The sequence below is a fragment of the Enterobacter cloacae complex sp. P40C2 genome (assembly GCF_014930695.1).
In the GTDB taxonomy this organism is placed as follows: Bacteria; Pseudomonadota; Gammaproteobacteria; order Enterobacterales; family Enterobacteriaceae; genus Enterobacter; species Enterobacter pasteurii.
In genome coordinates this window covers 1-115,343 of the sequence record NZ_JADBRP010000004.1, presented here as the reverse complement: position 1 = coordinate 115,343, position 115,343 = coordinate 1, and the positions used below count along the sequence as shown (strand labels likewise).

At 57.5% G+C, this 115,343-nt stretch carries 96 protein-coding genes and 1 riboswitch; of the genes, 58 read left to right on the top strand and 38 right to left on the bottom strand.

The features are described 5' to 3' along the window. Nucleotides 1-200: 200 nt before the first annotated feature. The 3 genes from fruB to fruA are packed head-to-tail and all read left to right on the top strand — an operon-like array spanning nucleotide 201 to nucleotide 3,971. Nucleotides 201-1,331 (top strand): fused PTS fructose transporter subunit IIA/HPr protein, encoded by a 1,131-nt coding sequence (fruB, locus tag IM304_RS09900; RefSeq protein WP_193355613.1) that lies wholly within the window; start codon nucleotides 201-203, stop codon nucleotides 1,329-1,331. After that, nucleotides 1,331-2,269, top strand: a complete 939-nt coding sequence (gene fruK / locus IM304_RS09895) for a 1-phosphofructokinase (protein WP_148419860.1) — start codon at nucleotides 1,331-1,333, stop codon at nucleotides 2,267-2,269. The genes fruB and fruK overlap by 1 nt, the downstream gene beginning before the upstream one ends. A 16-nt stretch (nucleotides 2,270-2,285) precedes the next feature. Beyond that, on the top strand, nucleotides 2,286-3,971 hold the full coding sequence (fruA, locus tag IM304_RS09890) for a PTS fructose transporter subunit IIBC (RefSeq protein WP_193355612.1): 1,686 nt from the start codon (nucleotides 2,286-2,288) through the stop codon (nucleotides 3,969-3,971). A gap of 48 nt (nucleotides 3,972-4,019) precedes the next feature. Here fruA and nfo read toward each other — a convergent pair whose 3' ends face one another. Together nfo and IM304_RS09880 are read right to left on the bottom strand one after the other, a co-directional pair. Beyond that, a complete protein-coding gene (nfo, locus tag IM304_RS09885; protein WP_148419858.1) occupies nucleotides 4,020-4,877 on the bottom strand; it encodes a deoxyribonuclease IV in 858 nt (285 codons plus the stop codon). Between the two features lie 64 nt (nucleotides 4,878-4,941). Further along, complete coding sequence (locus IM304_RS09880; RefSeq protein WP_193355611.1) at nucleotides 4,942-5,988, bottom strand: YeiH family protein; 1,047 nt, start codon at nucleotides 5,986-5,988, stop codon at nucleotides 4,942-4,944. Between the two features lie 97 nt (nucleotides 5,989-6,085). Here IM304_RS09880 and yieE point away from each other — a divergent pair, with 97 nt between their 5' ends. Both yieE and IM304_RS09870 read left to right on the top strand, forming a co-directional pair. Continuing rightward, nucleotides 6,086-6,952 (top strand): DNA-binding transcriptional regulator YeiE, encoded by an 867-nt coding sequence (gene yieE / locus IM304_RS09875; RefSeq protein ID WP_193355610.1) that lies wholly within the window; start codon nucleotides 6,086-6,088, stop codon nucleotides 6,950-6,952. A 170-nt stretch (nucleotides 6,953-7,122) separates the two neighbouring features. Next, nucleotides 7,123-8,592, top strand: a complete 1,470-nt coding sequence (locus tag IM304_RS09870; protein ID WP_148419855.1) for an amino acid permease — start codon at nucleotides 7,123-7,125, stop codon at nucleotides 8,590-8,592. Between the two features lie 54 nt (nucleotides 8,593-8,646). On the opposite strand, the gene IM304_RS09865 is transcribed toward IM304_RS09870, so the two are convergent. Both IM304_RS09865 and fghA read right to left on the bottom strand, forming a co-directional pair. Beyond that, nucleotides 8,647-10,632: a ligand-gated channel protein gene (locus IM304_RS09865; protein ID WP_193355609.1), complete on the bottom strand. Its 1,986-nt coding sequence runs from the start codon at nucleotides 10,630-10,632 to the stop codon at nucleotides 8,647-8,649. 266 nt (nucleotides 10,633-10,898) lie between these two features. Then, the gene (gene fghA / locus IM304_RS09860) at nucleotides 10,899-11,726 is read right to left on the bottom strand and encodes an S-formylglutathione hydrolase (protein ID WP_193355608.1); all 828 of its coding nucleotides are present in this window, start codon (nucleotides 11,724-11,726) and stop codon (nucleotides 10,899-10,901) included. A gap of 137 nt (nucleotides 11,727-11,863) precedes the next feature. Between fghA and IM304_RS09855 the strand changes: the two genes are divergently transcribed. The 7 genes from IM304_RS09855 to mglC all read left to right on the top strand — a co-directional run bounded on the left by IM304_RS09855 (nucleotide 11,864) and on the right by mglC (nucleotide 20,057). After that, a complete protein-coding gene (locus IM304_RS09855; protein ID WP_193355607.1) occupies nucleotides 11,864-13,012 on the top strand; it encodes a YbfB/YjiJ family MFS transporter in 1,149 nt (382 codons plus the stop codon). 102 nt (nucleotides 13,013-13,114) lie between these two features. Then, nucleotides 13,115-13,783 carry a GTP cyclohydrolase I FolE gene (folE, locus tag IM304_RS09850; RefSeq protein ID WP_148419851.1) on the top strand — a complete coding sequence of 223 codons (669 nt, stop codon included), beginning with the start codon at nucleotides 13,115-13,117 and terminating at the stop codon, nucleotides 13,781-13,783. A gap of 18 nt (nucleotides 13,784-13,801) precedes the next feature. Continuing rightward, nucleotides 13,802-14,959 carry a DUF418 domain-containing protein YeiB gene (gene yeiB, locus IM304_RS09845; RefSeq protein WP_176609886.1) on the top strand — a complete coding sequence of 386 codons (1,158 nt, stop codon included), beginning with the start codon at nucleotides 13,802-13,804 and terminating at the stop codon, nucleotides 14,957-14,959. A gap of 155 nt (nucleotides 14,960-15,114) precedes the next feature. Continuing rightward, nucleotides 15,115-16,137 carry an HTH-type transcriptional regulator GalS gene (galS, locus tag IM304_RS09840; RefSeq protein ID WP_148419849.1) on the top strand — a complete coding sequence of 341 codons (1,023 nt, stop codon included), beginning with the start codon at nucleotides 15,115-15,117 and terminating at the stop codon, nucleotides 16,135-16,137. A 295-nt stretch (nucleotides 16,138-16,432) separates the two neighbouring features. Next, nucleotides 16,433-17,431, top strand: a complete 999-nt coding sequence (gene mglB, locus IM304_RS09835) for a galactose/glucose ABC transporter substrate-binding protein MglB (protein ID WP_148419848.1) — start codon at nucleotides 16,433-16,435, stop codon at nucleotides 17,429-17,431. Nucleotides 17,432-17,510: 79 nt separating this feature from the next. Further along, complete coding sequence (gene mglA / locus IM304_RS09830) at nucleotides 17,511-19,031, top strand: galactose/methyl galactoside ABC transporter ATP-binding protein MglA (protein WP_148419847.1); 1,521 nt, start codon at nucleotides 17,511-17,513, stop codon at nucleotides 19,029-19,031. A 15-nt stretch (nucleotides 19,032-19,046) separates the two neighbouring features. Beyond that, nucleotides 19,047-20,057, top strand: a complete 1,011-nt coding sequence (gene mglC / locus IM304_RS09825; RefSeq protein ID WP_176609889.1) for a galactose/methyl galactoside ABC transporter permease MglC — start codon at nucleotides 19,047-19,049, stop codon at nucleotides 20,055-20,057. A gap of 36 nt (nucleotides 20,058-20,093) precedes the next feature. Here mglC and sanA read toward each other — a convergent pair whose 3' ends face one another. The 4 genes from sanA to IM304_RS09805 all read right to left on the bottom strand — a co-directional run bounded on the left by sanA (nucleotide 20,094) and on the right by IM304_RS09805 (nucleotide 23,038). Then, nucleotides 20,094-20,807: an outer membrane permeability protein SanA gene (gene sanA / locus IM304_RS09820; RefSeq protein WP_176609890.1), complete on the bottom strand. Its 714-nt coding sequence runs from the start codon at nucleotides 20,805-20,807 to the stop codon at nucleotides 20,094-20,096. A gap of 127 nt (nucleotides 20,808-20,934) precedes the next feature. Then, complete coding sequence (gene cdd, locus IM304_RS09815) at nucleotides 20,935-21,819, bottom strand: cytidine deaminase (RefSeq protein ID WP_193355606.1); 885 nt, start codon at nucleotides 21,817-21,819, stop codon at nucleotides 20,935-20,937. 128 nt (nucleotides 21,820-21,947) lie between these two features. Further along, nucleotides 21,948-22,643: a CidB/LrgB family autolysis modulator gene (locus IM304_RS09810; RefSeq protein ID WP_193355605.1), complete on the bottom strand. Its 696-nt coding sequence runs from the start codon at nucleotides 22,641-22,643 to the stop codon at nucleotides 21,948-21,950. After that, nucleotides 22,640-23,038: a CidA/LrgA family protein gene (locus IM304_RS09805; protein WP_148419844.1), complete on the bottom strand. Its 399-nt coding sequence runs from the start codon at nucleotides 23,036-23,038 to the stop codon at nucleotides 22,640-22,642. Before IM304_RS09805 ends, IM304_RS09810 begins: the two co-directional genes overlap by 4 nt. 168 nt (nucleotides 23,039-23,206) lie before the next feature. On the opposite strand from IM304_RS09805, the gene dusC reads away from it, so the two are divergent. The 3 genes from dusC to IM304_RS09790 all read left to right on the top strand — a co-directional run bounded on the left by dusC (nucleotide 23,207) and on the right by IM304_RS09790 (nucleotide 26,709). Next, nucleotides 23,207-24,142, top strand: a complete 936-nt coding sequence (gene dusC, locus IM304_RS09800) for a tRNA dihydrouridine(16) synthase DusC (protein ID WP_148419843.1) — start codon at nucleotides 23,207-23,209, stop codon at nucleotides 24,140-24,142. Nucleotides 24,143-24,475: 333 nt separating this feature from the next. Further along, on the top strand, nucleotides 24,476-25,894 hold the full coding sequence (mdtQ, locus tag IM304_RS09795) for a multidrug resistance outer membrane protein MdtQ (RefSeq protein WP_193355604.1): 1,419 nt from the start codon (nucleotides 24,476-24,478) through the stop codon (nucleotides 25,892-25,894). Nucleotides 25,895-25,944: 50 nt separating this feature from the next. Then, on the top strand, nucleotides 25,945-26,709 hold the full coding sequence (locus tag IM304_RS09790) for an SDR family oxidoreductase (RefSeq protein WP_193355603.1): 765 nt from the start codon (nucleotides 25,945-25,947) through the stop codon (nucleotides 26,707-26,709). Between the two features lie 57 nt (nucleotides 26,710-26,766). On the opposite strand, the gene IM304_RS09785 is transcribed toward IM304_RS09790, so the two are convergent. Further along, nucleotides 26,767-27,339, bottom strand: coding sequence for a DedA family protein (locus tag IM304_RS09785; protein ID WP_176609896.1), 573 nt, complete (start codon nucleotides 27,337-27,339; stop codon nucleotides 26,767-26,769). Between the two features lie 157 nt (nucleotides 27,340-27,496). On the opposite strand from IM304_RS09785, the gene IM304_RS09780 reads away from it, so the two are divergent. Both IM304_RS09780 and pbpG read left to right on the top strand, forming a co-directional pair. After that, nucleotides 27,497-28,084, top strand: coding sequence for a Yip1 family protein (locus IM304_RS09780; RefSeq protein ID WP_193355602.1), 588 nt, complete (start codon nucleotides 27,497-27,499; stop codon nucleotides 28,082-28,084). A 166-nt stretch (nucleotides 28,085-28,250) separates the two neighbouring features. Then, nucleotides 28,251-29,174 carry a D-alanyl-D-alanine endopeptidase gene (pbpG, locus tag IM304_RS09775; protein WP_193355601.1) on the top strand — a complete coding sequence of 308 codons (924 nt, stop codon included), beginning with the start codon at nucleotides 28,251-28,253 and terminating at the stop codon, nucleotides 29,172-29,174. Nucleotides 29,175-29,234: 60 nt separating this feature from the next. Here the strand turns inward: pbpG and IM304_RS09770 are convergent, their stop codons facing one another. Beyond that, entirely contained in the window at nucleotides 29,235-29,789 is a 555-nt protein-coding gene (locus tag IM304_RS09770) for a GNAT family N-acetyltransferase (RefSeq protein WP_148422754.1), read from the bottom strand. 112 nt (nucleotides 29,790-29,901) lie between these two features. Next, nucleotides 29,902-31,650, bottom strand: a complete 1,749-nt coding sequence (gene dld, locus IM304_RS09765; RefSeq protein WP_193355600.1) for a D-lactate dehydrogenase — start codon at nucleotides 31,648-31,650, stop codon at nucleotides 29,902-29,904. 189 nt (nucleotides 31,651-31,839) lie between these two features. Here dld and bglX point away from each other — a divergent pair, with 189 nt between their 5' ends. From bglX to IM304_RS09740, 5 genes are all read left to right on the top strand, one after another. Then, entirely contained in the window at nucleotides 31,840-34,137 is a 2,298-nt protein-coding gene (gene bglX, locus IM304_RS09760) for a beta-glucosidase BglX (RefSeq protein WP_193355599.1), read from the top strand. Between the two features lie 137 nt (nucleotides 34,138-34,274). Then, nucleotides 34,275-35,192, top strand: coding sequence for an ABC transporter substrate-binding protein (locus IM304_RS09755; RefSeq protein WP_148422757.1), 918 nt, complete (start codon nucleotides 34,275-34,277; stop codon nucleotides 35,190-35,192). 12 nt (nucleotides 35,193-35,204) lie between these two features. Further along, nucleotides 35,205-36,362, top strand: coding sequence for an ABC transporter permease (locus IM304_RS09750; protein ID WP_176609899.1), 1,158 nt, complete (start codon nucleotides 35,205-35,207; stop codon nucleotides 36,360-36,362). Beyond that, the gene (locus IM304_RS09745) at nucleotides 36,355-37,305 is read left to right on the top strand and encodes an ABC transporter ATP-binding protein (protein WP_193355598.1); all 951 of its coding nucleotides are present in this window, start codon (nucleotides 36,355-36,357) and stop codon (nucleotides 37,303-37,305) included. Before IM304_RS09750 ends, IM304_RS09745 begins: the two co-directional genes overlap by 8 nt. Beyond that, a complete protein-coding gene (locus IM304_RS09740) occupies nucleotides 37,289-38,026 on the top strand; it encodes an ABC transporter permease (RefSeq protein WP_176609901.1) in 738 nt (245 codons plus the stop codon). The genes IM304_RS09745 and IM304_RS09740 overlap by 17 nt, the downstream gene beginning before the upstream one ends. On the opposite strand, the gene IM304_RS09735 is transcribed toward IM304_RS09740, so the two are convergent. Both IM304_RS09735 and mlrA read right to left on the bottom strand, forming a co-directional pair. Beyond that, nucleotides 38,001-38,114: a protein YohO gene (locus IM304_RS09735; RefSeq protein ID WP_148422764.1), complete on the bottom strand. Its 114-nt coding sequence runs from the start codon at nucleotides 38,112-38,114 to the stop codon at nucleotides 38,001-38,003. The two genes, IM304_RS09740 and IM304_RS09735, sit on opposite strands and share 26 nt — an antisense overlap. Before the next feature lie 69 nt (nucleotides 38,115-38,183). Then, nucleotides 38,184-38,924, bottom strand: a complete 741-nt coding sequence (gene mlrA, locus IM304_RS09730; RefSeq protein WP_193355597.1) for an HTH-type transcriptional regulator MlrA — start codon at nucleotides 38,922-38,924, stop codon at nucleotides 38,184-38,186. Between the two features lie 217 nt (nucleotides 38,925-39,141). Between mlrA and IM304_RS09725 the strand changes: the two genes are divergently transcribed. The 3 genes from IM304_RS09725 to IM304_RS09715 are packed head-to-tail and all read left to right on the top strand — an operon-like array spanning nucleotide 39,142 to nucleotide 42,057. Beyond that, nucleotides 39,142-40,827, top strand: coding sequence for a sensor histidine kinase (locus IM304_RS09725; RefSeq protein WP_193355596.1), 1,686 nt, complete (start codon nucleotides 39,142-39,144; stop codon nucleotides 40,825-40,827). Beyond that, a complete protein-coding gene (gene btsR, locus IM304_RS09720) occupies nucleotides 40,821-41,540 on the top strand; it encodes a two-component system response regulator BtsR (RefSeq protein WP_176609902.1) in 720 nt (239 codons plus the stop codon). The genes IM304_RS09725 and btsR overlap by 7 nt, the downstream gene beginning before the upstream one ends. Before the next feature lie 46 nt (nucleotides 41,541-41,586). Beyond that, nucleotides 41,587-42,057 carry a DUF1456 family protein gene (locus IM304_RS09715; RefSeq protein WP_148422763.1) on the top strand — a complete coding sequence of 157 codons (471 nt, stop codon included), beginning with the start codon at nucleotides 41,587-41,589 and terminating at the stop codon, nucleotides 42,055-42,057. Nucleotides 42,058-42,163: 106 nt separating this feature from the next. Here the strand turns inward: IM304_RS09715 and metG are convergent, their stop codons facing one another. Then, nucleotides 42,164-44,197 (bottom strand): methionine--tRNA ligase, encoded by a 2,034-nt coding sequence (metG, locus tag IM304_RS09710; protein ID WP_193355595.1) that lies wholly within the window; start codon nucleotides 44,195-44,197, stop codon nucleotides 42,164-42,166. A 137-nt stretch (nucleotides 44,198-44,334) separates the two neighbouring features. Here metG and apbC point away from each other — a divergent pair, with 137 nt between their 5' ends. Next, nucleotides 44,335-45,444, top strand: a complete 1,110-nt coding sequence (gene apbC, locus IM304_RS09705; RefSeq protein WP_148418279.1) for an iron-sulfur cluster carrier protein ApbC — start codon at nucleotides 44,335-44,337, stop codon at nucleotides 45,442-45,444. Nucleotides 45,445-45,532: 88 nt separating this feature from the next. Here apbC and IM304_RS09700 read toward each other — a convergent pair whose 3' ends face one another. Together IM304_RS09700 and IM304_RS09695 are read right to left on the bottom strand one after the other, a co-directional pair. Next, nucleotides 45,533-46,012, bottom strand: a complete 480-nt coding sequence (locus IM304_RS09700; RefSeq protein ID WP_148418278.1) for a GNAT family N-acetyltransferase — start codon at nucleotides 46,010-46,012, stop codon at nucleotides 45,533-45,535. Beyond that, nucleotides 45,963-46,295: an RcnB family protein gene (locus tag IM304_RS09695; protein WP_176609904.1), complete on the bottom strand. Its 333-nt coding sequence runs from the start codon at nucleotides 46,293-46,295 to the stop codon at nucleotides 45,963-45,965. The genes IM304_RS09700 and IM304_RS09695 overlap by 50 nt, the downstream gene beginning before the upstream one ends. A 480-nt stretch (nucleotides 46,296-46,775) precedes the next feature. Between IM304_RS09695 and IM304_RS09690 the strand changes: the two genes are divergently transcribed. From IM304_RS09690 to etk, 3 genes are read left to right on the top strand one after another with little or no spacing between them, the layout of a single operon-like run. After that, the gene (locus IM304_RS09690) at nucleotides 46,776-47,915 is read left to right on the top strand and encodes a polysaccharide export protein (protein ID WP_193355594.1); all 1,140 of its coding nucleotides are present in this window, start codon (nucleotides 46,776-46,778) and stop codon (nucleotides 47,913-47,915) included. Then, nucleotides 47,915-48,364: a protein-tyrosine-phosphatase gene (locus tag IM304_RS09685; RefSeq protein WP_013097923.1), complete on the top strand. Its 450-nt coding sequence runs from the start codon at nucleotides 47,915-47,917 to the stop codon at nucleotides 48,362-48,364. Before IM304_RS09690 ends, IM304_RS09685 begins: the two co-directional genes overlap by 1 nt. Continuing rightward, nucleotides 48,364-50,562, top strand: a complete 2,199-nt coding sequence (gene etk / locus IM304_RS09680) for a tyrosine-protein kinase (RefSeq protein ID WP_193355593.1) — start codon at nucleotides 48,364-48,366, stop codon at nucleotides 50,560-50,562. Before IM304_RS09685 ends, etk begins: the two co-directional genes overlap by 1 nt. Here etk and IM304_RS09675 read toward each other — a convergent pair. Together IM304_RS09675 and IM304_RS09670 are read right to left on the bottom strand one after the other, a co-directional pair. Next, nucleotides 50,559-51,902, bottom strand: a complete 1,344-nt coding sequence (locus tag IM304_RS09675) for an NCS2 family permease (RefSeq protein WP_193355592.1) — start codon at nucleotides 51,900-51,902, stop codon at nucleotides 50,559-50,561. The genes etk and IM304_RS09675 overlap by 4 nt on opposite strands. A 20-nt stretch (nucleotides 51,903-51,922) precedes the next feature. Continuing rightward, complete coding sequence (locus IM304_RS09670) at nucleotides 51,923-53,701, bottom strand: adenine deaminase C-terminal domain-containing protein (RefSeq protein ID WP_193355591.1); 1,779 nt, start codon at nucleotides 53,699-53,701, stop codon at nucleotides 51,923-51,925. A 122-nt stretch (nucleotides 53,702-53,823) separates the two neighbouring features. Here IM304_RS09670 and IM304_RS09665 point away from each other — a divergent pair, with 122 nt between their 5' ends. Next, on the top strand, nucleotides 53,824-54,744 hold the full coding sequence (locus IM304_RS09665; protein ID WP_193355590.1) for a LysR family transcriptional regulator: 921 nt from the start codon (nucleotides 53,824-53,826) through the stop codon (nucleotides 54,742-54,744). A gap of 48 nt (nucleotides 54,745-54,792) precedes the next feature. Here IM304_RS09665 and IM304_RS09660 read toward each other — a convergent pair whose 3' ends face one another. The 4 genes from IM304_RS09660 to IM304_RS22390 all read right to left on the bottom strand — a co-directional run bounded on the left by IM304_RS09660 (nucleotide 54,793) and on the right by IM304_RS22390 (nucleotide 59,928). Next, on the bottom strand, nucleotides 54,793-56,259 hold the full coding sequence (locus tag IM304_RS09660; protein ID WP_193355589.1) for an aspartate aminotransferase family protein: 1,467 nt from the start codon (nucleotides 56,257-56,259) through the stop codon (nucleotides 54,793-54,795). An 18-nt stretch (nucleotides 56,260-56,277) separates the two neighbouring features. Further along, nucleotides 56,278-57,654: a diaminobutyrate--2-oxoglutarate transaminase gene (locus IM304_RS09655; RefSeq protein WP_032623920.1), complete on the bottom strand. Its 1,377-nt coding sequence runs from the start codon at nucleotides 57,652-57,654 to the stop codon at nucleotides 56,278-56,280. A 311-nt stretch (nucleotides 57,655-57,965) separates the two neighbouring features. After that, a complete protein-coding gene (locus tag IM304_RS09650; RefSeq protein ID WP_193355588.1) occupies nucleotides 57,966-58,403 on the bottom strand; it encodes a hypothetical protein in 438 nt (145 codons plus the stop codon). 274 nt (nucleotides 58,404-58,677) lie between these two features. Next, nucleotides 58,678-59,928 (bottom strand): YadA-like family protein, encoded by a 1,251-nt coding sequence (locus tag IM304_RS22390; protein WP_193355587.1) that lies wholly within the window; start codon nucleotides 59,926-59,928, stop codon nucleotides 58,678-58,680. Nucleotides 59,929-60,350: 422 nt separating this feature from the next. Further along, nucleotides 60,351-60,447, top strand: a riboswitch (TPP riboswitch). Nucleotides 60,448-60,482: 35 nt separating this feature from the next. Between IM304_RS22390 and thiM the strand changes: the two genes are divergently transcribed. From thiM to IM304_RS09630, 3 genes are read left to right on the top strand one after another with little or no spacing between them, the layout of a single operon-like run. Continuing rightward, nucleotides 60,483-61,253: a hydroxyethylthiazole kinase gene (thiM, locus tag IM304_RS09640; protein ID WP_193355586.1), complete on the top strand. Its 771-nt coding sequence runs from the start codon at nucleotides 60,483-60,485 to the stop codon at nucleotides 61,251-61,253. Next, entirely contained in the window at nucleotides 61,250-62,050 is an 801-nt protein-coding gene (gene thiD / locus IM304_RS09635) for a bifunctional hydroxymethylpyrimidine kinase/phosphomethylpyrimidine kinase (protein ID WP_193355585.1), read from the top strand. The genes thiM and thiD overlap by 4 nt, the downstream gene beginning before the upstream one ends. A gap of 42 nt (nucleotides 62,051-62,092) precedes the next feature. Continuing rightward, nucleotides 62,093-62,839 carry a GntR family transcriptional regulator gene (locus IM304_RS09630; RefSeq protein ID WP_148418267.1) on the top strand — a complete coding sequence of 249 codons (747 nt, stop codon included), beginning with the start codon at nucleotides 62,093-62,095 and terminating at the stop codon, nucleotides 62,837-62,839. Here IM304_RS09630 and IM304_RS09625 read toward each other — a convergent pair. The 3 genes from IM304_RS09625 to IM304_RS09615 are packed head-to-tail and all read right to left on the bottom strand — an operon-like array spanning nucleotide 62,813 to nucleotide 66,041. Next, on the bottom strand, nucleotides 62,813-63,766 hold the full coding sequence (locus IM304_RS09625; RefSeq protein WP_176609914.1) for a PfkB family carbohydrate kinase: 954 nt from the start codon (nucleotides 63,764-63,766) through the stop codon (nucleotides 62,813-62,815). The two genes, IM304_RS09630 and IM304_RS09625, sit on opposite strands and share 27 nt — an antisense overlap. Beyond that, a complete protein-coding gene (locus IM304_RS09620) occupies nucleotides 63,763-64,767 on the bottom strand; it encodes an ADP-ribosylglycohydrolase family protein (RefSeq protein WP_148418265.1) in 1,005 nt (334 codons plus the stop codon). The genes IM304_RS09625 and IM304_RS09620 overlap by 4 nt, the downstream gene beginning before the upstream one ends. Further along, a complete protein-coding gene (locus IM304_RS09615; RefSeq protein ID WP_193355584.1) occupies nucleotides 64,764-66,041 on the bottom strand; it encodes a nucleoside permease in 1,278 nt (425 codons plus the stop codon). Before IM304_RS09615 ends, IM304_RS09620 begins: the two co-directional genes overlap by 4 nt. Nucleotides 66,042-66,290: 249 nt before the next feature. On the opposite strand from IM304_RS09615, the gene fbaB reads away from it, so the two are divergent. From fbaB to IM304_RS09580, 7 genes are all read left to right on the top strand, one after another. Next, complete coding sequence (fbaB, locus tag IM304_RS09610) at nucleotides 66,291-67,343, top strand: class I fructose-bisphosphate aldolase (RefSeq protein WP_000129585.1); 1,053 nt, start codon at nucleotides 66,291-66,293, stop codon at nucleotides 67,341-67,343. A gap of 318 nt (nucleotides 67,344-67,661) precedes the next feature. After that, the gene (locus IM304_RS09605) at nucleotides 67,662-68,816 is read left to right on the top strand and encodes a mandelate racemase family protein (RefSeq protein WP_193355583.1); all 1,155 of its coding nucleotides are present in this window, start codon (nucleotides 67,662-67,664) and stop codon (nucleotides 68,814-68,816) included. Between the two features lie 35 nt (nucleotides 68,817-68,851). Further along, nucleotides 68,852-70,468 (top strand): ABC transporter substrate-binding protein, encoded by a 1,617-nt coding sequence (locus IM304_RS09600; RefSeq protein ID WP_193355582.1) that lies wholly within the window; start codon nucleotides 68,852-68,854, stop codon nucleotides 70,466-70,468. Further along, nucleotides 70,465-71,502: an ABC transporter permease gene (locus tag IM304_RS09595; protein WP_193355581.1), complete on the top strand. Its 1,038-nt coding sequence runs from the start codon at nucleotides 70,465-70,467 to the stop codon at nucleotides 71,500-71,502. The genes IM304_RS09600 and IM304_RS09595 overlap by 4 nt, the downstream gene beginning before the upstream one ends. Continuing rightward, nucleotides 71,499-72,404 (top strand): ABC transporter permease, encoded by a 906-nt coding sequence (locus IM304_RS09590; protein WP_193355580.1) that lies wholly within the window; start codon nucleotides 71,499-71,501, stop codon nucleotides 72,402-72,404. The genes IM304_RS09595 and IM304_RS09590 overlap by 4 nt, the downstream gene beginning before the upstream one ends. Next, entirely contained in the window at nucleotides 72,376-73,236 is an 861-nt protein-coding gene (locus tag IM304_RS09585; protein ID WP_193355579.1) for an ABC transporter ATP-binding protein, read from the top strand. The genes IM304_RS09590 and IM304_RS09585 overlap by 29 nt, the downstream gene beginning before the upstream one ends. Nucleotides 73,237-73,245: 9 nt before the next feature. Beyond that, entirely contained in the window at nucleotides 73,246-74,019 is a 774-nt protein-coding gene (locus IM304_RS09580) for an ABC transporter ATP-binding protein (RefSeq protein WP_193355578.1), read from the top strand. A gap of 70 nt (nucleotides 74,020-74,089) precedes the next feature. Here IM304_RS09580 and yegS read toward each other — a convergent pair whose 3' ends face one another. The 11 genes from yegS to yegD form a co-directional block, all read right to left on the bottom strand. Then, nucleotides 74,090-74,989: a lipid kinase YegS gene (gene yegS / locus IM304_RS09575; protein ID WP_193355577.1), complete on the bottom strand. Its 900-nt coding sequence runs from the start codon at nucleotides 74,987-74,989 to the stop codon at nucleotides 74,090-74,092. A gap of 170 nt (nucleotides 74,990-75,159) precedes the next feature. Then, nucleotides 75,160-75,765 carry a hypothetical protein gene (locus IM304_RS09570; protein ID WP_022651497.1) on the bottom strand — a complete coding sequence of 202 codons (606 nt, stop codon included), beginning with the start codon at nucleotides 75,763-75,765 and terminating at the stop codon, nucleotides 75,160-75,162. Between the two features lie 7 nt (nucleotides 75,766-75,772). Next, nucleotides 75,773-76,738: a hypothetical protein gene (locus IM304_RS09565; protein ID WP_193355576.1), complete on the bottom strand. Its 966-nt coding sequence runs from the start codon at nucleotides 76,736-76,738 to the stop codon at nucleotides 75,773-75,775. Nucleotides 76,739-77,147: 409 nt separating this feature from the next. Beyond that, nucleotides 77,148-78,509 (bottom strand): tRNA 5-hydroxyuridine modification protein YegQ, encoded by a 1,362-nt coding sequence (yegQ, locus tag IM304_RS09560; RefSeq protein WP_193355575.1) that lies wholly within the window; start codon nucleotides 78,507-78,509, stop codon nucleotides 77,148-77,150. A 196-nt stretch (nucleotides 78,510-78,705) separates the two neighbouring features. Further along, entirely contained in the window at nucleotides 78,706-79,428 is a 723-nt protein-coding gene (gene baeR / locus IM304_RS09555) for a two-component system response regulator BaeR (protein WP_148418255.1), read from the bottom strand. Continuing rightward, nucleotides 79,425-80,828, bottom strand: coding sequence for a two-component system sensor histidine kinase BaeS (gene baeS / locus IM304_RS09550; protein WP_148418254.1), 1,404 nt, complete (start codon nucleotides 80,826-80,828; stop codon nucleotides 79,425-79,427). The genes baeR and baeS overlap by 4 nt, the downstream gene beginning before the upstream one ends. Then, entirely contained in the window at nucleotides 80,825-82,240 is a 1,416-nt protein-coding gene (locus IM304_RS09545; protein ID WP_193355574.1) for an MFS transporter, read from the bottom strand. The genes baeS and IM304_RS09545 overlap by 4 nt, the downstream gene beginning before the upstream one ends. Continuing rightward, entirely contained in the window at nucleotides 82,241-85,318 is a 3,078-nt protein-coding gene (gene mdtC / locus IM304_RS09540) for a multidrug efflux RND transporter permease subunit MdtC (RefSeq protein WP_193355573.1), read from the bottom strand. Next, nucleotides 85,319-88,441 carry an MdtB/MuxB family multidrug efflux RND transporter permease subunit gene (locus IM304_RS09535; protein ID WP_193355572.1) on the bottom strand — a complete coding sequence of 1,041 codons (3,123 nt, stop codon included), beginning with the start codon at nucleotides 88,439-88,441 and terminating at the stop codon, nucleotides 85,319-85,321. Next, nucleotides 88,441-89,643, bottom strand: coding sequence for an MdtA/MuxA family multidrug efflux RND transporter periplasmic adaptor subunit (locus IM304_RS09530; protein WP_193355571.1), 1,203 nt, complete (start codon nucleotides 89,641-89,643; stop codon nucleotides 88,441-88,443). The genes IM304_RS09535 and IM304_RS09530 overlap by 1 nt, the downstream gene beginning before the upstream one ends. Nucleotides 89,644-89,852: 209 nt before the next feature. Beyond that, a complete protein-coding gene (gene yegD / locus IM304_RS09525) occupies nucleotides 89,853-91,205 on the bottom strand; it encodes a molecular chaperone (protein ID WP_193355570.1) in 1,353 nt (450 codons plus the stop codon). 130 nt (nucleotides 91,206-91,335) lie between these two features. On the opposite strand from yegD, the gene alkA reads away from it, so the two are divergent. After that, complete coding sequence (gene alkA / locus IM304_RS09520) at nucleotides 91,336-92,208, top strand: DNA-3-methyladenine glycosylase 2 (protein ID WP_193355569.1); 873 nt, start codon at nucleotides 91,336-91,338, stop codon at nucleotides 92,206-92,208. On the opposite strand, the gene IM304_RS09515 is transcribed toward alkA, so the two are convergent. Beyond that, nucleotides 92,173-95,502: a diguanylate cyclase gene (locus tag IM304_RS09515; RefSeq protein WP_193355568.1), complete on the bottom strand. Its 3,330-nt coding sequence runs from the start codon at nucleotides 95,500-95,502 to the stop codon at nucleotides 92,173-92,175. The genes alkA and IM304_RS09515 overlap by 36 nt on opposite strands. Before the next feature lie 342 nt (nucleotides 95,503-95,844). Between IM304_RS09515 and udk the strand changes: the two genes are divergently transcribed. The 3 genes from udk (at nucleotide 95,845) to asmA (ending at nucleotide 99,033) form a co-directional block, all read left to right on the top strand. Then, a complete protein-coding gene (gene udk / locus IM304_RS09510) occupies nucleotides 95,845-96,486 on the top strand; it encodes a uridine kinase (protein ID WP_148418246.1) in 642 nt (213 codons plus the stop codon). A gap of 91 nt (nucleotides 96,487-96,577) precedes the next feature. After that, nucleotides 96,578-97,159: a dCTP deaminase gene (gene dcd / locus IM304_RS09505; RefSeq protein ID WP_006811250.1), complete on the top strand. Its 582-nt coding sequence runs from the start codon at nucleotides 96,578-96,580 to the stop codon at nucleotides 97,157-97,159. A gap of 23 nt (nucleotides 97,160-97,182) precedes the next feature. Continuing rightward, the gene (gene asmA, locus IM304_RS09500; RefSeq protein ID WP_193355567.1) at nucleotides 97,183-99,033 is read left to right on the top strand and encodes an outer membrane assembly protein AsmA; all 1,851 of its coding nucleotides are present in this window, start codon (nucleotides 97,183-97,185) and stop codon (nucleotides 99,031-99,033) included. 112 nt (nucleotides 99,034-99,145) lie between these two features. Here the strand turns inward: asmA and IM304_RS09495 are convergent, their stop codons facing one another. Next, entirely contained in the window at nucleotides 99,146-100,729 is a 1,584-nt protein-coding gene (locus IM304_RS09495; RefSeq protein ID WP_148418294.1) for a TerC family protein, read from the bottom strand. Between the two features lie 693 nt (nucleotides 100,730-101,422). On the opposite strand from IM304_RS09495, the gene IM304_RS09490 reads away from it, so the two are divergent. The 14 genes from IM304_RS09490 to IM304_RS09425 all read left to right on the top strand — a co-directional run. Continuing rightward, nucleotides 101,423-102,559 carry a polysaccharide export protein gene (locus IM304_RS09490; RefSeq protein ID WP_148418244.1) on the top strand — a complete coding sequence of 379 codons (1,137 nt, stop codon included), beginning with the start codon at nucleotides 101,423-101,425 and terminating at the stop codon, nucleotides 102,557-102,559. 6 nt (nucleotides 102,560-102,565) lie between these two features. Continuing rightward, entirely contained in the window at nucleotides 102,566-103,009 is a 444-nt protein-coding gene (gene wzb / locus IM304_RS09485) for a low molecular weight protein-tyrosine-phosphatase Wzb (RefSeq protein WP_148418243.1), read from the top strand. Nucleotides 103,010-103,011: 2 nt separating this feature from the next. After that, a complete protein-coding gene (gene wzc, locus IM304_RS09480) occupies nucleotides 103,012-105,174 on the top strand; it encodes a tyrosine-protein kinase Wzc (protein ID WP_193355566.1) in 2,163 nt (720 codons plus the stop codon). A gap of 121 nt (nucleotides 105,175-105,295) precedes the next feature. After that, nucleotides 105,296-106,138: a colanic acid biosynthesis glycosyltransferase WcaA gene (gene wcaA, locus IM304_RS09475; RefSeq protein WP_017693085.1), complete on the top strand. Its 843-nt coding sequence runs from the start codon at nucleotides 105,296-105,298 to the stop codon at nucleotides 106,136-106,138. Continuing rightward, nucleotides 106,138-106,629, top strand: a complete 492-nt coding sequence (wcaB, locus tag IM304_RS09470) for a colanic acid biosynthesis acetyltransferase WcaB (protein ID WP_148418241.1) — start codon at nucleotides 106,138-106,140, stop codon at nucleotides 106,627-106,629. The genes wcaA and wcaB overlap by 1 nt, the downstream gene beginning before the upstream one ends. Further along, a complete protein-coding gene (gene wcaC, locus IM304_RS09465; RefSeq protein WP_193355565.1) occupies nucleotides 106,626-107,843 on the top strand; it encodes a colanic acid biosynthesis glycosyltransferase WcaC in 1,218 nt (405 codons plus the stop codon). Before wcaB ends, wcaC begins: the two co-directional genes overlap by 4 nt. Continuing rightward, a complete protein-coding gene (gene wcaD / locus IM304_RS09460; protein ID WP_193355564.1) occupies nucleotides 107,818-109,038 on the top strand; it encodes a colanic acid polymerase WcaD in 1,221 nt (406 codons plus the stop codon). The genes wcaC and wcaD overlap by 26 nt, the downstream gene beginning before the upstream one ends. A 16-nt stretch (nucleotides 109,039-109,054) precedes the next feature. Then, the gene (gene wcaE / locus IM304_RS09455) at nucleotides 109,055-109,801 is read left to right on the top strand and encodes a colanic acid biosynthesis glycosyltransferase WcaE (RefSeq protein ID WP_193355563.1); all 747 of its coding nucleotides are present in this window, start codon (nucleotides 109,055-109,057) and stop codon (nucleotides 109,799-109,801) included. A 16-nt stretch (nucleotides 109,802-109,817) separates the two neighbouring features. Next, nucleotides 109,818-110,372 (top strand): colanic acid biosynthesis acetyltransferase WcaF, encoded by a 555-nt coding sequence (wcaF, locus tag IM304_RS09450; protein ID WP_193355562.1) that lies wholly within the window; start codon nucleotides 109,818-109,820, stop codon nucleotides 110,370-110,372. Nucleotides 110,373-110,393: 21 nt separating this feature from the next. After that, nucleotides 110,394-111,515 (top strand): GDP-mannose 4,6-dehydratase, encoded by a 1,122-nt coding sequence (gene gmd / locus IM304_RS09445; protein WP_003863514.1) that lies wholly within the window; start codon nucleotides 110,394-110,396, stop codon nucleotides 111,513-111,515. A gap of 2 nt (nucleotides 111,516-111,517) precedes the next feature. Continuing rightward, nucleotides 111,518-112,483, top strand: coding sequence for a GDP-L-fucose synthase (locus tag IM304_RS09440; RefSeq protein WP_148418236.1), 966 nt, complete (start codon nucleotides 111,518-111,520; stop codon nucleotides 112,481-112,483). Nucleotides 112,484-112,485: 2 nt separating this feature from the next. Then, a complete protein-coding gene (locus IM304_RS09435; RefSeq protein WP_193355645.1) occupies nucleotides 112,486-112,965 on the top strand; it encodes a GDP-mannose mannosyl hydrolase in 480 nt (159 codons plus the stop codon). Further along, nucleotides 112,962-114,185, top strand: coding sequence for a colanic acid biosynthesis fucosyltransferase WcaI (gene wcaI / locus IM304_RS09430; RefSeq protein WP_148418235.1), 1,224 nt, complete (start codon nucleotides 112,962-112,964; stop codon nucleotides 114,183-114,185). The genes IM304_RS09435 and wcaI overlap by 4 nt, the downstream gene beginning before the upstream one ends. Before the next feature lie 3 nt (nucleotides 114,186-114,188). Then, on the top strand, nucleotides 114,189-115,343 hold a 1,155-nt coding region (locus IM304_RS09425), incomplete at its 3' end, for a mannose-1-phosphate guanylyltransferase/mannose-6-phosphate isomerase (RefSeq protein ID WP_193362877.1).

The following is a 115,343-nucleotide window of genomic DNA, read 5'->3' as shown; positions in this document are numbered from 1 at the left end:
AAACGTCACGGTGTGAAGAAGAAATGTGCTGCACTTCTAAATTCTGAAACACGAAACGTAACTTTTCTTGCAACCTTCTGAAGAAAAGACAAGACTTCTTGAAACGTTTCAGCGCTATTTTGTTTGTCCTGATGGAGCAGGTTAGCGCCTACTTTCTCAGTTAAGCTGAAACGATTCAATTTCAGCAGGAGAGGAGAACCATGTTCCAGTTATCTGTTCAGGATATCCACCCGGGCGAACAGGCCGGGAATAAAGAAGAGGCTATTCGCCAGGTCGCCGCTGCTCTCGTGCAGGCTGGCAACGTGGCTGACGGCTACGTCAACGGCATGCTGGCGCGCGAGCAGCAGACCTCCACCTTCCTCGGCAACGGCATTGCTATCCCTCACGGCACCACGGACACCCGCGACCAGGTGCTGAAAACCGGCGTACAGGTTTTCCAGTTCCCGCAGGGCGTGCTCTGGGGAGACGGTCAGGTGGCTTACGTGGCTATCGGCATCGCGGCCAGCGGTGACGAACACCTGGGCCTGCTGCGTCAGCTGACCCACGTGCTGAGCGATGACTCCGTCGCTGAACAGCTTAAATCCGCGACCACCGCTGAAGAGCTGCGCGCCCTGCTGATGGGCGAAAAGCAGAGTGAAGCGCTGAAGCTCGACAATGAAACCCTGACGCTGGACGTCGTCGCTTCCGATCTGGTCACCCTCCAGGCGCTGAATGCGGCGCGCCTGAAAGAGGCGGGCGCGGCTGATGCCGTCTTCGTCACGCGCGTCATCAACGACAGGCCGCTGAACCTGGGCCAGGGCATCTGGCTGAACGACAGTGCTGAAGGCAACCTGCGCAGCGCTATCGCCGTCAGCCGCGCTGCTGTTGCCTTTGACGCAGACGGCGAGCGTGCGGCGATGCTGGTGACCGTCGCCATGACCGACGACCAGCCGGTTGCCGTGCTGAAGCGTCTGGGTGACCTGCTGCTGAACAATAAAGCTGAAAAACTGCTGAACGCCGACGCGGCAACGGTGCTGGCGCTGTTGACCAGCGACGATGCGCTGAAGGACGACCTGCTGAGCGCAGAGTACGTGGTGCGTAACGAACACGGCCTGCATGCCCGTCCGGGAACCATGCTGGTGAATACCATTAAACAATTTGAGAGCGAGATCACCGTGACCAATCTGGATGGTTCGGGTAAGCCTGCCAACGGGCGCAGCCTGATGAAAGTCGTCGCGCTGGGCGTGAAGAAAGGACACCGCCTGCGTTTCACCGCGCAGGGAGCAGATGCTGAACAGGCGCTGAAAGCGATTGGCGATGCCATCGCTGCCGGTCTGGGGGAGGGCGCATAATGAGCAGACGTGTTGCGACCATTACGCTGAACCCGGCCTACGATCTGGTGGGCTTCTGCCCGGAAATCGAACGTGGCGAAGTTAACCTGGTGCGAACCACCGGCCTGCATGCCGCAGGGAAAGGAATTAACGTGGCGAAAGTGCTGAAAGATCTCGGCATCGACGTCACCGTTGGCGGATTCCTCGGTAAAGACAACCAGGACGGTTTTCAGCAGCTGTTCAGCGAGCTGGGCATCGCTAACCGTTTTCAGGTTGTACAGGGCCGTACCCGTATCAACGTAAAGCTGACCGAGAAAGACGGTGAAGTGACCGATCTGAACTTCTCGGGCTTTGAGGTTACCCCGTCTGACTGGGAGCGCTTCGTTGCCGATTCCCTGAGCTGGCTGGGACAGTTTGACATGGTGTGCGTCAGCGGCAGCCTTCCGTCCGGCGTCAGCCCGGAAGCCTTTACCGACTGGATGACCCGCCTGCGCAGCCAGTGCCCTTGCATTATTTTCGACAGCAGCCGCGATGCGCTGGTCGCCGGACTGAAAGCCTCTCCATGGCTGGTTAAGCCTAACCGCCGTGAGCTGGAGATCTGGGCTGGCCGTAAGCTGCCAGAATTAAAGGATGTGATTGACGCTGCCCATGCGCTGCGCGAGCAGGGTATCGCTCACGTAGTGATTTCGCTTGGCGCAGAAGGTGCCCTGTGGGTTAACGCCTCCGGGGAATGGATTGCTAAACCCCCTTCAATGGAAGTGGTCAGCACCGTGGGGGCCGGGGATTCCATGGTTGGCGGCCTGATTTATGGCCTGCTGATGCGGGAATCCAGTGAACATACCTTACGTCTTGCTACCGCCGTTGCGGCCCTGGCCGTAAGCCAGAGCAACGTCGGCATTACCGATCGTACCCAGTTAGCCGCGATGATGGCGCGCGTTGACTTAAAACCGTTTAACTAACAGCAGGAGAGGAATAATGAAAACGCTGCTGATCATTGACTCCGGTCTCGGACAGGCTCGTGCCTATATGGCGAAGACCCTGCTGGGCGCGGCGGCACAAAAAGCGCACCTGGATATCATTGATAACCCGGGTGATGCCGAAATGGCGATTGTTCTGGGCGATAAAATCCCCGCTGACAGCGCCCTGAACGGCAAAAAAGTGTGGCTGGGCGATATTAATCGCGCGGTGGCACACCCGGAACTGTTTCTGAGCGAAGCAAAAGGTCATGCCGCGGTTTACAGCGCACCCGTTGAGGCGGCGCCGGTTGCGGCCAGCGGGCCGAAGCGCATCGTCGCGGTAACGGCGTGCCCGACGGGCGTGGCTCATACCTTTATGGCGGCTGAAGCCATTGAAACCGAAGCGAAAAAACGCGGCTGGTGGGTGAAGGTTGAAACCCGTGGCTCCGTGGGCGCAGGTAACGCCATCACGCCGGAAGAGGTCGCTGAAGCCGATCTGGTTATCGTGGCGGCAGATATCGAAGTGGATCTGGCGAAGTTTGCCGGCAAGCCGATGTATCGCACCTCTACCGGCCTGGCGCTGAAGAAAACCGCGCAGGAATTTGACAAGGCGCTGGCGGAAGCCAAACCGTATCAGGCAACCGGTGCGGCTAAAACCCCGACCGAAGGGAAAAAAGAGTCTGCGGGCGCGTATCGCCACCTGCTGACCGGCGTCTCCTACATGCTGCCGATGGTGGTGGCGGGCGGCCTGTGTATTGCGCTCTCCTTCGCCTTCGGTATCGAAGCGTTTAAGGAGCAGGGCACGCTGGCGGCGGCGTTAATGCAGATTGGCGGTGGCTCCGCCTTCGCGCTGATGGTGCCGGTACTGGCTGGCTTTATCGCCTTCTCTATTGCCGACCGTCCGGGCCTGACCCCGGGTCTTATCGGCGGCATGCTGGCGGTAAGCACCGGTTCAGGCTTTATTGGCGGTATTATTGCTGGTTTCCTGGCAGGCTACGTGGCGAAGCTGATTAGCTCGAAGCTGAAGCTGCCGCAGAGCATGGAAGCGCTGAAGCCGATCCTGATCATCCCGCTGATTTCCAGCCTGGTGGTGGGGCTGGCAATGATTTACCTGATCGGTAAGCCGGTCGCGGGCATTCTGGAAGGCCTGACCCACTGGCTGCAAACCATGGGAACGGCGAACGCGGTTCTGCTGGGCGCTATCCTCGGCGGTATGATGTGTACCGACATGGGTGGTCCGGTAAACAAAGCGGCATACGCGTTTGGCGTTGGCCTGCTGAGTACCCAGACCTATGCGCCGATGGCGGCGATCATGGCGGCAGGCATGGTGCCACCGCTGGCGCTCGGCCTGGCGACGATTATTGCCCGTCGTAAGTTCGATAAAGCGCAGCAGGAAGGTGGGAAAGCGGCGCTGGTGCTGGGCCTGTGCTTCATTACCGAAGGCGCAATCCCGTTTGCTGCGCGTGACCCAATGCGCGTTCTGCCCTGCTGTATCGTAGGCGGTGCGGTAACGGGCGCCATCTCTATGGCGGTGGGTGCGAAGCTGATGGCGCCGCACGGCGGTCTGTTTGTTCTGCTGATCCCAGGCGCAATCACTCCGGTGCTGGGTTACCTGCTGGCGATTGTTGTCGGTACGCTGGTGGCGGGCCTGTCTTACGCGGTGCTGAAGCGCCCGGAAGCGGAAGCGGTCGCCAAAGCGGCATAAGCGTTAACGCAATAAAAAAGCCGGGTCGCATTACGCGCCCGGCTTTTTTTATGCCGCCTGTTCAGCGGTCTGCTGCGCTTTCAGCCAGGCAATTTCTTCCGCCCAGATATCCGGGTTGATGGTTTCCAGCACCATCGGAATGCCGTCGAAGCGGGCGTCCTGCATAATAAAGCGGAACGCATCGTGGCCAATATTGCCTTCGCCCAGGCTGTGGTGGCGGTCAACGCGGCTGCCGAACGCGCTTTTTGCATCGTTTAAGTGCATACCGCGCAGGTAGTTAAAGCCAACAATCCGCTCGAACTCGTCGAAGGTGTTCTTCGTTGCCTCGGTTGTGCGCAGGTCATAGCCGGCCGCAAACGCGTGGCAGGTATCAATGCACACGCCCACGCGGGATTTGTCTTCCACGCCGTCGATGATCGCCGCCAGATGTTCGAACCTGAAGCCCAGGTTGCTGCCCTGACCGGCGGTGTTTTCAATCACCGCCGTCACGCCTTTAGTTTTATCCAGCGTGATGTTAATGGACTCGGCAATGCGCGCCAGGCAGGCGTCTTCATCGATCTGCATCAGATGGCTACCCGGATGGAAGTTGAGCAGCGTAAGCCCGAGCTGCTCGCAGCGCTGTACCTCATCCAGGAACGCTTCACGGGATTTTTCCAGCGCCTCAGCAACCGGGTGGCCGAGGTTAATCAGATAGCTGTCGTGCGGGAGGATCTGGCCAGGCCCATAGCGGTACTTCTCGCAGGCGGCCCTGAAGCTATCAATCACTTCAGCGGTGAGGGGAGCAGCGCGCCACTGGCGCTGATTTTTGGTGAACAGGGCGAAGGCGGTCGCCTCGATTTCGGCGGCACGAATGGCGGCATTCGCAAGGCCACCGGCAGCGCTAACGTGCGCTCCAACATATTTCATAAAAAGACTCCTGTTAACCCGAAACGCCTATGATAACGGGTTAACAGGAGAAGGACGAGATGGTTTATGCCTGCAGGCTGTGTACGGCGAGGTTAATCGCGCCGCCGCCCACAATCAGCCAGATGAAGAGCACCAGCGCCATCAGCAGCGGCTTCGCACCGGCTTTTTTCAGGGCGCTCACGTGCGTGGTTACGCCCAGCGCCGCCATCGCCATGGCCAGCAGTACCGTATCCAGCGTGACCAGCATATCCACCACCGCCTTGGGCAGCAGGTGGAAGGAGTTAAAGATGGCAACCACGATGAACAGGATCGCAAACCATGGAATGGTGATTTTACTTTTCTCGTTGCCGCCCGCCGGCGCCAGCTGTTTAACCCGCGCCGCCAGGAAAATCAGGAACGGTGCCAGCATCATTACGCGCAGCATTTTAGCGATGACCGCCGCGTTTTCCGCATCCGGACTGATGGCGTGACCTGCCGCTACCACCTGCGCCACTTCATGCATGGTTGAACCGATATAGATGCCGTAGGTTTCCGGGCTGAACCAGTGCGCCACCAGCGGGTACATGGCCGGATAGAGGAAGATCGCCAGCGTACCGAAGATGACTACCGTCGCGACGGCCACCGTGACTTTACTGGCCTCGGCCTTAACCACCGGCTCCGTCGCCAGCACCGCGGCCGCGCCGCAGATGCTGCTGCCAGCACCAATCAGCCAGCTGGTTTGTTTGTCGAGCCCAAAGATCTTCTGGCCGATGAAGCACGCCAGTAAAAAGGTGCTCGTAAGGGTCAGGACGTCGATGGCAATGCCGCTGACGCCCACATCCGCAATCTGCGAAAAGGTGAGGCGAAAGCCGTAAAGGATGATCCCGAGACGTAATAAATGCTGTTTGGCGAAAATAACGCCCCCGTCACAGGATTTCCAGATGTGCGGATAAACGGTATTCCCGACGACCATGCCGAGCAGAATGGCCAGCGTTAAGGCGCTGAACCCTGCACCGGCCACCGCCGGAATGCTGCCGCCCCATAAGGCGACACCGGTAACCACGGCGCTGAGCGCAAGACCCGGCACGAAGTGCCACACTGTACGATGATGTTGTAAGGTGATTTCTGACATAACCTTCTCCTTTGTCTGGCTAAAGGTTACGGCGCTCTGGCTTAAAAATAAAATTGATTATATATTTATAATCAATCTTTATAAGTGGTAAGCAACCATGTACATTACATTGCGTCAGCTGGAAGTTTTTGCCGAAGTGCTGAAGAGCGGCTCGACGACCCAGGCGTCACAAATGCTGGCGCTCTCGCAGTCTGCCGTCAGCGCGGCCTTAACCGATCTTGAAGGCCAGCTGGGCGTCCAGCTGTTCGACAGGGTAGGAAAGCGGCTGGTGGTGAACGAACATGGCCGACTGCTCTACCCGCGCGCGCTGGCGTTGCTGGAGCAGGCCGTCGAAATCGAACAGCTGTTCCGCGAGGATAACGGTGCGATCCGCGTGTACGCCAGCAGCACGATCGGTAACTATATTCTGCCGGAAGTGATCGCCCGCTACCGCCGGGATTTCCCGACCCTGCCGCTGGAGATGAGCGTGGGCAACAGCCAGGATGTCATCAACGCGGTGATTGATTTCCGCGTGGATATCGGGCTTATCGAAGGGCCATGCCACAACGTCGATATCATCGCCGAACCCTGGCTGGAGGACGAGCTGGTGGTGTTTGCGTCTCCGGCCTCTTCTCTACTGCAGGGCGAGGTCACGCTGGAGCGGCTGGCGCAGGCCCAGTGGATCCTGCGAGAGCAGGGCTCCGGCACGCGTGAGATTGTCGATTATCTGCTGCTCTCGCACCTGCCTCATTTCCAGCTGGGCATGGAGCTGGGCAATTCAGAGGCGATTAAGCACGCCGTACGCCATGGTCTGGGCATTAGCTGTCTTTCCCGACGGGTGATTGCCGAGCAGCTGGAAACCGGATCGCTGGTTGAGATCCCCGTTCCGCTGCCGAAGCTGGTGCGCACATTATGGTGCATCCACCATCGCCAAAAGCACCTTTCCAGTTCGCTGCAGCGTTTTCTGCGCTACTGCGAGATGTAAAATCGCCCCTCACCCTGGCCCTCTCCCCAAAGGGGAGAGGGAAAAATTATGCTTTACTTATAATCCTGGCCGAGTCATGAAGCTCTCTTATAACTGAGCATTTCTGCCGGAAGGAACGCAGATCGTCTGCTACAATCGCGCCTCATTTATTGAATGGACAGCATTTTCACATGGTTTCAGAAACTAAAACCACAGAAGCGCCCGCGCTACGTCGCGCACTTAAGGCGCGTCACCTGACGATGATCGCCATTGGCGGATCTATCGGTACAGGTCTTTTCGTTGCCTCTGGCGCAACGATTTCGGCAGCAGGCCCGGGTGGGGCACTATTCTCTTATATCCTGATTGGCCTGATGGTGTACTTCCTGATGACCAGCCTGGGCGAACTGGCAGCCTATATGCCGGTATCGGGTTCGTTTTCGACCTACGGTCAGAAATACGTTGAAGAAGGCTTCGGCTTCGCGCTGGGCTGGAACTACTGGTACAACTGGGCGGTGACTATCGCCGTGGATCTGGTCGCCGCACAGCTGGTGATGACCTGGTGGTTCCCGGACACGCCGGGCTGGATCTGGAGTGCGCTGTTCCTTGCGGTGATTTTCCTGCTGAACTACATCTCCGTTCGCGGCTTTGGCGAAGCGGAATACTGGTTCTCTTTGATTAAAGTGGCAACCGTCATCATCTTTATCGTCGTCGGTGTGGCGATGATCGTTGGTATTTTCAAAGGGGCTGAACCGGCCGGGTGGAGCAACTGGAGCATAGGCGATGCGCCGTTTGCCGGAGGCTTCTCGGCGATGATTGGCGTGGCGATGATTGTCGGCTTCTCCTTCCAGGGCACCGAGCTGATTGGCATTGCGGCCGGTGAATCTGAAAACCCGGAGAAGAACATTCCTCGCGCGGTGCGTCAGGTGTTCTGGCGTATCCTGCTGTTCTACGTATTCGCGATCCTGATTATCAGCCTGATCATTCCGTACACCGATCCAAGCCTGCTGCGTAACGACGTGAAGGACATTAGCGTCAGCCCGTTCACGCTGGTCTTCCAGCACGCGGGCCTGCTCTCTGCGGCGGCGGTAATGAACGCGGTGATCCTGACGGCGGTGCTGTCTGCGGGTAACTCCGGCATGTACGCGTCCACCCGTATGCTCTATACCCTGGCCTGCGACGGCAAAGCGCCGCGTATTTTCTCGAAACTGTCCCGCGGTGGCGTGCCGCGCAACGCGCTGTACGCGACCACGGTGATTGCCGGTCTGTGCTTCCTGACCTCCATGTTCGGCAACCAGACGGTGTACCTGTGGCTGCTCAATACCTCCGGTATGACGGGCTTCATCGCCTGGCTGGGCATTGCCATCAGCCACTATCGTTTCCGCCGCGGCTACGTCAAGCAGGGCCACGATCTGAACAACCTGCCGTACCGTTCAGGGTTCTTCCCGCTGGGGCCGATTTTTGCCTTCATTCTGTGCCTGATCATCACCCTGGGCCAGAACTACGAAGCCTTCCTTGCGGACACCATTGACTGGGGCGCCGTGACGGCCACCTATATCGGTATTCCGCTGTTCCTGATTATCTGGTTTGGCTACAAGCTGACGAAAGGAACCCGCTTCGTTCGCTACAGTGAAATGGATTTCCCGGAACGATTTAAACGCTAAACGCACTTCCTCTCTTTAAGCCCGCTCATTTGAGCGGGCTTTTTTATGGGCAGATCAGAAGCTGTAGGTCATGCCAACCGTATAGCGTCGCCCGTCAAGCACGGTGTCATACGTATCGTAATCAATCTGCTTATCAAGCACGTTATACACACCGGCGGTAACAAGCAGGTTTTTGTTCGCGTTGTAGCGCAGACCGACATCAACCTGAGTGTAGGACGGCGTGCCCTGGGACATTGACGTACGGCTCAGATACTCGGACGTTTTACCGCGAAGGTTCAGACGGCTCCAGAAACCGACGTCGGGCGTCGCCTGCCAGTCCAGGGTGGTGTTGAACATGTGCTTAGGCATCTTGTTCAGCGGCTTGCCGGAGAACTGACCGCTCTTCTGCTCGGATTCGGTATAGGTATAGTTTGCGGTCCAGTTCACATCGCGCGAGATTTTCCAGCCGAACGAGGACTCCACGCCGCGCATGTTGGCTTTGTCCACGTTGACGCGGTCGCTCACGAAATCATAGCTGTGATTGCCAATCGTACAGGCGGGATCGGCGCTGCTGTTACAGCGGCGAACTTCCGTAATCTTGTCCTTGAAGTCGGTATTAAACAGCGTAACGCCGGCATTCAGGTTATCGTTGTTATCCCAGAGCAGGGCGAGCTCTTCGCTGAGGCTCTTCTCTGGTTTCAGATCCGGGTTGCCAACGATGATACCGTCAAGACGGCCGCCACCCGTTACCTGGCCCCAGCTGGCGGAAGACTGACGCAGATCCGGCGCCCGATAGCCAGCCGAAACCCCGCCTTTCAGCGTCCACTGTTCGGCCAGGTGCCATACGCCGTAACCGCGCGGGGTCCAGTTCGTCCCGTAGTTTTGGTCTTTGTCCATACGCAGGCCGCCGGTCAACGTAAAGCTTTCCGTCATTGACCATTCATCTTCGGCAAACAGGGCCCAGCTCCAGCGCGTCAGTTTGTTCAGGCCGTCCGCAGCTTCCAGCTGATTGCCCTTGTCGCGCAGTTTCTCGTACCGATACTGCCCGCCGAGGGTCAATGTATGATCGCCGAGGAAAATCTGGTTCTGGTTGTTGAAGGTGGTGTTATACGAGCGCATTTTGCGACCTGGGTTATTGGTCTCTTCCTGCTGGATATAGCTGGTGGTATTGAAGTCGTCGTAATACCCGCTGTGGGTTAAGGAGTAAGTTGTATGCTCATAGCGCGAGTCGCTTTTGGTATTTGGCTTACAGGTCGTTCCCCGGCAGGTTTCAGACGCTTTCGACATGCCTGGCGTGCTGTTTCTGTCCTGAAGCTCACGAGCAAAATCAAGATCGAAATCGTTCTTCTCGTCCGGCGTAAAGTTCAGCGTAATGCCACCGTTACGCATTTTCTGCTCGTTATACCCGTTCACTATCTTATCTTCGGCGCGGCGTGACAAAAGCCCCGTCACTTTTGCGCCCAGCAGGCCGTCAATCAGAGGACCTGAAGCGTAGGCGTTGGTCTGGAAGATGTCGCCGGAATCATGGTTTTCCTGGAAGGTTGCATCGCCATGCAAAGAACCGGTCCAGGCTTTGGTGTTCGAGACTTTTTTGGTAATGACGTTGATGACACCACCCATAGCATCAGAGCCGTAAAGCGAGGACATCGGGCCGCGGATGACCTCGATGCGCTCTATGGACTCCAGTGGCGGCAGCCAGCCTTGTTCAATACCCGAGTTATCGCTGTTTGGACGGGTGCTTCGCGTACTGACGCGTTTGCCGTTCACAAGAAACAAGGTGTACTGAGATGCCATACCGCGAATACTGATATCACTGCTACTCCCGCCGCCAGTGACGACAACGCCCGGGACGTCTCTCAGGGCATCGGTAACATCACGGTAGGCTTTATCTTCAATCTGCTGTTTCGAAATAACAGAGATGGAGGCGGGGGCATTCTGGATCTTTTGTTCAAAACCCGTCGCGGTGACGACAACGGTGTCCTGATCGGCTGCGTGAACGAAGGGGGTAAATGTGGCAGCGCCAACGGCGACGGCCAGGAGCTTAACGCGGAGTATTGTCATTTGTACATTCCATATAAAAAGAATAAAACTCCATCGGGATAACCCTGAGAACTGTATGATTTTGTCTTTTAAGAACTCTTTGAGATGGAGAAGAGCCTGGAATTGTACAAAAGAATGTAGAATTGTAAACGCAAATGATAATTGAAATCATTTGTGTTTGATGTAAATAAAAGAAAACCGGTCTGGTTTCAAGCGGATAGGATTATGTAAATGAGGGGGAGGGGATAGGCCCGGTATACAGGAGTCTACCGGGCAAAAGGCCGAACTTACCTGAACAAATGCTCCGCATGGAAGCGGAGATGGTCCTCAATAAAGGACGCCATAAAGTAATAGCTGTGGTCGTATCCCGGCTGGATGCGCAGCGTCAGCGGCCAGTCTTTCTGACGCGCCGCTTCGGCCAGCACCGCAGGCTGTAGCTGCCCGGCGAGGAACTGATCCGCATCACCCTGATCGATAAGCATCGGAACCGCGTCTTCCGTCCGGCTTGCCAGCATCAGCGCGCAGCTGTCCCATTCCTGCCATTTTTGTACATCTTCCCCCAGATAGGCCGTAAAGGCTTTTTGCCCCCACGGTACCTGCGTTGGGTTCACGATGGGCGCAAATGCCGACACGCTGGCGTACTTGCCCGGATTTTTCAGCGCCATTATCAGCGCGCCGTGGCCGCCCATGGAGTGACCGCTAATCGCGCAGCGCTCGCTCACCGCGAATTCTGACTGAATCAGTGCAGGCAGTTCATCACGGACATAATCATACATGCGGTAGTGGCTCGCCCACGGCTGCTCGGTGGCGTTCAGATAGAATCCGGCGCCTTTGCCTAAATCGTACCCGGCATCGTCCGCCACATCATCCCCTCGCGGGCTGGTGTCTGGCATCACCAGCGCGATGCCCAGCTCAGCGGCAATACGCTGGGCTCCCGCTTTAGTGGTGAAGTTTTCGTCATTGCAGGTCAGGCCTGAAAGCCAGAACAGAACCGGTGGATTTTCCGTCGGTGGGAGGAAAATGCTGAACGTCATGGCACAGTTCAGGACGGTGGAGTCGTGCCGCCAGCGCTGCTGTCGACCTTCAAAACAACGATGCTCTTCGAGCAGTTCCATGCAGGGCTCCTTATACGGAAGACTATTCATGAAACTCATAATACAGAGTTTTCATTGACCTGCGAGCAACTTTCACTTTCGCAGGACGGCGAGATGTTGCATCATAAATTTACTTTTCTTTAACAATTGGAGCGATCATGGCGCTGCGTATCGCGCTCAGCGGATTTGTGGTTCTGGTCGTGGCGATGGGGATAGGGCGCTTCGCCTTCACGCCTCAGGTGCCGCTGATGATTGCCGCCGGGCAACTCACGCTCACCAGCGCGGGGCTGGTCGCGGCGATGAACTATCTGGGCTATCTGGTAGGCGCGTGGGATGCCATGCGCGCCCATCGCTTCGTCGAAACGCGTCTCTGGCTGGGCATTGGCGGCGCGGTGGCGCTGACGCTGCTCTCCGCGGCGGCAGATAACGCCATCGTTCACGGCCTGCTGCGCTTTGTGATTGGCTGCATGAGCGGCTGGTCGATGGTGCTGATTGCCGCCTGGACCAACGAGCGGCTGGGGCAGCTGGGCAAGCCGGGGCTGAGTGCGGCCGTCTTTGCCGGTCCCGGGGCCGGTATTGCCCTGAGCGGCCTGCTGGCGGTCTATATTCAGGCGAAATCCCTGTCCGCCGGAGCGGCATGGCAAATTTACGGCGTGCTGGCGCTGGTGCTGATTGCGCTGGTGGCCCGGTATCTGCCGCGTGCGGGTCAGCTTCATCGTCCGGGTTCCGCACCTGAACCGCTGCTGCTGACCGCAGATTTAAAGCGCCTGGTCTGGAGCTACAGCCTGGCGGGGTTTGGCTATATCCTCCCGGCGACCTTCCTGTCGCAAATGGCGGCCGTGCGTTTTCCCGGCAGCCTGTTTGCCCAGTTTGTCTGGCCGATTTTTGGCGCCGCCTCGGTGGTGGGAATTGCCCTCAGCATTGCTCTGCGCCATACCTCGACGTCCAACCGCAGGCTGGCGATTGTCCTGTGGCTACAGGGCGTTGGCGTGCTGGCGGCATGGCTCCTGCCGGGCATTGGCGGTTTGCTGACGGGCGGGCTGCTGGTGGGCGGCGGTTTCCTCTGCGCCGTACAGCTCTCCCTGTTATACGGGCGCGAGCTGGCGCCAGACCACACGCGCTACATGGCGGGACTGCTCACCACCGGGTATGCCATCGGTCAGCTGATCGGTCCGGTTACCTCGGCCCTGTCGACCTGGCTTACCCACCGGCTGGAGCCTGCGCTTGGGCTGGCCGGTATCGCGCTCTTTGTCGCTGGCGGCCTTGTCTGGAATCGTCACGCTGAAAGGCAACAGCAATTGCAATAATTATCGTCGTGAATACTGGATTATGTGCGTCGCCTCACGCACAATGAGCGCACACTTTTGCCACAACGAGGGCAAAAGACGCCACACCTGCAGGAGAAAAGAATGCCATCACTCAGTAAAGAAGCAGCCCTTGTCCATGAAGCGCTGGTTGCGCGCGGTCTTGAAACGCCACTGCGCCCGCCCGTGCAGGAACTGGACAATGAAACCCGCAAGAGTCTGATCGCCGATCACATGACGGAGATCATGCAATTGCTGAATCTCGATCTGAGCGACGACAGCCTGATGGAGACGCCGCACCGCATTGCAAAAATGTACGTCGACGAAATTTTCTCCGGCCTGGACTACGCGAATTTCCCGAAAATCACCGTCATTGAAAACAAGATGAAGGTTGATGAGATGGTGACGGTGCGCGATATCACGCTGACCAGCACCTGTGAACATCACTTCGTGACGATCGATGGCAAAGCGACGGTGGCCTATATTCCTAAAGATACGGTGATCGGCCTGTCCAAAATCAACCGCATCGTGCAGTTCTTTGCCCAGCGTCCGCAGGTGCAGGAGCGTCTGACGCAGCAGATCCTGACCGCGCTGCAAACCCTGCTGGGTACCAACAACGTGGCGGTGTCCATCGACGCGGTACACTACTGCGTGAAAGCCCGCGGCGTGCGTGATGCCACCAGCGCGACCACCACCACCTCGCTGGGCGGTCTGTTTAAGTCGAGCCAGAACACCCGCCAGGAGTTCCTGCGCGCCGTGCGTCACCACAACTAAGCAGACAGGGCAGGGACCATGGAGCGAAACGTCACGCTCGATTTTGTTCGCGGCGTCGCCATTCTCGGTATCCTGCTGCTGAATATTAACGCCTTCGGTCTGCCGAAGGCGGCGTATCTCAATCCGGCGTGGTATGGCGACATCACGCGCAGCGATGCCTGGACGTGGGCCCTCCTCGATCTCTTTGCGCAGGTTAAATTCCTTACCCTCTTTGCGCTTCTCTTTGGCGCGGGGCTTCAGCTTCTCCTCAGGCGCGGCACGCGCTGGATCCAGTCGCGCTTAACGCTGCTGGTCATCCTCGGCTTTATTCACGGACTCCTTTTCTGGGACGGCGATATTCTGCTGGCTTATGGCCTGGTGGGCCTTATTTGCTGGCGGCTGATCCGCGACGCGCCCGGCGTAAAAAGCCTGTTCAACACCGGGGTGATGCTCTACGTCATGGGGCTGGCCGTGCTGCTGCTGCTGGGCATGATTGCGGATGGTTCCACCAGCCGGTCATGGACCCCGGACGCGGCGAACCTGCAATATGAGCAGTACTGGAAGCTGAAAGGCGGCGCGGAAGCCATCGGCAACCGGGCCGATATGCTGGGCGATAACCTGCTGGCGCTGGGCGCGCAATACGGCTGGCAGCTGGCGGGAATGATGCTGATTGGCGCCTCCCTGATGCGCACCGGCTGGCTGAAAGGGGAGTTTAGCCTGCGTCACTATCGTCTCACAGGCGCGGGCCTGGTGCTGCTCGGCGTGATGATTAACCTTCCGGCGACGATCGTACAGTGGCATCTTCAGTGGGATTACCGCTGGTGCGCGTTCCTGCTCCAGGTCCCGCGAGAGCTGAGCGCACCGTTCCAGACCGTTGGCTATGCGGCGCTGATCTACGGCTTCTGGCCGCAGCTTTCTCGCCTGTGGATCGTCAGCGCGGTGGCCTGCGTTGGGCGGATGGCGTTAAGCAATTACCTTCTGCAAACCCTGATATGCACCACGCTATTCTATCGATTTGGCCTGTTTATGAAATTCGACCGCCTGACGCTTCTGGCGTTTGTTATTCCGGTCTGGATTGTTAACGTGATGTTTTCCGTCATCTGGCTGCGCTATTTCCGTCAGGGCCCGCTGGAGTGGGCGTGGCGGCAGTTAACCGCGCGTGCGTCGGGTGTATCATTACGTAATACATCCAGATAACGATCTGGATCACAATCATTAACAAAACGGATGTAAGCGTTTTCATCTGTGTGAGCTTCTTCACGTAGTCTCCTTTCTCTCGCTGCCAGAATAGCCACCTTGCTAAACACAGGGGGTGTCTGTGAGTTGCTGCAATTCCTTAAAGGGTGGTGAATATGATCACCATTCGTGACGTCGCCCGCCTGGCGGGTGTTTCTGTTGCTACCGTCTCCCGCGTGCTGAACAACAGCGCGCTGGTCAGCCCTGAAACGCGTGAAACCGTAATGAAAGCCGTGACCCAGCTGGGGTACCGGCCAAACGCCAATGCCCAGGCGCTGGCCACGCAGGTCAGCGATACCATTGGCGTGGTGGTGATGGATGTGTCGGACGCCTTCTTTGGCGCGCTGGTTAAGGCGGTGGACGTTGTCGCCCAGCAGCACCAGAAGTATGTGCTGATTGGCAACAGCTATCACGAGGCGGAAAAAGAGCGTTATGCCATTGAGGTGCTGATCCGCCAGCGCTGCAACGCCCTGATCGTGCACTCAAAAGCCCTGAGCGATGAGGAGCTTGCCGGGTTTATGGAGCAGATCCCCGGCATGGTGCTGATCAACCGCATTGTGCCCGGCTATGCGCACCGCTGCGTTGGTCTGGATAACATCAGCGGCGCAATGATGGCGACGCGGATGCTCATCAGCAACGGCCATCAGCGTATTGGCTATCTGGCTTCCAGCCACGGCATTGAAGACGACATGATGCGCCGCCAGGGCTGGCAAAACGCCCTCAAAGAGCAGGGCATCGTGCCGCTGGAGAGCTGGGTAGGAACCGGTTCGCCGGATATGCAGGGCGGTGAAGCGGCAATGGTTGAGCTGCTGGGACGTAATCTTCAGCTGTCGGCGGTGTTCGCCTACAACGACAGCATGGCGGCAGGGGCGCTTACCGCGCTGAAGGACAACGGCATTGCGGTGCCGCAGCATTTATCGCTGATCGGCTTCGACGATATCCCGATTGCCCGTTACACCGATCCGCAGCTGACGACGGTGCGTTACCCCATTGCGTCGATGGCGAAACTGGCGACGGAGCTGGCGCTGCAGGGGGCGGCAGGGCTGCTGGATCCTGACGCAACGCATTGTTTTATGCCGACTTTAGTGCGGCGTCATTCGGTCGCGGTTCGGCAAACTGTGGCTCCGATCACTAACTGATAACATCAGGTGATGTAACCGTTTTCAATCTGTGAGTAAATTCACAGTATCTTAACAAGCCGCTGTCTATGATGTCAGCGTTTTAGGGGCTGAAACATAATGTAACGGTGATTATTCGCTTTTACCGTTACCACCATGCCTCAAACAACGAATAAAACGCATTTCTGGAGCGTTACCGAACACGGAAGCTGGACATTTTATAAGTGAACTTCGGCGATCAGTAACGTTTTATTAACATCTGCCCGCCGACCGTTTTTCACAAGAACTACCCTGCATAAAAAAAACCGGAGATACCATGAATAAGAAGGTGTTGACTCTGTCTGCTGTCATGGCAAGTATGCTTTTTGGCGCAGCAGCGCACGCAGCGGATACCCGTATTGGCGTAACTATCTATAAATACGACGACAACTTCATGTCTGTTGTGCGTAAAGCAATTGAAAAAGATGCTAAAGCGGCGCCAGACGTGCAGCTGCTGATGAATGACTCCCAGAACGACCAGTCCAAACAGAACGATCAGATTGACGTTCTGCTGGCAAAAGGCGTGAAGGCGCTGGCCATCAACCTGGTTGACCCGGCGGCGGCGGGCACGGTTATCGAGAAAGCGCGCGGCCAGAACGTGCCAATTGTCTTCTTCAACAAAGAACCTTCCCGTAAGGCGCTGGATAGCTACGACAAAGCGTACTACGTGGGTACTGACTCTAAAGAGTCCGGTATTATCCAGGGCGATCTGATTGCGAAACACTGGGCGGCGAATCCGAACTGGGATCTGAACAAAGATGGGCAGATTCAGTTTGTGCTGCTGAAAGGCGAGCCGGGCCACCCGGATGCTGAAGCTCGTACCACTTACGTTATCAAAGAGCTGAACGACAAAGGCCTGAAAACCCAGCAGCTGGCGTTAGACACCGCAATGTGGGACACCGCTCAGGCGAAAGATAAGATGGATGCGTGGCTCTCTGGTCCGAACGCTAACAAAATTGAAGTGGTTATCGCCAACAACGATGCGATGGCAATGGGCGCAGTAGAAGCGCTGAAAGCGCACAATAAATCCGCCGTTCCCGTGTTTGGCGTAGATGCGCTGCCAGAAGCGCTGGCGCTGGTGAAATCTGGCGCCATGGCCGGTACCGTGCTGAACGATGCTAACAACCAGGCGAAAGCCACCTTTGACCTGGCGAAAAACCTCGCTGACGGTAAAGGCGCTGCTGACGGCACCAGCTGGAAAATTGAAAACAAAATCGTTCGCGTTCCTTACGTGGGCGTAGACCAGTCCAACCTGGCTGAGTTTATCGGTAAATAAGATCTTCGTTTTATCTTCACTGGGCGCAATTCGTTGCGCCCTTTTATAACGCGATATGCGAGGCCAACAAGGTATAATTATGGTCAGCACAGCTACTCAGTCGTCCGGTGAATACTTGTTGGAAATGACCGGCGTTAATAAGTCATTCCCCGGCGTTAAGGCACTCGATAATGTTAATTTAAAAGTGCGTCCTCACTCTATTCATGCGTTAATGGGTGAAAACGGTGCGGGTAAATCAACGTTATTAAAATGTCTTTTTGGGATCTATCAAAAAGATTCTGGCAGCATTCTTTTTCAGGGAAAAGAGATCGATTTCCACTCAGCGAAAGAAGCGCTGGAAAACGGCATCTCGATGGTACACCAGGAGTTAAACCTGGTTCTGCAACGTTCAGTAATGGATAACATGTGGTTGGGTCGTTATCCAACCAAAGGCGTTTTTGTCGATCAGGACAAAATGTATCGCGATACCAAAGCCATTTTTGACGAGCTGGATATTGATATCGATCCGCGCGCGCGCGTGGGAACATTATCCGTATCCCAGATGCAGATGATCGAAATTGCCAAAGCGTTCTCCTATGATGCGAAAATCGTGATCATGGATGAACCGACATCGTCATTAACGGAAAAAGAGGTTAACCACCTTTTTACCATTATTCGCAAGCTGAAGGATCGCGGCTGCGGCATCGTCTATATCTCACATAAAATGGAAGAAATTTTCCAGCTGTGCGATGAAATCACCATCCTGCGCGACGGCCAGTGGATTGCCACGCAGCCGCTGGAAGGGCTGGATATGGACAAGATCATCGCCATGATGGTTGGCCGTTCCCTGAACCAGCGCTTCCCGGACAAAGAAAATAAGCCGGGCGAAGTGATTCTGGAAGTGCGCAATCTCACCTCGCTGCGTCAGCCGTCCATTCGTGACGTCTCTTTCGACCTGCACAAAGGCGAGATCCTGGGTATCGCGGGGCTGGTGGGCGCTAAGCGTACCGATATCGTGGAAACCCTGTTCGGGATCCGTGAAAAATCCGGCGGCACCATTACGCTGCACGGCAAGAAAATCAATAACCACAACGCGAACGAAGCCATTAACCACGGCTTTGCGCTGGTGACGGAAGAACGTCGTTCAACCGGTATTTATGCCTACCTCGATATTAACTTTAACTCGTTAATTTCGAATATCCGTAACTACAAAAGCAAAATCGGTCTGCTGGATAATTCCCGCATGAAGAGTGATACCCAGTGGGTCATTGACTCCATGCGCGTGAAAACGCCGGGCCACCGTACGCAAATTGGCTCACTCTCAGGAGGGAACCAGCAGAAGGTGATTATCGGTCGCTGGTTATTAACGCAGCCTGAAATTCTGATGCTGGATGAACCTACGCGCGGTATCGACGTCGGGGCAAAGTTTGAGATTTACCAGCTGATAGCAGAGCTGGCTAAGAAAGATAAAGGGATCATTATTATCTCTTCCGAAATGCCGGAACTGTTAGGGATCACGGATCGTATTCTGGTTATGAGCAATGGTCTCGTTGCCGGTATTGTTGACACCAAAACGACAACGCAAAACGAAATTTTGCGTCTTGCGTCTTTGCACCTTTAAGATCAGGGGCTCCTCATGAGTGCGTTAAATAAAAAAAGTTTTCTCACTTATCTGAAAGAAGGCGGTATTTACGTTGTTCTTTTAGTATTGCTGGCAATTATTATTTTCCAGGACCCTACGTTCTTAAGCCTGCTGAACCTGAGTAACATTCTGACCCAGTCTTCCGTACGTATTATTATCGCGCTGGGCGTGGCGGGGCTTATCGTAACCCAGGGGACTGACCTTTCGGCAGGACGCCAGGTGGGTCTGGCGGCGGTTATTGCGGCAACCCTGCTGCAGTCGATGGAAAACGCCAACAAGGTGTTTCCGGAGATGGCAACCATGCCGATTTTTGTGGTGATCCTGATTGTCTGCGCCATCGGCGCGGTGATTGGCCTGATTAACGGCATCATCATCGCTTACCTGAACGTGACGCCATTTATCACCACGCTGGGCACGATGATCATCGTTTACGGTATCAACTCCCTGTACTACGATTTCGTCGGCGCGTCCCCCATCTCCGGCTTCGACAGTGGTTTCTCCACCTTCACGCAGGGGTTTGTGGCGCTGGGCAGCTTCCGGCTCTCCTATATCACCTTCTATGCGCTGATTGCGGTGGCGTTCGTCTGGATCCTGTGGAACAAAACCCGCTTCGGTAAAAACATCTTCGCCATCGGCGGTAACCCGGAAGCGGCGAAGGTCTCCGGCGTTAACGTGGCCCTGAACCTGCTGATGATTTATGCCCTGTCCGGCGTGTTCTACGCCTTCGGCGGGCTGCTGGAAGCGGGCCGCATCGGCTCTGCCACCAACAACCTCGGCTTTATGTACGAGCTGGATGCGATTGCGGCCTGCGTGGTTGGCGGCGTCTCCTTCAGCGGCGGCGTAGGTACCGTGCTGGGCGTCGTGACCGGTGTGATCATCTTCACCGTGATCAACTACGGCCTGACCTATATCGGCGTGAACCCGTACTGGCAGTACATCATCAAGGGCGCGATTATCATCTTCGCGGTTGCGCTGGATTCACTGAAGTACGCGCGTAAGAAATAAGCCTGCCAATAATCCTGAACCCGCCGCATGGCGGGTTTATTTTTTCTTCTGCATTTCCAGCAGCTGCTCCGGCGTCACCGCCGGGTAACCCTGCGCATTTTCCGGTACTTCATGCATCGCCGGGATCGGCACCAGCGGGCCTAAAAAGCGCGGCTCGCGCTTGAACAGGTACAGATCGGCCAGGGCGCCGAAGCGGGCGCCAAACTCGCGCACGCGTACGCTCAGCATATCTTTTGGCGACGGCACGGCATAGCACTGGGCCTGAATGCCCATGTGCAGCGCGATAAACAGCGCCCGCTCGCAGTGGAAGCGTTGGGTGATAATGATGAAGTCATTGGTGTCGAACACCTTGCGGGTGCGCACGATGGAGTCCAGCGTGCGGAACCCGGCGTAGTCGAGCACGATGTCGGCCGGGTCGACGCCTGCGGCAATCAGATCTTTGCGCATCGTCACCGGCTCGTTATAGCTTTGCAGCGCGTTATCGCCGCTCAGCAGCAGATAGTTCACCTTGCCGCTGTTATAGGCGTTGAGCGCGCCCTGAATACGGTAGCGGTAGTACTGATTAATGACGCCGGTGCGATAATACTTGGCGGTACCGAGCACCACGCCCACCTGGCGGTAGGGGAGGTCCTGAAGGTCATCGAAGATGTAGGGAGCTGTTTTCCAGCTCATCCAGCGGTCGAGGCCCAGCACGATCAACAGCAGTATGCCGACCAGGACAGACAGGCTGTAAAACACGCGCTTTAACATGCAGATGGCTCGTACCGATGATGAAATTTCCCTCAGGCTACTGTACCCGCCTGGTTAGCGCAAGAAACAGCGAATCAACTGAGGGGTTTTTCGTCAGACGGGCGGGCATTTCTGCCCGCCGACGTGATTATGCGAGCAGGACGCGCTCGATGGTCGAACAGCCCAGCGCTTTCAGCGTGGCCGCGGTGGCGTCCCACTGGATCAGCGGTGCATCGGCTTTTTCAGCCAGAATAGCGCGCTGAATATCCGGGTAGTCGTACCCGTTCAGGCTGAGCAGGTTCAGTGCACCCTGCAGCGGGGGCAGCGTCGGGTTAAACGCGGCGTTTTCTGCATAGCTACCGGTGAAGATGCGCCCGTCGCGGCACTGAAGGGCGACGCCGCTTGGGGATTTGCTGTACGGCGTGTGGCTTTTATTGGCGGCTGCAATGGCTGCCTCGCTGAGCGCATCCCCCGTCAGCGCAAAACCGTGGTTCTGCTCGTCCATCAGCAGGGTTTTGATCTCAAGATCTTTCGGGCCAAAAGCGTCAGGCAGGTAATCGCCCAGCGTATGCGGCGCGCGTCCCGGCAGGTTGATGCGCAGCTCCAGACCGCTGTTCAGCTCGTTCATAAACTGGCGGCAGTGGCCACAGGGGGTATAGTTGACGGTGATGGCGCTCAGCGCTTTTTCACCGCGCAGCCAGGCGTGGCTGATGGCGCTCTGCTCCGCGTGAACGGTTTGCTGCATGGTGGCGCCGAGAAACTCCATGTTCCCACCGAAGTACCAGGTTCCACTCACGCCGCGCGCGATTGCACCTACGTTAAAATGGGAAAGATCAGCGCGGGCGCAGGCAGCGGCCAGCGGCAGCAGGGCGAAAGCCAGCGCGTCTTCGTCCAGCCCCGTCGCCTGCTTAAGCGTCGAGACCTGTTCTGCCGTCAGCAGGGCGGGGAAATGCGCATCCGCCAGAACCGGAGCCAGGGCTGATTGCAAATTCTCTGCAAGCTGAGAGAAAGCAGCTTGAAAACGTGGATGCATGACGTTGCCTCATCAAGGTTAATGGATCGGTAGTGTACGGAGCCGTTCGGCCTTTATATGTGATCCAAATCTCATTATGTGTGCAACTTATGAAATGAAAATGAAATTTGCGCGACGCATCGCAAATTTTAGCCCATTACCGCCAGAATAACCGGGAAGATAAACGGCGCGACCAGGGAGGTAATAATCCCGCAGATCACCAGCGCCAGCGAGCTGAACGCCCCTTCCTGGTAGTCCAGCTCCGCGCAGCGTGCGGTGCCCAGCGCGTGCGAAGCGGTGCCCATCGCCAGACCGCGCGCCGCTTTGGTACGAATTTTCATGATATTCAGCAGCGTGTGGCCAAACACCGCGCCCAGGATACCGACAAATATTACGCACACGGCGCTGATGGCCGGGATGCCGCCAATGCTGCCGCCCACGGCCATGGCAATTGGCGTGGTGACGGATTTAGGCAGGATAGAGGCGGCAATCTGCGGTGACGCGCCCATCAGCAAGGCCACTGAGGTGCCGGTGATCATCGCCGCCAGGCTACCCACGAAGCAGATAGTGATGATCGACTTCCAGCGAGCGCGGATCTGATGCAGTTGCTCATATAAAGGAAACGCCAGCGCCACCACGGCAGGCTGCAATAAATCGTTGAGGATCTTGCTCCCGGCGAAGTAACGCTCGTAGGGAATGCCGGTGAGCAGCAGGAAAGGAATAATTACCACCATGGCGACCAGCAGCGGGTTGAGCAACGGCATTTTGAAACGAACCGCAAGCTTACGCGCGGCGAAGAACACCGCCAGCGTTAACGGCAGGGACCACCAGATATTGGCCATCATTTTTTAGCTCCTTTCTGCCCGACCACGCGACGTTCACCGTGCACCAGATGCGAGCTCCAGCTCACCACCAGGAACACCACCAGCGTGCTGATGGCGCAGGAGACAACAATCGGGCCGAACTGCGCTTTAAGCACATCGTAATACTGCATTACCCCGACGCCGATAGGCACAAAGAGCAGGGCCATATAGCGAATAAGCACGAAGCATCCAGGGTTGACCCATTGCGCAGGCAGAACCTGTAAAGCCAGCAGCACAAACAGGATCAGCATGCCGATAATGCTGCCGGGGATGACGATGGGCAGCAGCGAGGCGATAAAAATGCCGGCGTACAGACAGGCATAAATCAGGACGAAGGCGCGAAGATATTGCCAGATAGTATTCAGTGATTTGCTCATGGTGAAAGTCCTTGCTGAGACGTATTCATCATACAATTAAACCTGAAAATGTGCCACGGATCACATCATGAATTTTGCGCATACCAGACATTCCGCAATGGAACGCCGGGCTTTCAACATACATAGAGAGCAGCTACTATAGCGCGTCTTTTTTCACAGGTACTCAGAATGCGTGTTTTACTGGCCCCGATGGAAGGCGTGCTCGACTCGCTCGTGCGCGAGCTGCTAACCGAGGTGAACGATTACGATCTCTGCGTGACGGAGTTCTTGCGCGTGGTCGATATGCTGCTGCCAGAAAAATCATTTTATCGCCTCTGCCCTGAGCTGCACCGCCAGAGCCGTACCCCTTCCGGAACGCTGGTGCGCATCCAGCTGCTCGGCCAGTATCCCGAGTGGCTGGCGGAAAACGCCGCCCGCGCGGTGGCGCTTGGCTCTTACGGGGTTGACCTTAACTGCGGCTGTCCGTCAAAGCTGGTGAACGGCAGCGGCGGCGGGGCGACGCTGCTCAAGGATCCTGAGCTGATTTATCGCGGCGCAAAGGCCATGCGTGAGGCGGTGCCGTCGCATCTGCCGGTCACGGTTAAGGTGCGGCTTGGGTGGGACAGTGGCGATAAGCAGTTTGAAATTGCTGACGCGGTGCAGCAGGCCGGAGCAACCGAGCTGGTGGTTCACGGGCGCACCAAAGAGGACGGCTATAAAGCCGAGCGCATCAACTGGCAGGCCATAGGCGAGATCCGCAAGCGGCTTGCCATCCCGGTGATCGCCAACGGTGAAATCTGGGATTACGAGAGCGCGCAGGCCTGCCTGAAGGAGACCGGCTGTGATGCGGTGATGATCGGCCGCGGCGCGCTTAACGTGCCAAACCTCAGCCGGGTGGTAAAATATAACGAGCCGCGCATGCCGTGGGCTGACGTGGTGAAGCTGTTGCAAAAATACACGCGGCTGGAGAAGCAGGGCGATACCGGGCTGTACCACGTTGCGCGCATTAAACAGTGGCTGAGCTATTTGCGTAAAGAGTACGGCGAAGCGCTGGGGTTATTTCAGGAGATCCGGACGCTGCAAACCTCGGCAGAGATTGCGCGGGTGATCCAGTCGAAGCATTAAGCAAAGCGTTACTATGCTCGCCCGGCAGGACGCCGGGCGACAGAATCAGAAAATAATCTTGAATACGCCGGTTACCACCAGCAGCCCTATCAGAAATATAATCAAAATAACCCACAATAGTATTTTCATTCGCTTCTCCTGCGTATGTCTGTCGTGAATAAGTGTAGCAGCCAATTCATAATTGGTATGAATACATGCAATTAATACATTTTTTAAGGATATAAATTTCCGAATATAAAAATGTATGACAATGTACGGATTGCCACGCGTTACTAAAAAACGCTGCGCCATCAAGCGTAAGTTGCGCCTTTATTTTTTTGAGTGCATGGCGTAATGAAACGTTTTCTTATTTTATCTCTGAGTGCTCCCCTTGTTTTAATCCTGGCCGCCTGCGCGCCGGAACATGCGACGGTGTCGCCAGTAAAGGCGCAAACGGCGGCCGCGTCGGTGAATAGCCCGCTGCGCCATGCCGACTGGCCGAAAAGCGAATGGTGGAAAGACTATAACGATCCGCAGCTCAGTTCGCTGATCGCCAAAGCGATAGCCGATGCGCCGGATATGCAAATTGCCCGGCAGCGCATCACGCTGGCGGAAGCGCAGGCGAAGGCCGCTATCGCTGCGGATGGCCCGCAGATGGATTTTTCCGCAGACGTGGAGCGGCAAAAAATGTCGGCTGAGGGGCTGATGGGGCCGTTTGCCCTGACGGACCCGGCCGCGGGAACTACCGGTCCGTGGTACACCAACGGGACTTTCGGCCTGACGGCGGGCTGGGATCTGGATCTGTGGGGCAAAAATCGCGCCCGGATTGAGGCCCGCATCGGTAAAGTGAATGCGCAAAAAGCGGAGCTGGAGCAAACCCGCCAGCTGCTCGCCGGCAGCGTCGCGCGCCTGTACTGGGCGTGGCAGACCGAGGCCGCCGTGGGGGATGTGCTCGGCCAGATTAAACAGGAGCAGGAAAATATCATCGGTGCCGACCGTGAACTTTATCAGCACGGCATTACCTCCTCGGTGGAGGGCGTTGAAACCGACATCAATGCCGGTAAAACCGACGAGCAGCTAGCTGACGTGAAGGGTAAAATGAGGGTTATTGAAGCGCGCCTGAACGCGTTGACCAACACGCCTTCCGTTAGCCTTGCCAAACGCCCACTGCCCGCGGTAGAGGCAACGCTGCCGTCCACGCTCGGCTACGAGCTGCTGGCCCGCCGTCCGGACCTGCAGGAAGCCCACTGGTATATCGAAGCGTCCATGAGCGAAGTGGATGCCGCGAAGGCCGCGTTCTACCCCGACGTTAATCTGATGGCCTTCTTACAGCAGGATGCGCTGCACCTGAGCGACCTGTTCCGCTCGTCCGCGCAGCAGATGGGCGTGACCGCCGGGCTGACGCTGCCGATCTTTGACAGCGGTCGCCTGAATGCGAACCTGGATATCGCTCAGGCGCAGAACAACCTCTCCGTGGCGAACTACAACAAGGCCGTGGTGGACGCCGTAAATCAGGTCGCCCGCACGGCCAGCGAAGTGGAAACGCTGACCGCCAAAAATCAGCACCAGCAGCAGATCGAAAAAGACGCGGCGCGAGTCGTTGCGCTGGCGCAGGCGCGCTTCAGCGCGGGGATCGTTGCCGGTGCGCGGGTGAGCGAGGCAAAAATCCCGGCGCTCAGGGAGCGTATTTCCGGCCTGATGCTGAAAGGCCAGTACGTGGATGCCACGCTCCAGCTGACCTCCGCGCTGGGTGGCGGATATCATCACGGCTAAAATCGCGCGTTATCTATACTTACCTCTTTACAGATTTTCAGGAGGTGAGTATGACGCGAGTCGCAATTGTTACCGCATCGGATTCGGGAATTGGTAAAACGACGGCCCTGATGCTGGCCGAACGCGGGTTTGATATCGGCGTAACGTGGCATTCGGATGAAAAAGGAGCGCTGGAAACCTGCCGTGAAGTTGAAGCGCGCGGGCAGCGCGCCGAGGCCATTCATCTGGACCTGAGCAACCTGCCGGAAGGCGCCAGGGCCATTGAAACGCTGGTTGCGCGCTTCGGGCGGCTGGATGTGCTGGTTAACAATGCCGGGGCAATGAACAAATCGTCTTTTCTTGACCTGTCCTTTGACGACTGGCGGAACATATTTACCGTTGATGTTGACGGCGCGTTTCTCTGCTCGCAGATCGCCGCGCGTCAGATGGTGAAGCAGGGGGAAGGGGGGCGAATAGTGAACATCACTTCGGTGCATGAACATACGCCGCTGCCGGAAGCCAGCGCCTACACCGCCGCAAAGCATGCCCTGGGCGGGTTAACCAAGTCGATGGCGCTGGAGCTGGTGCAGCATAAGATCCTGGTGAACGCCGTCGCCCCCGGCGCGATTGCCACGCCAATGAACGACATGGACGACAGCGAAGTTAAAGAGGGATCAATGCCGTCAATCCCGCTGGCGCGCCCCGGCCACACCAAAGAAATTGCCAGCCTGGTGGCGTGGCTGTGCGACAGCGACGCCAGCTACACCACCGGGCAGTCGTTTATTGTCGACGGCGGTTTTATGCTGGCGAACCCGCAGTTTAAGCCACAAGGGTAGATACCCTTCTCCCTCTCCCTGTGGGCTGAGGGACGGAGTGAGGGCAGCAGGACGCACTCACTCCTCATCCCGCCGCTTTTCGCGATGCTTAAGCCACAGCCGCACCCCAACCACCGCCACCACCACGAGGATCAACCACGCCCAGTGCTTAAGATGCCGATCGAGGTTATGCAGCCACGGCCCGATCACCTCGCCGCCCGCGTAGCCAAGCGTGGTGAAGATAAGCGCCCAGGCAATCGCCCCGATAATATTGAGCGGCAGGAAGATTTTCGGCGGTAAGCGGCTGGCGCCAATCAGTATTGGGCCAATGATGCGAAAGCCGTACATAAAGCGGGTTCCAATCACAAACAGATAGGGATGTCGCTGGATGAGCCGCTGGGCGCGGCGGATTTTTTTCTGATGCCTGGCAAAACGCTGCAGGAGCGCTGGGCCAAAGCGCAGCCCCAGAAAGTAGAGCAGCTGATCGCCAATCATTCCGCCCAGCGCCACCGCGGCGACCACCAGCGGAAACGACAGCAGTCCCTGGTGTGCGGCGACACCGCCCAGCAGCGTGATGGTTTCGCCCTCTGCCACGCTGCCGATCACCAGCGCGGCGTAGCCATATTGCTCAATGAGACCGTTGATATCCATGCTGTAAATGTCATCTCCCTTAAAATGCCTGCGTTAATCATATACCCCATCCATCAACCGCGCGGCAATCAACGGAAATTTCCCACTGTACATAAAATAATCTAAAGGCTGCATTATACTTAAGCTATCGCTGACGGGCCGACAACAAGGGGGCGTTATGAACCATGTCTGGGGACTTTTCTCCCATCCCGATCGTGAAATGCAGGTTATCCGAAACGAGAACGAAACGGTCGCGCATCACTACACCCACCACGTGCTGCTGATGGCGGCGGTGCCGGTGGTCTGCGCGTTTATTGGTACAACGCAAATCGGCTGGAACTTTGGTGATGGCACCGTGGTTAAGCTCTCCTGGTTTACCGGTTTGTATATGGCCATTCTGTTCTATGGACTGATGCTGGCCGGGGTGGCGGTAATGGGGCGGGTCATCCACTGGATGGCGCGCAACTACCCGCAGCGCCCGTCGCTGGCGCACTGTATGGTCTTCGCCGGGTACGTCGCGACCCCGCTGTTCTTAAGCGGTATTGTCGCGCTCTATCCACTGGTCTGGCTGTGCGCGCTGATCGGTACGGTTGCCCTCTTTTACACCGGTTACCTGCTGTATGTGGGGGTGCCAACCTTCCTGAATATCAATAGAGAAGAGGGCCTGAGCTTCTCCAGCTCAACGCTGGCCATCGGCGTTCTGGTCCTGGAGGCGCTTCTGGCCCTGACGGTCATTCTTTGGGGCTATGGATACCGTCTCTTTTAGCTCCACTGCATTGCTGGCGTAAATGCCAGCAATGCAGCATCTGCTCATGATTCTCCGCTGGCGACATCGTTCGCCGCCCGCTATGATGCCGAAGCCAGCCTGTGAAGCGCGTCGACGCAGGCGGTGTACGTCATAACGTGCGTGAATCATTATCAGAAGTCTCATCATGCTGAAATTCCGAGTTTCACTACTTAGCCTTGCGCTGCTGTTGGGTGTGTCCGCTACCGCGCCAGCCGTCGCCAAAACCCCCGCAGTCGTTACCGCTGCTGCGCAGCCACAGATTGCTTCCGGCAGCGCGATGATCGTTGACCTGAATACCAACAAGGTGATCTACGCCAGTCAACCGGATCTGGTGCGCCCGATTGCCTCTATTACCAAAGTCATGACCGCGATGGTGGTGCTTGATGCGCGACTGCCGCTGGACGAAAGGCTGAAGGTGGATATCAGCCACACGCCGGAGATGAAAGGGATCTATTCCCGCGTTCGTCTGAACAGTGAAATCAGCCGTAAAAATATGCTGCTGCTGGCGCTGATGTCCTCTGAGAACCGCGCGGCGGCAAGCCTCGCCCATCATTATCCTGGCGGTTACGACGCGTTTATTCGCGCGATGAACGCAAAAGCCAAAGCGCTGGGGATGAAAAACACCCGTTTCGTGGAGCCAACCGGCCTGTCGATCCATAACGTCTCGACGGCGCGAGATTTAACGAAGCTGCTGATCGCCAGTAAGCAATACCCGCTGATTGGCCAGCTCAGCACCACGCGTGAAGATATGGCGACATTCTCGAACCCGGCCTACACGCTGCCGTTCCGGAACACCAACCATCTGGTTTACCGTGACAACTGGAATATTCAGCTAACCAAGACCGGCTTTACCAATGCGGCAGGGCACTGCCTGGTGATGCGCACCGTGTTCAACGGCAAGCCGGTGGCGCTGGTGGTGATGGATGCCTTCGGCAAATACACTCACTTTGCCGATGCGAGCCGCCTGCGTACCTGGATTGAAACCGGGAAAGTGCAGCCGGTGCCGGCTTCAGCGCTGGCGTATAAAAAGCAGAAAGCGCAGCAGATGGCAACGGCGCAGAACGACTGAGCAAAGTTTTCTCCCTCGCCCACAGGGAGAGGGCCGGGGTGAGGGCACGATCTGGTGCCCTTATTCCGGCAGCGTCCAGTCCCCGTCGTTGAGCGGGCGCTGCATCATTACCGTGTCCCGCCAGTCGCCTTTCTTGTATCCCACGCTCCTGAGCTGGCCCACAATCTCGAAACCGTGTTTTTTATGCAGCCGTAACGACCCGGGGTTATTCTGCCCGTCACCAACGACGGCAATCATCTGCCGCCAGGGCCCTTGCTCACAGCGGGCAATCAGCGCCTGAAGCAGGGACGAACCAAACCCGCGGCCGGTGGTGCTGGCATCGACATAGATGGATTCTTCAAGGGTATACCGGTAGGCCTGGCGAGGACGATAAAACGTGGCGTAACAGTAGCCGACGATGATGCCGCGATACAGCGCGACCAGCCACGGTAAGCCGCTGTCGGTCACGCTTTTTATCCGCTGACGCATCTCATCGACGGTTGGGGGAACTTCCTCGAACGACGCACGCCCATGAAGCACATGCCAGGCGTATATCGCCGAGATGGCATGCGCATCGTCAGGAAGGGCGTCGCGCACCTCAATTTCGGTTTCGGATAAAATTTCTATAGCCGACATGCTCTGCCTGCTCCTCAGTCAGGAAAGCCAGAGAAACGTTTCTCTGGCTATAGGCAGCTACTCTAGTACGATTGCGGAAGGCTTAACAATCTCTAAAATTTGGCTGCTGGGTTCAATCAGCGGCTTGCGTATTGTCCTGCGCTGTTTCGGCACTCTCTTTCCAGTATTTCTTCCGGGTTGTTTTTCCAATGCCGGGGTTCATACTGTTGGTAGGGTCATTTTTGCGATAAAACGCTTTTAGGGTTTCCGGCGCCTTATACAGATGGCCCACGTTATGCTCGGCAGGGTACTGTGCGCCGCGCTCGTGCAGCAGCGCCAGCATCTGCTCTTTCAGCGCATGCGCATCAACCCCTTTTTTGACGATGTAATCCTGGTGGAAGACATAGCACATAAAGTGGCCGTAGTAGAGCTTGTGCACCAGCTTGCTGTCGATCTCCGGTGGCAGGTGTTCAAACCACTCGGTATCGTTGCGGCGCAGCGCAATATCCAGCGCCAGGATATCTTCCACCTCCTCCGAATGCACCGCCTGATAGCGAATGGCGGCTCCCGCCGCGGCAAAACGGTGCAGGAAGGCCTTGCTGCCTTCTTCCGGCGTACAGGCGAAGAAATCCCCGTCGGCGGATTTGAAAAACGCCGTAAGCCAGCTCTGCGCTTCTTCAATGCCGTCACCGGCCATCTTCAGCAGCAGGTGGTGTTCATATTTGTCACGCCAGGTCTTCATCCGCTCCGGTAAATGCGCCGGGAAGACGTTGCCCAGCTTTTGCATGAAGCGGTCGGTGAAGTGCGGCTTAAACAGCGAGACTTTCTCCAGCATCGCGTCGGTGCGGCCCTTCATGGTGAAGAAGAACGGCATTTTGTCGGTGCCGAGCTTGTCGATCATCAGGAAGGTGTCTTTGCCGTAGCGCTCGGCGATGTCGTAAATGTCCCGGTGCATGTACTCGCCCGCCACTGGCAGGTGGGCGAACTCCGCCAGAATATGGCGGCGTATCTCCGTGAGCACCTCTGGCTGATTGGTGCCGATATAAAACACCTGCTGTTTTTTCTCCGCCGGGAAGGTATCAAGGCGCACCGCAAATACGGCCAGCTTGCCCGCGCAGCCGGAGGATTCAAACAGGCGATCCGGATCGGCGTTATAGCGCGCCGGCGTATCGGCGTCGATGTCGCGCACGCGGGTGATGTAATCATGGTCGTGCGCGTGACGGCCATCGTGCTGTACGTCTTCATCCCTTACGCGGTCGTCGTCAAGCTTGCTGAGGATCTGCTCGGGCGTTACGCCCAGATCGATGCCCAGATGGTTCACCAGCGTCAGCTTGCCGTTTTCATCAATCCGCGCAAACAGCGACATCTCCGTGTAGGCCGGGCCGCGCTGCACCAGCGAGCCGCCGGAGTTATTGCAGATCCCGCCGATCACCGACGCGCCGATGCACGAGGAGCCGATCACCGAGTGCGGCTCGCGTCCCAGCGGCTTGAGCGCTTTTTCCAGCGAGTAAAGGGTGGTACCGGGGAAGGCGAGCACCTGTTCGCCTTTGTCCAGCAGGTGCAGCTTGTCGAGACGCAGGGTGCTGATGATGACGATGTCACGATCGTAGTCGTTACCGTTCGGCGTGGAGCCTTCGGTCAGGCCGGTATTGGCAGCCTGCATTAAAATAATCTTGTCCGCCGCGACGCAGGCGCTCAGCACGCGCCACAGTTCGAGCAGCGTGCCGGGGAAGACCACCGCCAGCGCGTCGCCCTGTCCGGAGCGAAAGCCCTTACGGTAGCGGGCGGTTTTAGCCGGGTCGGTAAGCAGGTGAGAGTGACCAACCAGGCGCGACAGTTCGTTAATAAATGTATTGTTATCGTCAGTTCGAACAGAAGACATCTTCCACTCCTTGTGGTGGGGCAAATTTCTCGCTGTAAAGCATAGCGCGATTAGCCGTTAAGCGGTCGGGTATTCATGAGAAAAATCAGAGAATAACCCTGCAAGGTTTTCGGGCTTTATGGCACACTGCGCTTTTCGCACGGTCTGGCCGGGTGCTTCCCGCGGTTATTGATAAGAGAGAATAACGACATGAAATGGCTATGTTCTGTAGGTGTCGCCGTCAGCCTGGCGCTGCAGCCTGCGCTGGCAGAGGATTTGTTTGGTAATCACCCGCTCACGCCTGAAGCCCGCGACGCGTTTGTCACGGAATTGCTCAAAAAGATGACGGTCGATGAGAAAATCGGCCAGCTGCGGCTGATCAGCGTCGGCCCGGATAATCCAAAAGAAGCCATCCGCGAGATGATTAAAGATAGCCAGGTGGGGGCGATTTTTAACACCGTCACCCGTCAGGATATCCGCGCCATGCAGGATCAGGTGATGGCGCTCAGCCGCCTGAAAATTCCGCTGTTCTTCGCCTACGACGTGCTGCACGGCCAGCGTACCGTTTTCCCCATCAGCCTCGGCTTAGCCTCCTCCTTTAACCTCGATGCGGTGAAAACCGTCGGGCGCGTATCGGCATATGAAGCCGCAGACGACGGCCTGAACATGACCTGGGCACCGATGGTCGACGTCTCCCGCGATCCGCGCTGGGGCCGCGCGTCAGAGGGCTTTGGTGAAGATACGTATTTAACTGCCACGATGGGCAAGGCCATGGTGGAAGCGATGCAGGGCAAAAGCCCGGCGGATCGCTACTCGGTGATGACCAGCGTCAAGCACTTCGCGGCCTACGGCGCGGTGGAGGGCGGCAAAGAGTACAACACCGTCGACATGAGTCCGCAGCGCCTGTTTAACGACTATATGCCGCCGTACAAAGCGGGGCTGGACGCGGGCAGCGGCGCGGTGATGGTGGCGCTGAACTCCCTCAACGGCACGCCAGCCACCTCCGATGCCTGGCTGCTGAAAGACGTGCTGCGCGACCAGTGGGGCTTTAAGGGCATCACCGTTTCTGACCACGGCGCGATTAAAGAGCTGATTAAACACGGTACGGCGTCTGACCCGGAAGATGCGGTGCGCGTGGCGCTCAAGTCCGGCATCAACATGAGCATGAGCGACGAATACTACAGCAAATACCTGCCGGGGCTGGTCAAGAGCGGCAAGGTGACGATGGCGGAGCTGGACGACGCCACGCGGCACGTGCTGAACGTGAAATACGACATGGGGCTGTTTAACGATCCGTACAGCCATCTGGGGCCGAAGGAGTCTGACCCGGCGGACACCAACGCCGAAAGCCGCCTGCACCGTAAAGAGGCCCGGGAAGTGGCGCGCGAAAGCCTGGTGCTGCTGAAAAACCGCCTCGACACGCTGCCGCTGAAAAAATCCGGCACCATTGCCGTGGTCGGCCCGCTGGCCGACAGCAAGCGTGACGTGATGGGCAGCTGGTCCGCCGCGGGCGTGGCCGATCAGTCCGTTACCGTGCTGACCGGCATCAAGAGCGCCGTGGGCGAGAACGCGAAAGTTATCTACGCCAAAGGCGCGAACGTCACTGACGACAAAGACATCGTCACGTTCCTCAATCAGTATGAGGAAGCGGTGAAGGTGGATCCGCGCACGCCGAAGGCGATGATCGACGAAGCGGTTAACGCCGCGAAGCAGTCCGACGTGGTGGTCGCGGTCGTGGGTGAAGCGCAGGGGATGGCGCACGAAGCCTCCAGCCGTACCGATATCACCATTCCGCAAAGCCAGCGCGATCTGATCGCGGCCCTGAAAGCCACCGGCAAGCCGCTGGTGCTGGTGCTGATGAACGGCCGTCCGCTGGCGCTGGTGAAAGAAGACCAGCAGGCTGACGCCATTCTGGAAACCTGGTTTGCCGGTACCGAAGGCGGTAACGCCATTGCCGACGTGCTGTTTGGCGATTACAACCCGTCCGGCAAGCTGCCGATGTCCTTCCCGCGCTCCGTCGGGCAGATCCCGGTTTACTACAGCCACCTGAACACCGGTCGCCCCTATAACGCCGATAAGCCGAACAAGTACACGTCTCGCTACTTCGACGAGGCCAACGGCCCGCTGTATCCGTTTGGCTACGGCCTGAGCTACACCACCTTCAGGGTTTCTGACGTGAAGATGTCAGTCCCGACCATGACGCGTGACGGCAAGGTCACCGCCAGCGTGGACGTGACCAACAGCGGCAAGCGCGAAGGGGCGACGGTGATCCAGATGTACGTGCAGGACGTCACCGCCTCCATGAGCCGTCCGGTGAAACAGCTGCGCGGCTTCGAGAAGGTCAACCTGAAGCCGGGCGAAACCAAAACGGTCAGCTTCCCGATCGACGTGAACGCGCTGAAGTTCTGGAATCAGCAGATGAAATACGATGCCGAGCCTGGCAAATTCAACGTGTTTATTGGCGTGGATTCCGCCCGCATGAACAAAGCCGAATTCGAACTGCAATAATCCTTCCTGCCTCACCATCCCCCGCCTGGCCGGGGGATGTCTCTCATCTTGTACTAAAAACGGTTAAATTCGCCGTTTTAAGCTACGCTTTTCTCTCAAGCCTATGAAAAAGGCCACAAAATAATGAGGAAAGCAGAATGACGATTATTAAGGGGATTTCAGGTTCAGCGGTGCTTCTGGCGGCGCTGAGCCTGCCGCTGCAGGCAGCTGAGCCGGTTAAGGTAGGCTCCAAAATTGATACCGAGGGAGCGTTGCTCGGCAATATCATTTTGCAGGTGCTTGAAAGCCACGGCGTGAAAACGGTCAATAAAGTGCAGCTTGGCACCACGCCGGTCGTGCGCGGCGCTATCACCTCTGGCGAGCTGGATATCTATCCGGAATACACCGGCAACGGGGCGTTTTTCTTCAAGGATGAAAACGATCCGGCCTGGAAAAATGCCAAAGCCGGCTATGACAAAGTCAAAAAGCTGGACGCGGAAAAAAACAAGCTGATCTGGCTGACGCCGGCACCGGCCAACAACACCTGGACAATCGCGGTGCGCAAAGATATCGCCGAAAAGGGCAAGCTTGCCTCGCTTGACGATCTCAGCCGCTACCTGAAAGAGAAGGGCGAGTTTAAGCTCGCGGCCTCGGCCGAGTTTATCGAGCGAGCGGATGCCCTGCCGGCGTTTGAAAAAGCCTATGATTTCAAGCTTGACCAGGCTCAGCTGCTCTCTCTGGCGGGCGGCGATACGGCCGTGACCATCAAGGCGGCGGCGCAGCAAACTTCCGGCGTAAATGCCGCGATGGCCTACGGCACCGACGGCCCGGTAGCGGCGCTTGGCCTGCAAACCTTAACCGATCCGAAGGGCGTTCAGCCGATTTACGCCCCCGCCCCGGTGGTGCGCGAGGCGGTTCTGCAAGCCTATCCGGATATGGACGAATGGCTGAAGCCGGTCTTTGAAAAACTGGATGCGAAAACGCTGCAACAGCTGAACGCCAGCATTGCCGTTGAGGGGCTGGATGCCAAAAAAGTGGCCGCCGACTTCCTGAAGCAACAAGGGCTTGTGAAGTAACGGGATAAGGCTGTGCCAATAAAATGTCATAACCGCGTACTGCTGCTGCTGGCCTGCGTGGCCATCGCGGCGGTCGCGTTACCCTTTGTGAATGTTGCACCAAACCGCCTGGTGTCGGGCGAACCGCGTGCGCTCTGGCAGATATGGTCGTTTACGCCGCTGCTGCTGGGGGCGGCGCTGGCGGGTGCCGTTGCCTTATCGCTCTGGCCGGGCCGCGCCGCGCAATGGCTGACGCTACTTCTCTGCGAAGCGCTGTTTATCGTGCTGTTCTGGAGCGCGGGGCAGGCGGCAGCGCAGATGGCCTCGGTTGAAAGCCCGCTTGCCCGCACGTCAATTGGCAGCGGCCTGTGGCTGTGGCTGGCGCTCTGCCTGCTGGCCTGTAGCGATGCCATTCGCCGTCTGACGCCGATGCCCGTCTGGCGCTGGCTGCTGAACGCTCAGTTCTGGGTTATCCCGCTGCTGATCCTCTTCAGCGGCGATCTGAATCAGCTCTCGCTGTTAAAAGAGTACGCCAACCGCCAGGAGGTATTTGACAACGCGCTGGTGCAGCATCTGACGATCCTGTGCGGGACGCTGCTCCCGGCGCTGCTGCTGGGCGTGCCGCTTGGCATGTGGTGCTACCGGCATCCCGGCCAGCAGGGCGCTGTCTTTACCGTGCTCAACGTCATTCAGACCATTCCCTCCGTCGCCCTGTTCGGCCTGCTGATTGCCCCTCTGGCCGGCCTGGTGAAAACTTTCCCTGCCCTGGCCGCGGTGGGCATTGCCGGAACCGGGCTGACGCCGGCGCTTATCGCCCTCGTGCTGTATGCGCTGTTACCGCTGGTGCGCGGCGTGGTGGCGGGGCTAAGCCAGGTTGCGCCGGACGTGCTGGAAAGCGCGCACGCGATGGGGATGAGTGCGCGCCAGTGTTTCTGGAAAGTACAGCTGCCGCTTGCGCTTCCCCTGCTGGTTCGCAGCCTGCGGGTGGTGACGGTGCAAACCGTAGGGATGGCGGTGATTGCCGCGCTGATTGGGGCGGGCGGCTTTGGGGCGCTGGTCTTCCAGGGGCTGCTCAGCAGCGCGCTGGATCTGGTGTTGCTGGGCGTCGTACCCACCATTGCGCTGGCGGTCGTGCTGGATGCCTTATTTGCCCTGTGGCTCGCGCTGCTCGGGAGAAGAGCCAATGATTGAATTTCACGATGTAAGTAAAACCTTTGCGGGCCGTCCGGCGGCAAGCCACCTGAACCTGAACTTTGCCGAGGGGGCGTTTTCGGTCTTGATCGGTACGTCGGGGTCGGGAAAATCCACCACCCTGAAGATGATCAACCGGCTGGTCGAGCATGACAGCGGGACGATTCGCTTTGCCGGAGAAGAGATCCGCAGCCTGCCGGTGCTGGAGCTGCGGCGTCGGATGGGCTACGCCATTCAGTCCATCGGCCTGTTTCCCCACTGGACGGTGGCGCAGAATATTGCCACCGTGCTGCAGCTGGAGAAATGGTCGCGGGCGAGGATCAACGCGCGTGTCGACGAGCTGATGGCGCTGCTGGGGCTTGACGCGTCGCTTCGCGGCCGCTATCCGCATCAGCTTTCCGGCGGACAACAGCAGCGGGTCGGCGTGGCGCGCGCGCTGGCCGCCAACCCGCAGGTGTTGCTGATGGATGAGCCCTTTGGCGCGCTGGACCCGGTTACGCGCGGCGCGCTGCAGGCGGAGATGACCCGCATCCATCGGATCCTTGGGCGTACGATCGTTCTGGTGACCCACGATATCGACGAGGCGCTGCGTCTGGCCGATCGTCTGGTGGTGATGGATCGCGGTGAGGTCGTTCAGCAGGGGACGCCGCTTGAGCTGCTGACGGCGCCGGCAAACGACTTTGTGCGCGAGTTTTTTGGCCGCAGCGAGCTGGGCGTCAGGCTGCTCTCGCTGCGCACCGTCAGGGACTATATGCGCCCGCAGGATGCGCGGGTTGGCGGCGAAGCGCTGCACGACCAGATGAGCCTGCGCGATGCGTTATCGGCGTTTGTCGCGAGGCAGTGTGAAGCGTTGCCGGTGGCGGATGCGCAGGGAACGCCGTGCGGTACGATCCATTTCCGCGATCTGCTGGCGGGGGAGGTGACGCGTGAAGCGGGTGCGTGATCCCTTGCTCTGGCTGGTGCTGCTCTTTATTGCCCTGCTGTTCCTGATGCCGCACAGCGCGTCGCTGTTCAGCGCGCTGTTTCCCGGGCTGCCGCGTCCGGTTTATCAGCAGGAGAGCTTTGTTAATCTCACCCTGGCGCACTTCTGGCTGGTGGCGGTTTCGAGCGTGGTCGCCATCGTGCTGGGCGTGGGGGCGGGTATTGCGGTGACGAGACCTGCGGGCAGGGAGTTTCGCCCGCTGGTGGAGACCATCGCCGCAACGGGGCAGACCTTCCCGCCCGTAGCCGTGCTGGCGATTGCGGTTCCGGCCATCGGCTTTGGACAGCAGCCGGCGATCGTTGCGCTGATTTTGTACGGCGTGTTGCCCATTCTGCAGGGAACGCTGGCGGGTATTGCGGCGGTGCCTGCATCGGTGCTGAGCGTAGCGGAAGGGATGGGGATGAGCGCCCGGCAGCGGCTGGTTAAGGTAGAGCTGCCGCTGGCTGCACCGGTGATTATCGCCGGCGTGCGGACGTCGGTAATTATCAACATCGGTACGGCAGCCATCGCCTCGACGGTGGGAGCGAATACGCTTGGTACGCCAATCATCATCGGGTTAAGCGGGTTTAATACGGCCTATATTATCCAGGGCGCTGTTCTGGTCGCGCTGGCGGCGATTGTGGTGGATCGCCTGTTCGAACGTCTGGCCGCGTATCTCAGCCAACACCGCCGCGGACAATAAACGAGTAGCCTGCGAGCATAACGCCACCGATCCCGCTGAGGGCCATCAGTGCAAAAAGGGTAATTACGGCGAGTTTCGTTGCCTTCATCATGTGCTCCTGTTGTTAACGGAACAATTATACGGTGAAGCGCAGCTGTTAATGAACCATTAAATGCCGTTACGACGCATTTGGCCCCAGCGGGTAAACGGGATAGCCATGGGCGCGCCATTCGGTCAGGAGCTGCCGCTGGGAGGCCGAGGGGACTTCTCCGCACCAGACCAGCAGCGTCTGGCCGTCAAACAGCTCCGGTCTGAGCTGGGCCAGCGAGTGGGCAAGTACGTCAACGCGCCAGCCCTGCTGGATGGCTATCCACGCTTCGAGCCACAGCCGGGTGGTATCGTGCACGTTCCAGCCGACCACCAGCGCATCCTTGCTGTTTTTATTGCGCGCGGAGGCAAGACAGACGGAAATATAGTTAATCAGCACGCCGTCGAGCATGCTGAGCAGCGCCTGGAGGGTAGTTTGCTGACACTGGAGACGTCGCCGTAGGGGAATAAAAAGGTGGGTGATAAGGGTCTGCGCGGGGTAATCCCGCCCCTGTTCTTTGATCCAGCCGCGCAGACGCTGCAAATTGCCCGCCTGCAACAGCCTCAGAAGGGTGTCCTGCTGCTCGCGCCAGGCACGCTGGGTATCCGGATCGTCCTGGCTCAGCAGCGACTTCACCTTACCCACCTGCACGCCGTTGTCGATCCAGCTTTTGATCTCACGGATGCGATCGATGTCCGCATCGTTGAACAGGCGATGCCCGCCGTCCGTTCTTTGCGGCTTAAGCAATCCGTACCGTCGCTGCCACGCCCGTAGCGTAACGGGATTGATATCACACAGGAGTGCCACTTCACCTATCGTGTAAAGCGCCATTTTCGCCCCCAGGCTCACGCGTCCCCAGCTTAACTGTAGACCTACATTGCGGAACCAGGAAGAATTGATTCTTTTTTGTACAAATTATGCGAGGCACGGATCGGGTACGGCAAAAGGTGTGATAGCGGACACGATTTATCGCTTTTATGGCACGTTTCAAAGAAAGTTTACCGCCATCAGTGTATGTTACGCGTTTTTAGACTGTGCGGTTGTGGGTATGTACGAGTTTAATCTGGTGCTGCTGTTGCTTCAGCAGATGTGCGTGTTTCTTGTTATCGCGTGGCTGATGAGCAAAACGCGCCTGTTTATTCCGCTGATGCAGGTCACCGTACGTTTACCGCACAAGCTGCTCTGCTACGTCACGTTCTCCATTTTCTGCATTATGGGCACCTATTTTGGCCTCCATATTGAAGATTCTATTGCCAATACGCGCGCCATCGGCGCGGTTATGGGCGGGCTGCTGGGCGGCCCGGTTGTGGGCGGTCTGGTAGGATTAACCGGCGGCCTGCATCGCTATTCAATGGGGGGCATGACGGCGCTGAGCTGCATGATTTCGACCATCGTCGAGGGATTACTTGGCGGTCTGGTTCACAGCTACATGATCAAACGTGGCCGCCCGGATAAAGTCTTTAGCCCGCTGACCGCCGGTGCCATTACCTTTGTGGCCGAAATGGCGCAAATGGCGATCATTTTGCTTATCGCGCGTCCGTTTGAAGATGCCCTGCACCTGGTGAGCAATATCGCCGCGCCGATGATGGTGACCAACACCGTGGGGGCGGCGCTGTTTATGCGCATTCTGCTCGACAAACGCGCCATGTTCGAAAAATACACCTCGGCATTTTCCGCCACCGCCCTGAAGGTGGCGGCCTCTACCGAAGGGATCCTGCGTCAGGGATTCAACGAAGAAAACAGCATGAAGGTGGCGCAGGTGCTTTATAAAGAGCTGGATATTGGGGCCGTGGCGATTACCGATCGCGAGAAGCTGCTGGCGTTTACCGGTACCGGAGACGATCACCATCTGCCGGGCAAACCGATCTCCTCGACCTACACCCTGCGCGCGATTGAAACGGGCGAAGTGGTCTATGCCGACGGTAACGAGGTGCCGTACCGCTGCTCCCTGCATCCGCAGTGCAAGCTCGGTTCGACGCTGGTTATTCCCCTGCGGGGCGAAAACCAGCGGGTGATGGGCACCATTAAGCTTTACGAAGCCAAAAACCGGCTGTTCAGCTCCATCAACCGCACCCTGGGAGAGGGTATAGCCCAGCTGCTTTCGGCGCAGATCCTTGCGGGGCAGTATGAGCGGCAAAAAGCGTTGCTGACGCAATCTGAAATTAAGCTCCTGCACGCCCAGGTGAACCCGCATTTCCTGTTTAACGCGCTCAATACGCTGAAGGCGGTGATCCGCCGCGACAGCGATCAGGCCGCGCAGCTGGTGCAGTTTCTGTCGACATTTTTCCGCAAAAACCTGAAGCGGCCTTCGGAGATTGTCACCCTTGCGGACGAGGTTGAGCACGTAAACGCCTATCTGCAAATCGAAAAAGCGCGCTTCCAGTCTCGTTTACAGGTGTCGTTATCCGTCCCGGACGAGCTGGCGTATCAGCATCTGCCCGCGTTTACCCTGCAACCGATCGTGGAAAACGCCATTAAGCACGGCACCTCGCAGCTGCTGGGCACCGGAGAGATTAAGATATGCGCTTCCCGTTTTAACCATCATCTGGTGCTGGATATTGAAGATAACGCCGGGCTGTACGAGGCCTCCGCGTCAGGCGGTTTAGGCATGAGCCTGGTGGATAAACGCCTGCGCGCGCACTTTGGTGACGACTGCGGTATCACCGTCGCCTGTGAGCCAGACCGCTATACCCGAATTACCTTACGATTGCCGCTGGAGGAGAACGCATGTTAAGAGTGCTGATTGTTGACGATGAGCCGTTAGCACGGGAAAACCTGCGGGTCCTGTTGCAGGAGCAGAGCGACATAGAGGTGGTGGGCGAGTGCGCGAACGCGATTGAGGGCATTGGCGCGGTGCACAAGCTGCGCCCGGACGTGCTGTTCCTCGATATTCAGATGCCGCGCATCAGCGGGCTGGAGATGGTCGGGATGCTCGATCCGGAGCATCGTCCCTATATCGTCTTTCTGACGGCGTTTGACGAATACGCCGTAAAGGCGTTTGAAGAGCACGCCTTTGACTATCTGCTGAAGCCCATCGAAGAGAAGCGGCTTGATAAGACCCTGTCCCGTTTGCGCCAGGAGCGGAGCGTGCAGGATGTGTCGCTGCTGCCGGAACACCAGCAGCCGCTGAAGTTCATCCCGTGTACCGGGCACAGCCGAATTTATCTCCTGCAAATGGATGACGTTGCCTTTGTCAGCAGCCGACTGAGCGGCGTTTACGTCACCAGCGCCGAAGGTAACGAGGGCTTTACCGAGCTGACGCTGCGCACGCTGGAGAGCCGCACGCCGCTGATCCGCTGCCATCGCCAGTATCTGGTGAACATGGCGCACCTGAAGGAGATCCGCCTGGAGGATAACGGCCAGGCCGAGCTGGTGCTGCGCGCCGGGCAAACGGTGCCCGTCAGCCGTCGCTACCTGAAAAGTTTGAAAGAGGCGATTGGCCTGTAAAACTGGTACACTGCGCCCCATTGCATCATCGACATTTGAAGGCTCTATGCTAAGTAACGATATTCTTCGTAGCCTGCGCTACACCCTGAAAGCGAACAACAATGATATGGTGCGCATTCTTGCGCTTTCCGACATGGAATCCACGTCCGCCGGGTTTGACACCTGGATGACCAAAGAAGACGAAGAGGGTTTCGTTCGCTGCCCGGACATTATCCTGTCGGGCTTTCTGAACGGGCTGATTTACGACAGGCGCGGCAAAGACGAGTCTGCGCCCGAGCTGGCGCTGGAGCGTCGGGTGAACAACAACACGGTGCTGAAAAAGCTGCGCATCGCGTTCTCCCTGAAAACGGACGATATTGTGGCGATTATGACGGAGCAAAAATACCGCGTATCCGTGCCGGAAGTCACCGCCATGATGCGCGCGCCTGACCACAAAAACTACCGCGAGTGCGGCGACCAGTTTCTGCGTAATTTCCTGCGCGGGCTGACCCACCGGGTGCATCACCCGAAGGCATAAAGGCGGTAGGGTGCGGCCTGATGCCCTCACCTCGACCCTCTCCCTAAGGGAGAGGGAGAAAATAAAATGCCATAAAAAAAGCCGGAGATTATCTCCGGCTTTTTTGTTATTTCACCTGCTGACCCGGCTTCGCGCCTTCGTCAGGGCTTAACAGGAAAATATCTTTCCCGCCAGGGCCTGCGGCCATCACCATCCCCTCAGAGATGCCGAAGCGCATTTTGCGCGGCGCCAGGTTTGCCACCATCACGGTCTGGCGGCCAATCAGCACCTGCGGATCGGGATAGGCTGAGCGGATGCCGGAGAAGACGTTACGCTTCTCGCCGCCCAGATCCAGCGTCAGGCGCAGCAGCTTGTCAGACCCCTCCACGAACTCTGCGTTTTCAATCAGCGCCACGCGCAGATCGATCTTCGCGAAATCGTCAAAGGTGATGGTTTCCTGAATCGGATCGTCAGCCAGCGGGCCGGTCACCGGGGCGGCAGCCGCTTTCACCTCTTCTTTAGAGGCTTCCACCAGCGCTTCAACCTGCTTCATTTCGATGCGGTTATACAGTGCCTTGAAGGTGTTGACCTTGTGGCCAAGCAGCGGCTGCGCCATTGCATCCCAGGTGAGTTCGGTGTTCAGGAACGCTTCCGCGCGGGCTGCAAGCTGCGGCAGCACCGGCTTCAGGTACGTCATCAGCACGCGGAACAGGTTAATGCCCATGGAGCAGATGGCCTGCAGATCGGCATCGCGGCCTTCCTGTTTTGCCACTACCCACGGCGCCTGCTCGTCGACATAGCGGTTAGCCAGGTCGGCCAGGGCCATAATTTCACGCACCGCCTTACCGAACTCGCGCGCTTCCCAGGCTTCGCCAATGGACCCGGCGGCGTCGGTGAAGGTTTTGTACAGCGCAGGGTCAGCCAGTTCAGCCGCCATCACGCCGTCAAAACGCTTGGCGATAAAGCCCGCGTTACGGGAGGCCAGGTTCACCACCTTGTTGACGATATCCGCGTTCACGCGCTGCACGAAATCTTCGAGGTTCAGGTCGATGTCGTCGATGCGGGATGAGAGCTTCGCCGTGTAGTAGTAGCGCAGGCTGTCCGCGTCGAAGTGGTTCAGCCAGGTGCTGGCCTTGATGAACGTCCCGCGAGATTTGGACATCTTCGCGCCGTTCACCGTCACGTAGCCGTGCACGAACAGGTTGGTTGGCTTGCGGAAGTTGCTGCCTTCCAGCATGGCCGGCCAGAACAGGCTGTGGAAGTAAACGATGTCTTTACCGATGAAGTGATACAGCTCGGCGGTGGAATCTTTCTTCCAGTATTCGTCGAAGCTGACGCTGTCGTCGCGCTTGTCGCACAGGTTCTTGAAGGAGCCCATGTAGCCAATTGGCGCATCCAGCCAGACGTAGAAATATTTGCCCGGCGCGTTCGGGATTTCGAAGCCGAAGTAGGGCGCATCGCGGGAGATATCCCACTGCTGCAGACCGGATTCGAACCACTCCTGCATTTTGTTCGCCACCTGCTCCTGCAGGGCGCCGCTGCGCGTCCACGCCTGAAGCATTTCGCTGAACGACGGCAGGTCGAAGAAGAAGTGCTCGGAATCACGCATGACAGGCGTCGCGCCAGAGACGACGGATTTCGGCTCGATAAGCTCGGTCGGGCTGTAGGTTGCGCCGCAGACTTCGCAGTTATCGCCGTACTGGTCCGGAGATTTACATTTCGGACAGGTGCCTTTCACGAAACGGTCCGGCAGGAACATGCCTTTTTCCGGATCGTACAGCTGAGAAATGGTGCGGTTTTTAATAAAACCGTTCTCTTTCAGACGGGTGTAGATCAGCTCCGACAGCTCGCGGTTTTCGTCGCTGTGCGTGGAGTGATAGTTGTCGTAGCTGATGTCAAAGCCAGCAAAATCGGTCTGATGCTCCTGACTCATTTCGGCAATCATCTGTTCCGGGGAGATACCCAGCTGCTGTGCTTTCAGCATGATCGGCGTACCGTGGGCATCGTCCGCGCAGATGAAGTTAACCTCGTGGCCGCGCATTCGCTGGTAACGGACCCAGACATCAGCCTGGATATGCTCCAGCATGTGGCCGAGGTGGATTGAGCCGTTGGCGTACGGCAGGGCGCACGTTACCAGAATTTTTTTCGCGACTTGAGTCATAGTGGGCATTACTTCTTTTAACTGTGAAAAGGGTTTTCGATATTACCAAAAGGGGCATTATTAAGTAAGCACAAACCGCGCCCTTTCAGGTAAACTTGTTTGTCTAAGGTCTTATTCACAAGAACAAAGGAGTCGGGATGAGTTCTCAGTCCCAGGCCAAATCACCGGAAGCCTTACGAGCAATGGTCGCCGGAACGCTGGCTAATTTTCAGCACCCAACCCTGAAGCACAATCTCACCACGCTAAAAGCGCTGCACCATGTCGCGTGGCTGGACGATACGCTGCACATTGAACTGCAAATGCCGTTCGTCTGGACCAGCGCCTTTGACGCGCTGAAAGAGCAGACCAGCTCCGAGCTGCTGCGTATTACCGGGGCAAAAGCGATTGACTGGAAGCTGAGCCACAGCATCGCCACGCTCAAGCGCGTGAAAAATCAGCCGGGCGTTAACGGCGTGAAGAACATCATCGCCGTCAGCTCAGGCAAGGGCGGGGTGGGTAAATCGTCTACCGCCGTTAACCTGGCCCTCGCGCTGGCGGCTGAAGGGGCGAAAGTCGGCATTCTGGATGCGGATATCTACGGCCCCTCCATTCCGAACATGCTCGGCGCGGAAAACCAGCGTCCGACTTCCCCAGACGGGACCCACATGGCGCCGATTATGGCGCACGGCCTGGCGACCAACTCAATTGGTTACCTGGTGACGGACGATAACGCAATGGTCTGGCGTGGCCCGATGGCCAGCAAAGCGCTGCTGCAAATGTTGCAGGAGACCATGTGGCCGGATCTGGATTATCTGGTGCTGGATATGCCGCCGGGTACCGGTGATATTCAGCTGACGCTGGCGCAGAACATTCCGGTAACCGGGGCCGTTGTGGTAACCACCCCGCAGGATATCGCGCTGATCGACGCCAAAAAAGGCATCGTGATGTTCGAGAAGGTAGAGGTGCCGGTGCTGGGCATCGTCGAGAATATGAGCATGCACATTTGCAGCAACTGCGGCCACCATGAGCCAATCTTTGGTACCGGTGGTGCGGAGAAGCTGGCGGCGCAGTATCACACTCAGCTGCTTGGGCAGATGCCGCTGCACATCACGCTGCGTGAAGATCTCGATAGCGGGAAACCGACGGTCGTCAGCCGTCCGGACAGCGAATTTGCGGAGATCTATCGTCAGCTGGCAGGGCGCGTTGCGGCGCAGCTGTACTGGCAGGGCGAGGTTATTCCAGGTGAAATCGCGTTCCGCGCGGTGTAGCGTCTCTGCGCGTTAGTGCCGGGGGGCGGCTTCGCCTTACCCGGCCTGTTGAGTTTTTACGTCAGTTAAGCGTAACCGCCACCTGACGCTAGCCCAGCCGATAGTGCATCAGGTAATACTCGCCTTCCGGTGAATCCCCTGATGCTTCAATGTGCCAGCCGTGGCGCTGGTAAAAGGCAACCGCCCGTTCATTCTTCACCAGGCACTTCAGGGCGCCGGTGCTGGTAAACGATTTCTGTACCTGTTCAAGCAACAGGCGTCCAACCCCCATGCCCTGATGCTGCGGATCGACAAACAGGTTGTGCAGAAAGTTATCGTTTTCATGGACGGAGGCAAAACCCACGCGGTGGCCGTCGTGAATCGCAACCCAGATCTGCTCGTCGCGCGTTGCGGCGTCGAAGTCCTCAAGCTGCCATTCCGCGCTGTCCAGCCACGGCCAGGCCTCGCGTCGCGCATGCAGGTAGAGCGTGCGCAGGAACGGCCTGTCGTCCTCCTGCCAGGGCCGGATCAGCATCGTATCAGCGGTGATAGAAGATATCTCCGTTATAGGCTTTGTAGATTTTGCCATCGGCATCACCGATCAGAACGTAATTCTCGCCCATGTAGGTCCAGTGCGTGCCGGCATCCGGCGCAGGAAGGTTGCGCAGCTGATACTGTTTGATGGTGTACTCGGGCGTCTGATACTGCGCAGGCGCCGTGTCGCCAATTTTGAACTTTGTAAAATCGGCAATGAACTCTTGTTCTTCATAAGCTTTGATGCCCGAAGGGGACGTCGACGCTTGCGGCGCAGAGTTCGCTACTCCCGCCAGTGACAGTAAAACGCCCAGAAGCAGCAGTTTACGCTTAGCCATTTTTTCTCCAGTCATATCGTTACTGATACTTTTGCGTGCAGATCCGGAAACGGAGGGCAGGCAGTTCATTTTAAGTATCATCATCAGGATGAGTTTGAAAAAAATGTAACAAAAGTGAAGGGATTTGTGTAGTCAAAACGGCCATAAAGTATTTTGGCTATGAATTAATGCCAGGTTTAATAGATATAATAATTATTGTTTTATTAATTAATTCTGAAAAGACATTTTCAGAGCCAATTTACAAGGATACAGGCATGCATTCAACGAATAGAACATTTAAGATTGTCCGAAACTAAACCTCCGCGATCAAGATTCAGTAATTATCCGGCTGACAAAGGCTTAATGCAGGGCTGGTGGCCAGCTTTTTAATTGATACTGGCTGCTTCGTTAATGCGTTGACTAACAGGAGCTTGTTCTTAAAGGAAGTTTTAGGTTTTTACCAGACTTATGATAATCACTACTATAAAACAATTTTAATAAATGAAAAATACAACGGCATTTTCGATACTGCTTTTCACTATTATCCCGCTCGCGGGCTGCGTATTTTCTCCCGGTCAGCATCTCGACCCTGGGGGAAAGCAGGTCATTGCCACAGAAGATGCAAACTATCAGCGTGAGAAACGAGTGGACGTTTATCCCCTCACGCCTTCGCTAATTGAAAAACTGCGGCCTCCGGTCTCAAAATCTCAGGCAAATCCTAATCTGGATAACGAAGTCAAAAACTGGGAATACCGTATCGGAACCGGCGATATTTTAACCGTTACCGTCTGGGATCACCCTGAGCTGACTACCCCGGCGGGCCAGTATCGTAGCGCAAGCGACACCGGTAACTGGGTCAACGCTGACGGCACGCTTTTCTATCCGTACGTTGGCAAACTGCATGTGGCAGGCAAAACGGTCTCTCAGGTACGTGAAGAGATCACCGCCCGGCTGGACAACGTCATTCAAAGCCCGCAGGTGGACGTCAGCATCGCCTCCTTCCGCTCGCAAAAAGCCTACGTCACGGGTGAAGTGATGAAGTCGGGCCAGCAGGCTATCACGAATATTCCGCTGACGGTCATGGATGCCGTCAACGCTGCCGGGGGCCTTTCTGCTGACGCGGACTGGCGTAACGTGGTGCTCACCCATAACGGCAAGGATACGCGCCTCTCTCTGTATGCGCTGATGCAGTGCGGCGATCTCACCCAAAATAAGCTGCTCTACCCGGGCGATATTCTGTTTGTTCCCCGTAACGACGCGCTGAAGGTGTTCGTCATGGGGGAGGTTATTAAACAAAGTACGCTGAAAATGGATCGCAGCGGCATGACCCTCGCCGAAGCGCTGGGTAACGCGGGCGGCCTGAACCAGAATATGGCGGATGCCACCGGCATTTTCGTCATACGTTCGGTGCCGAAAAAGGATCGCGCCGACAAACTCGCCACGGTCTATCAGCTGGATGCCAAAGACGCTTCAGCCATGGTGTTAGGCACCGAGTTTCAGCTTGAGCCCTACGACATTGTCTATGTGACCACCGCGCCGCTGTCACGCTGGAATCGCGTGATTACGCAGCTTGTGCCAACCATCAGCGGCGTGCATGACATTACCGAGACGGTGCGTTACATCAGATCGTGGCCGCAATAATGTTTGATTCCATCTTAGTGGTCTGCACCGGCAATATTTGTCGCTCGCCGATTGGCGAGCGGCTGTTGCGTCAGTTGCTACCGGGAAAACGGATAACCTCGGCAGGTATCTATGGGCTGGAGGGCAGTCCGGCGGATGTCAGCGCTCAGGACGTGGCAAGGCGACATGGGATCTCACTTGAGGGACATCGCGCGCGCAAACTGACCCCGCAGATCATGCGGGAATCGGATCTGATTCTGGTGATGGAACCTGCTCATCTTCGCTTTATCTCTGACATGGCCCCGGAAATTCGCGGCAAATCGCTGCTTTTTGGGCAATGGTTGGGGCCGCAGGACATCCCCGATCCCTATTGTAAAAGTCGTGAAGCATTCGATTATGTTTTCGGTCTGCTGGGCAAAGCCAGTCAGGAATGGGCTCATCGTTTGAGTCAACAAGGAATGAAGCGTTAATGTCGTCTTACACAACAGACAGTTACGGTGCGGCAGCACCGGAGAATCATGAAATCGATCTCATTAGCCTACTCGGCGAGGTGATCGATCACCGTGCAGTCATTTTATCGATAACTTTCCTGTTCACCCTGTTGGCGGGGCTGTATGCCTTTCTGGCCACGCCCGTTTATCGCGCAGATGCTTTAATCCAGGTAGAAGGAAAGCAGGATAACAGCCTGCTCAAAAATTTAAGGCAGTTTGGGAGTGAGATGTCTCCCGATGTCGAACCTGAAATTCTTCTGCTTAAATCGCGCATGATTCTGGGCGCAACCGTCGATGAATTAGGCCTAACACAGCACGTGACGCAGCGTACGTTCCCGGTAGTGGGTCGTCTGTGGGCACGGTTGCAGGGCCGTAAACCAGCGACGGTTGCCCTTGACTGGCTGCAATTTCCCCCTGTCGAAGGAAAACCTCGCACCCTTGTGCTCACTGTGCTAGAAAAAGGGGCATACCGGCTGGAGGGCGATAACTTTTATGCCGAGGGCAGGGAAGGGAAACCGCTGGAAAAAGCCGGCGTTTCGCTGCTAGTGGTGAAAATGAATGCGCCAACGGGCACGCAATTCACGGTGCAAAACAGCACCCGTCTGGAAGCTATTAATACGCTCAGCACCCAATTTAGCGTCGTTGAATCGGCAAAGCAGAGTGGGGTACTGATGCTCACGCTGACCGGAAACGATCCTGAGCGCATTGCGCATGTGCTTGACCGGATTGCCAACAACTATCTGCAGCAAAACATTGCGCGCCAGGAAGCACAGGATGCACGCAGTCTTGCATTTTTGCAGCAGCAATTGCCTAAAATCAGAAGCGAACTGGATCTGGCTGAAGAGCGGCTTAATCAGTATCGCAAACAGCGTGACTCGGTGGATCTCTCCCTGGAAGCGAAATCGGTTCTTGAGCAGATTGTGAATATCGAAAACCAGCTCAACGAGCTGACGTTTCGTGAGGCGGAGATTTCTCAGCTGTTCAAGAAAGAGCACCCGAACTACCGCGCCTTGCGTGAAAAGCGTCAGACGCTTGAGCAGGAGAAGGTCCGCCTTAATCAGCGTGTCGCCGCCATGCCATCGACCCAGCAGGATATTTTGCGCCTCAGTCGGGATGTGGAGTCAGGCCGCACCATCTATTTGCAGCTACTCACCCGTCAGCAGGAGCTGAACATTTCGCGCTCCAGCGCCATTGGTAACGTGCGAATTATCGACAGCGCGGTGACGCAACCCGATCCCATCAAACCGCGAAAGCTGGTGATTATCGTCTTAGGCATCCTGTTGGGGCTGATATGCTCAATGGGGCTGGTTCTGGTCCGCATGGCACTCAGACGCGGCATCAATACCTCCGAGCAGCTGGAAGGTCTTGGCGTACAGGTGATGGCTACCTTGCCCCGTTCCCTGTGGCTGTGGAAAAAAACCAACCTGCGTAAAAAACGCGTATTTGGCTCACGCTGGAGACACAAGATTGTCGATGTCCCTTTCCTGCCGGTTGATCGGCCTGCGGATGCTTTTGTCGAGGCCGTGCGGGGGCTGCGCACCAGCCTGCATTTCACTTTGCAGGATGCCGCTAACCGGATCGTGATGATTTCTGGCCCAACGCAGGACTGCGGTAAAACCCTTGTCAGCACTTCGCTGGCCGTGATTGAAGCGCAGGCCGGGCTCAGGGTGTTATTCATTGATGCGGATATGCGCGAGGGATATGTACACAACATCTTTGACCTGAAAAATCATACCGGGCTTTCCGACGTGCTTGACGGAAAATGTCATTTCCAGGCGGTGATTCAGCGCTATGAGAAAGGCAACATTGATGTCCTGACCTGCGGGCCGGTTCCGTTACGCCCCTCTGAACTGCTGATGAGCGAACGCTTCAGGGCGTTAATGATCTGGGCAGATGAGCATTATGACCTTGTGATCCTCGATACCCCACCGGTGCTGGCCGTCACCGACGCCTCAGTGGCTGCCCCGGTGGCCGCCACCTCGCTGCTGGTGGCCCGCTATGGTAAAACCAGCCTGAAAGAGATGGAGAACAGCATTAAGCGTTTGCAGCAAACGGGGGCGCATATCAACGGCACCGTGCTGAACGATGTAGTGAAATCGGCAGCGCTGTATTACCGTGCAGGCTATGGCCATTACGAGTATGGCCATAGCCCGACACGGCAACCGCGCAAGGATTAGTGCTTCACCAGCGTGGCAAAGTAATACACCAGCGGAATGGCGAGGATCCACAGACCAACGGGGATTTCTCGCCATTTTCCTGCAATCGCTTTGATGACGATGTAAAACAGCAGCCCTCCCGCAATCCCTGTCCCGAAGCTGTTGGCAATCAGCGTAATCATCACCATCATCAGCACCGGCAGCCCGTCGGTGAAGTTTGCCAGATCCACCTTACGCAGGCCGCTGAACATATTCAGGCCTATCAGGATTAGGGCAGGCGCCGTGGCTTCTTTGGGGATCATGAGCGCAACGGGCGTAAACAGCAGCATCAGTAGGAACATGATCGCAGCGGCCAGCGCCGTCATGCCGGTTTTACCCCCCGCTTCTGCGGCCGCTGAGGATTCAATCAGCGCCGTGGCGGCAGGAATACCCACCCAGGGGCCAATCGCGGCGGCAATCGAGTCCACCATAAACGGGCGATTGATGTTTGCCATATTGCCCTCTTCATCCAGCAACCCGGCTTCACCTCCCACCGCCAGCGTGGTGCCCATGGTGGAGAAAAACTCCGATGCGAAAAAGACAAACAGGAACGGCAGGAAGGCAATATTCAGCGCGCCCAGCATGTCGATATGGCCCAGTACCGGCGTCAGTGAGTGAGGCATGTCAATAAAGCTGGCAGGAAGGCGGGTCACCCCCATCGGAATGCCTACGAGGGTAGCAAATAAAATGGCCCACAAAATGGCGCCCGGAATGCGACGCGCCTGCAGGGCAATGGCGAGGAACAGGCCGCTGAGCGCCACCAGCGCGCCTGGGGAGAGAAAATCACCCAGCATCAGCGCGTTCGTTTTTGCGTTAGCCAGCACCAGGCCGGCATTGCGAAAGCCCAGTACGGCGACAAAAAGACCGATAGAAGCCGTCAGTCCCAGTTTGATGGACTGCGGTACGGAGCGGGTCACAACCTCTCGCAGGCCAAAACGGGTGAGCAGGAAGAACAAAATACCCGACCAGCAGGCAATGCCCAGACCAATTTGCCAGCCGATGCCTTCACTGCCCGCCAGCGTTACCCCGACCAGCACCGAGCCACCAATGCCGGGCCCGACAATAAACGGCAGGTTGGCGTAAAACGCCATCAGCAGCGTACCGGCCACAAACACCAAAATGGTGCCGGTGGTCGCCGCGCCTTTGTCCATCCCGCCTACGGCGAGAAGCCCCGGGATGACCACCAGCAAATAGGCGGCTGCGAGAAAACCGGTGAGACCGGCCAGACACTCTGTGCGCACGGTACTGCCGCGCGTATACAGTTCAAAACGACGTTCAAGCCAGTTCCCTGGTGCTGGCGAATTAACGGTATTGTCGGCCATTATCCGGCTCTCCTTCTGTATTATTGTGTGGTGTCCGGGGTTTCCCGGTAAGAAATCAGCGGATCGACAATCTGGCGCGTGCTGCCATCGGTCAGTCCAAGATCGGTTAAATGCGGCCCGGCGTTGCAGGCAAGGCACGTCCCTTCAATGGCTTTAAATACTCTGTATGGCGGCTCCCAGTCGGCAATCTGGCTGCTGCGTTCGCGCAGCTCACGGAACTGGCGCGCCAGTTCCGCAGGGGCGAGCTCTGACAACATCCCCGCAATGGGCATCGCCACATGGGCGATCACGTCCCCGTTCTGTACCAGCGCCATCCCGCCACCGCTTTGGATCAGCGTGTTGGCGGCCAGTGCCATGTCATCAGGATCGCGTCCCAGTACCACCAGGTTGTGTGAGTCATGGGAGTAGCTGGTGGCAATGGCCCCCCGCAGCTCTCCCCAACCTTCCAGCAGGGCGATTTGCGGTACCGCCGCATGGCGTGCGTGGCGGTGCTGAACCCAAATCAGGCTAAAACCAGCCGGTATCTCAACGCGTCCGTCACGTACCCGGACGTCGGTTTCTCCCCAGCGGGTAAAACGTGCGCCGCTGATATGACGCAGGCGCGCCACACCGTGGTTTGCGTTGTCGATGCGCATGTAAAAATCACTGGCGGTCAGCGACGACAGGCGCACGGTATCCCGGGGCAGCGTCAGGGGCGTATCAACAATCGGCTCGATCATCGCTCCGTCACGGGCAATGCATTTTCCGGCGACGTACACCCGACGAGCCGTCAGTTTATCCAGTGAATCGAACACCACCAGATCCGCACGACGACCCGCGGCAATCAGCCCGAGATCGTTACGCTGCAGGCGCAGGGAGGCGTTCAGGGTAGCAAACCGCAGCGCGTCCGTCGCCGGAAGGCCATGTTCAATCAGCAGGTTGAGCAGGGCGATGATGCCGCCTTTTTCCATCAAGATGTCTGGTGGGACATCGTCAGTGCAGACCGTGATTTGTGACGACAGATGCGGCAGCGTTTTCAGCGCGCTGACGATATCAGGCAGCAGATAAGGATGCGAGCCGCGGATCTCCAGCGTCAGCCCGGCGCGTAATTTTTCCAGCGCATCGTCGGCGGAGGTGAGTTCATGATCGGAGGTGACGCCCGCCGCCAGATACGCCTGTAAATCCGCGCCGCTCAGACCACGCGCGTGACCTTCAATCAGCTTCCCACTTTCCAGCCCGGCCTGCACGATCTCCAGCATACGCTGACTGCCATTCAGCACTCCGTGCATGTCCATCACTTCCGCCACGCCGCGCACTTCGGGCCAGCCAAGCAGGGTATTCATCTCTTCGCCCGCAAAGTCTGCGCCGGACATCTCCAGCCCCGGTGTGGAAGGGACGCTCGATGGCGCCGCGACCATTACCTGCAGTGGCAGGTTGCGGCTCGCCTCAATGGCAAAGCGGACGCCCTCAATCCCCAGAACGTTTGCCAGCTCGTGCGGATCCCAGAACACCGCGGTGGTGCCCTGCGCCAGTACGATCTCTGCGTAGCGGGCGGGCAGCAGATGCGAGCTTTCAAGGTGAACATGCGTGTCCATTAGCCCCGGAGAGAGAAACTGGTTGTTCAGGTCATGCGTCTCATGCGCATCGTTGCGGTTACCGCGCGGATGGACGCTGGCGATAAGCGAGCCGACGATGCCCACATCCGCGTCGCGGATCTCACCGGTTGCCATATCAACAACTCGGGTATGCGTAAGCAACAGGTCAAACGGCGTTTCGCCTCGTGCAGCCTTCACGGCGCGGCGTCGGGTTTCGGCAGTCATGCAATTAACAGTTCCAGCATTGAAATATTGACGTTACTCTATGCACCCGGCAAACGTTTGCCCAGCTGATAAAATTTATCGCCCGATAACCCCGGGTTATTCTGTGACGCGTGTAACGGATAATGATGACGGAACCCTGGCAGCGCTTGCCTGCGCTCTCCCTTCGGCAGCTACAGTATTTTGTCACTCTGGCGCAGCTGCGTCATTTTACGGATACCGCCAGTAAACTGGCCATCAGCCAGCCGGCGCTCAGCAGCGCCCTGCGGCAAATCGAAACCGTGCTCGGCGGTAAACTGGTCAACCGTACCGCGTCGGCGGTCACGCTGACCGAGCTGGGGCACGCCATTCTGCCACATGCCCAGCGGGTGCTCAGCGTGGCGCAGCTGGCGTTTGATGATATGCAGCAGATTGTGCAGGCCGGCGGCGACGGTACGGTGCGGATCGGTCTGGTACCTTCAGTCAGTTCGCTGCTGTTTCCGCTGCTGCCGCAGACGCTGGGGCAGGCCTTTCCGCGCTTGCGGGTGGAGTTTCACGACCAGACTAACGATGCGCTGGTGGCGCAACTGCTGAAAGGGCAGATTGATTTTGGCATCGGGGCGCTGGACAACTCGGTACCCGAACAGCTGGACGTGTTCCCGTTGCAGGAGGATCCGTTTGTGGCCGTGCTGCACTGCGACGATCCGCTCGCCGCGTCGGCACATGTTCCCTGGAAACAGCTGGTGGGCCGGGATATTGCCGTTTTCTCAAAAGGCAATATTCAGCGGCTGGTCAATGCGCTTGCCGAAAGCCACCGTCTGTCCCTGCAGACCCGTTATCAGGTGGACTATATCGAGACATTATACGGACTGGTGCGCTCGAAGCTTGCCGTGGGGATATTGCCTCAGCTTTACACCACCCACCTGCAGGACCCGCAGCTTAAGGTGGTTCACCTACAGCAACCGGCCCTGGCGCGCACGGTGGCGCTGATGCGTGCCCCGCAGGCGTTGCCGACGATGATTGAATCCTGCTTTACGCTGATGGTTGAAACCTTGAGAACACGCTGAGGAGCTGGACAGGGGAAATACCCTCTCCCGGCGGGAGAGGGGTTTGGGTTATTTCGCCAGAACTTCCTGAGCGGTACGCTCAACCAGAGACAGCAGGACTTTAATGTCCTCCAGCGTCACGGTTGGGTTCAGCAGGGTCAGCTTCAGGCAGGTGATACCGTTATGTTCGGTAACACCGACGTTTGCGCGGCCTGACTCCAGCAGCGCATCGCCAATCTTCTGGTTCAGCAGGGCAATACCGGCGTCATCCATCTGCGCCTGCGGACGGAAGCGGAACAGAACGCTTGCCAGCTGTGGCTGCATAACCAGTTCCAGAGCAGGCTGCTCTTTCACGTAGGCCGCAACCTGCTGCGCCAGCGTCACGCCGTGATCGATGATCGACGCATACTGTTCCTGACCCAGCGCTTCCAGGCTCATCCACAGCTTCAGCGCGTCGAAACGGCGCGTGGTTTGCAGAGATTTGGACACCAGGTTAGGCACGCCCGCTTCTTCATCAAACTCAGAGTTCAGGTAAGCTGCCTGATAGCGCATCAGCTCATAGTGACGTGCTTCTTTCAGCAGGAAGGCACCGCAGCTGATGGTCTGGAAGAACTGCTTGTGGAAGTCCAGCGTCACGGAATCCACCAGCTCGATGCCGTCCAGGTAGTGACGATACTGCTCGGACATCAGCAGCGCGCCGCCCCAGGCCGCATCAACGTGTACCCAGATATTCTGTTTCGCAGCCAGCTCGGCAATGGCACGTAGCGGATCGATAGCGCCCGCGTCGGTTGTGCCGGCAGTGGCCACGATAGCCAGGATCTGTTCACCGTTCGCGTTGCACTGCTCAATTTTCGCCGCCAGATCGTTGAGATCCATTCGGGAAAATTCGTCAGTTTTCACCTGCACCACGGACTGATAGCCCAGACCCATCAGCGCCATGTTTTTCTGCACGGAGAAATGCGCGTTTTCGGAGCACAGCACGCGGATCTTACGCAGATCGCCGGTCAGACCATCCTGCTGGACAGAGTGGCCCTGACGCGCGAAGAACGCATCACGCGCCAGCATCAGGCCCATCAGGTTGCTCTGGGTACCGCCGCTGGTGAAGACACCTGCGTCGCCAGCCTGATAACCCACGCGGGTACGCAGCCATTCAATCAGCTTGATTTCAATGATGGTTGCGGACGGGCTTTGATCCCAGGAGTCCATACTCTGGTTGGTGGCGTTAATCAGCACTTCCGCTGCCTGGCTTACCACCAGGCTCGGGCAGTGCAGGTGCGCCACGCACTGCGGGTGATGAACGGACAAGCTGTCTTTCAGGAAAAACTCGACGGCGCGTTCAATCGCCGCTTCGTTGCCCAGCCCTTTCGGGTTGAAATCCAGCTTAATACGGTCGCGCAGCTCCGCGACCGTTTTGCCCTGGTACATCTCAGGCTGCTTCAGCCACTGCATCACAGCCTGAGTGCTTTGTTCAATCGCCTGCTGGTAAGCTTCAATGCTCTGCGCAGAGGAGAACAAAATTGGGTTTGAATCAGACATCGTAATCAACCACTCCGGTTACGCCGGGCGAACGCCCGCAGCAAGCAGCGCCTGCTCAAATTTATCCAGGAACACCTTCAGCTCATCATCACTGATCAGCAGGGAAGGCAGCAGACGCAGAACGATACCGTTACGACCGCCGCGCTCCAGAATCAGACCGGCTTCGAAGCACTTCTTCTGGATCAGCGCAGACAGTTCGCCGTCGCCCGGGAAGCAGCCCATGTGGTCAGCGGCTTCATGCGGCTTAACGATCTCGATACCGATCATCATGCCCAGACCGCGAACGTGGCCGATTACCGGATAACGTTTCGCCATCTCTTTCAGCTGGCCCTTCAGCCATTCGCCCTGTGCAGCCACTTTGCCAGCGATGTTCTGGTCTTTCAGGATTTTCAGCGTGGTCAGACCGGTTGCCATTGCCAGCTGGTTTCCGCGGAAGGTGCCGGTGTGGTGGCCTGGCGCCCATGCATCGAACTGCTTTTTGATACCAAGCACGGCCAGCGGCAGACCGCCGCCAACGGCTTTAGACATCACGATGATGTCTGGCTCGATGCCCGCGTGTTCGAAGGCGAAGAATTTACCGGTACGGGCAAAGCCAGCCTGAACTTCGTCGAGGATCAGCAGAATGCCGTGTTCCTGAGTCACTTTACGGATGCGTTGCAGCCACTCGGCCGGAGCCGGGTTTACGCCGCCTTCACCCTGAACGGCTTCAAGGATCACGGCCGCAGGTTTACGCACGCCGCTTTCAACGTCGTTAATCAGGTTGTCGAAGTAGTAGGTCAGCGCTTTCACGCCCGCTTCACCACCGATACCCAGCGGGCAGCGGTACTCGTGCGGGTAAGGCATGAACTGAACTTCAGGCATCATGCCGTCTACCGCTTCTTTCGGAGACAGGTTGCCGGTAACGGACAGTGCGCCGTGGGTCATACCGTGGTAACCACCAGAGAAGCTGATGATACCGCTACGACCGGTCACTTTTTTAGCCAGCTTCAGCGCCGCTTCTACAGCGTCAGCACCGGATGGGCCGGTGAATTGCAGGCAGTACTCTTTGCCCTGACCAGGCAGCAGAGAGAGCAGGTATTCTGAGAACGCGTCTTTAAGAGGCGTGGTCAGATCCAGGGTATGTAACGGCAAGCCGCTGGTAATGACATTTTGGATGCTTTTCAGCACATCAGGATGATTGTGACCAAGCGCAAGGGTGCCTGCGCCTGCTAAACAGTCAAGGTACTCTTTATTATCTGCATCGGTGATCCACACGCCTTCTGCTTTAGTGATGGCTAAAGGCAGCTTGCGAGGATAACTCCTGACGTTAGATTCAAACTCGGCCTGACGGGCCAGATAGGTTTCGTTGCTTTTGTGGGCATCTACGGTGTCAATACGGACTTTATCCGTCATCATATCACTCCTACAACCGCCGCTTCGTTATGAGCAACGATTGAATAAAAAGTTAAAAAACAGATGGGGCCTGAAAAAAACGCCGCCAATATAGAGCCTTTTGTCACCGGGCTCAATGGTTAATTTGTTTACTGTTTTGTGACACAGAGCACAGGGGGGGCAATATCCACGTTTACAGGCGGAAAATTGCGGTTTATGACAAATAAAAACAATGAGTTACGTGTGGTTTGTCAGCATTGTAAAATCAGAGAAAAGAGTGTGACAAATCGTGCGATTGACGGACTAAAAGGAGGCTGACCGCCTCCTTACGCGCTTTATTTCTGCGTGACCTGCAAAATACCGCGATCGCGTCCCTTCGTTTTATTCCACGACGCGTCCGTAATACCGTTTTCATCAAGGCTAAGCGATATCACAACACCATCGCCATGAATCTCGTAGAAATGCGCATTCAGGCGTTTTACGCTGGCTTTTTTACCGTTAACCGTAGCGTTAAAAAAGCCGTTTGAAACCATGGCGCTAACCGTGTTTGAGGTTAATGAGGCTTCCCGCAGGGGATCGTGAACCGCTGTCGTTCGATCGCCTTGTACAGCATTTTCCGCTTTCGTTTTGCTGATATCGCAAGAACCGTCGGTAGCGCTAATTTGCGTGCATCCCGAACGTTCCAGCTGGGCACGATAATGTGCGCTAATGGCGTGCGCGGGCATTACGGCAACATAGAACAGTAATACGAGCGACGTTAATTTCGTTTTCATAAAATAAACCTTAGCTGTGGTGATGGTGTTTTTGGCCAGCGTCTGCCGCTCGGGCTGCATTTGGGTTGCTCGGGCGAGACATATCCCACAAGCATGATTATTATCATTAACTTTTTCATTTATCGCCTTAATAACGACATAAATAATATGAGACGTACATTATGCCGATCCAGATCCCAACGGAAATCAGCATCAGGTACAGGGCTGCGGAAATAAAAATATATTTATACATACGCGTTGCTATCAAATAAGGCCTAATTAAAGGACGGCTTTTTTAAAAGCCCAAACCTATCCCAACCGATGCGCCCATGTTATTTGCGGTATCGTCAGAGAAACTTACCTTAGCGATGACATGGGAAGAAAAGTTTACCGACGCGCCGACGGCAAGGGCGCTTTCGCCGTTGTAGGTCGCACCGCCTGCTGAAAACATCATGCGCTGGTTAGTTTGCACCTGTGGTAAACCCGCCATCGCCATCGCGCCCGAAATACCGGCATTTGCCTGTTTCTTATTATTGTCCACTTCTTCAAGCAGGGATTTAAATTGCTGGCTGGTGGCGTTATTCATTGCCTGCAAGGTCTGCCTCGTCGCTTGCAGCTCCTGCGTTGCTGCGTTAACCGCCAGGCTATTTTTAGCGACCTTAGCCTGGGTTGCCGTGTCGACTTGTTTTTGCGTAACGGTGGTTGTCACGCCATCTTTGCCGTTATGGCCATTTACGCCGTCACGACCGTTTATTCCCGCGAGGCCCTGTGCGCCGGTTTCGCCTTTGTCGCCTTTCGCTCCGGTTGCTCCTGTATCGCCTTTGTCGCCCTTAGCGCCGTCTTTACCATCAACACCATCTTTAGGAACAGGCTGACTTTCAAGCTTTTGAATACGAGTTTCATGATTATCAAGAACAACATCCTGATTATCGTTAGTAGCCGAAATCAGTTTGTCAGAATCAATTCTTGCTTGTTTTTCAGTGTTGATCCGATCGTTGAGTTGGCGATCGGCAACTAAACGGGTGTCTGCTTCCTGGGTAATCTCACCCTGAATAGCATTACTTACAGTGGTGAGTTTTTTTCCTACGCTATCAGCAGCGGTAAGAGCATTATTAGCTGTATCTTGGGCAACCTGTGCTTTATCAGAAAGCGCTTGTTTAGATGTTTGCAAATCAGCATTTACACCATCAATAGCAGTAGTATTAGCATTGATGATTTTATCTTGTGCTGCATTGTTACTAATACGTTCATTGGCCTCAGCAGTGAGATCGCCACGTAAAGCAGAGATTTTATCTGCGTTATCAGTGGTAACTCCCTGAACAGTATTAATAGTGTTTGTATTAACGTTGATAGCAGCGGTGTTAGCATCAATCTGATCCAGATCGTAGCTTTTAACGCTTTCATCTTGCCCTTGCAGGTGAATGAAAACGCCTTGTGTACCTAAGCCGCTAACATCTTGAATGTAAACATCACCAGCATTAACAGTATTAACGAAAAGAGCACCAAAAACAGCAATAGCAATCGCTGATTTATACAGAGATTTCATTTAAAAAGACTCGCGCTAGAAGAATTTAAAATTAAAGATTAAATAAGTGATAACGGAGCTAAACTATAAATAGTTTAGTCTTGTAAGTGTTGATGTAGATCACCTTTTACACTTATTGCGATGCAGTTGGATGGGGTGTTTTTAGTCTTTTTATAAATACTATTTCGAATGAAAATTAAAAATTCGCAAGCTGAAAGTAAACATTAAAGAGCACGGCTTAAAGGCAAAAAATTAATAAAAGCTTAGATTAACTAACTTTGCTAAAGTGAGATTTATTATCATGTTTTACGGTATCGTTTTGTTCAGGTTTTCTTTCTCGAAGGAGTGGGTAATAATAAATCGAAAACCCTTGCGCCAGAACTACGCTCCCGGTTACACTAAAAAAGCATTAGTTTTTAATGCATAACTGATTCTTTTATAAGTAATTTGACTCGGGGTGCCCTTCTTTGTGAAGGCTGAGAAATACCCGTATTACCTGATCTGGATAATGCCAGCGTAGGGAAGTCAGATGCCTTCCCGGTCATCGCTTCTTCACGTACGGCAGGAGCGAAACCATGCAGACTAACCTGCTCGATCTACCTGTTTTACATCAGTTCCGAACCCGTTCCCCGCTTACACACTGTATGACTAACGACGTCGTGCAGACGTTCACCGCCAACGTTCTGCTGGCGCTTGGCGCATCGCCGGCGATGGTGATAGAAGCCGAAGAAGCCGAACAGTTTGCCGCGCTTGCCGACGCGCTGTTAATCAACGTTGGCACGCTTACCGCCCCGCGCGCCCAGTCGATGCGCCGGGCCATAGAGAGTGCGGTGGCCGCAGGCAAACCCTGGACTCTGGATCCGGTCGCGGTAGGCGCCCTGACGTTCCGTACCCGCTTTTGTCACCAGATGCTCTCTCTCAAACCCGCGGCTATTCGCGGTAACGCCTCGGAAATACTTGCCCTCACCGGCATGAGCGCGGGTGGACGCGGCGTGGACACCACCGATACCGCGGCGAGCGCGTTGCCCGCTGCGCAGGCGCTGGCCCGCCAGACCAGCGCCATAGTGGTGGTGACGGGAGAGATGGATCACATCACCGACGGCCAGCGAACCCGCACGGTTACGGGGGGCGATCCGCTGATGACCCGCGTGGTGGGAACGGGCTGCGCGCTCTCTGCGGTCGTCGCCGCCAGCTGCTCGCTGCCGGGCGACAGGCTCGACAACGTGACGGCGGCCTGCGGGTGGATGAAGCGCGCGGGGTCGATTGCCGTATCCCAGACCCGCGGCCCCGGCAGCTTTGCCGCTGCTTTTCTGGACGCGCTCTACGCGCTGGAGGAGCAGGTATGAAACGCATTAATGCTCTCACCATTGCGGGTACCGATCCAAGCGGCGGGGCAGGGATCCAGGCCGACCTGAAAACCTTCTCTGCCCTTGGCGCGTACGGTTGCTCTGTCATCACCGCGCTGGTGGCGCAAAACACGCGAGGCGTACAGTCGGTTTATCGCATTGAGTCAGATTTTGTTGCCGCGCAGCTGGATTCGGTATTCAGCGATGTACGCATCGATACCACCAAGATCGGCATGCTGGCAGAAGCCGATATCGTTGAAGCGGTCGCCGAACGGCTCAGGCATTATCAGATACAAAACGTGGTGCTCGATACCGTGATGCTGGCAAAAAGCGGCGATCCGCTGCTCCCGGCCTCCGCTGTCGAAACGCTGCGTAAAAAGCTGCTGCCGCAGGTGGCCCTGATCACGCCCAACCTGCCTGAAGCCGCCGCGCTGCTGGATGCGCCACACGCCCGGAACGAGCGCGAAATGAAAGAGCAGGGGAATGCGCTGCTGGCGATGGGGTGTAGCGCGGTGCTGATGAAGGGCGGCCATCTTGATGACGCAGAAAGCCCGGACTGGCTCTTCACCCGCGACGGCGCGCAGCGCTTCACCGCACCGCGGGTACAGACCAAAAACACCCACGGAACGGGCTGTACGCTCTCCGCGGCGCTGGCGGCGCTGCGTCCGCGCCACGCTGACTGGGCGGGTGCGGTGCAGGAAGCCAAGGTATGGCTCTCCGGCGCGCTGGCAAAAGCGGATTCTCTGGAAGTGGGTCACGGTATTGGTCCGGTTCACCATTTCCATGCATGGTGGTAAGCCGTATACTGGCAGGAAACCTTATGCCAGAGAAAAACAGAGATGGAACAAGCGCATACCCGGTTAATTGCCCAACTCAGGGAACGCATTGCCGCGCCAGACAACATGCCGTTGTACCTGAAATTTGCCGAAACGGTGAAAAACGCGGTGCGCAGCGGGGTGCTGGCACACGGGAATATTTTGCCCGGCGAGCGGGATCTGAGCCAGCTCGCCGGGGTATCGCGTATTACGGTGCGTAAAGCAATGCAGGCGCTGGAGGAGGCTGGCGTCGTCACCCGCGCCCGCGGCTACGGCACACAGATCAACAATATCTTTGAATATTCCCTCAAAGAGGCGCGGGGTTTTTCCCAGCAGGTGGTGCTGCGCGGGAAAACGCCCAACACGCTGTGGGTCAACAGAAGCGTCGTGAAGTGCCCGGAAGAGATTGCCCGCCAGCTTTCTCTGGAGCCAGAGAGCGAGGTGTTTTTGCTTAAGCGCATCCGCTACGTGGACGACGATGCGGTATCGATAGAGGAGTCCTGGGTACCGGTAGGGTTAATTCCCAATCCGGACGACATTGGCGTCTCGCTGTATGATTACTTCCGCAGCCAGAATATCTTTCCGCAGCGCACCCGTTCACGCGTCAGCGCCTGTATGCCGGACAGCGAATTTCAGGCGCATATTAAGATGGACGATAAAATACCGGTGCTGGTTATCAGGCAAGTCGCGCTCGATCAACAGCACCGGCCAATTGAGTACAGCATCAGCTACTGCCGCAGCGATCTATACGTTTTTGTGTGCGAGGAGTAATGCCTCGCGCGTGGGGGCACAGTCTCCACCGCGATGGCTGACCACCCAGGCGGCGACGGCGTTGCCAAGCCGCACCGCCTCCGGCAGTGACCAGCCTGCGGCAAGCCCGGCAAGCAGGCCACCCGCATGGCTGTCACCCGCGCCGATGGTATCAACGACGGTTGCGGGAAAAGCCGGAACGTGCCCTGAAGCATCACCGTCATACCAGACCGCCCCGTCTTTGTCGTGGCGCACGATCAGCGCAGCGCCGAACCGGTGTTGCCACTGCGCGCCGAGGTTTTCTGCATTCACGCCAAGCCATTCGGCGGCGAGTTCCGCCTCCTGGCGATTGAGCGATACGATCGGTTTACGGGCCATGATCCGCGCCATCAGCGGGTCGGGAATATCCGCAATGCGCGGACCGAAATCGATAAAGGCGGTCACATCCTGAAGGCTTTCCAGCCAGGCCGTCAGCAGTTCGCCGCTGGGTGAAGCCAGCTGGTAGCCGGACAGATAGACCAGGCTTTTCTCTGGTACGCTTAACCCGTCCAGCCAGCCCTGCTGCCACTGGTTCTCCACGCCGCTGAACGACATAAAGGTGCGTTCACCGTCGGGCTCCACCAGCGCCAGACACCAGCCGTTATCGCCCGTTTCCGCTTCTACCGCACTGTGCAGATCCTGCTTTGCCATGGCGTTACGGATAATATCTGCCCACACGCCGTGGCCGACGGGGAGTGCATTTTGCGCGGCAATGCCGAGCCGCTTCAGGGCGATGGCAATATTTAGCGCGCAGCCGCCAATATTCACCCCCTGCTGCTTCAGTTCGATATCACACCCGCGCCAGGGCAGGGCGTACGCGTCGGCAATCACGTCGATGACAGCCGCACCAAGCACCGTGACCGGTCGTGTGGCATGAAGGGTTTCAAGACGGTGGGCAAAAGCGCTCATACCCCCTCCCTTTGCTCCCGGAAGTGCAGCAGCTTGTCGCAGTAATGGCCGAAATCAAGCCGGTTCACCGCATCAAGCTCGTGCTTAAGCGCGGGATCGATCGCCTGTACGCCGTGCAGCGCGCCGCAGATTGCCGTTGCCATCGCACCTATGGTGTCCGTATCGCCGCCCAGGTTGGCGCACAAAAACGCGCAGCGGTTCGGGTCGGTTCCCGCCAGTTCGACCATCGCAATGGCTGCCGGAACGGACTCAACGGTACTCGTTCCCGCGCCAATAAGCTGATAGATCTGCTCGCTGGCCGATTCCGTACCGTTGGCTTCACGCACGGTTTTCAGGGCCAGCTCAATGCGTGCCGAGAGCGACGCGCTGAAGGTGGTGGTGTTCGCCTCCTGGGCCGCGCGGGCGATACCCGGCAGGGCATCGGCGATGTTCTGCCAGCTTTCGCCGTCGATGGCGCGCGACACCGCCCAGGCGATGACCACAGCCCCGGCGATGGCGAGATCCGATTTATGCGTCGGGCTGGAGGCCATCGCAACCTGTTCCACAAAGTGCGCCAGGCGCGTGGCCGGCAGCAGGCAGCCCAGCGGGGAGGCGCGCATCGCCGCCCCGTTGGTGACGCCGTTGTTTTCCAGCTCGCTCACCGGCCTGCCGTCACGGATGGCGTTCAGGGCAATTTTGGACGTCGGGCCGAGCACATTTTTATTAAACGCGTCGAAGTCCAGCGCCCAGCGCAGAATATGTTTACCGATAACGTCCGGATCGATTTCTCCGTCGCATTCGATAATCGCATCGGCCAGGCACAGCGCCATCGACGTGTCATCCGTAAATTCCGCCTGCTTAAAGTAGCAGGCGGCATTATTCTCAGCCGGGCCGGGTAAGAAACGGTCGATCCAGCCGAAGTGCGCTTTCACCCGCTTACGCGGCCACAGCTCCGACGGCATCCCCATCGCATCCCCTAACGCCTGCCCATAAAGGGCACCGAGAATACGGTCTTGTTTCATTTAACTTCCCCTCGTGTTAGCGCGGTATCGCCATCAACCACCTCAATTGCGGTGATCTCTTTATCCGATTCGCGGAAAAACAGCATAAACAGCACGGCAATCACCACAATCATGATTGCGCCAAATGTCCACATTCCGGCCCAGTTGAAGGTCAGCCCATTCACCGGCTCTTTGTAAGCGAACATTTTTTCCATCATCACGCCGCCCAGGCGATAACCCAGCAGGCTACCAAAGCCCTGACAGCACAGCGTGATCAGGCCCTGCGCCGCGTTGCGCATATGCACGGGCGCTTTTTTATCCACGTAGATGTACGCGGTAACGTAATAGAAGTCATAGCTCACGCCGTGCAGCAGGATGCCGAGGAACAGCAGGGCGTAAGTGAAGTACTGCTCCGCGCCGCCGTAGACAAAGAAGCCGTAGCGAATGGCGGCGGTGATCAGGCCCAGCAGCAGGACCTTCTTAATACCAAAGCGTTTGGTAAAGAACGGCAGCGCGAGCATGAAGAAGATTTCAGAGAACTGGCCGAGCGTCATCCAGCCGGTGGCGTTTTTCATCCCCACTTCGGTGAGATAGCCGTTGGCAAAGATGTAGTAGAAGGCCAGCGGCATGGCGAACAGGAACGAGCAGAAGAAGAACACCAGGAAGTTTCTGTCGCGCAGCAGGATCAGCGCATCCAGCCCCAGCATCACCCTGAAGTCCAGCTTGCCGGTACTCTTCGGCGGGGTATTCGGCAGGAACAGCGCGAAGACGCCGAGCAGGAGAGAGCTGGCTGCGGTCATCAGCAGGGGAATATTGGTGTCAGAGATATCGCTATAGCCCATCATCTGCGGCAGGAAACCGCACGCCAGGCCGGAAGCAATCCAGCCAATGGTTCCCATTACGCGAATGCGCGGGAAGTCGGCCTCCACGTCATCGACGTTCGCAAAGGCGATACTGTTGGTCAGGGCGATGGTGGGCATGTAGGTCAGAGAGTAGGCCAGCAGCAGCGGGAAGAAGGTGCTGAACTGGGTTTGCTGTGCGGCGAAGTACATCAAAATGGCGCCGGCGAACATCAGCACCGCCAGCACCTTCTGGGCGGCGAAGAAGCGGTCCGTCAGCGAGCCGACCAGGATAGGAGAGAGGATCGCGGCAATGGCGGTACAGGCATAGGACCAGCCGATTTCCCCTGCGGTAAACCCGCTTTTACTCAGCCATAGCCACAGCGGCACAAACCAGGCGCCCCAGATAAACCATTCAACGAACATCATGAATGACAGTTGGACTTTCGTTTTCATTTTTTAATCCTGCATGTCAGAGGTACGCGAGTAACATACCATGTGATAATACCTTTTAAATACCTTTAAGGCGATTGTATGATCAGTGTAACAAAAATGTTGTACACGAAACGAGCCAGCAGATTGTGCTTAAAAAAGTTGCAAATGGTGGAAAATAGAGTAAGTCGGTACCAGGCTTAGTCTGCCTGCAAAAAACGCAGGTTTGGATCACACGTGCCGACATCACGTCGGACTTACGGGAGCATCACTATGACTGATATTGCGCAGTTGCTTGGCAAAGACGCCGACAGCCTTTTACAGCATCGTTGTATGACCATTCCAGCCGACCAGCTTTATCTGCCTGGCCATGACTACGTAGACCGCGTTATGGTCGACAACAACCGTCCGCCTGCCGTCCTGCGAAACATGCAGACGCTGTACAATACCGGCCGTCTGGGCGGGACAGGCTACCTCTCTATTTTGCCCGTTGACCAGGGCGTTGAGCATTCTGCGGGGGCGTCGTTTGCCGCGAACCCGCTCTACTTCGATCCGAAAAACATCGTCGAGCTGGCGATTGAGGCGGGCTGTAACTGTGTCGCCTCCACCTATGGCGTGCTGGCTTCCGTATCGCGTCGCTATGCCCACCGCATTCCGTTCCTCGTCAAACTGAACCACAACGAAACCCTGAGCTACCCAACCGAATACGACCAGACGCTGTACGCCAGCGTCGAGCAGGCGTTCAACATGGGCGCGGTAGCTGTGGGGGCGACCATCTATTTCGGCTCCGAGCAGTCGCGTCGTCAGATAGAAGAGATTTCCGCCGCGTTCGAGCGTGCGCATGAGTTAGGCATGGTGACCGTGCTGTGGGCCTATCTGCGCAACGCGTCGTTTAAGAAAGACGGCGTGGATTACCACGTGTCTGCGGATCTCACCGGCCAGGCAAACCACCTGGCGGCGACCATCGGCGCGGACATTGTGAAGCAGAAAATGGCCGAGAATAACGGCGGCTATAAAGCGGTGAACTTCGGCTACACCGATGACCGCGTTTACAGCAAGCTGACCAGCGACAACCCGATCGATCTGGTGCGCTACCAGCTGGCGAACTGCTATATGGGCCGCGCCGGGCTGATTAACTCCGGCGGTGCGGCAGGCGGCGAAACCGACCTGACCGACGCGGTACGCACGGCGGTGATTAACAAACGCGCGGGCGGCATGGGGCTGATCCTCGGCCGTAAGGCGTTCAAAAAATCCATGGCCGACGGCGTGAAGCTGATTAACGCGGTTCAGGATGTGTATCTGGACAGTAAAGTCACCATCGCGTAAGCACTTTTCCCCCCTCACCCTAACCCTCTCCCCAAAGGGGAGAGGGGACCGTAAGGTGCGATCTTTGCTCCCTCGCCCTTTTGGGAGGGGCTGGCGTGATGGGTGTTCAAGCCCGCAGTTTATTTCTCCCGATCCACCTCACACTTCCCCTCTCTTTTGTGAAAACTGTCACTTCAGTCCGTGCATATGCACAAAAAATGGTCGGCGCTTAGCGGAATTTGTCTAAGGCAGTGGATGAATTTTGCGCTTAAAGTTAGTTTCGAAACGGCTTTTCAAAATTAGAGCCGGTCTGAACCTCCGTCGCGTTAAGGACTGATAATGAAAATTGAATCTGTAAACGTCACCGTCTTCCAGTACCCGACGCGCCGGGTCTCCGACAGCGCCGGGCATTCGCATCCGGGACCGGAGAGCCTGGCCAGAATGGCGATGCTGACCATCACGGCAGACGATGGCACGCAAGGGTATTCCTTCGCCCCGTCGGAAGTGGTGCGCCCCTTTGTGGTTAACACCTTCTTTCGCAAGGTATTGATTGGCCAGGACGCGTTTAACCGCGAGCGCATCTGGCAGGACCTGGCGCACTGGCAGCGGGGGAGCGCGCATCAGCTGACCGAGCGCGCGCTGGGCTTCGTGGAACAGGCGCTGTGGGATCTCATCGGCCGCAAGCTCAACATGCCGGTCTGGAAACTGCTCGGCGGCTATCGCGACAGGGTTCCGGCCTACGGCAGCACCATGTGCGGGGACGATCTGCCGGGCGGGCTTTCCACGCCGGATGAATACGCCAGCTTTGCTGAAAAGCTGGTGGCGCGCGGTTATAAGGCCATCAAGCTGCACACCTGGATGCCGCCGGTCTCTTTCGCCCCCGATCCGAAGATGGACGTCAAAGCCTGCGCCGCCGTGCGCGAAGCGGTCGGTCCGGATATCGACCTGATGATTGACGGCTACCACTGGTACAGCCGCACCGAGGCGCTGTACATCGGCAAAGAGCTGGAAAAGCTCAGCTTCGCCTGGTTTGAAGAGCCAATGGAAGAGGAGAGCATGGCCTCCTACGCGTGGCTGGCGGAGAACCTGTCGATCCCGATTATCGGACCGGAAAGCCTGGGCGGGAAACATCACAGCCGCGCGGACTGGGTGAAGGCCGGGGCGTGCGACATCCTGCGCGCCGGGGCAAACGGCGTGGGAGGCATCTCACCGACGCTAAAGGTGGCGAATCTTGCGGAGTCTTTCGGCATGGACTGCGAAATCCACGGTAACGGGGCGGCAAGCCTGGCGGTGATTGGTGCCATTAAAAACTGCCGCTGGTACGAGCGCGGCCTGCTGCACCCGTTCCTCGACTACGACGAACCGGCGGCGTACCTCAACAGCCTGGTCGACCCGATGGATGAAAACGGCATGGTCAGCCTGCCGACCCGCCCCGGACTGGGCGAAGACATTAATTTTGCATATATCGAAGCCAATACCGTCAGCCACGACTGACAGCTAAAAAAACGTACCCTACAGGCGATATATACATGAAAAGAACTTCCTTAGCCGGGGCGTGCTTATTCGCGCTCTCGCTGATGATGGGGAGCGGGGCTGCGTATGCGAAAACGCCGCCCGACCAGCTCATCATCGGCATGAATATGAACAATCTGCTGACCCTCGATCCGGCGGCAATGACCGGTAACGAAGTGGTTGGCATTGTGGTTAATCTCTACGATTCGCTGGTGGAGCTGGATCCGAACGACCTCACCAACGTCAGGCCCGCGCTGGCAACGTCCTGGGATATTTCTGCGGACCGTAAAACCCTGACCTTCCACCTGCGCGACGGCGTAAAATTCCATTCCGGCAATCCGCTGATGGCGGAGGACGTGGTGTGGTCGATGCGGCGTCTGCTGCACCTTAACCTCGCCCAGGCGTCGGTGTGGAAATCCTACGGCTTTTCTAAGCAAAACATCGACAGGCAAATCAGCGCGCCCGACGCCCGGACCGTCCAGATTGAGCTGCCTAAGCCTAACGATCCGCAGCTGGTGATTTACTCTCTCGGCGCGCTGGGCAACCTCGGCGTGCTCGACAGCAAAACGGTACAGCAGCATGCGGTAAACAACGACTGGGGCAACCGCTGGCTCACCACTAACGAGGCCGGCTCAGGCCCTTTTATGCTGGAAACCTGGCAGGCGAAGGACGTGCTGCGCATGCAGCGTAACCCGCACTACTGGCGGGAAGCGCCAAAGATGAGCCGCGTGGTGCTGCGCCATTTTCAGGAGTCGCAAACCCTGAGGCTGATGATAGAGAAGGGCGACCTCGACATCGCCAACAACATGGCGGTGGCGGACATTAACGCCCTGCGCAACGATCCGCAGCTTACGGTCGAAGCCGTGCAGAAAGGCACGGTTTACTACGTGGCGATGAGCATGAAGGAGCCGCATTTCGCCAACCCGAAGGTGCGCGAAGCGGTGCGTTACCTGATTGACTATCAGGGCATCAATAAAGCGCTGATGCCGGGCTACGGCGTGCTGCACCAGCGCCCGATTAAAGCCGGCATGCCGTCCACGCTGCCGGACCCGGGCTACAGGCTGGATATCCCGCGCGCTAAAAAGCTGCTGGCAGAGGCGGGCTACCCGGACGGGTTTGATACTACCCTGCGGGTGCTGGCAGATCAGCCTTTCCTGAATATCGCCATCGCCGTGCAGTCGACGCTGATGCAGGCGGGGATCAACGCCAAAATCATCACCGGCACCGGGAACCAGATCTACGGCGCGATGCGCGAGCGCAGGTTCGACATGCTGGTGGGGCGCGGGGGGAGCGGGGTTGAGCCGCATCCGCACTCCAGCCTGCGCGCGCTGGTCTATAACCCGGACAACAGTGACCAGGCCCGGCTGACCAACTTCCAGGGCTGGCGCACCAGCTTCTATGACAAGCCGCTCAACGAGATGATCGACAGGGCCCTGCTGGAGCGCGACCCGAAAAAACAGATCGCCGACTACCAGCGGATCCAGGTGCGCTACGACGCGCTGATCCCGGCGATGATCCCCCTGTCGCAGATGGTGGATTCGGTGGTGGTGCGTAACGAGGTTAAGAACTTCCAGTCGCACCCGTCGGCAACCACGTTCCTGCGTGAGGTCTACAAAACCGGAGGTGAACAATGAGTGCGGCGATCCTCGCGCCCGGCTCCCGGACCCGGCGCTTCTCTAAGCGGTTGACGCAGGTGGTGGTAACGCTGTTCGGCCTGCTGCTGCTGACCTTTTTCATCGGCCGCGTGATGCCCGTCGATCCGGTGCTGGCGATTGTCGGCCCGGATGCCGATCACAGCACCTATCAGCAGGTGTATCACCAGCTGGGGTTCGACAAGTCGCTGCTGACGCAGTTTGGCATATACCTCAGCAATCTCCTGCAGGGCGATCTGGGCAACGCGCTGCTGACGGGCAAACCGGTCACCGCCGATATCCTGCGCGTCTTCCCGGCGACGCTGGAGCTGGCGACAATGGCGATTATCGTCGGCGCGGGCTTAGGGATTCCGCTGGGAGTACTGGCGGCGGCGCGGTGCAACAGCGTTTCGGATTACGTGGTGCGCATCATCAGCCTTGCGGGCTATTCCACGCCGATATTCTGGGTCGGGATGATGGGGCTGCTGCTCTTTTACGCCTGGCTTGGCTGGGTAGGCGGCGCAGGGCGTCTCGATCTCGGGCTGGAGGGATTAGTGCCGCGTCGCACCGGGCTGATGACGGTGGATGCGCTGCTGGCAGGAAACAGCGCGGTGTTCTGGAACGCCATTAACCATCTGGTGCTGCCCGCGTCGCTGCTTGGCTTCCACTCTCTGGCCTACATCAGCCGCATGACGCGCAGCTTTATGCTGGCGCAGCTGTCGCAGGAGTTCATCATTACCGCGCGGGTGAAGGGCTTAACCGAACGTCAGGTGATCTGGAACCACGCGTTCCGCAACATTCTCGTTCAGCTCCTGACGGTGGTGGCGCTGGCCTACGGCTCGCTGCTTGAGGGGGCAGTGCTGATTGAAACCGTCTTCTCCTGGCCTGGCTTCGGCTCTTATCTGACCGGCAGCCTGCTGCTCGGGGATATGAACGCGGTGATGGGCTGCGTGCTGCTGGTGGGGATTATCTTCGTGATGCTCAACCTGCTCTCCGACATGCTGTATCAACTCTTTGATCCGAGGACGAAATCATGACCGTTTCGCTGGATACGCCGCTGGGGGCGGGGCAGTCCGAAAGCCGCCAGCGTATCAGACGCGCGCTGGGGCGTGCCGCCAGCTTTGTCGGCAGAATGGCGCGCAACCCGCTCACCGCCATCGGCGGCGGGATTATCCTGCTGCTGCTGATTGTGGCGGCGTTTGCCCCGCTGATCGCCCCGTACAATCCGCTGGTGCAGGATCTTAACAACGCGCTGGTCGCGCCGAATGCAGAGCACTGGTTCGGCACCGACGAGTTTGGTCGCGACATCTTCAGCCGGCTGGTGTACGGCGCGCGCATTACGCTTTATATCGTGCTGCTGGTCTCCGTCACCGTCGGTCCGCTGGGGCTGCTGCTGGGCGTGACCGCAGGTTACTTCGGCGGCAAGGTTGATGCGGTACTGATGCGCGTCACCGATATCTTTATCTCGTTTCCGAGCCTGGTGCTAGCCCTGGCGTTTGTCGCGGCGCTCGGGCCGGGGCTGGAGCACGTGGTGATTGCCATTACGCTCACCGCCTGGCCGCCGATTGCGCGCCTGGCGCGCGCCGAAACGCTCTCGTTGCGGCAGGCCGATTTTATCTCCGCCGTACGTTTGCAGGGCGCGTCCCCCGCGCGCGTGCTGTGGCGCCACATCGTCCCGCTGTGCCTGCCGTCGGTGATTATTCGTATCACCATGAACATGGCCGGGATCATCCTCACCGCGGCCGGACTGGGCTTCCTCGGTCTCGGCGCGCAGCCGCCAGAGCCGGAGTGGGGGGCGATGATCTCCAGCGGCCGTACCTACATGATGGAGTGCTGGTGGGTGGTAACTATTCCGGGGCTGGCGATCCTGATTAACAGCCTGGCGTTCAACTTCTTAGGAGATGGCCTACGTGACATCCTCGATCCCCGCAGCGAATAACACCTTGCTCGACGTGCGCGACCTCCACGTCGATTTCATCAACGGCGGCGCAGTTACAAACGCGGTGCGCGGCGTCTCTTTCCAGCTCGGACGCGAGAAGCTGGCGATTGTTGGCGAATCTGGCTCCGGTAAATCCACCGTCGGACGGGCGCTGCTGCGCCTGCATCCGGCCAAAGCGCAGATCCGCGCCGAGCGGATGCAGTTCGGCGATGTCGATCTTCGCACCGTCAGCGAGGCGCAGATGCGCGGCATTCGCGGCAAGCGGATTTCGATGATCATGCAGGACCCGAAGTATTCCCTCAATCCGGTGGTGTGCGTGGGGGATCAGATTGCTGAAGCCTGGCTGACCCATCACCCCGGGCGCAAGGCTGAAGCCAAAGCGAAGGTGCTGGAGATGCTCGACGTGGTGCGTATCCGCCAGCCGGAGCGGGTTTACCACCTCTATCCGCACGAGATTTCCGGCGGGCAGGGGCAGCGCATCATGATCGCCATGATGCTTATCACCGATCCGGAGCTGGTTATTGCCGACGAACCCACTTCGGCGCTGGACGTTTCGGTTCGCCTGCAGGTGCTGGGCCTGCTCGACGACCTGGTGCAGTCCCGCGGTCTGGGGCTGATCTTCATCAGCCACGACATCAACCTTGTGCGCAGCTTCTGCGACCGGGTGCTGGTGATGTACGCCGGACGGGTGGTGGAGTCGATTGCCGCGAAGGAGCTGCACAACGCGAAGCATCCCTATACTCAGGGCTTAATTAGCGCGCTGCCGGAAATCAACCATCGCCGCCCGACGCTGCCGGTTTTGCAGCGTCAGGCCAGCTGGCTCACCGAGTAAGGAGCAGAGATGATCGAGATAAAACACCTCAACCTGACGTTTGGCGAGGGCGATAAGCGCAATCAGGTGCTGGATGATGTGAGTATTAGCGTTGCGGAAGGGGATATTTACGGCCTGGTGGGCGAGTCCGGTTCGGGCAAAACTACCGTGCTGAAATGCCTTGCCGGGCTATTTACCCACTGGGAGGGCGAACTGGCGATTGACGGCAGGCCGCTGGAAAAGCGCATAAGCCGTGAACGCTGTCGTCGGGTACAGATGGTGTTTCAGGATCCGTACGGCTCGCTGCATCCGCGCCACACCATCGGCGATATTCTTGAAGAGCCGCTCCACATTCACGGTATAAAAGACCGGGATCGGCGCGTTCACGCCCTGCTGGATAAAGTGGGGCTGAACCGCGCCTTTCGTGACCGCTATCCCCATCAGCTTTCAGGCGGACAGCGCCAGCGCGTGGCGATTGCCCGGGCGCTGATTCTGGAGCCGCAGGTGCTGCTGCTGGATGAACCGACTTCCGCGCTGGACGTTTCCGTGCAGGCGGAGATCCTTAACCTGCTGGCGGAGCTCCAGCGTGAGTCGAATCTGACCTACCTGATGGTGACGCACGATCTGGGCGTGATTGCCCATCTGTGTCGGAAGGTGGCGGTGATGCAGTACGGCAAAATTCTCGAAAGCCTGACGGTAGACGAGCTGGTCGCCGGGAAAGCGAAGACCGACTATACGAGGATGCTGGTCAATGCCAGCCAGCAGTACTCCCGCGAGATGGCGCGGGAGGTGGCGGTGTATTAGGTTTGTGCGATCCGTTGCCCTCACCCGCAGGGTTGAGGGGGGAAAGCGTAGGCCGCTACCCGGTAAAATATCAGCGCAACAGCTGACAGTCAGGCGGCAGCCGGCACTGCAGCGCTCCGGGCAAAACTTCGATGCGGAACCGCTCTCCGCTCAGCGGCTCCCCGTCGAGGTTAAAGGTCATACCGTGCGGGGCAATCACCTCAAACCACGCGGATTTCCCGTCGATAATATTTGGGCTTTCCTCCGGCTGCGTCAGCGTCGTGAACAGCGCTGGCAGCAGCCCGTCGCCGGTAAAAATACGCAGCTGTAATTGACCGTCGTTGATCAATGCTTCCGGGCAAAGCTGCTGACCGCCCCCCGCCTGCCGCCCGTTGCCGATACCAATCACCAGCGCGTCGCCCTGCCAGTGGAAGTTTTCACCGTGGATCTCACAGCTGTCGGGCCTGAGCGTATCCATGCGCATCAGGCCATGGATGAGATACGAAACGCCGCCCAGCGCGGCTTTAAGTTTTTCCGGCGTTTCGCTGGTAATGCGGGTGCCGAAACCGCCCGTCGCCATATTGATAAAGCAGGTTTTTTCATTCACCTGAGCAATATCGACGGCGGTAGCCTTACCGAGAATTGCCAGCTGTAGCGCTTTTCCGACGTCTTCTGGCATCCCGGCGCTGGTGGCAAAATCGTTGGCGGTACCGAGCGGTAAAATCCCCATCGCCGGGCGAGCTGCGGCGTTGAGGTCAATGAGCGCACCGGCGATCTCGTTGATCGTTCCGTCGCCGCCGCCGGAAATGATGGTCTGAACACCTAACCTGATGCCCTCGTCGATGTAGCGCGCCGCATCGCCTTTTTCAAACGTTACCCGCACGTGTATGCATGCTCCGTCTTCACGCAATTCGGTAATCGCCTGGCGCAGCAGATCGTTGCCTGCACTCTTGCCGTTAAGAATTAATAAACTGTCTGGATAGGTTGCCATCCGGGTTGCTCCCTTTTTTAGCTATAGAAAGAGTGTATCCCAGAGAGGGAAAAAGCGGGTAAGAACAGGATGAAAGGCAAAAAATAAGCCCGCGTAAGGGCTTTGAAATCGACTAAAGAACCCCGTAGCGCTTACAGTGCACACTACTGCCGCTCAATTGACTATTGTGGTCAACGTTTGAGGTGTGACATTGGCCTTGCCTCGATTTTGAGCTGCTTACGCCAGACCCGATTATGTAGCGTTAGCGCAATGGAGCGGTAAAAAATCGATGAATTCATCCACATAATGTTCAGAAAGAAACATCCCAGCCCCAGCAAAGAGGTTATTTGCGGTGTGTAGTTCTCAACAGGGCCGAATAAAAGCGAAATCCCCGTCCAGATGAAATAAATGATGCTCATTATGCCTGTCAGCGTAATGACGAAAATATGCAGTTTATATCCAGGTAAAGAACCTCGTGTAGTCAGAAACATCGTGCTCATCACTACCAGGCAATACACAATCGCTGCAATGAATACTCCCATCATAACCTTAAATTCGGGTAAGCCGAGCCAGCGAAACAGCAATAACCAGAGGGACACTTGCAGCATGGCGTAGCAAAAAATAGCCAGTAACGTGCTCACTGCCAAAGGAATTCCGGTCATATGGACGCCCACAGGAACGCCGAACCGATCTTTTAACTGTTCTTTTAATGTTTCAAGCTGGTTGAGATCATCGGTCGCCATTTTACTTTTAACCAAAGCACTTAATGCAAGGCTATCTTTAATGTATTTCATCATGGACGGGTCAATAACTTCCTGTAAATGAAAAAGACTGAATTAAACCAAAAATGTATTTACCCGTTTGTGCAACATTCTGTGGATTTCTGATATTTCCTGAGATGGCACTTCCAACGAAGGCAGAGGAATTTGAAATGGTGTTCAGCAACTCACGCTGTAAGAGCAACTGCAACGCTTCTGACGGATAACGTTTGGGATACACGCCTGCCTTCATTGCTGCTTTTACACCTGAATTCGAGATGCCGGGATTGCGGATACGAATAATCTCCTCTGTTAATCGCGTACGGTCGGCCCGGCTCATTTTTTGTAATAAGGAGAGCAAACTCTCAGACGATGAACGGTTAAGAAGGCGATATGTTAATGCAGCGCTTTTTAGACCCGCAGCAGCCCCGGCAAGAGAAATCGCATCCAGGGCTGTGTTGGTTGCTGTATACCACTCCTGGGAGTCCATCCACGCAACGTAGTCATCATGATTCATAGCAATCAACGATAGTCGGCCAAGCCCATTTGCACATTGAATTCCAGTTGCTACACCACCGGCTAAAATCACAGCGGCTATAGCACCGGAAGACCCTGCAGTGAGAGGTATAGCCATACCGGCCCCTGCCGCAAGTACAACAGTAAGAATTGCGGCTCCGCAGGAAATTGCCGTTGAACCAATTTCAGTCGCCAGGGAAGGGGAATGAATCGTAGCCGTTGTTGCGTGAACGGGGTTAACTTGTGAGGCATTTACTTTGGTTATGACTACATGACTAACCGAGCTTTCGTTTGGTGTCGCAATCCTTCTTGATGGCCTTACTAGCCACTGACGTGTACCGTCTGAGTAAATAATCCCGGCCTGGCTAAAATTTCTGCTGCAGTCCAGTTGACCTGCAAGTGCTGTGAAATTTATATCGCCGCCAGAGGCAAGACCAAGACTGCGTGCGAGTTCGTAATCTGGAAGATCCTTTGAAAATTGTCCTGTGAATGTCACTTCATCTCTCCGTCCGTGTGAAACGTTGACTGTTATTAAATCAAGAGTAAAGGTCCTGTTAACACTTAAAATTAGGAATGTTCCGAATAGTGTTCATCCCTCTCTAATCCATTAAAAATTGTGATTAGGATCCTTTGTTCGTTCGATTTCCTTAGATGATACGCCTAATGCTGACACAAACCTTTCCCGGGTCAATGCAACGCCATATTTATCAGGGGGAAGAATTTCAGGAGTTAACAAAAAAATAAGCCCGCGTAAGGGAGATTACGCAGGCTAAGGAGGTGGTTCCTGGTACAGCTAGCATTTATGGGTTATGTTTTTCAGCGGGGGGATAATACCCATATTGAACGAAGCGGTATGTGATCCGATTCTAAGAATTATCCCGGCGTGAAAAAATCCCGCTGATTGACTATTTGCCGTGCGGATTTCGGGTGTTTTCACCTTCAAAATTGCGCATCAGCAGCGCAAACTCCAGCTCCACCTCTTCCGGTACCGGCAGCCACACGGTGTGTCCGTCACCCGGCGCAACCTCAATCGCTTCACCTTTACCGTTTTCCAGATGCTCCAGACGGAAGTTCATGTTGCCCTGCGGGGTCATCAGCTCCAGGCTGTCGCCTTTAGTGAATTTGTTTTTTACCGCTACCGCCGCCAGCGCGCCTTTGCGTTCGCCGGTGAAGTCACCGACAAACTGCTGACGCTCGGAAACGGAGTAGCCGTGCTCGTAGTTCTGGTAGTCGTCGTGCGTATGACGACGCAGGAAGCCTTCGGTATAGCCGCGATGCGCCAGGCCTTCCAGCGTTTCCAGCAGGCTGGTGTCGAACGGTTTTCCGGCGGCGGCATCGTCAATGGCTTTACGGTACACCTGTGCGGTGCGGGCGCAGTAGTAGTAAGACTTGGTGCGCCCTTCGATTTTCAGCGAGTGCACGCCCATCTGGGTCAGGCGCTCAACGTGCGCAATGGCGCGCAGATCTTTCGAGTTCATGATGTAGGTGCCGTGCTCGTCCTCAAAGGCGGTCATGTACTCGCCCGGACGTTTGGCTTCTTCAATCATAAACACGCTGTCGGTTGGCGCGCCGATGCCAAGCGTAGGCTCAACGTTCGTAACCGGTATCGGCTCGTGTTTGTGTACGATATTGCCGATGTCATCCTCTTTGCCTTCCTGAACGTTGTACTCCCAGCGGCAGGCGTTGGTGCAGGTACCCTGGTTCGGATCGCGCTTGTTGATATAGCCGGAGAGCAGGCAGCGGCCGGAGTAGGCCATGCACAGCGCGCCGTGAACGAAGATTTCGATTTCCATATCCGGCACCTGGGTGCGGATCTCTTCGATCTCTTCAAGGGACAGTTCGCGAGACAGAATGACGCGGGTCAGCCCCATCTGTTTCCAGAATTTGACCGTTGCCCAGTTGACGGCGTTAGCCTGCACGGAGAGGTGAATATCCATCTCCGGGAAGTTCTCCCGAACCAGCATGATTAAACCCGGGTCCGACATGATCAGCGCGTCCGGCCCCATGTCCACGACCGGCTTCAGGTCGCGAATGAACGTTTTCAGCTTGGCGTTGTGCGGCGCGATGTTGACCACCACGTAGAATTTTTTGCCCAGAGCATGCGCTTCGTTGATGCCGAGCTGCAGGTTCTCGTGGTTGAATTCGTTGTTGCGCACGCGCAGCGAGTAGCGCGGCTGGCCCGCGTAGACGGCGTCGGCACCGTAGGCGAAAGCGTAACGCATATTTTGCAGCGTTCCCGCCGGGGAAAGGAGTTCCGGTTTAAACATGTTTGTTCTCGTTCTGATGACAGGTCAGATCCGCGTGCACCAGGTGCAGCGGTAAGGGGAGATCCCCCACTTTAAGGGCGGGCATTGTAGCGCTGCGGGGCGGGGAGGTAAAGCCCGGCCCCCTCAACCTGCCCTCTCCCCAAAGGGGAGAGGGTGTTTTAGTCCCCTTTGGAGAGAGGGTGAGGGGAGAATGCTGTCAGGTAATCCGGCACGCGTCCGCTTCCCAGCGATACCCCACGCCGTACACCGCGCGAATAAACGACTGGTCGGCATCCAGCGCCTCCAGCTTGCGGCGCAGGTTTTTGATGTGGCTGTCGATGGTGCGGTCGGTTACCACGCGGTAGTCGTCATACAGGTGGTTGAGCAGCTGTTCGCGGGAAAACACTTTCCCCGGCTCGTGGGAGAGGGTTTTAAGCAGGCGGAACTCGGCGGGCGTCAGGTCCAGCATTTTGCTGCGCCAGCTCGCCTGGAAGCGGCTTTCGTCAACAATCAGCGGGCTTTGCGCATCCTGCACCTGAAGTTCGCGCTGCGGCTTGCAGCGACGCAGAATGGTTTTCACGCGGGCAACCACCTCACGCGGGCTGTATGGCTTGCAGATGTAATCGTCCGCGCCGATTTCGAGCCCCAGCAGGCGGTCGATCTCTTCTATTTTGGCCGTCACCATAACGATGGGAACGTCGGAAAAACGACGAATCTCGCGGCACAGGGTCAGGCCGTCGGTGCCCGGCAGCATCAGATCCAGCAGGATTAAATCCGGCGGCGTCTGGCGCACGTAGGGCAGTACCTGGTCGCCGTGGCTGATAAGCGACGGGGCATAGCTTGCGGCGCGTAAATAGTCGATCAGTAACTGCCCAAGCTTAGGCTCGTCTTCCACGATCAAAATGCGCGGCGTGTTGTCGTCAATCGGTAATTCGGTCATGCTTCCCTCGATAAATCCCGTTCCAGAGGTAACTCTACTGTAATGCTAACCCCGCCAAAAGGCGAATGCGCGGCGCGGATGGTGCCGCCGTGCGCCTCCACGATGTTGACGCAAATCGCCAGCCCGAGACCGGAGCCGCCGCTGGCACGGTTGCGGGAACCTTCGGTGCGGTAAAAGCGCTCGAACAGTCTTTCCAGCTGCGCATCCTTTACGCCAGGAGCGGAGTCCGCGAAGGTCAGGGCAAAGCGTCCGTTCTCCTGCCTGCCGGAAATATGCAGCGCGCCGCCGCCGTCGGTATAGCGAAGGCTGTTTTCCAGCAGGTTATTGAACAGCTGCATCAGGCGATCTTTGTCGCCAAACACCACCGCGCTGTCCGGCAGCGAGAGGTTGATTTTCAGGTCACGGCTGGCGAAGCGTTCCCGGAACGCGCCGGTCGCGACTTCAAGGATATTGATCGCGTCGACTGGCGCCTTCTGGTAGGCCAGCGCGCCTTCGTCGGACATGGAAAGCTGATGCAGATCGTTCACCAGCTTGGTCAGCGTACCCACCTCCGCCTGCAACGAGGCCACGGATTCGGGGGTGAACTGCCGCACGCCGTCCTGAATCGCCTCCAGCTCGCCGCGCAGCACCGCCAGCGGGGTGCGCAGCTCGTGCGAAATATCAGCCATAAAGTCGCGGCGCATCTGCTGGTTTTTCTCCAGCGTGCTGGCGAGCTGGTTGAAGTCCTGCGCCAGCTTGCCCAGTTCATCCTGACTGCGGGTGTCCACGCGGGTAGAGAAATCGCCCGCCGCCAGCTTGTGCGTACCCTCAACCAGACGCTTAACCGGCGCCAGCAGGCCCCGCGCCAGCGGGAAGGTGGCGAGTGCCGCAAGCAGGGTGGAGAGGGCGACGATCAGCCAGCTGGTCTGACGCTGCTGGCGGTCAAAGTTGATGTCGGTGTTGCGCGTCAGCCGCTCGACCGGCGAGGCAATAACCCAGCCTACCGTGGCGCCGTTCGAGGTGATGGCGCGCTTTGTACCATCCGGCGGTACCGGCGAGCGCGGGCCGACGAGCACGCGCCTGTCCTGGTCTATCACCCAGAACTGGGTGCGCCAGCCGTGCGGCGGCATGCCCGGCCCCGGGCGGTCGTCGTCATTATCGTGCTCCAGCGAGCGAAGGATTTGAAACACAAAGCGGTCGTTGTTGCGCAGAAAACGCCAGTTACCGTGCAGGCCGTACTGCTCGCCCAGCGCGTCGCTTAAGCCCTGTAACCGCTGCTCGTTTCCGTGCTTGATGTAATCAATAAAGCCGCGCTCGAAGCTGACCCGCACCGCCCAGTGCATGGTGATCAGCAGAACAATACAGGTGGCGAAAATGGCTAAAAAAAGCTTGCCGGTGATCCCGGGACGCCAGAATTTCATGGTGCACTCCTTTTGCCGCGGCGGAGCACGACGTTTTTAGTCGCGTCATTCGGCACTCTGGCAAAGATAAAAGCGGGCAGGGCGATAATGACCGCCATGCTGATATAGGTATAGAAAAAGACCTGATGCGCGACGGGGGTGTCGACGCTGAGATGCTGCTGGCCGTACATACCCAGCAGCATACCGGCCACCGTGACCCCCACGCTCATGGAAAGCTGCATGATCATCGACAGCAGGCTGTTGCCGCTGCTCGCCAGCTCGTCCGGCAGATCCTTAAGCGTCAGGGTGTTCATCGATGAAAAGCGCATGGCGTTGATTGTCCCCTGCAAAAACAGCACCAGCGGCAGGATGTAGTACCAGCCCAGCAGCGCCACGGCCATAAGCAGCAGGCTGACCAGCGCCAGCCCGAGCGTTGACGCCACCAGCACGCGGCGATAGCCGAAGCGGTTTACCACCTGCACCACGATGCGCTTCATCCCCATGCTGCCGAGCACCATCGGGATCATCATCAATCCGGCATGGAACGGCGAAAAGCCCATGCCGATCTGCAAAAACACCGGCGTCATAAACGGCAGCATACCGCTGCCGATGCGCCCGGCGAAGCTGCCGAGCAGCCCCAGACGGTAGGTGGGGTTTTTAAACAGCTTCAGGCTGAACAGCGCCTTCTCGTTGCCTCTGGCATGCCACAGGTACCAGAGGATGGCGGTAATTCCCAGCCCCACCAGCGCGGCGAGCGAGAGGGCCGAAATGCCCAGCCCTTTTTGGCCGTCGAGTGCCAGGGTGAGCGTTGCCATCCCGGCAGCCAGCAGGATAAAGCCGAAGAAATCGAAGCGCCGGGTCTGCATTTTGTAGTTCGGCATCAGCATCAGGGTGGCAATCGCGCCGATGATGCCGACCGGAAGGTTGATCAGGAAAATCCAGTGCCAGGACGCGTACTCCACCAGCACCCCGCCCAGCGCCGGGCCGAGCAGCGGGCCAACCTGACCGGGCAGGGTGACGAAGGTCATCGCCGCCATATACTGCTCGCGCGGAACAATTTTCATCACCGTTAAACGCCCGACGGGCACCATCATCGCGCCGCCGACGCCCTGCAGCACGCGCGCCATCACCAGCCGATCGAGGGTATTGGCTTGAGCGCACAGCAGCGACCCGGCGGTAAACAGCACGATGGCGGTAAAGAAGATATTCCGCACGCCGACCTTATCCGCCAGCCAGCCGCTGGCGGGCAGCATCACGGCGACCGTCAGCACGTAGGCGACAATCACCATATGCATGTGCAGCGGGCTCTCCCCCAGGCTTTTGGCCATCGAGGGGAGGGCGGTGTTAACGATGGTCGTGTCCAGCGACTGCATAAAGAAGCCGAACGCGACTATCCACAACTGCCAGCGAACGTTACCGGGGAGTTCGGTCATTTACTCGGCCACCGTGGTTCTCTTTTTACGCGAAAAACGCAGCCGCAGGCGATCGAAGAACAGATAGACCACCGGCGTGGTGTAGAGGGTCAACAGCTGGCTCATCACCAGCCCGCCAACGATGGTGATCCCCAGCGGCTGGCGCAGCTCAGAGCCATCACCGCCGGAAATAACCAGCGGCAGGGCACCGAACAGCGCCGCAAGCGTAGTCATCATGATCGGGCGAAAACGCAGCAGACAGGCCTGAAATATCGCCTCGTCCGGCGTGAGGTTGCCGTTGCGCTGGGCGTCCAGCGCGAAGTCGACCATCATAATCGCGTTTTTCTTCACAATACCTATTAATAGCATGATCCCGATAAGCGCGATGAGGCTGAAGGGCGCACCGAACAGCTCCAGGGCCAGCAGCGCCCCCACGCCCGCTGAAGGAAGCGTTGAGAGAATGGTTAACGGATGCACGTAGCTTTCATAAAGCACGCCCAGCACGATATAGACCGTCGCAATCGCCGCCAGAATCAAAATGACCTGCGAGTTCATGGTCTCCTGGAAGACCTGCGCCGTACCGGCAAAGCTGCCGCGCACGGAGGAGGGCACCCCGAGCTGGGTCATGGCGCGGTTGATGGCATCGCTGGCCTCAGAAAGCGACGAGCCGGTCGGCAGGTTAAACGACACGGTCGAGGCGGCAGAAAGCCCCTGATGATTCACCGACAGCGGCGCGTTCGACGGCTGCCAGCTGGCGAAGTACGACAGCGGAATCGCCTTGCCTTCGCTGTTGATGACAAACATCTTGTCCAGCGCGCTGATGTCCTGGGTGTAGCGCGGATCCACCTCCATCACCACCTTATACTGGTTCATCGGCTGGTAGATGGTGGACACTTCGCGCTGGCCGAAGGCGTTGTTAAGCAGGCTGTTAGCCGCTTCGACGTTAATGCCCAGCCGCGCCATGGTTTCACGATCGTAGGTGAGCGCCATCTCCGCGCCGTTGTTCTGGCTGTCGGAGTTCACGTCCGCCAGCTGCGGCAGCGCGGCCAGCGCTTTACGTATTTTCGGCTCCCACTCGCGCAGGGCGGATAAATCGTCCGAGAGCAGGGTGTACTGGTAGCTGGCGTTAGCCTGACGACCGCCGACGCGGATATCCTGAACGGCCATCAGAAACAGGTTTGCCCCCGGCTCTTTGGCGAGCTTCACCCGCAGGCGGTCAATCACCTGCTGCGCGGTGTCGTTACGCTCGCCGCGCGGCTTAAGGGTAATAAACATCATCCCGCTGTTGACGCGCGAGCCGCCGGTAAAGCCGGTCACGTTGTCCACGGCCGGATCTTCCCGGATGATCTTCATAAAGTCCTGGAGCTTGCCGCGCATCGCCTGGAACGAAATGCTCTGGTCCGCCTGAATGCCCCCCATCAGCACCCCGGTATCCTGCTCCGGGAAGAAGGTTTTTGGGATGGTGATGTACATCCAGACGTTAAGCCCAATGGTGGCGATAAGCACCAGCCCGACCATCCGCGTGTGGTTCAGCACCCACTTCAGCGACCGGCCGTAGCCCTCCTGCATCGCCATCAGGAAACGACCAAAGCCTTTGCGGCGCGGCTGGGAGCGCGGCCTGCTGCGCCTGAGCATCCAGCCGCACATCATTGGCGTGAGCGTCAGCGAGATAACCAGCGAAATGCCAATTGCCACCGAGAGGGTAACGGCAAATTCACGCAGCAGCCGTCCGGGGAGGCCGCCCATCAGCAGCAGCGGCAGGAATACCGCCACCAGCGACAGGCTCATGGACAGCACCGTGAAGCCCACCTCGCGCGTTCCCTGAAGCGCCGCCTGCAATGGCTTCATGCCTGCTTCCAGATGGCGCGAGATATTCTCCAGCACCACGATGGCGTCATCCACCACAAAGCCGGTGGCAATCGTCAGCGCCATCAGCGACAGGTTGTTGAGGCTGAAGCCGCACAGGTACATGGCGGCAAAGGTGCCTATCAGCGACACCGGGACCGCAACGGCGGGAATAAGCGTGGCGCGACCCGAGCGCAGGAACAGAAACACCACCAGGATCACCAGCGCCACGGAGATAATCAGCGTTTGCTCCACCTCTTCGAGCGAGGCGCGAATAGTGGGGGAGCGGTCCTGTGCAATCTGCAGATCGATCGCCGCCGGAATGGTTTCCTGCAGCTCCGGCAGGCGCGCGCGGATGCTGTTCACCGTCTGGATGATGTTGGCTTCCGGCAGCTTGCGGATCATCAGCAAAATCGCCGGTTTGGCGTTGGTCATCCCTGCGTTACGCACGTCCTGCACCGAGTCGGTAACGCTGGCGACGTCGCTTAAGCGCACCGCCGCGCCGTTGTTGTAGTGAATAATCAACGGCTGATACTCGGCGGCGGTTTTCAGCTCGTCGTTGGTCTGGATCTGCCAGCGGTGGCTGCCGTCCTCAATCGCCCCCTGGGGCTTGCGCACGTTGGCGCTGCTGATGGCGGAGCGCACATCGTCCAGCGACACGCCCTGATTAAACAGCGCCTGCGGATTCAGCCCCACGCGCACGGCGGGCAGGGAGCTGCCGCCGACGTCCACGTCGCCCACGCCGTCAATCTGGGCAATGGTCTGCGCCAGCTGCGTGGAGGCAAAATCGTACAGCTCGCCCTGAGAGTAGGTCTCCGAGGTGAGCGTCAGGATCATGATCGGCGCATCGGACGGGTTGGCTTTGCGGTAGGTTGGGCGGCTCGGCATGCCGCTCGGCAGCAGGCTTTGCGCGGCGTTGATCGCGGCCTGCACGTCACGCGCCGCGCCGTTGATGTCCCGGTCGAAGCTGAACTCCAGGATGATACGCGTGCTGCCCAGCGAGCTGCTGGAGGTCATTTCGTTGACCCCGGCAATGCGCCCAAGCGACCGTTCAAGCGGTGTTGCAACGGACGAGGCCATGGTTTCAGGCGACGCGCCCGGCAGCGAGGCGCTGACCATGATCACCGGGAAATCCACCTGCGGCAGCGGCGCCACCGGCAGCAGCCGGAAGCCCAGCACGCCGCACAGCGTAATGGCGACGGAGAGCAATATGGTCGCCACCGGGCGGTAAATGAAGAGGGCGAAAAACTTCACTTACGCCTCCTCTTCACGTTTCGGGAAGCGGCTTTTCGTCCACAGCGCCAGACGGTCAAACAGCAGGTAAATGACCGGCGTGGTGAACAGCGTCAGCACCTGGCTCACCAGCAGGCCGCCGACCATGCCGATACCCAGCGGACGGCGCAATTCCGCCCCCACGCCGGTGCTCAGCATCAGCGGCAGCGCGCCCAGCAGGGCGGCGAGGGTAGTCATCAGGATCGGACGAAAGCGCAGCAGGCAGGCCTGGAAGATAGCCTCGCGCGGCGCCATGCCCTGCTCGCGCTCGGCGGCAAGGGCAAAGTCGATCATCATGATGGCGTTTTTCTTCACGATCCCGATAAGCAGGATGATGCCAATTATCGCGATCACGTCCAGCTCGCTGCCCGCCAGCATCAGCGCCAGCAGCGCCCCCACGCCCGCCGTCGGCAGGGTGGAGAGAATAGTGATCGGATGGATAAAGCTCTCATACAGCACCCCGAGCACGATATACATCGCCACCACCGCCGCGACAATCAGCCAGACGGTGCTGCCCAGCGCGGCCTGGAACGCCAATGTACTGCCCTGGAACTGGGTCTGAATGTCGGACGGGAAGCTGAGCGCTTTTTCTGCGCCCAGAATAGCCTCCACCGCTTCGCCCAGCGAATAACCGTCCGGCACGTTGAAGGAAATGGTGGTGGACGGGAACTGATCGAGATGGTTAATCGACAGCGGGGTATGACGCTCCTCCACCGTCGCGATGGCGCTTAGCGGCACTATGCCGCCGTCTTTACTGGTCAGGCGTACCGAGTCCAGCGCGGCCAGCCCCGGCGTATTTTCCGTGTTGTGCTCCAGCACCACGCGGTACTGGTTTGCCTGGGTATAGATGGTGGAGATGAGGCGCTGGCCAAAGGCGTTATACAGCGCGTTATCCACGTCGGACATGGTAATGCCCAGGCGGCTGGCGGTGTCGCGGTTGACGTTGACGTAGGCCGCCAGCCCTTTGTCCTGCCAGTCGCTGCTGACGTCAGAAACCTGCGGCAGCGCCTTCAGCCTGTCGACCAGCTGCGGCACCCAGGTGCTCAGGGCCTCGAGCGAGGTGGCCTGGAGCGTGAACTGGTACTGCGTGCGGCTTACCTGGGTATCGATGGTTAAATCCTGAATCGGCTGCAGGTACAGCTCAATGCCCGGCACCCGCGCCACGGCGTTTTGCAGGCGCTCAATCACCGCGTTAATCCGGTCGTCGCGGTCATCGAGCGGTTTGAGGTTAATTTGCAGGCGCGCGCTGTTCAGCGCCGGGTTAGTGCCGTCCACGCCCACGTAGGCGGTCAGGCTTTCCACCGCCGGATCCTTCATGACGATCTCCGCCACCTGCTGCTGGCGCTGCGCCATGTTCGCGAAGGAGACCGACTGCGGCGCCTGAAGCGTGCCCTGAATAATGCCGTTATCCTGAATCGGGAAGAAGCCTTTCGGGATGAATACCCACAGCATCACGCTGAGCGCCAGCGTTCCCAGCGCCACGCCGAGCGTTGCCCAGGGATGGTTCAGCACTTTCGCCAGCACGCGGCCGTAGGCGGCAATAACGCGCTCGAACATCCGCTCAGAGGCGCGGGAGAAGCGGTTTTGCCTGCGCAGGGACTCATGGCTCAGCATGCGGGCGCACATCATCGGCGTGAGCGTCAGCGACACCACGGCGGAGATGAGAATGGCGACCGCCAGCGTGACGGCAAACTCGCGGAACAGGCGGCCGACGATATCGCCCATAAACAGCAGCGGGATCAGCACCGCAATCAGCGAAAAGGTCAGGGAGATGATGGTAAAGCCGATTTCACCGGCCCCTTTCAGCGCGGCGGCCAGCGGTTTTTCGCCCTTTTCGATATAGCGCGAGATGTTCTCGATAACCACGATGGCGTCATCCACCACGAACCCGGTGGCGATGGTCAGCGCCATCAGCGTCAGGTTGTTGATGGAGAAGTCGAGGAACACCATCACCGCGAAGGTGCCGACCAGCGAGAGCGGCACCGCGACGGCAGGAATAATGGTGGCCGGGACGTTACGCAGGAACAGGTAGATGATCATCACCACCAGCGCAATCGCCAGCATTAGTTCAAACTGGGTGTCGGTGACCGAGGCGCGAATGTTGGTGGTGCGATCCGAAAGCACCTTCACGCTGACCGACTTCGGCAGGCTTTCCACCAGCTGCGGCAGCATGGTGCGAATGCTGTCGGCGGTATCAATAATGTTCGCACCCGGCTGGCGCTGCACGTTCATGACGATTGCCTGCTGCCCGTTGGCCCACGCCCCGAGCCAGCTGTTTTCGGCCCCTTGCTCAACGGTAGCCACGTCGCCAAGGCGGATCGGCGCGCCGTTTTGATAGGCCAAAATCAGCTGGCGGTACTCATCGGCGGACTGCATCTGGTCGTTGGCGGAGAGGGTGACCGCCCGGTCAGGGCCGTCCAGCGAGCCTTTCGCCGAGTTGACGTTAGCGCTGCTGATGGCGGTGCGAATGGTTTCGCTGGTCAACCCCAGCGCGGCGATGGCCTGGGCGTTGAGCTTAACGCGCACGGCGGGGCGTTGGCCGCCCGCGAGCGTTACCAGCCCCACGCCGGAGACCTGCGAAATCTTCTGCGCCACGCGGGTTTCGACCATGTCTTCCACCTGCGTCATCGGCATAGCGGACGACGTCACGGCAAGCGTCATGATCGGCGGATCCGCCGGGTTGACCTTGCTGTAGACCGGCGGGTTCGGCAGGTCAGACGGCAGCAGGTTGGTGGCGGCGTTAATGGCGGCCTGCACCTCCTGCTCGGCAACGTCCAGCGACAGCGTAAGCTGGAACTGAAGCGTCACCACCGACGCGCCGCCGGAACTCTGGGAGGACATCTGCTTCAGGCCAGACATCTGGCCAAACTGGCGCTCCAGCGGGGCGGTGATGGCGGACGTGACCACATCCGGGCTGGCGCCCGGATAGAGCGTGATAACCTGAATGGTCGGGTAGTCCACTTCCGGCAGCGCCGACACGGGCAGAAAACGGTAGCCAATGATCCCGGCCAGCAGGATCGCCACCATCAGCAGGGTCGTTGCGACAGGACGTAAAATAAACAGGCGTGAAGGCCCACCTGTAGAGCTCGGCGGCATTACCTGCATCAGGATTTTGCTCCCGCGGTCCGGGCTTCCACCACCTCGACCTGCGCGCCTTCGGTCAGGCGGTCGATACCGTCGGTCACGACGCGGTCACCCGCAGAAAGCCCGGCGTCGATGACCACCGTCTGGCTGTCCTGGATGCCGGTTTTCACCAGATGCTTGCTAACCTTGTTTTCGCCGTTGAGCACCCAGACAAAGTTGCCTTCACTGCCCATTTGCAGGGCCGCCGTTGGGATGACTACCGCGTTTTCCTCGGTCGCAACCAGCATTCGCGCATTAACGAACTGGTTCGGGAACAATGCATCGTCCTGATTGTTAAAGCGTGCTTTCAGCTTGATGGTGCCGGTGGTGGTATCGATCTGGTTATCCAGGCTCAGCAGCGTGCCTTCGCTCAGCTTCTTCTTGTTGGTGCGATCCCAGGCTTCCACCACCAGCGCTTTTCCGGCCTTCTGCGCCTGCACCACCGTGGCGATGTCGCTTTCCGGCAGGGTAAAGACCAGATCGACGGGATGCGTCTGGGTGATCACCACGATGCCCGTGGTGTCGCCGCTGGAAATTTGGTTGCCGATATCCACCTGCTTCAGGCCGACGCGCCCGTCAATCGGCGCGACGATCCGGCTCCAGTCGAGCTGCAGCTGGGCGCTGGCGACCGCGGCCTCGTCGGCCTTAATGGTTCCCTGAGACTCGCTGACCAGCGACTGCTGGGTATCCAGCTCCTGACGCGACACGAGGTTGGTTTTGACCAGCTGCTGATAGCGGGCTAAATCACGCCGGGCGTTGGCAAGGGTGGCTTTATCTTTCGCGAGCTGCCCCTGCGCCTGCGCGAGCGCCACCTTAAACTGGCTTGGATCGATTTCGGCCAGCAAATCCCCGGCTTTCACCTGCTGACCTTCCTGGAAGTGAATGGCCATCAGCTGGCCGTCCACGCGGCTGCGCACCGTGACGGTATTGGCGGCGGTTACGGTTCCAAGCCCGGTGAGATAACGAGGTACCGCTTTATTCACCGCCGTTGCCGCCTGCACCGGCGCCAGCGCGCCGCCGCGCATACCCTGGCGACCCCCGCCCGCCGGGCGCTGAGACGGGCTGCTGGCGCCTGCGGGAGCCGTGGAGTTCGCGGACTGGCTGTGCCAGTACCAGGCGGCGGCAAGGACCACCACAAAAAGACCTGCGGCAATTGCCCAGCGGGATTTGTTACTGCCTTTCATCGTTATACGTTCTCATCCTGAAGCTCTTTCGGGGAATGATACTAGTTTAGTCAGGTAACACAGCGGAAAAATGGAGGAAATATGGAACACTGTCAGGAATGGTCTGAATGGAGGTAAACGCAAAACGGCAACATCCGTTGCCGTTTTTGGTGTTTGCACCCTCTCCCACAGGGAGAGGGTCGGGGTGAGGGCACCAGACCGCACCAACGCTAGCTAAACATCACCTGCGCCCAGCGGGCCAGTCCTGCCGTAACGGAGCCAAAGTCATCGCCACCGGCAATCGGAATGCCCGGCAGCTGTTCCGCCAGCGCTTTTTTGATAAGCGGTGAACGGGCGCTACCGCCGGTCAGGTAGATAACATCCGGCTTCACCTTGCCGTTATCCAGCGCCAGCTGTACCTGCTCCAGAATGCGCTGCAGCGGCTGGGCGAGCGCCAGCTCCAGACCGTCCTGGGTGATAGCCGTCGCCAGATCGTCGCTGATGAACGGCAGCGAAGCGGTATGCTCAGGACGATCGGAAAGGGCAATTTTGCTCTCTTCGGCAGTACGTACCACGCGGTAGCTCAGACGCTGACGCCACACCTTATACAGCAGCGCGACCTTCTCCGCATCCTGCGCGTCGCGCACCAGATCGTTCAGGAAACGGCCGTTGGCGGTGCTGTAAAAATCACTCTGTGCGGGCACGTCGTTAATCGCGATGGCGTTCCACCACGGCAGGATCGGCAGGGCGATCCCTTTTTCGGTCTGTCCGCCCATGCCGAGCAGCGGCATCAGGCTCTTGAACGCCAGGGCGATATCCAGATCGTTACCGCCCACGCGGCAGCCGCTGTGCCCCAGCAGGCTGTTTTCGCGATCGCGGCGGTGGTGCCACTGCGGCCCCATCAGCAGCAGCGAGCAGTCGGTGGTACCGCCGCCGATGTCCACAACCAGCACGCGTTTTTCTTCCGCCAGCGTGGCTTCAAAATCCAGCCCCGCGGCAACCGGCTCATACTGGAACACCACGTCGCGAAAGCCTGCCCGGTGCGCCGCGCGCTCGAGGATCCCCTGCGCCTGCCGGTTAGCCTCGTCGCCACCCAGCCCCTGGAAGTTGATTGGGCGGCCAATCACGGCCTGGGTGATGGCGTCCGGCACCTGTGACTGGGCCTGATTGCGGATGTGCAGCATCATGGCGCAAACCAGGTCTTCGAACATCGCGACCTGCTGCGGCTTCAGCCCGCTGGCGCCCAGGAAGGATTTAGGCGATTTAACGAAGTAAACTTCTTCCGGATCCTCGATGTAGTGCCCGAGGGAGGAAAGGCCGAACTGCACGCTGGACGGCGTAACCTCAATATCTTCTTCCCGGTTGAAGCTGACGGCCCGACGCAGAAGCGCCTGCGATTCAGCCGCGGTGGCCGGCACCTGATGGTGGCGGAACAGCCACTCGCTTACCGCTTCGCGCGTGGGCGCACAGAGCATGGAGGGCAGCAGCGCACTGCCGTTTTCCATTTTCAGGAGCTGCGGTTGTCCGTTTTGCATGATGGCAACCGAGCAGTTTGCGGTGCCGTAGTCGAATCCAATAAACACGATAAATCCCCATGCCGGTGAGAAGGGGCGAGACTTTAGCGAAATGTCTGCCAGGCGACAACAGGAATATGAAAGCAAGGCGCAACGCGGTCTTTCGGTTTATGCTGAGGTGAACAAAAAAGGAGAGACGATGTACACCCTGAACTGGCAACCCCCCTACGACTGGCAGTGGATGTTTGGCTTTCTTGCGGCGCGTGCGGTCACGGGGGTTGAAACCGTTACGGACGATTACTACGAGCGGAGCTTCGGCTACGAGGGGCATCAGGGCGTTTTTCGCGTCACGCCGGACTGCGCAACCCATACGCTGGCCGTGACGCTGAGCCCGGGCCTGATCCCGGTGGCGGAAACATGTCTTGACCGCATTGCCCGCCTGTTCGATCTCGCCTGCGATCCGCAGCGGATAGCGCAGACCCTCGGCGAGCTCGGTGCGGCACGTCCGGGGCTACGTTTGCCGGGCGCCGTGGATGCCTGGGAGCAGGGCGTGCGCGCCATTCTCGGCCAGCTGGTGAGCGTGGCGATGGCGGCAAAGCTGGCGTCGCGGGTGGTGGCGCTGTGCGGCGAACCGATTGCGGACGCGCCGGGGTATCTCTGCTTTCCTTCGCCAGAGGCGGTCGCTGCTGCGGATCCTCTGGCGCTTAAGGCCCTCGGGATGCCGCTGAAGCGTGCGGAGTCGCTGATTCATCTGGCGCAGTCGGTAGTGGACGGTGACTTTCCGCTCTTCCCGCCCGCGGATATCGAGGCCGGGTTGAAGGCTTTACAGCAGCGGCCCGGCATCGGGCGCTGGACTGCCAGCTATCTGGCCCTGCGCGGCTGGCAGGCGAAGGATGTTTTTCTGTCGGATGATTACCTGATTAAGCAGCGTTTTGCCGGAATGACGCCTGCTCAGATCCGTCGCTATGCCGAACGCTGGCAGCCGTGGCGCTCGTATGCGCTGTTACATATCTGGTATACCGACGGCTGGTCGCCGTCAGTTGATGGCGAAATAGCTGGTGTTAAGCAGTAGATCGAGCGGCTGCGCTTCTCCGATGGTATCGCCGAAGATATAGTCAATGCCGATGCCTGACAGCGTGTCCATCATGATCGACTGGTTACACGGCCCGGCAATGGTTTTTAGCCCCAGACGCTGGGCGTGACCCTGAACGATCGTTACCATCATCTCGTCCATCAGGTTGCCGTGAACGTTCGTCACCACGTCCGTATCCAGCAGCAGATAGTCTGCGGTGCTGGCGCTGAGGCGGCTGAAAACGTTGATATCGCGCCCCACGCGGGTTAACACCACCCGACAGCCGGCGTGACGAAGCTTTTGCAGGCCCTGCTGCACGTTTTCGTCCGCATTGCTCAGCACGTCGACGGATATCATCAGATGCAGCAGACGCGCCGGCAGCGGACCGCGTGCAATCAGGTCGAGCAGTTCGTCCACCAGCGTAACGCTGGCTAAACCCGCTTCTGACAGCGGCAGCGCGACGCCCATCCCTTTCGCCGCCACCTGCGCGGCATGGGTGCGGAAAAAGTCGCTGAAAATACGCCGGTCCAGGGCGTGCAGCAGCTCCGGCTCCGCCAGCCCCGCGCGGAAGGCGTGCTCTTCCAGCACTTCGCCCTGGCTGGTCCACAGGCGCATTGAGAGCAGCCAGAAGCTGCTGCTCTCGGGCACGCGCGGCGAGGCGACGCTGCGCGCGATCATCAACAGATGATTATCCTTGATCGTGTGCCACTGCTCGTCCAGCGACATCATGCTGCGCATGCTGTGGATCCGCTCCTGCTGGGGTTCATACACGGTGACGACGCCGCGTCCGCTGTTTTTCGAGGCGTAACAGGCGATGTCGGCCTGCGACATCACTTCCGCGGCCAGACGATTGTTATCGTCAATCAGCGTAATACCTGCGCTGGCGCCGATGCGGTGCAGGCGTCCCTCCCAGGAAAAATGGTAGTTATTGATAGCGTCGATCAGCCGGCCCGCAATATAACGCGCGCTTTCGACGTTGCAGTCCGGGAGCAGCAGGCCAAACTCGTCGCCCCCCAGGCGCGCCAGCACGTCGCTGGAGCGCAGCATCGTCAGCATTAGCGAAGACAGCTCGCGCAGGAGGGCGTCGCCTGCCGCGTGGCCTGCCGTATCGTTCACGGCCTTAAAGCGGTCAAGGTCGATAAAGACCAGCGCGTGGCGCTGATGCGTCTCGTGTACCGTCTGCAGCAGGCGCTTAAGGTGGTTTTCGAAACTTACGCGGTTCGCCAGTCGGGTGAGGGCGTCATGGGAGGCGCTGTAGCTCAGCTGGCGCAGCATTTTGCGCGACTCGGTCACGTCCTGAATCACCAGCACCGAGCCGATATTGTGACCGTCCAGGGTGCTCAGCGGCGTGATGCTGTAATGAATGTCGAAGCTGCCGCCGTTCCGGCAGTTAAGCACCACGTCCTGCTCGATATCGGTACGGGACATATCCCCGCTGTGGATGTTCTCCATCAGCGGGCCATTCTCGCCGAAGGTAATGTGCAGCACCTTCAGCACGGGCTGACCCAGCGCGTCGTTTTGCGTCCAGCCGCTCATCTTCTCGGCGACCGGGTTCATAAAGGTGACGTTCATGTCGATGTCGGTGCAGAGCACCGCTTCGCCGATGGAGTCGAGGGTAATGTGCAGACGCTCTTTTTCCTGGAACAGCGCCTCGTTAAGCTGCTTCACCTCGGTCATGTCCATATTGATGCCCAGCAGGCGTTCCACCTGGCCGTGTTTGTTCAGCACCCGGTTTGCCAGCGAACGAATGTGGCGAATGCCTCCCTTAACGCGGATGCGAAACTCCAGCTTGAAGGGCACCCTCGCCTGGAGGGACTCGCGCAGCACCCGTTCGGCGTTGGTGCGATCTTCCGGCACGATGGCGTCATGCCAGAGCTGCCAGGTGGGCTTGATATGCGAAGGGATCTCGTACAGCTCAAACATGCGCTTATCCCAGCTGATCACGTCCGGCTCCAGGTCCCATTCCCAGATGCCAATCCCACCGGCTTCGTTGGCGAGCGTGATGCGCTCCATCAGGCGCTTATTCACCCACTCGGTCTGTTTCAGGTCGTTGATGTCTTCTATCTGGGCAATAAAGTAGAGCGGCGTGCCGTCGGCATGGCGAACAACGGAGACGGCCAGCAGCGCCCAGACCACCTCGCCGTTGCGGGTATAGTAGCGCTTTTCGAGGCTGTAGCTGTTGATCTCTCCGTTGATCAGCTGTCCCAGCTGTTCCAGGTCGGTATTTAAGTCTTCGGGCCAGGTTAGCTGCTGAAACGTGAGCGACTGGAGCTCCGTCTGGCTGTAGCCGAGAAAATTGCACAGCGCCTTATTGGCCTGAAGCCACTGGCCCTCAATCCCCACCAGCGCCATACCAATCGCGGAATACTCCATCGCGTTACGAAAACGTTCTTCACTTTCCGTGATGTGTTTACGCTCGGCGCGAAAGGCATACATCACCATCGTCATCACGTTGGCCGGCAGGAGCATCATCAGGAAGGGAAGCCACGGCGCGTTGAACGTCACTATCATGTTTGACGGCGTCATGGAGGGCGGGTTTCGCACCATCATCAGGGATACCATCATGATGGTGAATAAAAATATCAGAAACGCTTCCATTCGCGGCAGGCGTACCGCGCTCCACATCAGTAAAACGATGATGCAGGTGAACGGCCACGGCAGCCAGGTGATGGCCGTCCAGCTCAGGGCCAGGGTGATGACCAGGGTCACCAGCGTTTCCAGCAGCAGTCTCGGGTTGCGGTGACGCAGCAGGTAATGCGGCTTAAACAGCAGGCCTAACGGTACCAGCGCCAGCGCGCCGATGGCTTCTGAAAGTACCCAGAACAGAAAATTGCGCAGCGGCTCCGGGCCCGGAACCAGAAAATGAACCAGAATGCCGCCCACCAGCGGCGGCACCAGGGCGCTGCCGACGGCAAGGCGGATCCAGTCGTTGAGGTTTTGCAGCGGGTTATACCAGGGGAGCAGCTTACGCAGCAGCACCGCACCAATACAGGCCTCAATAATATTGATCGCCGTGTAGGTTAGGTTGATGGCGTCCCATGAAAAGAGCATCCACGAGGCAAAAATATTGCCAAAGGAGCAGGCGAGGGCGATGCCGGGCCACATTTTTCCCGCATGGCGGTAAAACGCCACCATCATAATGGAGGTCGGGAACCACAGCGGTGCCAGCAGCGATCCGAAGCGGGTCAGCTCAAGGGAGAACAGGGTAAAAATGAACGTGACGAGACCCAGACAGACAAGTCGCAGTAAAGGATGTGGGGTAGTAACCAAAACCCGCTGGTATTGTTTATTCATTACCGCTCTATCCAGGGACGCCGTGTTGTCAGGAGCCAGGTCCGGACGCGTGAAATCATTAATTTGGTTTATGCTAGTACAAACATTTTACAATTCATATGCTGAGCGCTCAGATTTTGACTTCATAGACTTATAAAATAGTTACTCTGCGAAGAAAGGGGATCAAATGTCGAAAAAGCGATCGTAAAAATTTCGCTCAGGGCGTGAAGCGGCACTTTTCAGCCCGCCTCGCATAACCTGCGCATTCGACTGGTATCACGCCCCCGAAATCCCTATAATTGCCGCGTTTGACGCTCCGGCGTCGTCCTTCCTTACATCCAGGTTAATCAGGTCGCTAAATTTATGACTGATAAGTCTCATCAGTGCGTCATCATAGGCATCGCCGGCGCATCGGCTTCAGGTAAAAGTCTTATTGCCAGTACGCTTTATCGTGAACTGCGTGAACAGGTAGGTGATGAGCATATCGGTGTTATTCCCGAAGACAGCTATTACAAAGATCAATCCCATCTTTCGATGGAAGAGCGCGTAAAAACCAACTACGACCACCCCAGTGCAATGGATCACAGCCTGCTGTTCCAGCATCTGGAAGCGCTGAAGCGCGGCGAGGCCATTGAACTGCCCGTCTACAGCTACGTAGAACATACCCGCACCCGAGAAACGATCCGCATCGAGCCGAAAAAGGTCATTATCCTTGAAGGGATTTTGCTGCTCACCGACGCCCGCCTGCGCGAATCAATGAACTTCTCGATTTTCGTCGATACCCCTCTGGATATCTGCCTGATGCGTCGCATCAAACGCGACGTTAACGAACGCGGCCGCTCCATGGACTCCGTGATGGCGCAATATCAAAAGACCGTTCGCCCGATGTTCCTGCAATTTATTGAGCCTTCGAAACAGTACGCCGATATTATCGTGCCTCGCGGCGGTAAAAACCGTATTGCAATTGATATCTTAAAAGCGAAAATCAGTCAGTTTTTTGAATAAGCCGTGTGAATTGTGTACCGTTCAGAGATAACCTGGTTTTGCCCTGAGCCCGTAAGGCTTCAGGGCGCGATGCACGAAAGGAGAAAGTGCCATGCGTCTTTGTGACCGCGATATAGAAGCCTGGCTGGATGAAGGCCGTCTGTCCATCACCCCGCGTCCGCCGGTAGAGCGTATTAACGGCGTGACCGTTGACGTGCGTCTGGGGAATAAATTCCGCACCTTCAGCGGCCACACGGCACCGTTTATCGACCTGAGCGGTCCGAAAGACGAAGTCAGCGCGGCGCTGGATCGCGTCATGAGCGACGAAATCGTCATCGAAGAAGGAGAGGCGTTTTATCTCCATCCGGGTGAGCTGGCGCTGGCGGTGACCTTTGAATCCGTCACACTGCCTGCGGATCTGGTGGGCTGGCTTGACGGACGTTCATCGCTGGCGCGCCTGGGCCTGATGGTGCACGTCACCGCGCACCGTATCGATCCGGGCTGGTCGGGCCGAATCGTGCTGGAGTTCTTTAATGCCGGTAAACTGCCGCTGGCCCTGCGTCCCGGGATGATGATCGGTGCGCTGAGCTTTGAACCGCTGACAGGCCCGGCAGACCGTCCTTATAACCGCCGCCAGGACGCAAAATATCGCGACCAGCAGGGTGCGGTTGCCAGTCGTATCGATAAAGACTGATTTGTAAGTTCACTGAGGAAGCCATGAGAAGAGTTCTGACGACGCTGATGATTTTGCTGGTGGTGCTGGTGGCTGGCCTTTCAGCGTTAGTTCTGCTGGTTAATCCGAATGACTTCCGTGCTTATATGGTGCGGCAGGTTGAAGCGCGCAGCGGTTATGAACTCAAGCTGGACGGGCCGCTGCGCTGGCACGTCTGGCCTCAGCTCAGCATTCTCTCAGGACGCATGTCGCTCACCGCGCCGGGGGCCGCGCAGCCGCTGGTCACGGCGGACAATATGCGTCTTGATGTCTCACTCATTCCGCTCCTGTCGCATCAGCTTCAGGTGGATCAGGTGATGCTGAAAGGGGCGGTGATTCAGCTTACCCCCCAGACCGAGGCCGTTCGCCAGGCGGACGCGCCGGTCGCGCCGCGTGAAAACACCCTGCCTGACGTTCCCTCCGATGCCGGCTGGTCGTTTGACATTGCTAATCTGAAAGTGGCTGACAGCGTGCTGGTTTTCCAGCACGAGGACGACGAACAGATCACCGTACGCAATATCAATCTCAAAATGGAGCAGGACGCCAGCCATAACGCCACCATGGAGTTCTCCGGGCGCATCAACCGCAACCAGCGGGATCTCAACCTGTCGATAAACGCCAACGTGAACGCGTCTGACTACCCGCACCAGCTGACGGCGGACGTTCAGCAGCTGAGCTGGCAGCTCACCGGAGCAGACTTACCGACGAAAGGGATTGCCGGAAAGGGCACCATGCAGGCGGTGTGGCACGAAGAGCGCAAGCAGCTGGAGCTGAACGCGCTCAACCTCCAGGCCAACGACAGTAGCCTGAAGGGACAGGCGAGCGTCACGCTTGCAGAGAAACCCAGTTGGGTGCTGGATCTGCAATTTGACAGGCTGAACCTGGAGAACCTGCTTGCGCCTCAGCCGGTTAACGCGTCCGATGGCTCCGTCACCCAGGTGGGCCAAAGCCAGGCAACGCAGTCGCGTCCGGTGATCTCCTCGAATCTCGATCGGCCTGACTACAACGGCCTGCGCGGGTTTACCGCCGATATTCTGCTGAAGGCCAACACCGTGCGCTGGCGCGGCATTGATTTTACCGACGTCAGCAGCCAGATGTTTAACCGCAATGGCCTGCTGGTTATCTCCGACCTCAGCGGAAAAATGGGGGCCGGGAGCCTTTCGCTGCCGGGCACCCTGGACGTGCGCAGCGACGTTGCCAGCGCCGCGTTCCAGCCGCGTCTGGAAAACGTCGAGATTGGCACGATCCTGAAGGCCTTTAACTATCCGATTGCCCTTACGGGGCAGCTGACGCTGGCGGGGGATTTCTCCGGCACGAAGATTGATGCTGACGCCTTCCGCCGCAGCTGGCAGGGTAAGGCGCACGTGGAGCTGAAAGACTCGCGCATGGAGGGGCTGAACTTCCAGCAGCTGGTGCAGCAGGCGGTGGAGCGCAGCAGCAGCGTGAAGGCGAACGAGAACTACGACAGCGCAACCCGTCTCGACAGCTTTACCAGCGAGCTGGCGCTCGACAACGGTCAGCTAACGCTGGACGGGATGCAGGGGACCTCGTCTCTGCTGGCGCTGACCGGGAACGGAGCGCTGGATCTGGTTAAAGAGACGGCGGACACCCACTTCAAGGTGCGCGTGATGGCCGGCTGGGAAGGTGAGGGAGAGCTTGTCGAGTTCCTGAAAGAGACGCCGATCCCGCTGAGCGTTTACGGGAAATGGCAGGAGCTGAACTACAGCCTGCAGGTCGACCAGATCCTGCGTAAGCATCTTCAGGATGAAGCGAAACGTCGGCTGAATGACTGGGCGGACCGTAATAAAGAGTCTCAGTCCGGCAAGGACGTGAAAAAGCTGCTGGATAAGCTTTGATGTTTGTTGTGCCGGGCGGCATGTGCGGCCTGATGCCCTCACCCCGGCCCTCTCCCACGGGGAGAGGGAGCAAACACTAAAAACGGCAACAAGGTTGCCGTTTTGCTTTTACCTAAACCTCAAAATCCGCTTCATCCGCAGCGTGCAGCGGTATCAGCTGAACCTTCTGCACGCGATGGCTCTCTACCTGCAGCGTTTTAATCGTGTAATCCCCCACCTGTACTTCTTCCCCCGGCTGCGGAATGCGTTGCAGATGCTCCATCAGCAAACCGGCGATGGTGTGGTATTCGCGCTTCTCGTCCAGCGGAAGCGGGACGAACTGCACCAGATCCTCAAGCGGCATGTGGCCGTTCGCGGTCCAGCTACCGTCGGCGTTCTTCTGGATGTCGTGGCGCGCGTCGATCTCATCAACTTCATTGGGCAGATTGCCGGCGATGGTTTCCATGACGTCGCTGAGCGTCACCAGCCCTTCCACCGATCCAAATTCATCCACCACAAACGCGAAGTGGGTACGCGCGTTGCGGAACTGCTCCAGCGCGGAGAGTAACGGCAGCGCTTCCGGGAAAACCAGCGGCTGGCGCACCAGCGCGCGCAGGTTGAGCGGCTCGCCGTGAAGCTGCTGCTGCAGCAGGTCGATCACGTGCACCACGCCCAGCAGCTCTTCTTCCTCTTCCCCGCCGGTAACCACCACGCGGGTGTGCTGGTTTTTATCCAGCAGCGCGCGGATCTGCTCTTCCGGTGCCGTCAGGTCAACGTGCTCAATGTCGTGGCGGGAGGTCATGATGCTGCTGACCGAGCGCTGGTTGAGGTTAAGCACGCGCTCAATCATGCGTCGCTCCTGCGGGTTGAATATCTGTCCGTCGCTGTGATCGGCAAGCATCGCAGCGGATTCGGCATCCAGCTCGGCATCCTCTTTTTTGCCGCTCAGCAGGCGCATTACCGTATCTGCGGTGCGCTGGCGCAGCGTCTGGTTCGCCGAAAGGAAACGGCGGCGGTTGAATATGGCCAGCTGGTTCAGGAACTCAATCAGCACCGAGAAGCCAATCGCGGCGTATAGATACCCCTTCGGAATATGGAATCCAAATCCGTCCGCCACCAGGCTAAAGCCAATCATCAGCAGGAAGCTCAGGCACAGGATCACGATGGTGGGGTGGCTGTTCACAAACCGCGTCAGGGCTTTACTCGCCAGCACCATCAGGGTGATGGCGATGATAACGGCGGCCATCATGACGGCCAGGTGGTCCACCATCCCGACGGCGGTGATCACGGAGTCGAGAGAGAAGACGGCGTCCAGCACCACAATTTGCGCCACCACCGGCCAGAATTTTGCGCCGCGTCGCTGGGTGGGATTTTCGCTGTCTTTACCCTCCAGCCGCTCGTTAAGCTCTACCGTGGCCTTGAACAGCAGGAATAGCCCGCCGAACAGCATTATCAGGTCGCGGGCGCTAAAGCTCATGCTCTGCACGCTGAACAGGGGTTTGGTCAGCGTAACCAGCCAGGATATCGAGGCGAGCAGCAGCAGGCGCATCACCATGGCGAGCAGCAGGCCCGTCACGCGCGCGCGGTCGCGCTGCGAGGGAGGCAATTTATCGGCAAGGATGGCGATAAACACCAGGTTATCAATGCCGAGCACTAATTCAATGACGACCAGCGTCACCAGCCCGGCCCAGATCGATGGATCGGCAATCCATTCCATAGTAAACACAATACCTTCTGTTATATGACTAATGTCACACTTCGATCATGGATAAAGCCGAGGGAAATTGCAATGCCGGGCTGAGATTTCTCTTAATGCTGCCTCAAGGTAAAACCGAATTTGCCCGTGGTGTAAATAAGTTAATTGCGAAGATTTAATTACGAAGAACGATATTTAGGATATATCGCAATGAATGGTTTTGGCGTCTGTTTTGTCAATATAAAGAAAATCCGAAAACCTCAAAACTTTGCTATTAATATTAATCTTAAAAAACAATATTAGGACGGTTGTCTCCTTGCCTGCTATTAGGTTAGCTGCAACAATTCTCCCAGCATCAAATGTTAAATTTCCTTGTTGCTATTTTAGTTTTGGCCTTTTGCGAGGTTTATTCTTTATCGGCCGCGTGTTCGAAGTGGCTGATATATTTTGCAAATGGCCTTGATTAAGAGGGTGTCTATCCATAAAGCATTGTTTAGTCAGTGGATTGGTAACTGAAAGCCAAGGGCGGTAGCGTGCCTGAAAGCGTGTGAATCAGCCTCAATTATTCTGTCAATAGCCAATGGATGAATAAGCTTTTTTTAGGACTGATGCCAGTTAAATTGCTAAATGATTAACTGCATTCTGATTGTCACCACGACCCGCGCTTATTTAAATTGCACAGGATAATTACTCTGCCAAAGTGATAAATAATCAATGATGAAATCCAAAATGAAATTGATGCCATTATTGGTGTCTGTGACCTTGATGAGTGGTTGCACGGTCTTTCCCGGCAGCAATATGTCAACAATGGGCAAGGATGTGATTAAGCAGCAGGACGCTGATTTTGATCTCGACAAAATGGTGAATGTGTATCCATTAACCCCACGGCTGGTGGAACAATTACGCCCACGTCCAAATGTTGCTCAGCCAAATATGTCTCTGGACCAGGAAATTGCGTCTTATCAGTACCGCGTAGGTCCCGGTGACGTGATTAACGTCACCGTCTGGGATCACCCGGAACTGACCACCCCTGCGGGCCAGTACCGCAGCTCAAGCGACACCGGTAACTGGGTACAGTCCGATGGCACCATGTTCTATCCCTACATTGGCAAAGTGCATGTTGCGGGCAAAACGCTTGCTGAGATCCGTAGTGATATTACCGGCCGCTTAGCGCAGTACATTGCTGACCCGCAGGTGGACGTTAATATCGCCGCGTTCCGATCCCAGAAAGCCTATATCTCCGGCCAGGTCAATAAGTCCGGTCAGCAGGCCATTACCAACGTACCGCTCACGGTACTGGATGCGATCAACGCCGCGGGCGGTTTAACCGATGGCGCCGACTGGCGCAACGTGGTGCTCACCCACAACGGTAAAGAGCAGCGCATCTCCCTCCAGGCGCTGATGCAAAACGGCGACCTGACCCAGAACCGCCTGCTCTATCCGGGCGACATTCTGTACGTGCCGCGCAACGACGATCTGAAAGTGTTCGTGATGGGTGAAGTGAAGAAACAGAGCACCCTCAAGATGGACTTCAGCGGTATGACCCTGACCGAAGCGCTGGGCAATGCGGAAGGCATCGATCTGACCGCCTCCAACGCCAGCGGTATCTTCGTGATCCGTCCGATCAAGGGCGAGAACGCGAAAGGCAAGATTGCCAACATCTACCAGCTGGATATGTCCGACGCGACGTCCCTGGTCATGGCTACGGCGTTCCGCCTGCAGCCGTACGATGTGGTCTATGTCACCACCGCGCCGGTTGCCCGCTGGAACCGTCTGATCAACCAGTTGCTGCCTACCATCAGTGGCGTTCGCTACATGACGGATACGGCGAGCGACATTCATACCTGGTAAGCCGCGATGTTTAACAAAATTCTGGTGGTGTGCGTGGGGAACATTTGCCGTTCCCCCACGGCTGAAAGGCTGCTGAAAAATTACCAGCCTGGGTTAACGGTCGACTCCGCAGGGCTGGGGGCGCTGGTTGGTAAAGGCGCCGACGAGCGCGCCTCAAGCGTAGCCCTCGAACATAACCTCTCACTCGACGGGCACGTTGCCCGTCAGGTCTCTGGCCGGATGTGCCGGGAATATGACCTGATCCTCGCGATGGAAAAACGCCACATTCACGCGCTGTGCGATATCGCACCGGAGATGCGCGGCAAGGTGATGCTGTTTGGTCACTGGGACGGTGAGCGCGAAATTCCCGATCCGTATCGCAAGAGCCGCGAGGCCTTTGAGGCGGTATACACCTTACTAGACCAGTCTGCCCGCCAGTGGGCGCAGGCACTGAAAGCTCAGCAGGGATAACAATGACAGAAAAAACAAAAGCTTCTGCCGCCCCGACGTCGGGCAGTGATGAAATTGATATCGGTCGCCTGGTCGGCACCGTTATTGAAGCGAAATGGTGGGTGCTGGGTATTACCGCCGTCTTTGCCGTGGCGGCGGTCATATATACGCTGTTCGCGACGCCAATCTACAGCGCCGACGCGCTGGTGCAGATTGAACAAAACACCGGTAACTCGCTGGTTCAGGATATCGGCTCGGCGCTGGCCAACAAGCCACCGGCATCCGAAGCCGAAATTCAGCTGATCCAGTCGCGCCTGGTGCTGGGCAAAACGGTTCACGATCTGGGGCTGGATATTGCGGTTACGAAAAACACTTTCCCGGTGTTTGGTGCAGGCTGGGATCGCCTGATGGGGCGCAGTAACGATACGGTAAAAGTCACCGACTTCGTGATACCAAAAGGGGCAGGGGACCAGGTCTTTACCCTTACCGTGCTGGGGCCAAAACAGTATCAGTTGACCAGCGACGCGGGCTTCAGCGCGCGCGGTGAAGTGGGGCAGATGCTGACCAAAGACGGCGTCAGCTTCAGGGTAGGCGCCATCAACGCGCACGAGGGCGGCGAGTTTACGATTACTAAATTCTCTACCCTCGGGATGATCAACAACCTGCAAAACAACCTCACCGTCACCGAAAACGGCAAGGACACCGGTGTTCTGAGCATGACCTTCACCGGTGAAGATAAGGACAAAATCCGCGACATCCTGAACAGCATCACCCGCAACTACCTTGAGCAAAATATTGAGCGCAAGTCTGCGGAAGCGGCGAAAAGCCTGGCGTTCCTCAGCAAACAGCTGCCGGAAGTGCGCGCGCGTCTGGACGACGCCGAGAACAAGCTGAACGCTTACCGTCAGGATAAAGACTCCGTCGACCTGCCGCTGGAGGCGAAATCGGTTCTCGACTCAATGGTCAATATTGATGCGCAGCTGAACGAGCTGACCTTCAAAGAGGCGGAAATTTCCAAGCTCTACACCAAACGTCACCCGGCCTACCGCACGCTGCTGGAGAAACGTCGTACCCTGGAAGAAGAAAAAGCGAAGCTGAACGACCGCGTAACCGCGATGCCGAAGACGCAGCAGGAAATCGTGCGCCTGACGCGTGATGTGGAATCCGGCCAGCAGGTCTACATGCAGCTGCTGAACAAACAGCAGGAGCTGAAAATCACCGAGGCCAGCACCGTCGGTGACGTGCGTATCGTTGACCCGGCGATCACCCAGCCTGGCGTGCTGAAGCCGAAGAAAGCGCTGATTATCCTCGGCAGCATTATTCTGGGCCTGATGCTCTCCATCGTCGGCGTGCTGCTGCGCTCCCTGTTCAACCGCGGTATCGAAAGCCCGCAGGTGCTGGAAGAGAACGGCATCAGCGTTTACGCGAGCATTCCGCTCTCCGAGTGGCAGAAGTCCCGTGACAGCGTCAAAACCGTCAAGGGCGTTAAGCGCTACAAGCAGAGCCAGCTGCTGGCCGTGGGTAACCCTACCGATCTGGCGATTGAAGCGGTACGCAGCCTGCGTACCAGCCTCCACTTCGCCATGATGCAGGCCAAAAACAACGTTCTGATGATGACCGGCGTTAGCCCGTCAATTGGTAAAACCTTCGTCTGTGCCAACCTGGCGGCGGTGGTGAGCCAGACCAACAAGCGCGTGCTGCTGATCGACTGCGATATGCGTAAGGGCTACACCCACGAGCTGCTGGGCACCAACAACGTTAACGGCCTGTCGGAGATCCTGCTCGGTAAAGGGGAAATCAGCGAGAGCGCCAAGCCGACCTCGATTCCGAAATTTGACCTGATCCCGCGCGGCCAGGTACCGCCGAACCCGTCTGAACTGCTGATGAGCGAGCGCTTCACGCAGCTGATTGAGTGGGCGAGCAAAAACTATGACCTGGTGCTGATCGATACGCCGCCGATTCTGGCCGTAACCGATGCCGCCGTGGTCGGACGCCACGCGGGCACCACGCTGATGGTCGCACGCTACGCGGTGAACACCCTGAAGGAAGTGGAAACCAGCCTGAGCCGCTTCGAGCAGAACGGTATTGAGGTGAAGGGGGTGATCCTGAACTCCATCTTCCGCCGCGCGACGGGCTATCAGGATTACGGTTATTACGAGTACGAATATAAGTCTGACAGTAAATAACAAAACACACCCCACACCCCTCACCCTAACCCTCTCCCCTGAAGGGAGAGGGGACTGTTCGGTGCGCCTTTCACCCTCTCCCCTGTGGGGAGAGGGCCGGGGTGAGGGGTAGGAGAAAAATATGACCACACAACGCCCTTTAATTTCTATCTATATGCCGACATGGAATCGTCAGCAGCTGGCGATCCGCGCGATTAAATCGGTGCTGCGTCAGGACTACGATAACTGGGAACTTATCATCGTGGATGACTGTTCCTCCTCTTACGAACAGCTGCAAAAGTTTGTCGAAGACCTGAACGATCCGCGCGTGATGTACACGCACAACGCCATCAACTCCGGGGCGTGCGCGGTGCGCAACCAGGCGATTATGCAGGCGAAAGGGCAGTATCTCACCGGCATCGACGACGATGATGAATGGACGCCAAACCGTCTGTCGATCTTCCTGTCGCACAAGGCGCAGCTGGTGACCCACGCGTTTCTGTACGCTAACGACTATGTCTGTCAGGGCGAGGTGTACTCCCAGCCGGCAAGCCTGCCGCTGTATCCGAAATCGCCGTATTCCCGCCGCCTGTTCTACAAGCGCAACATTATTGGCAATCAGGTCTTTACCTGGGCCTGGCGCTTTAAGGAGTGCCTGTTCGATACCGAACTGAAGGCCGCGCAGGACTACGACATCTTCCTGCGCATGGTGGTGGAGTACGGCGAGCCATGGAAGGTAGAAGAGGCCACGCAGATCCTGCACATCAACCACGGGGAGATGCAAATCACCTCGTCACCGAAAAAATTCTCGGGCTACTTCCACTTTTACCGCAAGCACAAGGACAAGTTTGACCGTGCCAGCCGGAAGTATCAGCTCTTTACCCTCTATCAGATCCGCAACAAGCGCATGAACTGGCGCACCCTGCTGACGCTGCTGTCCGTGCGTAACGGCAAGCGTCTGGCCGATGGACTTCGGGGGAAATAATGTTTCTGGAAGATTGCCGCGCAAACAGCTGGAGCCTGCGCCCGTGCTGCATGGTTCTGGCCTACCGCATTGCGCACTTTTGCTCCGTGTGGCGCAAGAAAAATGTCTTAAATAACCTCTGGGCCGCGCCGGTGCTGGTGCTCTACCGCATCATCACCGAATGCTTTTTTGGCTACGAAATTCAGGCTGCCGCCACCATCGGCCGCCGCTTTACCATTCACCACGGCTATGGGGTTGTCATCAACAAGTTCGTTGTCGCGGGCGATGATTTCACCATTCGCCACGCGGTGACGATCGGCAACCGCGGGCCAGACAGCCTGGCCTGTCCGGTAATCGGCAATAACGTCGAGCTGGGCGCGAACGTGGTGATCGTTGGTGATATTACCGTAGGCAATAACGTGACGATTGGCGCAGGCAGCGTGGTGCTGGACAGCATTCCGGACAACGCGCTGGTAGTGGGCGAAAAAGCCCGCGTGAAGGTGATTAAATGAACATTCTGCAATTTAACGTGCGCCTCGCCGAGGGCGGGGCGGCTGGCGTAGCGCTGGATCTGCACCAGCGCGCGCTGCAAAAAGGGTTACAGTCGCGCTTTGTTTACGGTTACGGCAAGGGCGGCAAGAAAAGCGTCAGCCATGATAACTATCCGCAGGTGCTGAAGCAGACGCCGCGTCTGACCTCCATCGCCAATATTGCGCTGTTCCGCCTGTTTAACCGCGACCTGTTCGGCAACCTGAATAATCTCTACCGCACCGTTACCCGCACCAGCGGCCCGGTTGTGCTGCACTTTCACGTGCTGCACAGCTACTGGCTGAATCTGGAGGAGGTGGTGGCGTTTTGCGGCAAGGTAAAAGCGTATAAGCCGGACGTCCGATTCGTCTGGACGCTGCACGATCACTGGAGCGTGACCGGCCGCTGCGCCTTTACCGACGGCTGTGAAGGCTGGAGAAACGCCTGCCAGAAGTGCCCGACCCTGAGCAACTATCCGCCGGTGAAGGTGGATCGCGCGCACCAGCTGGTTGACGGTAAGCGTCAGCTGTTCCGCGACATGCTCGCGCTCGGCTGTACCTTTATTTCCCCAAGCCAGCACGTGGCGGACGCCTTCAACAGCCTGTACGGGGCAGGGCGCTGCAGGATTATTAACAACGGTATCGACGTGGCGACGGAAGAGATTCTGGCGGAACTGACGCCGGTGGCGGAAACGGCGGGCCAGCCGAAAATCGCTATCGTCGCCCACGATCTGCGCTACGACGGCAAAACCAACCAGCAGCTGGTGCGCGACATGATGGCGCTCGGCGACAGGATTGAACTGCACACCTTCGGCAAATTTTCCCCGTTTGAAGGGGCGAACGTGGTGAATCACGGGTTCGAAACCGACAAGCGCAAGCTGATGAGCGCCCTCAACGGCATGGACGCGCTGGTGTTCAGCTCGAGGGTAGACAACTATCCGCTGATCCTGTGCGAAGCGCTCTCTATTGGCGTGCCGGTCATCGCAACCCACAGCGACGCGGCGCGTGAAGTGCTGGAGAAATCAGGCGGAAAAACCTTCAGCGAAAACGAGGTGCTGCCGCTGGTGCAGATGCCGAAGGCCGACATCGCTCAGGCCGTTTTTGGCACCGACCTGGAATCGTTCCGCAACCGCAGCCGCAAGGCCTACAGTGGACAACAGATGCTGGAGGAGTATGTCTCGTTCTATCAGAATCTGTAGCTATCTGCTGCTGCCGCTGATCTACCTGCTGGTCAACGTCAAGATTGCCCAGCTCGGCGAAAGCTTCCCGATCACCATCGTCACCTTCCTGCCGGTTCTGCTGTTGCTTTACGTTGACAGGCTCAACCTTAAAAAGCTGATGATTGCGCTGGGCATCGGGTTTGGCCTGACGGCGTTTAACTACATCTTTGGCCAGTCGCTGGATGCCAGCAAATATGTCACCTCCACCATGCTGTTTGTTTATATCGTCATAATTATTGGCATGGTCTGGAGTATTCGCTTTAAAACTATCTCGCCGCACAATTATAGGAAAATCCTCAGGTTCTTTTATATTGTCGTTGGGATGATTGTCGTGCTTGCGGCACTGGAGATGGCGCAAATTATTATGACGGGCGGCAGTAGCCTGATGGAAATAATTTCGAAATATCTTATATACAGTAACAGCTATGTACTGAACTTCATTAAGTTTGGCGGCAAGCGAACCACGGCGCTCTATTTTGAACCGGCGTTCTTTGCTCTGGCATTAATCTCAATTTGGCTCAGCATCAAACAGTTCGGTATCAAAACCCCTAAAACCGATGCTATGATTCTTGCAGGAATCGTTCTGTCTGGGTCGTTCTCCGGGGTAATGACGTTTATCCTGTTTTACCTGCTGGAGTGGGCGTTCCAGTACCTGAACAAAGAGGCGATTAAGAAAAAACTGCCGCTGGCGATTATCTCCCTGACGGTGTTTTTAGTGGGCGTAATATTTGCGTTTCCGTACATCTCAGAACGCCTGGGTGATTTGGGAACGGAAGGCTCTTCGTCCTATTATCGTATCATCGGTCCACTGGTGATGGTGGGTTATTCCTTAACCCATATTGATGGCGTAGTAAGATTCGGCTCACTTTACGAATATGTTGCATCATTCGGAATCTTTAACGGTGCGGATGTCGGTAAAACCATAGACAATGGTCTGTATCTGTTAATTATTTATTTTTCCTGGTTCGCCGTACTGTTGACGCTGTGGTATCTGTTTAAAGTTTTCAAAATGATGATTAACGCGTTTGGTGATAACCAAAACTTTCGCGTGCAGCTTTATCTGTTCACACCGGTGTCGTTGTTTTTCACCGGGTCAATATTTAGCCCGGAATATGCTTTCTTGATTGTCTGCCCGTTTATTTTGCGCAAGGCGCTGAATATTACGAGCGTATGACGAAATGAGGTGATTTATGTTTCTTAGCGTCATTACTGTCGCTTTTCGTAATTACGAAGGGGTGGTAAAAACCTGGCGCTCGCTGCGCAACCTGGCGCGCGATCCGAGCCTCACCTTTGAGTGGATCGTGGTCGATGGCGGCTCGAACGACGGCACGGCAGAGTTTCTCGAAAAACTCAACGGTGAGTTCAACTTGCGCTACATCAGCGAGAAAGATAAAGGCATTTACGATGCGATGAATAAAGGCATCGCGATGGCGCAGGGCCGTTACGCCATCTTCCTCAATTCCGGCGACGTGTTCCATGAAGACGTGGCGTTATTTGCCCGTCAGCTCGCGCGCCAGAAAGAGGACGCCATGTTTATCGGTGATGCGCTGCTTGATTTCGGTGATGGGAAAAAAGTGCTGCGCGGCGCGAAGCCCGGCTGGTATATCTACCACAGCCTGCCGGCCAGCCATCAGGCTATTTTCTTCCCGATGAGTGGCCTGAAAAAGCAGCCTTACGATTTGCAATATAAAGTGTCGTCCGATTATGCCCTGGCCGCCAGCCTGTACAAATCCGGTTACCCGTTCCGTCGTATTAAAGGGCTGGTATCTGAATTTTCAATGGGCGGCGTGTCAACCTCGAATAATCTGGAATTGTGCCAGGATGCAAAAAACGTGCAGCGTAAAATATTACGCGTGCCGGGGTTCTGGGCGGAATTATCTTATTTATTACGTCTGAAAACGACGGGTAAAGCGAAAGCCTTATATAACAAAGCCTGAGATATAAGGAAATGTAATGCAGGAATTAAACGGATTCTCCGTGCCGAAAGGCTTTCGGGGCGGGAGCGGTATTAAAGTTCAGCTGTGGTGGGCCGTACAGGCAACGTTATTTGCCTGGTCGCCGCAGATAATGTACCGCTGGCGAGCATTTTTATTGCGCCTGTTTGGCGCAAAAATCGGAAAAAACGTAGTCATTCGACCTTCGGTAAAAATTACCTACCCCTGGAAATTAACGCTTGGGGATTACGCCTGGGTAGGGGATGACGCGGTGTTATATACCCTGGGCGAGATTACGATTGGCGCAAATTCGGTGGTTTCACAGAAGTGTTATTTGTGCACCGGCAGCCACGATTTTATGAGCCCGCATTTTGATATTACCGCTTCGCCAATTGCGATCGGCGAAAAATGCTGGCTGGCAACGGATGTATTTGTTGCACCGGGTGTTTCTGTTGGCGAGGGCACGGTTGTAGGTGCTCGCAGCAGCGTTTTTAAATCGCTACCGGCAAATAAAGTTTGCCGTGGCAACCCCGCAGTGGTGATACGCGAACGCGTTGAAACTGAAAAACTTTGATAAGTACAGAGGAATATAAACATGTCTAAAGTCGCTCTCATCACCGGCGTTACCGGGCAGGATGGTTCTTACCTGGCAGAATTGCTGCTGGAAAAAGGTTATGAAGTTCACGGTATTAAGCGTCGTGCTTCTTCATTCAACACCGAGCGTGTCGATCACATTTACCAGGATCCTCATGCGGCTAACCCGAAATTCCATCTGCATTACGGCGACCTGACCGATACCTCCAACCTGACCCGCATCCTGCAGGAAGTGCAGCCGGATGAAGTTTACAACCTGGGGGCGATGAGCCACGTTGCGGTTTCTTTCGAATCTCCGGAATACACCGCTGATGTTGACGCCATGGGTACCCTGCGTCTGCTGGAAGCGATTCGCTTCCTCGGTCTTGAGAAGAAAACCCGCTTCTACCAGGCATCCACCTCCGAGCTGTACGGCCTGGTGCAGGAAATCCCGCAGAAAGAGACCACGCCGTTCTATCCACGTTCTCCGTATGCGGTAGCGAAGCTGTACGCGTACTGGATCACCGTGAACTACCGTGAATCCTACGGCATGTACGCCTGTAACGGCATCCTGTTCAACCACGAATCCCCGCGTCGCGGCGAAACCTTCGTGACCCGCAAAATCACCCGCGCTATCGCCAACATTGCTCAGGGTCTGGAATCCTGCCTGCACCTCGGCAACATGGATTCCCTGCGCGACTGGGGCCATGCGAAAGACTACGTGAAGATGCAGTGGATGATGCTTCAGCAGGAGCAGCCAGAAGACTTCGTCATCGCGACCGGCGTGCAGTACTCCGTGCGTCAGTTCGTTGAGATGGCCGCGGCACAGCTGGGTATCAAGCTGCGCTTCGAAGGCACCGGCGTGGAAGAGAAGGGTATCGTGGTTTCCGTGACCGGCCACGACGCGCCGGGCGTGAAGCCAGGCGACGTGATTGTCCAGGTTGACCCGCGTTACTTCCGTCCTGCTGAAGTGGAAACCCTGCTGGGCGACCCAACCAAAGCGCACGAGAAGCTGGGCTGGAAACCAGAAACCACTCTGCAGGAGATGGTATCCGAGATGGTGGCCAAAGATCTTGAAGCAGCGAAAAAACACTCTCTGCTCAAGTCTCATGGCTACGAGGTTGCCATCGCGCTGGAGTCCTGAGAATGACCAAACAACGTATTTTTGTCGCCGGCCATCGCGGAATGGTGGGTTCCGCGATTGTCCGCCAGCTGGAGCAGCGCGGTGACGTTGAGGTGCTGGTTCGCACCCGCGACGAGCTGAACCTGCTTGACAGCAAAGCGGTGCAGGACTTTTTTGCCAGCGAGCGTATCGACCAGGTGTATCTGGCGGCGGCAAAGGTGGGCGGCATTGTCGCTAACAACACCTACCCGGCGGATTTCATCTACGAGAACATGATGATTGAGAGCAACATTATTCACGCGGCGCATCTGCACAACGTGAACAAGCTGCTGTTCCTCGGCTCATCCTGTATCTACCCGAAAATGGCGAAGCAGCCGATCGCCGAAAGCGAACTGCTGCAGGGCACGCTGGAAGCGACCAACGAGCCGTACGCGATTGCCAAAATTGCCGGGATCAAGCTGTGCGAGTCCTACAACCGTCAGTACAACCGCGACTATCGCTCGGTGATGCCGACTAACCTGTACGGTCCGCACGACAACTTCCACCCGAGCAACTCGCACGTGATCCCGGCGCTGCTGCGCCGCTTCCACGAGGCGACAGCCGAAAACGCGCCGGACGTGGTGGTGTGGGGGAGCGGTACGCCGATGCGCGAGTTCCTGCACGTAGACGATATGGCGGCTGCCAGCATTCACGTGATGGAGCTGGATCGCGAGGTGTGGCAGGAAAACACCGAGCCGATGCTTTCGCACATCAACGTGGGTACCGGCGTCGACTGCACCATTCGCGAGCTGGCACAGACCATCGCGCAGGTGGTGGGCTACAAGGGCCGCGTGGTGTTTGACGCCACCAAACCGGACGGCACGCCGCGCAAGCTGCTGGACGTGACCCGTCTGCATCAGCTGGGCTGGTATCACGAGGTGTCGCTGGAGCAGGGGCTGGCCAGCACCTACCAGTGGTTCCTGGAAAACCAGCACCGCTTCCGGGGGTAATGATGTTTTTAAGTCAGGAAGATTTTGCCACGATCGTTCGTTCCACTCCGCTCATTTCAGTTGACTTGATCGTGGAGAACGAACGCGGCGAGTTCTTGCTGGGGAAACGAACCAATCGTCCTGCACAGGGCTTCTGGTTCGTGCCCGGCGGGCGCGTGCAGAAGGATGAGACGCTGAGCGATGCGTTTAAGCGTCTCACTCTGGCGGAACTGGGCCAGCAGCTGCCGATGGCAGCGGGCCAGTTTTACGGGGTCTGGCAGCACTTCTATGACGATAACTTTTCAGGCACGGACTTTACCACGCACTACATCGTGCTGGGGTTCCGCCTGAAGGTGAGTGAGGCAGACCTGCGTCTGCCTGATTCTCAGCATGACGACTACCGCTGGCTGACGCCAGAGGCGCTGCTTGCCAGCGACAATGTGCACGACAACAGTCGTGCCTATTTCCTGGCAGATCGTCAGTCCGGAGTGCCGGGCTTATGAAAATTTTGGTGTATGGAATCAACTACTCGCCGGAGCTGACCGGCATCGGGAAATACACCGGCGAGATGGTCGAGTGGATGGCGAGCCAGGGGCACGACGTGCGGGTCATCACCGCGCCGCCGTACTACCCGGAGTGGAAGGTAGGCGAGCGCTATTCAAGCTGGCGCTATCGCCGCGAAGAGGGCGCGGCGACCGTCTGGCGCTGCCCGCTCTACGTGCCGAAGCAGCCCTCGACGCTGAAACGTTTAATTCATCTGGGCAGCTTTGCCCTGAGCAGCTTCTTCCCGCTGATGGCGCAGCGCCGCTGGAAGCCGGATCGCATCATCGGCGTGGTGCCAACGCTGTTCTGCACGCCGGGCATGCGCCTGCTGGGCAAACTCTCCGGCGCGCGCACCCTGCTGCACATCCAGGATTATGAAGTGGACGCGATGCTCGGCCTCGGGATGGCGGGCAAGGGCAAGGGCGGCAAGGTGGCGAAGCTCGCCAGCGCCTTCGAGCGCAGCGGGCTGCTCAACGTGGATTACGTCTCCACCATCTCGCGCTCGATGATGAACAAGGCGCAGGAGAAGGGCGTCCCGGCCCGGAAGGTGATCTTCTTCCCGAACTGGTCCGAAGTGGCGCGTTTTCGTGACGTAACGGAAAGCGACGCGCAGGCGTTACGCGCGCAGCTCGGTTTGCCTGATGGTCATAAAATCATCCTTTACTCGGGCAACATCGGCGAAAAACAGGGGCTGGAGAGCGTGATTGACGCCGCGCTTCAGCTGAGCGAACACCCGTGGACGTTCGTGATTGTCGGGCAGGGCGGCGGCAAGGCGCGCCTGGAAAAAATGGCCAGCGAGCGCGGCCTGACCAACGTCCGCTTCTTCCCGCTTCAGTCTTATGACGCGCTGCCCGCGCTGCTGAAAATGGCGGACTGCCATCTGGTGGTGCAAAAACGCGGCGCGGCGGATGCGGTGCTGCCGTCCAAGCTGACCAACATTCTGGCGGTGGGCGGCAACGCGGTAATAACGGCAGAAGCCGATACCGAATTAGGCCAGCTGTGCAACAGCTACCCGGGCATTGCCGTTTGCGTGGAGCCGGAATCGGTTCCCGCGCTGGTGACCGGAATAGAGCAGGCGCTTGCCATGCCAAAAGAGAACACGGTGGCACGTGAATATGCCGAACGCACGCTCGAGAAAGAGAACGTGCTGAGCCAATTTATTGCAGATATACGGGGATAAATCATGAGTCAAACCACTTTGTATCCGGTCGTAATGGCGGGTGGATCCGGGAGCCGGTTGTGGCCACTGTCCCGCGTGCTTTATCCAAAACAGTTTCTTTGCCTGAAGGGCGACCTCACCATGCTGCAAACGACGGTTAACCGTCTGCACGGCGTGGAGTGCGAAAGCCCGGTGGTGATCTGTAACGAACAGCACCGCTTTATCGTTGCCGAGCAGCTGCGCCAGCTGAACAAACTCACCGAAAATATCATTCTGGAGCCTGCCGGCCGTAACACCGCGCCCGCTATCGCCCTGGCGGCGCTGGCGGCGAAACGCAGCAGCCCGGACTGCGATCCGCTGATGCTGGTGCTGGCGGCTGACCACGTTATCCAGCAGGAAGAGGCGTTCCGCGACGCGGTACGTGCGGCCATTCCTTACGCCGAGCGCGGCAAGCTGGTGACCTTCGGCATTGTGCCGGATCTGCCGGAAACCGGCTATGGCTACATTCGACGCGGCAGCGTGACGCCAGGCGAGGGCGACAGCGTGGCCTTTGACGTGGCCCAGTTCGTCGAAAAACCTAATCTGGAAACCGCGCAGGCCTACGTTGCCAGCGGTGAATATTACTGGAACAGCGGTATGTTCCTGTTCCGCGCCGGGCGTTACCTGGAAGAGCTGGAAAAATATCGCCCGGATATCTTAAGCGCCTGCGAGAAAGCGATGGCGGTGGTGGATCCGGATCTCGACTTTATCCGCGTGGATGAAGCCTCTTTCCTCGCCTGCCCGGAAGAGTCCATTGACTACGCGGTGATGGAGCGCACGGCGGACGCCGTGGTGGTGCCGATGGATGCGGGCTGGAGCGACGTCGGCTCCTGGTCATCCCTGTGGGAGATCAGCGCGCATACCCCGGAGGGTAACGTCCATCACGGCGACGTGATTAGCCACAAAACGGAAAACAGCTACGTCTACGCCGAGTCTGGCCTGGTCACCACTGTCGGGGTGAAGGATCTGGTGGTGGTGCAGACCAAAGACGCGGTGCTGATTGCCGACCGTAATGCCGTGCAGGACGTCAAAAAAGTGGTGGAGAAGATCAAGGCCGACGGCCGTCACGAGCACCATATTCACCGGGAAGTGTACCGTCCGTGGGGCAAATACGACTCCATCGACGCGGGCGAACGTTAC

Coding starts and splice junctions, on each gene's coding strand:
- IM304_RS09700 (WP_148418278.1), bottom strand. CDS start 46,012: ATGGCAAAATCTACAAAGCCTATAACGGAGATATCTTCTATCACCGCT.
- wzb (WP_148418243.1), top strand. CDS start 102,566: ATGTTTAACAAAATTCTGGTGGTGTGCGTGGGGAACATTTGCCGTTCC.
- IM304_RS09660 (WP_193355589.1), bottom strand. CDS start 56,259: ATGTCTGATTCAAACCCAATTTTGTTCTCCTCTGCGCAGAGCATTGAA.
- IM304_RS09725 (WP_193355596.1), top strand. CDS start 39,142: ATGTACGAGTTTAATCTGGTGCTGCTGTTGCTTCAGCAGATGTGCGTG.
- IM304_RS09805 (WP_148419844.1), bottom strand. CDS start 23,038: ATGAGCAAATCACTGAATACTATCTGGCAATATCTTCGCGCCTTCGTC.
- wcaF (WP_193355562.1), top strand. CDS start 109,818: ATGCAGGAATTAAACGGATTCTCCGTGCCGAAAGGCTTTCGGGGCGGG.
- wcaC (WP_193355565.1), top strand. CDS start 106,626: ATGAACATTCTGCAATTTAACGTGCGCCTCGCCGAGGGCGGGGCGGCT.
- fruB (WP_193355613.1), top strand. CDS start 201: ATGTTCCAGTTATCTGTTCAGGATATCCACCCGGGCGAACAGGCCGGG.
- alkA (WP_193355569.1), top strand. CDS start 91,336: ATGTACACCCTGAACTGGCAACCCCCCTACGACTGGCAGTGGATGTTT.
- IM304_RS09440 (WP_148418236.1), top strand. CDS start 111,518: ATGACCAAACAACGTATTTTTGTCGCCGGCCATCGCGGAATGGTGGGT.
- IM304_RS09600 (WP_193355582.1), top strand. CDS start 68,852: ATGAAAAGAACTTCCTTAGCCGGGGCGTGCTTATTCGCGCTCTCGCTG.
- IM304_RS09855 (WP_193355607.1), top strand. CDS start 11,864: ATGGCGCTGCGTATCGCGCTCAGCGGATTTGTGGTTCTGGTCGTGGCG.
- IM304_RS09620 (WP_148418265.1), bottom strand. CDS start 64,767: ATGAAACAAGACCGTATTCTCGGTGCCCTTTATGGGCAGGCGTTAGGG.
- fbaB (WP_000129585.1), top strand. CDS start 66,291: ATGACTGATATTGCGCAGTTGCTTGGCAAAGACGCCGACAGCCTTTTA.
- wzc (WP_193355566.1), top strand. CDS start 103,012: ATGACAGAAAAAACAAAAGCTTCTGCCGCCCCGACGTCGGGCAGTGAT.
- IM304_RS09580 (WP_193355578.1), top strand. CDS start 73,246: ATGATCGAGATAAAACACCTCAACCTGACGTTTGGCGAGGGCGATAAG.
- IM304_RS09715 (WP_148422763.1), top strand. CDS start 41,587: ATGCTAAGTAACGATATTCTTCGTAGCCTGCGCTACACCCTGAAAGCG.
- yeiB (WP_176609886.1), top strand. CDS start 13,802: ATGGAGCGAAACGTCACGCTCGATTTTGTTCGCGGCGTCGCCATTCTC.
- IM304_RS09590 (WP_193355580.1), top strand. CDS start 71,499: ATGACCGTTTCGCTGGATACGCCGCTGGGGGCGGGGCAGTCCGAAAGC.
- wcaE (WP_193355563.1), top strand. CDS start 109,055: ATGTTTCTTAGCGTCATTACTGTCGCTTTTCGTAATTACGAAGGGGTG.
- IM304_RS09595 (WP_193355581.1), top strand. CDS start 70,465: ATGAGTGCGGCGATCCTCGCGCCCGGCTCCCGGACCCGGCGCTTCTCT.
- wcaD (WP_193355564.1), top strand. CDS start 107,818: ATGTCTCGTTCTATCAGAATCTGTAGCTATCTGCTGCTGCCGCTGATC.
- fghA (WP_193355608.1), bottom strand. CDS start 11,726: ATGGAACTGCTCGAAGAGCATCGTTGTTTTGAAGGTCGACAGCAGCGC.
- IM304_RS09490 (WP_148418244.1), top strand. CDS start 101,423: ATGATGAAATCCAAAATGAAATTGATGCCATTATTGGTGTCTGTGACC.
- mglB (WP_148419848.1), top strand. CDS start 16,433: ATGAATAAGAAGGTGTTGACTCTGTCTGCTGTCATGGCAAGTATGCTT.
- btsR (WP_176609902.1), top strand. CDS start 40,821: ATGTTAAGAGTGCTGATTGTTGACGATGAGCCGTTAGCACGGGAAAAC.
- IM304_RS22390 (WP_193355587.1), bottom strand. CDS start 59,928: ATGAAATCTCTGTATAAATCAGCGATTGCTATTGCTGTTTTTGGTGCT.
- IM304_RS09695 (WP_176609904.1), bottom strand. CDS start 46,295: ATGGCTAAGCGTAAACTGCTGCTTCTGGGCGTTTTACTGTCACTGGCG.
- thiM (WP_193355586.1), top strand. CDS start 60,483: ATGCAGACTAACCTGCTCGATCTACCTGTTTTACATCAGTTCCGAACC.
- wcaI (WP_148418235.1), top strand. CDS start 112,962: ATGAAAATTTTGGTGTATGGAATCAACTACTCGCCGGAGCTGACCGGC.
- IM304_RS09735 (WP_148422764.1), bottom strand. CDS start 38,114: ATGAAGGCAACGAAACTCGCCGTAATTACCCTTTTTGCACTGATGGCC.
- IM304_RS09655 (WP_032623920.1), bottom strand. CDS start 57,654: ATGATGACGGATAAAGTCCGTATTGACACCGTAGATGCCCACAAAAGC.
- thiD (WP_193355585.1), top strand. CDS start 61,250: ATGAAACGCATTAATGCTCTCACCATTGCGGGTACCGATCCAAGCGGC.
- mglA (WP_148419847.1), top strand. CDS start 17,511: ATGGTCAGCACAGCTACTCAGTCGTCCGGTGAATACTTGTTGGAAATG.
- IM304_RS09780 (WP_193355602.1), top strand. CDS start 27,497: ATGAACCATGTCTGGGGACTTTTCTCCCATCCCGATCGTGAAATGCAG.
- mdtQ (WP_193355604.1), top strand. CDS start 24,476: ATGAAACGTTTTCTTATTTTATCTCTGAGTGCTCCCCTTGTTTTAATC.
- IM304_RS09665 (WP_193355590.1), top strand. CDS start 53,824: ATGATGACGGAACCCTGGCAGCGCTTGCCTGCGCTCTCCCTTCGGCAG.
- yegQ (WP_193355575.1), bottom strand. CDS start 78,509: ATGTTTAAACCGGAACTCCTTTCCCCGGCGGGAACGCTGCAAAATATG.
- yegS (WP_193355577.1), bottom strand. CDS start 74,989: ATGGCAACCTATCCAGACAGTTTATTAATTCTTAACGGCAAGAGTGCA.
- IM304_RS09785 (WP_176609896.1), bottom strand. CDS start 27,339: ATGGATATCAACGGTCTCATTGAGCAATATGGCTACGCCGCGCTGGTG.
- IM304_RS09650 (WP_193355588.1), bottom strand. CDS start 58,403: ATGAAAACGAAATTAACGTCGCTCGTATTACTGTTCTATGTTGCCGTA.
- wcaA (WP_017693085.1), top strand. CDS start 105,296: ATGACCACACAACGCCCTTTAATTTCTATCTATATGCCGACATGGAAT.
- IM304_RS09880 (WP_193355611.1), bottom strand. CDS start 5,988: ATGTCAGAAATCACCTTACAACATCATCGTACAGTGTGGCACTTCGTG.
- udk (WP_148418246.1), top strand. CDS start 95,845: ATGACTGATAAGTCTCATCAGTGCGTCATCATAGGCATCGCCGGCGCA.
- apbC (WP_148418279.1), top strand. CDS start 44,335: ATGAGTTCTCAGTCCCAGGCCAAATCACCGGAAGCCTTACGAGCAATG.
- sanA (WP_176609890.1), bottom strand. CDS start 20,807: ATGTTAAAGCGCGTGTTTTACAGCCTGTCTGTCCTGGTCGGCATACTG.
- IM304_RS09545 (WP_193355574.1), bottom strand. CDS start 82,240: ATGACCGAACTCCCCGGTAACGTTCGCTGGCAGTTGTGGATAGTCGCG.
- etk (WP_193355593.1), top strand. CDS start 48,364: ATGTCGTCTTACACAACAGACAGTTACGGTGCGGCAGCACCGGAGAAT.
- IM304_RS09745 (WP_193355598.1), top strand. CDS start 36,355: ATGATTGAATTTCACGATGTAAGTAAAACCTTTGCGGGCCGTCCGGCG.
- IM304_RS09435 (WP_193355645.1), top strand. CDS start 112,486: ATGTTTTTAAGTCAGGAAGATTTTGCCACGATCGTTCGTTCCACTCCG.
- bglX (WP_193355599.1), top strand. CDS start 31,840: ATGAAATGGCTATGTTCTGTAGGTGTCGCCGTCAGCCTGGCGCTGCAG.
- mglC (WP_176609889.1), top strand. CDS start 19,047: ATGAGTGCGTTAAATAAAAAAAGTTTTCTCACTTATCTGAAAGAAGGC.
- IM304_RS09770 (WP_148422754.1), bottom strand. CDS start 29,789: ATGTCGGCTATAGAAATTTTATCCGAAACCGAAATTGAGGTGCGCGAC.
- dusC (WP_148419843.1), top strand. CDS start 23,207: ATGCGTGTTTTACTGGCCCCGATGGAAGGCGTGCTCGACTCGCTCGTG.
- IM304_RS09690 (WP_193355594.1), top strand. CDS start 46,776: ATGAAAAATACAACGGCATTTTCGATACTGCTTTTCACTATTATCCCG.
- IM304_RS09535 (WP_193355572.1), bottom strand. CDS start 88,441: ATGCAGGTAATGCCGCCGAGCTCTACAGGTGGGCCTTCACGCCTGTTT.
- IM304_RS09790 (WP_193355603.1), top strand. CDS start 25,945: ATGACGCGAGTCGCAATTGTTACCGCATCGGATTCGGGAATTGGTAAA.
- gmd (WP_003863514.1), top strand. CDS start 110,394: ATGTCTAAAGTCGCTCTCATCACCGGCGTTACCGGGCAGGATGGTTCT.
- IM304_RS09625 (WP_176609914.1), bottom strand. CDS start 63,766: ATGAGCGCTTTTGCCCACCGTCTTGAAACCCTTCATGCCACACGACCG.
- nfo (WP_148419858.1), bottom strand. CDS start 4,877: ATGAAATATGTTGGAGCGCACGTTAGCGCTGCCGGTGGCCTTGCGAAT.
- asmA (WP_193355567.1), top strand. CDS start 97,183: ATGAGAAGAGTTCTGACGACGCTGATGATTTTGCTGGTGGTGCTGGTG.
- IM304_RS09810 (WP_193355605.1), bottom strand. CDS start 22,643: ATGATGGCCAATATCTGGTGGTCCCTGCCGTTAACGCTGGCGGTGTTC.
- IM304_RS09495 (WP_148418294.1), bottom strand. CDS start 100,729: ATGGAATGGATTGCCGATCCATCGATCTGGGCCGGGCTGGTGACGCTG.
- cdd (WP_193355606.1), bottom strand. CDS start 21,819: ATGCATCCACGTTTTCAAGCTGCTTTCTCTCAGCTTGCAGAGAATTTG.
- dld (WP_193355600.1), bottom strand. CDS start 31,650: ATGTCTTCTGTTCGAACTGACGATAACAATACATTTATTAACGAACTG.
- galS (WP_148419849.1), top strand. CDS start 15,115: ATGATCACCATTCGTGACGTCGCCCGCCTGGCGGGTGTTTCTGTTGCT.
- IM304_RS09670 (WP_193355591.1), bottom strand. CDS start 53,701: ATGACTGCCGAAACCCGACGCCGCGCCGTGAAGGCTGCACGAGGCGAA.
- IM304_RS09605 (WP_193355583.1), top strand. CDS start 67,662: ATGAAAATTGAATCTGTAAACGTCACCGTCTTCCAGTACCCGACGCGC.
- IM304_RS09755 (WP_148422757.1), top strand. CDS start 34,275: ATGACGATTATTAAGGGGATTTCAGGTTCAGCGGTGCTTCTGGCGGCG.
- yieE (WP_193355610.1), top strand. CDS start 6,086: ATGTACATTACATTGCGTCAGCTGGAAGTTTTTGCCGAAGTGCTGAAG.
- IM304_RS09675 (WP_193355592.1), bottom strand. CDS start 51,902: ATGGCCGACAATACCGTTAATTCGCCAGCACCAGGGAACTGGCTTGAA.
- wcaB (WP_148418241.1), top strand. CDS start 106,138: ATGTTTCTGGAAGATTGCCGCGCAAACAGCTGGAGCCTGCGCCCGTGC.
- IM304_RS09630 (WP_148418267.1), top strand. CDS start 62,093: ATGGAACAAGCGCATACCCGGTTAATTGCCCAACTCAGGGAACGCATT.
- baeR (WP_148418255.1), bottom strand. CDS start 79,428: ATGACCGAATTACCGATTGACGACAACACGCCGCGCATTTTGATCGTG.
- IM304_RS09570 (WP_022651497.1), bottom strand. CDS start 75,765: ATGATGAAATACATTAAAGATAGCCTTGCATTAAGTGCTTTGGTTAAA.
- dcd (WP_006811250.1), top strand. CDS start 96,578: ATGCGTCTTTGTGACCGCGATATAGAAGCCTGGCTGGATGAAGGCCGT.
- mlrA (WP_193355597.1), bottom strand. CDS start 38,924: ATGGCGCTTTACACGATAGGTGAAGTGGCACTCCTGTGTGATATCAAT.
- baeS (WP_148418254.1), bottom strand. CDS start 80,828: ATGAAATTCTGGCGTCCCGGGATCACCGGCAAGCTTTTTTTAGCCATT.
- fruA (WP_193355612.1), top strand. CDS start 2,286: ATGAAAACGCTGCTGATCATTGACTCCGGTCTCGGACAGGCTCGTGCC.
- IM304_RS09515 (WP_193355568.1), bottom strand. CDS start 95,502: ATGAATAAACAATACCAGCGGGTTTTGGTTACTACCCCACATCCTTTA.
- IM304_RS09615 (WP_193355584.1), bottom strand. CDS start 66,041: ATGAAAACGAAAGTCCAACTGTCATTCATGATGTTCGTTGAATGGTTT.
- IM304_RS09865 (WP_193355609.1), bottom strand. CDS start 10,632: ATGACAATACTCCGCGTTAAGCTCCTGGCCGTCGCCGTTGGCGCTGCC.
- pbpG (WP_193355601.1), top strand. CDS start 28,251: ATGCTGAAATTCCGAGTTTCACTACTTAGCCTTGCGCTGCTGTTGGGT.
- fruK (WP_148419860.1), top strand. CDS start 1,331: ATGAGCAGACGTGTTGCGACCATTACGCTGAACCCGGCCTACGATCTG.
- IM304_RS09530 (WP_193355571.1), bottom strand. CDS start 89,643: ATGAAAGGCAGTAACAAATCCCGCTGGGCAATTGCCGCAGGTCTTTTT.
- folE (WP_148419851.1), top strand. CDS start 13,115: ATGCCATCACTCAGTAAAGAAGCAGCCCTTGTCCATGAAGCGCTGGTT.
- IM304_RS09685 (WP_013097923.1), top strand. CDS start 47,915: ATGTTTGATTCCATCTTAGTGGTCTGCACCGGCAATATTTGTCGCTCG.
- metG (WP_193355595.1), bottom strand. CDS start 44,197: ATGACTCAAGTCGCGAAAAAAATTCTGGTAACGTGCGCCCTGCCGTAC.
- IM304_RS09870 (WP_148419855.1), top strand. CDS start 7,123: ATGGTTTCAGAAACTAAAACCACAGAAGCGCCCGCGCTACGTCGCGCA.